The organism is Proteus sp. FZP2095 (genome assembly GCF_023701425.1).
Lineage (GTDB): Bacteria > Pseudomonadota > Gammaproteobacteria > Enterobacterales > Enterobacteriaceae > Proteus > Proteus cibarius.
In genome coordinates this window covers 1,960,569-2,075,911 of sequence record NZ_JAMQBJ010000001.1, presented here as the reverse complement: position 1 = coordinate 2,075,911, position 115,343 = coordinate 1,960,569, and the positions used below count along the sequence as shown (strand labels likewise).

General features: G+C 37.7%; 118 protein-coding genes, 2 tRNA genes and 4 pseudogenes (2 of these 124 cut by a window edge). 59 read left to right on the top strand and 65 right to left on the bottom strand.

All coding sequences use genetic code 11. The annotated features are described in order from the left end of the window. On the top strand, positions 1-656 hold the 3' portion of the coding sequence (locus NBG71_RS10015; RefSeq protein WP_075673296.1) for an MFS transporter. Its footprint begins 589 nt before the window's first position; the window shows 656 of its 1,245 coding nt (coding positions 590-1,245); its start codon lies off the left edge, out of view; the stop codon is at positions 654-656. A 58-nt stretch (positions 657-714) separates the two neighbouring features. Here the strand turns inward: NBG71_RS10015 and allS are convergent, their stop codons facing one another. From allS to NBG71_RS09985, 6 genes are all read right to left on the bottom strand, one after another. Continuing rightward, positions 715-1,629 (bottom strand): HTH-type transcriptional activator AllS, encoded by a 915-nt coding sequence (allS, locus tag NBG71_RS10010; RefSeq protein ID WP_036934748.1) that lies wholly within the window; start codon positions 1,627-1,629, stop codon positions 715-717. A gap of 379 nt (positions 1,630-2,008) precedes the next feature. Beyond that, on the bottom strand, positions 2,009-2,830 hold the full coding sequence (locus NBG71_RS10005) for a CPBP family intramembrane glutamic endopeptidase (RefSeq protein ID WP_075673297.1): 822 nt from the start codon (positions 2,828-2,830) through the stop codon (positions 2,009-2,011). Positions 2,831-3,149: 319 nt separating this feature from the next. After that, positions 3,150-4,085 carry a phosphatidate cytidylyltransferase gene (locus tag NBG71_RS10000; RefSeq protein ID WP_023582641.1) on the bottom strand — a complete coding sequence of 312 codons (936 nt, stop codon included), beginning with the start codon at positions 4,083-4,085 and terminating at the stop codon, positions 3,150-3,152. Continuing rightward, on the bottom strand, positions 4,072-4,794 hold the full coding sequence (locus NBG71_RS09995; protein WP_109419437.1) for a lysophospholipid acyltransferase family protein: 723 nt from the start codon (positions 4,792-4,794) through the stop codon (positions 4,072-4,074). Before NBG71_RS09995 ends, NBG71_RS10000 begins: the two co-directional genes overlap by 14 nt. 3 nt (positions 4,795-4,797) lie before the next feature. Beyond that, entirely contained in the window at positions 4,798-5,460 is a 663-nt protein-coding gene (locus NBG71_RS09990; RefSeq protein ID WP_250916826.1) for a CDP-alcohol phosphatidyltransferase family protein, read from the bottom strand. A gap of 945 nt (positions 5,461-6,405) precedes the next feature. After that, entirely contained in the window at positions 6,406-7,041 is a 636-nt protein-coding gene (locus NBG71_RS09985; RefSeq protein WP_075673301.1) for a response regulator transcription factor, read from the bottom strand. 468 nt (positions 7,042-7,509) lie between these two features. Here NBG71_RS09985 and NBG71_RS09980 point away from each other — a divergent pair, with 468 nt between their 5' ends. Next, positions 7,510-8,505, top strand: coding sequence for a LacI family DNA-binding transcriptional regulator (locus NBG71_RS09980; RefSeq protein WP_109419436.1), 996 nt, complete (start codon positions 7,510-7,512; stop codon positions 8,503-8,505). 29 nt (positions 8,506-8,534) lie between these two features. Here NBG71_RS09980 and NBG71_RS09975 read toward each other — a convergent pair whose 3' ends face one another. Further along, complete coding sequence (locus NBG71_RS09975) at positions 8,535-10,001, bottom strand: glycoside hydrolase family 32 protein (RefSeq protein WP_099660083.1); 1,467 nt, start codon at positions 9,999-10,001, stop codon at positions 8,535-8,537. 274 nt (positions 10,002-10,275) lie between these two features. Between NBG71_RS09975 and NBG71_RS09970 the strand changes: the two genes are divergently transcribed. The 8 genes from NBG71_RS09970 to NBG71_RS09935 all read left to right on the top strand — a co-directional run bounded on the left by NBG71_RS09970 (position 10,276) and on the right by NBG71_RS09935 (position 20,463). Continuing rightward, the gene (locus NBG71_RS09970; protein ID WP_075673304.1) at positions 10,276-11,223 is read left to right on the top strand and encodes a PfkB family carbohydrate kinase; all 948 of its coding nucleotides are present in this window, start codon (positions 10,276-10,278) and stop codon (positions 11,221-11,223) included. Between the two features lie 232 nt (positions 11,224-11,455). After that, on the top strand, positions 11,456-12,367 hold the full coding sequence (gene rarD, locus NBG71_RS09965; protein ID WP_250916825.1) for an EamA family transporter RarD: 912 nt from the start codon (positions 11,456-11,458) through the stop codon (positions 12,365-12,367). A 124-nt stretch (positions 12,368-12,491) separates the two neighbouring features. Further along, entirely contained in the window at positions 12,492-13,679 is a 1,188-nt protein-coding gene (gene purT / locus NBG71_RS09960) for a formate-dependent phosphoribosylglycinamide formyltransferase (protein ID WP_075673306.1), read from the top strand. Positions 13,680-13,913: 234 nt separating this feature from the next. After that, positions 13,914-15,797 (top strand): molecular chaperone HtpG, encoded by a 1,884-nt coding sequence (gene htpG, locus NBG71_RS09955; RefSeq protein WP_250916824.1) that lies wholly within the window; start codon positions 13,914-13,916, stop codon positions 15,795-15,797. A gap of 181 nt (positions 15,798-15,978) precedes the next feature. Next, positions 15,979-16,623: an adenylate kinase gene (gene adk / locus NBG71_RS09950; protein WP_075673308.1), complete on the top strand. Its 645-nt coding sequence runs from the start codon at positions 15,979-15,981 to the stop codon at positions 16,621-16,623. Between the two features lie 163 nt (positions 16,624-16,786). Then, positions 16,787-17,767 (top strand): ferrochelatase, encoded by a 981-nt coding sequence (gene hemH / locus NBG71_RS09945; RefSeq protein ID WP_196563835.1) that lies wholly within the window; start codon positions 16,787-16,789, stop codon positions 17,765-17,767. Between the two features lie 163 nt (positions 17,768-17,930). After that, the gene (wzz(fepE), locus tag NBG71_RS09940; RefSeq protein WP_075673310.1) at positions 17,931-19,049 is read left to right on the top strand and encodes an LPS O-antigen length regulator Wzz(fepE); all 1,119 of its coding nucleotides are present in this window, start codon (positions 17,931-17,933) and stop codon (positions 19,047-19,049) included. Between the two features lie 103 nt (positions 19,050-19,152). Continuing rightward, positions 19,153-20,463, top strand: coding sequence for an inosine/guanosine kinase (locus NBG71_RS09935; protein ID WP_075673311.1), 1,311 nt, complete (start codon positions 19,153-19,155; stop codon positions 20,461-20,463). A gap of 117 nt (positions 20,464-20,580) precedes the next feature. Here NBG71_RS09935 and ybaL read toward each other — a convergent pair whose 3' ends face one another. Both ybaL and NBG71_RS09925 read right to left on the bottom strand, forming a co-directional pair. Continuing rightward, the gene (ybaL, locus tag NBG71_RS09930; protein ID WP_075673312.1) at positions 20,581-22,341 is read right to left on the bottom strand and encodes a YbaL family putative K(+) efflux transporter; all 1,761 of its coding nucleotides are present in this window, start codon (positions 22,339-22,341) and stop codon (positions 20,581-20,583) included. Between the two features lie 238 nt (positions 22,342-22,579). Then, entirely contained in the window at positions 22,580-23,818 is a 1,239-nt protein-coding gene (locus NBG71_RS09925; RefSeq protein WP_219410013.1) for an MFS transporter, read from the bottom strand. Positions 23,819-24,079: 261 nt separating this feature from the next. Between NBG71_RS09925 and ushA the strand changes: the two genes are divergently transcribed. Next, entirely contained in the window at positions 24,080-25,744 is a 1,665-nt protein-coding gene (gene ushA, locus NBG71_RS09920) for a bifunctional UDP-sugar hydrolase/5'-nucleotidase UshA (RefSeq protein WP_075673314.1), read from the top strand. A 133-nt stretch (positions 25,745-25,877) separates the two neighbouring features. Here ushA and ybaK read toward each other — a convergent pair whose 3' ends face one another. The 4 genes from ybaK to copA form a co-directional block, all read right to left on the bottom strand. Then, positions 25,878-26,357 (bottom strand): Cys-tRNA(Pro)/Cys-tRNA(Cys) deacylase YbaK, encoded by a 480-nt coding sequence (gene ybaK, locus NBG71_RS09915; RefSeq protein ID WP_219410011.1) that lies wholly within the window; start codon positions 26,355-26,357, stop codon positions 25,878-25,880. A 34-nt stretch (positions 26,358-26,391) separates the two neighbouring features. Beyond that, on the bottom strand, positions 26,392-27,201 hold the full coding sequence (locus NBG71_RS09910; protein ID WP_164530661.1) for a TraB/GumN family protein: 810 nt from the start codon (positions 27,199-27,201) through the stop codon (positions 26,392-26,394). Positions 27,202-27,310: 109 nt separating this feature from the next. Then, positions 27,311-28,780 carry a YadA C-terminal domain-containing protein gene (locus tag NBG71_RS09905; protein WP_250916823.1) on the bottom strand — a complete coding sequence of 490 codons (1,470 nt, stop codon included), beginning with the start codon at positions 28,778-28,780 and terminating at the stop codon, positions 27,311-27,313. Positions 28,781-29,153: 373 nt separating this feature from the next. Continuing rightward, positions 29,154-32,096 (bottom strand): copper-exporting P-type ATPase CopA, encoded by a 2,943-nt coding sequence (copA, locus tag NBG71_RS09900; RefSeq protein WP_159242311.1) that lies wholly within the window; start codon positions 32,094-32,096, stop codon positions 29,154-29,156. 132 nt (positions 32,097-32,228) lie between these two features. On the opposite strand from copA, the gene cueR reads away from it, so the two are divergent. Next, positions 32,229-32,642, top strand: a complete 414-nt coding sequence (cueR, locus tag NBG71_RS09895; protein WP_075673930.1) for a Cu(I)-responsive transcriptional regulator — start codon at positions 32,229-32,231, stop codon at positions 32,640-32,642. On the opposite strand, the gene NBG71_RS09890 is transcribed toward cueR, so the two are convergent. From NBG71_RS09890 to tesA, 5 genes are all read right to left on the bottom strand, one after another. Then, positions 32,596-33,084 carry an NfeD family protein gene (locus NBG71_RS09890; RefSeq protein ID WP_075673931.1) on the bottom strand — a complete coding sequence of 163 codons (489 nt, stop codon included), beginning with the start codon at positions 33,082-33,084 and terminating at the stop codon, positions 32,596-32,598. The two genes, cueR and NBG71_RS09890, sit on opposite strands and share 47 nt — an antisense overlap. A gap of 2 nt (positions 33,085-33,086) precedes the next feature. Continuing rightward, positions 33,087-34,010: an SPFH domain-containing protein gene (locus tag NBG71_RS09885; RefSeq protein WP_075673932.1), complete on the bottom strand. Its 924-nt coding sequence runs from the start codon at positions 34,008-34,010 to the stop codon at positions 33,087-33,089. Between the two features lie 37 nt (positions 34,011-34,047). Further along, the gene (locus NBG71_RS09880; RefSeq protein ID WP_075673933.1) at positions 34,048-34,905 is read right to left on the bottom strand and encodes a co-chaperone YbbN; all 858 of its coding nucleotides are present in this window, start codon (positions 34,903-34,905) and stop codon (positions 34,048-34,050) included. 84 nt (positions 34,906-34,989) lie between these two features. Continuing rightward, positions 34,990-35,775 carry an SDR family oxidoreductase gene (locus NBG71_RS09875; protein ID WP_075673934.1) on the bottom strand — a complete coding sequence of 262 codons (786 nt, stop codon included), beginning with the start codon at positions 35,773-35,775 and terminating at the stop codon, positions 34,990-34,992. Positions 35,776-35,825: 50 nt separating this feature from the next. Next, on the bottom strand, positions 35,826-36,455 hold the full coding sequence (tesA, locus tag NBG71_RS09870; protein ID WP_250916822.1) for a multifunctional acyl-CoA thioesterase I/protease I/lysophospholipase L1: 630 nt from the start codon (positions 36,453-36,455) through the stop codon (positions 35,826-35,828). On the opposite strand from tesA, the gene ybbA reads away from it, so the two are divergent. Together ybbA and ybbP are read left to right on the top strand one after the other, a co-directional pair. After that, positions 36,426-37,112, top strand: coding sequence for a putative ABC transporter ATP-binding protein YbbA (gene ybbA, locus NBG71_RS09865; protein WP_075673936.1), 687 nt, complete (start codon positions 36,426-36,428; stop codon positions 37,110-37,112). The two genes, tesA and ybbA, sit on opposite strands and share 30 nt — an antisense overlap. Beyond that, positions 37,109-39,550, top strand: coding sequence for a putative ABC transporter permease subunit YbbP (gene ybbP, locus NBG71_RS09860; RefSeq protein WP_250916821.1), 2,442 nt, complete (start codon positions 37,109-37,111; stop codon positions 39,548-39,550). Before ybbA ends, ybbP begins: the two co-directional genes overlap by 4 nt. Positions 39,551-39,637: 87 nt before the next feature. Here the strand turns inward: ybbP and NBG71_RS09855 are convergent, their stop codons facing one another. The 7 genes from NBG71_RS09855 to ppiB form a co-directional block, all read right to left on the bottom strand. Further along, a complete protein-coding gene (locus NBG71_RS09855) occupies positions 39,638-41,800 on the bottom strand; it encodes an ornithine decarboxylase (protein ID WP_191901510.1) in 2,163 nt (720 codons plus the stop codon). 177 nt (positions 41,801-41,977) lie between these two features. Continuing rightward, a complete protein-coding gene (locus tag NBG71_RS09850) occupies positions 41,978-43,003 on the bottom strand; it encodes a mechanosensitive ion channel family protein (RefSeq protein ID WP_075673939.1) in 1,026 nt (341 codons plus the stop codon). Between the two features lie 67 nt (positions 43,004-43,070). After that, complete coding sequence (locus tag NBG71_RS09845) at positions 43,071-44,330, bottom strand: MFS transporter (RefSeq protein WP_099660093.1); 1,260 nt, start codon at positions 44,328-44,330, stop codon at positions 43,071-43,073. A gap of 123 nt (positions 44,331-44,453) precedes the next feature. Next, positions 44,454-45,521: a 5-(carboxyamino)imidazole ribonucleotide synthase gene (gene purK / locus NBG71_RS09840; protein ID WP_156733948.1), complete on the bottom strand. Its 1,068-nt coding sequence runs from the start codon at positions 45,519-45,521 to the stop codon at positions 44,454-44,456. Continuing rightward, on the bottom strand, positions 45,518-46,039 hold the full coding sequence (purE, locus tag NBG71_RS09835; protein WP_075673942.1) for a 5-(carboxyamino)imidazole ribonucleotide mutase: 522 nt from the start codon (positions 46,037-46,039) through the stop codon (positions 45,518-45,520). Before purE ends, purK begins: the two co-directional genes overlap by 4 nt. Before the next feature lie 134 nt (positions 46,040-46,173). Then, complete coding sequence (locus NBG71_RS09830; RefSeq protein ID WP_075673943.1) at positions 46,174-46,896, bottom strand: UDP-2,3-diacylglucosamine diphosphatase; 723 nt, start codon at positions 46,894-46,896, stop codon at positions 46,174-46,176. Positions 46,897-46,908: 12 nt separating this feature from the next. Continuing rightward, positions 46,909-47,403, bottom strand: a complete 495-nt coding sequence (gene ppiB / locus NBG71_RS09825; RefSeq protein ID WP_250916820.1) for a peptidylprolyl isomerase B — start codon at positions 47,401-47,403, stop codon at positions 46,909-46,911. A gap of 375 nt (positions 47,404-47,778) precedes the next feature. Here ppiB and cysS point away from each other — a divergent pair, with 375 nt between their 5' ends. Then, positions 47,779-49,170: a cysteine--tRNA ligase gene (cysS, locus tag NBG71_RS09820; RefSeq protein ID WP_075673944.1), complete on the top strand. Its 1,392-nt coding sequence runs from the start codon at positions 47,779-47,781 to the stop codon at positions 49,168-49,170. 89 nt (positions 49,171-49,259) lie between these two features. Here the strand turns inward: cysS and NBG71_RS09815 are convergent, their stop codons facing one another. The 4 genes from NBG71_RS09815 to folD all read right to left on the bottom strand — a co-directional run bounded on the left by NBG71_RS09815 (position 49,260) and on the right by folD (position 52,616). After that, a complete protein-coding gene (locus tag NBG71_RS09815; RefSeq protein ID WP_075673945.1) occupies positions 49,260-49,703 on the bottom strand; it encodes a hypothetical protein in 444 nt (147 codons plus the stop codon). A gap of 230 nt (positions 49,704-49,933) precedes the next feature. After that, on the bottom strand, positions 49,934-50,875 hold the full coding sequence (fruK, locus tag NBG71_RS09810; RefSeq protein ID WP_075673946.1) for a 1-phosphofructokinase: 942 nt from the start codon (positions 50,873-50,875) through the stop codon (positions 49,934-49,936). Positions 50,876-51,527: 652 nt separating this feature from the next. Continuing rightward, positions 51,528-51,740, bottom strand: coding sequence for a ribosome-associated protein YbcJ (gene ybcJ, locus NBG71_RS09805; protein ID WP_075673947.1), 213 nt, complete (start codon positions 51,738-51,740; stop codon positions 51,528-51,530). Between the two features lie 3 nt (positions 51,741-51,743). Further along, a complete protein-coding gene (folD, locus tag NBG71_RS09800; protein ID WP_075673948.1) occupies positions 51,744-52,616 on the bottom strand; it encodes a bifunctional methylenetetrahydrofolate dehydrogenase/methenyltetrahydrofolate cyclohydrolase FolD in 873 nt (290 codons plus the stop codon). 190 nt (positions 52,617-52,806) lie between these two features. On the opposite strand from folD, the gene NBG71_RS09795 reads away from it, so the two are divergent. Beyond that, positions 52,807-52,883, top strand: a tRNA-Arg gene (locus NBG71_RS09795). 76 nt (positions 52,884-52,959) lie between these two features. Here NBG71_RS09795 and NBG71_RS09790 read toward each other — a convergent pair. The 14 genes from NBG71_RS09790 to NBG71_RS09725 all read right to left on the bottom strand — a co-directional run bounded on the left by NBG71_RS09790 (position 52,960) and on the right by NBG71_RS09725 (position 59,802). Further along, entirely contained in the window at positions 52,960-53,148 is a 189-nt protein-coding gene (locus NBG71_RS09790; protein ID WP_051175912.1) for a helix-turn-helix transcriptional regulator, read from the bottom strand. Beyond that, complete coding sequence (locus NBG71_RS09785; protein WP_161669476.1) at positions 53,145-53,462, bottom strand: hypothetical protein; 318 nt, start codon at positions 53,460-53,462, stop codon at positions 53,145-53,147. The genes NBG71_RS09790 and NBG71_RS09785 overlap by 4 nt, the downstream gene beginning before the upstream one ends. Then, positions 53,462-54,070, bottom strand: a complete 609-nt coding sequence (locus NBG71_RS09780) for a hypothetical protein (protein ID WP_161769678.1) — start codon at positions 54,068-54,070, stop codon at positions 53,462-53,464. Before NBG71_RS09780 ends, NBG71_RS09785 begins: the two co-directional genes overlap by 1 nt. Positions 54,071-54,082: 12 nt before the next feature. After that, positions 54,083-54,667, bottom strand: coding sequence for a hypothetical protein (locus tag NBG71_RS09775; RefSeq protein WP_250916819.1), 585 nt, complete (start codon positions 54,665-54,667; stop codon positions 54,083-54,085). After that, the gene (locus NBG71_RS09770; RefSeq protein ID WP_250916818.1) at positions 54,664-55,362 is read right to left on the bottom strand and encodes a Rha family transcriptional regulator; all 699 of its coding nucleotides are present in this window, start codon (positions 55,360-55,362) and stop codon (positions 54,664-54,666) included. Before NBG71_RS09770 ends, NBG71_RS09775 begins: the two co-directional genes overlap by 4 nt. Positions 55,363-55,775: 413 nt before the next feature. Next, positions 55,776-56,129 carry a hypothetical protein gene (locus NBG71_RS09765; RefSeq protein WP_250916817.1) on the bottom strand — a complete coding sequence of 118 codons (354 nt, stop codon included), beginning with the start codon at positions 56,127-56,129 and terminating at the stop codon, positions 55,776-55,778. Positions 56,130-56,203: 74 nt separating this feature from the next. Beyond that, positions 56,204-56,626: a hypothetical protein gene (locus NBG71_RS09760; protein WP_250916816.1), complete on the bottom strand. Its 423-nt coding sequence runs from the start codon at positions 56,624-56,626 to the stop codon at positions 56,204-56,206. Then, positions 56,623-56,922 carry a hypothetical protein gene (locus tag NBG71_RS09755; RefSeq protein ID WP_250916815.1) on the bottom strand — a complete coding sequence of 100 codons (300 nt, stop codon included), beginning with the start codon at positions 56,920-56,922 and terminating at the stop codon, positions 56,623-56,625. The genes NBG71_RS09760 and NBG71_RS09755 overlap by 4 nt, the downstream gene beginning before the upstream one ends. Further along, the gene (locus NBG71_RS09750) at positions 56,922-57,320 is read right to left on the bottom strand and encodes a hypothetical protein (protein WP_250916814.1); all 399 of its coding nucleotides are present in this window, start codon (positions 57,318-57,320) and stop codon (positions 56,922-56,924) included. The genes NBG71_RS09755 and NBG71_RS09750 overlap by 1 nt, the downstream gene beginning before the upstream one ends. Next, positions 57,313-57,489 (bottom strand): hypothetical protein, encoded by a 177-nt coding sequence (locus NBG71_RS09745; protein ID WP_161779961.1) that lies wholly within the window; start codon positions 57,487-57,489, stop codon positions 57,313-57,315. The genes NBG71_RS09750 and NBG71_RS09745 overlap by 8 nt, the downstream gene beginning before the upstream one ends. Next, positions 57,470-57,679, bottom strand: a complete 210-nt coding sequence (locus NBG71_RS09740) for a hypothetical protein (protein ID WP_071425798.1) — start codon at positions 57,677-57,679, stop codon at positions 57,470-57,472. Before NBG71_RS09740 ends, NBG71_RS09745 begins: the two co-directional genes overlap by 20 nt. Before the next feature lie 2 nt (positions 57,680-57,681). Continuing rightward, positions 57,682-57,888: a hypothetical protein gene (locus NBG71_RS09735; RefSeq protein ID WP_071425799.1), complete on the bottom strand. Its 207-nt coding sequence runs from the start codon at positions 57,886-57,888 to the stop codon at positions 57,682-57,684. 206 nt (positions 57,889-58,094) lie between these two features. Continuing rightward, positions 58,095-58,919 (bottom strand): NYN domain-containing protein, encoded by an 825-nt coding sequence (locus NBG71_RS09730; RefSeq protein ID WP_250916813.1) that lies wholly within the window; start codon positions 58,917-58,919, stop codon positions 58,095-58,097. Between the two features lie 175 nt (positions 58,920-59,094). Then, on the bottom strand, positions 59,095-59,802 hold the full coding sequence (locus tag NBG71_RS09725) for a LexA family protein (protein WP_071425848.1): 708 nt from the start codon (positions 59,800-59,802) through the stop codon (positions 59,095-59,097). A 95-nt stretch (positions 59,803-59,897) separates the two neighbouring features. Here NBG71_RS09725 and NBG71_RS09720 point away from each other — a divergent pair, with 95 nt between their 5' ends. The 38 genes from NBG71_RS09720 (at position 59,898) to NBG71_RS09535 (ending at position 88,866) form a co-directional block, all read left to right on the top strand. After that, the gene (locus tag NBG71_RS09720) at positions 59,898-60,122 is read left to right on the top strand and encodes a Cro/CI family transcriptional regulator (protein WP_020946099.1); all 225 of its coding nucleotides are present in this window, start codon (positions 59,898-59,900) and stop codon (positions 60,120-60,122) included. Beyond that, a complete protein-coding gene (locus NBG71_RS09715) occupies positions 60,115-60,363 on the top strand; it encodes a hypothetical protein (protein WP_072065067.1) in 249 nt (82 codons plus the stop codon). The genes NBG71_RS09720 and NBG71_RS09715 overlap by 8 nt, the downstream gene beginning before the upstream one ends. A 256-nt stretch (positions 60,364-60,619) precedes the next feature. Beyond that, on the top strand, positions 60,620-62,185 hold the full coding sequence (locus NBG71_RS09710; RefSeq protein ID WP_250916812.1) for a DEAD/DEAH box helicase family protein: 1,566 nt from the start codon (positions 60,620-60,622) through the stop codon (positions 62,183-62,185). After that, the gene (locus NBG71_RS09705) at positions 62,182-63,156 is read left to right on the top strand and encodes a DUF7146 domain-containing protein (RefSeq protein ID WP_198622886.1); all 975 of its coding nucleotides are present in this window, start codon (positions 62,182-62,184) and stop codon (positions 63,154-63,156) included. Before NBG71_RS09710 ends, NBG71_RS09705 begins: the two co-directional genes overlap by 4 nt. Beyond that, positions 63,156-63,539: an antiterminator Q family protein gene (locus NBG71_RS09700; RefSeq protein ID WP_036934643.1), complete on the top strand. Its 384-nt coding sequence runs from the start codon at positions 63,156-63,158 to the stop codon at positions 63,537-63,539. Before NBG71_RS09705 ends, NBG71_RS09700 begins: the two co-directional genes overlap by 1 nt. A gap of 242 nt (positions 63,540-63,781) precedes the next feature. Then, positions 63,782-64,948 carry a 5-methyltetrahydropteroyltriglutamate--homocysteine S-methyltransferase gene (locus NBG71_RS09695; RefSeq protein WP_064720844.1) on the top strand — a complete coding sequence of 389 codons (1,167 nt, stop codon included), beginning with the start codon at positions 63,782-63,784 and terminating at the stop codon, positions 64,946-64,948. Positions 64,949-65,157: 209 nt separating this feature from the next. Next, positions 65,158-65,355 (top strand): hypothetical protein, encoded by a 198-nt coding sequence (locus NBG71_RS09690; protein ID WP_064720843.1) that lies wholly within the window; start codon positions 65,158-65,160, stop codon positions 65,353-65,355. A gap of 96 nt (positions 65,356-65,451) precedes the next feature. Then, a complete protein-coding gene (locus tag NBG71_RS09685; protein WP_115350920.1) occupies positions 65,452-65,661 on the top strand; it encodes a hypothetical protein in 210 nt (69 codons plus the stop codon). Positions 65,662-65,732: 71 nt separating this feature from the next. After that, a complete protein-coding gene (locus NBG71_RS09680; RefSeq protein WP_115350921.1) occupies positions 65,733-65,981 on the top strand; it encodes a hypothetical protein in 249 nt (82 codons plus the stop codon). Between the two features lie 65 nt (positions 65,982-66,046). After that, a tRNA-Pro gene (locus NBG71_RS09675) sits at positions 66,047-66,119 on the top strand. Between the two features lie 99 nt (positions 66,120-66,218). Further along, positions 66,219-66,536, top strand: a complete 318-nt coding sequence (locus NBG71_RS09670; protein ID WP_250916811.1) for a phage holin, lambda family — start codon at positions 66,219-66,221, stop codon at positions 66,534-66,536. After that, positions 66,529-66,948 (top strand): structural protein, encoded by a 420-nt coding sequence (locus NBG71_RS09665; RefSeq protein WP_161711123.1) that lies wholly within the window; start codon positions 66,529-66,531, stop codon positions 66,946-66,948. The genes NBG71_RS09670 and NBG71_RS09665 overlap by 8 nt, the downstream gene beginning before the upstream one ends. A 199-nt stretch (positions 66,949-67,147) precedes the next feature. Next, complete coding sequence (locus NBG71_RS09660; protein ID WP_075673907.1) at positions 67,148-67,726, top strand: phage antirepressor N-terminal domain-containing protein; 579 nt, start codon at positions 67,148-67,150, stop codon at positions 67,724-67,726. Between the two features lie 70 nt (positions 67,727-67,796). Beyond that, the gene (locus NBG71_RS09655) at positions 67,797-68,171 is read left to right on the top strand and encodes a lysis protein (RefSeq protein WP_425355736.1); all 375 of its coding nucleotides are present in this window, start codon (positions 67,797-67,799) and stop codon (positions 68,169-68,171) included. 518 nt (positions 68,172-68,689) lie between these two features. Then, positions 68,690-69,055, top strand: coding sequence for a hypothetical protein (locus tag NBG71_RS09650; RefSeq protein WP_250916809.1), 366 nt, complete (start codon positions 68,690-68,692; stop codon positions 69,053-69,055). Between the two features lie 65 nt (positions 69,056-69,120). Beyond that, positions 69,121-69,471, top strand: coding sequence for an HNH endonuclease (locus NBG71_RS09645; RefSeq protein WP_219495055.1), 351 nt, complete (start codon positions 69,121-69,123; stop codon positions 69,469-69,471). Further along, positions 69,468-69,665 (top strand): hypothetical protein, encoded by a 198-nt coding sequence (locus NBG71_RS09640; RefSeq protein WP_109850079.1) that lies wholly within the window; start codon positions 69,468-69,470, stop codon positions 69,663-69,665. Before NBG71_RS09645 ends, NBG71_RS09640 begins: the two co-directional genes overlap by 4 nt. Positions 69,666-69,831: 166 nt before the next feature. Continuing rightward, complete coding sequence (locus NBG71_RS09635; protein ID WP_161706117.1) at positions 69,832-70,326, top strand: phage terminase small subunit P27 family; 495 nt, start codon at positions 69,832-69,834, stop codon at positions 70,324-70,326. Next, positions 70,323-72,053 carry a terminase large subunit gene (locus NBG71_RS09630; protein ID WP_161769682.1) on the top strand — a complete coding sequence of 577 codons (1,731 nt, stop codon included), beginning with the start codon at positions 70,323-70,325 and terminating at the stop codon, positions 72,051-72,053. The genes NBG71_RS09635 and NBG71_RS09630 overlap by 4 nt, the downstream gene beginning before the upstream one ends. After that, positions 72,050-72,211, top strand: coding sequence for a hypothetical protein (locus NBG71_RS09625; RefSeq protein ID WP_006533924.1), 162 nt, complete (start codon positions 72,050-72,052; stop codon positions 72,209-72,211). Before NBG71_RS09630 ends, NBG71_RS09625 begins: the two co-directional genes overlap by 4 nt. Continuing rightward, positions 72,201-73,430 (top strand): phage portal protein, encoded by a 1,230-nt coding sequence (locus tag NBG71_RS09620; protein ID WP_219495057.1) that lies wholly within the window; start codon positions 72,201-72,203, stop codon positions 73,428-73,430. The genes NBG71_RS09625 and NBG71_RS09620 overlap by 11 nt, the downstream gene beginning before the upstream one ends. Further along, positions 73,420-74,025 carry an HK97 family phage prohead protease gene (locus NBG71_RS09615; protein ID WP_219495058.1) on the top strand — a complete coding sequence of 202 codons (606 nt, stop codon included), beginning with the start codon at positions 73,420-73,422 and terminating at the stop codon, positions 74,023-74,025. Before NBG71_RS09620 ends, NBG71_RS09615 begins: the two co-directional genes overlap by 11 nt. A 15-nt stretch (positions 74,026-74,040) precedes the next feature. Next, positions 74,041-75,264 (top strand): phage major capsid protein, encoded by a 1,224-nt coding sequence (locus NBG71_RS09610; RefSeq protein WP_219495111.1) that lies wholly within the window; start codon positions 74,041-74,043, stop codon positions 75,262-75,264. A gap of 49 nt (positions 75,265-75,313) precedes the next feature. Then, a complete protein-coding gene (locus tag NBG71_RS09605) occupies positions 75,314-75,655 on the top strand; it encodes a head-tail connector protein (RefSeq protein ID WP_373274750.1) in 342 nt (113 codons plus the stop codon). Positions 75,656-75,661: 6 nt separating this feature from the next. Further along, a complete protein-coding gene (locus NBG71_RS09600; RefSeq protein WP_219495059.1) occupies positions 75,662-75,988 on the top strand; it encodes a phage head closure protein in 327 nt (108 codons plus the stop codon). Beyond that, complete coding sequence (locus tag NBG71_RS09595) at positions 75,975-76,364, top strand: hypothetical protein (protein ID WP_219495060.1); 390 nt, start codon at positions 75,975-75,977, stop codon at positions 76,362-76,364. The genes NBG71_RS09600 and NBG71_RS09595 overlap by 14 nt, the downstream gene beginning before the upstream one ends. After that, a complete protein-coding gene (locus NBG71_RS09590) occupies positions 76,364-76,765 on the top strand; it encodes an HK97-gp10 family putative phage morphogenesis protein (protein ID WP_190306338.1) in 402 nt (133 codons plus the stop codon). Before NBG71_RS09595 ends, NBG71_RS09590 begins: the two co-directional genes overlap by 1 nt. Positions 76,766-76,776: 11 nt before the next feature. Further along, positions 76,777-77,250 (top strand): hypothetical protein, encoded by a 474-nt coding sequence (locus NBG71_RS09585; protein ID WP_006533916.1) that lies wholly within the window; start codon positions 76,777-76,779, stop codon positions 77,248-77,250. Further along, positions 77,250-77,600: a phage tail protein gene (locus NBG71_RS09580; protein ID WP_036904969.1), complete on the top strand. Its 351-nt coding sequence runs from the start codon at positions 77,250-77,252 to the stop codon at positions 77,598-77,600. Before NBG71_RS09585 ends, NBG71_RS09580 begins: the two co-directional genes overlap by 1 nt. A gap of 77 nt (positions 77,601-77,677) precedes the next feature. Beyond that, a complete protein-coding gene (locus tag NBG71_RS09575; RefSeq protein WP_250916808.1) occupies positions 77,678-77,854 on the top strand; it encodes a hypothetical protein in 177 nt (58 codons plus the stop codon). A 4-nt stretch (positions 77,855-77,858) separates the two neighbouring features. Then, positions 77,859-81,167: a phage tail tape measure protein gene (locus NBG71_RS09570; protein WP_250916807.1), complete on the top strand. Its 3,309-nt coding sequence runs from the start codon at positions 77,859-77,861 to the stop codon at positions 81,165-81,167. After that, entirely contained in the window at positions 81,168-81,767 is a 600-nt protein-coding gene (locus tag NBG71_RS09565) for a hypothetical protein (protein ID WP_250916806.1), read from the top strand. Continuing rightward, positions 81,764-82,345, top strand: coding sequence for a hypothetical protein (locus NBG71_RS09560; RefSeq protein WP_036904975.1), 582 nt, complete (start codon positions 81,764-81,766; stop codon positions 82,343-82,345). Before NBG71_RS09565 ends, NBG71_RS09560 begins: the two co-directional genes overlap by 4 nt. Positions 82,346-82,368: 23 nt before the next feature. Next, entirely contained in the window at positions 82,369-82,977 is a 609-nt protein-coding gene (locus NBG71_RS09555; RefSeq protein ID WP_036904977.1) for a hypothetical protein, read from the top strand. A 56-nt stretch (positions 82,978-83,033) separates the two neighbouring features. Further along, on the top strand, positions 83,034-83,432 hold the full coding sequence (locus NBG71_RS09550; protein WP_036904980.1) for a DUF6950 family protein: 399 nt from the start codon (positions 83,034-83,036) through the stop codon (positions 83,430-83,432). Then, positions 83,433-86,354: a phage tail tip protein J-related protein gene (locus NBG71_RS09545; RefSeq protein ID WP_250916805.1), complete on the top strand. Its 2,922-nt coding sequence runs from the start codon at positions 83,433-83,435 to the stop codon at positions 86,352-86,354. Between the two features lie 2 nt (positions 86,355-86,356). Next, positions 86,357-87,403 (top strand): DUF6453 family protein, encoded by a 1,047-nt coding sequence (locus NBG71_RS09540; protein ID WP_250916804.1) that lies wholly within the window; start codon positions 86,357-86,359, stop codon positions 87,401-87,403. Between the two features lie 35 nt (positions 87,404-87,438). Beyond that, on the top strand, positions 87,439-88,866 hold the full coding sequence (locus tag NBG71_RS09535; RefSeq protein ID WP_250916803.1) for a phage tail fiber protein: 1,428 nt from the start codon (positions 87,439-87,441) through the stop codon (positions 88,864-88,866). Positions 88,867-88,974: 108 nt separating this feature from the next. Here the strand turns inward: NBG71_RS09535 and NBG71_RS09530 are convergent, their stop codons facing one another. From NBG71_RS09530 to NBG71_RS09515, 4 genes and pseudogenes are all read right to left on the bottom strand, one after another. After that, a complete protein-coding gene (locus NBG71_RS09530) occupies positions 88,975-89,280 on the bottom strand; it encodes a helix-turn-helix domain-containing protein (RefSeq protein WP_075674155.1) in 306 nt (101 codons plus the stop codon). Positions 89,281-89,670: 390 nt separating this feature from the next. Then, on the bottom strand, positions 89,671-90,045 hold the full coding sequence (locus NBG71_RS09525; RefSeq protein ID WP_075674156.1) for a hypothetical protein: 375 nt from the start codon (positions 90,043-90,045) through the stop codon (positions 89,671-89,673). A 65-nt stretch (positions 90,046-90,110) separates the two neighbouring features. Beyond that, positions 90,111-91,337: a tyrosine-type recombinase/integrase gene (locus NBG71_RS09520; protein WP_250916802.1), complete on the bottom strand. Its 1,227-nt coding sequence runs from the start codon at positions 91,335-91,337 to the stop codon at positions 90,111-90,113. A gap of 232 nt (positions 91,338-91,569) precedes the next feature. Continuing rightward, a pseudogene (locus NBG71_RS09515) lies at positions 91,570-91,701 on the bottom strand (integrase); the annotation flags it as partial. 333 nt (positions 91,702-92,034) lie between these two features. On the opposite strand from NBG71_RS09515, the gene NBG71_RS09510 reads away from it, so the two are divergent. Continuing rightward, positions 92,035-92,574 carry a hypothetical protein gene (locus tag NBG71_RS09510; protein ID WP_075674158.1) on the top strand — a complete coding sequence of 180 codons (540 nt, stop codon included), beginning with the start codon at positions 92,035-92,037 and terminating at the stop codon, positions 92,572-92,574. 145 nt (positions 92,575-92,719) lie between these two features. Here NBG71_RS09510 and NBG71_RS09505 read toward each other — a convergent pair whose 3' ends face one another. Both NBG71_RS09505 and NBG71_RS09500 read right to left on the bottom strand, forming a co-directional pair. Then, on the bottom strand, positions 92,720-93,028 hold the full coding sequence (locus tag NBG71_RS09505; RefSeq protein ID WP_075674159.1) for a helix-turn-helix domain-containing protein: 309 nt from the start codon (positions 93,026-93,028) through the stop codon (positions 92,720-92,722). A 362-nt stretch (positions 93,029-93,390) separates the two neighbouring features. After that, positions 93,391-93,900 carry a 2-thiouracil desulfurase family protein gene (locus tag NBG71_RS09500; RefSeq protein WP_211838207.1) on the bottom strand — a complete coding sequence of 170 codons (510 nt, stop codon included), beginning with the start codon at positions 93,898-93,900 and terminating at the stop codon, positions 93,391-93,393. 199 nt (positions 93,901-94,099) lie between these two features. Between NBG71_RS09500 and NBG71_RS09495 the strand changes: the two genes are divergently transcribed. The 4 genes from NBG71_RS09495 (at position 94,100) to NBG71_RS09480 (ending at position 98,040) form a co-directional block, all read left to right on the top strand. After that, positions 94,100-94,450, top strand: a complete 351-nt coding sequence (locus NBG71_RS09495; RefSeq protein ID WP_250916801.1) for a hypothetical protein — start codon at positions 94,100-94,102, stop codon at positions 94,448-94,450. A 560-nt stretch (positions 94,451-95,010) separates the two neighbouring features. Next, positions 95,011-96,426 (top strand): NAD(P)/FAD-dependent oxidoreductase, encoded by a 1,416-nt coding sequence (locus NBG71_RS09490; RefSeq protein ID WP_075674162.1) that lies wholly within the window; start codon positions 95,011-95,013, stop codon positions 96,424-96,426. A gap of 273 nt (positions 96,427-96,699) precedes the next feature. Then, positions 96,700-97,227: a hypothetical protein gene (locus tag NBG71_RS09485; RefSeq protein WP_159363515.1), complete on the top strand. Its 528-nt coding sequence runs from the start codon at positions 96,700-96,702 to the stop codon at positions 97,225-97,227. Between the two features lie 519 nt (positions 97,228-97,746). After that, positions 97,747-98,040 (top strand): helix-turn-helix domain-containing protein, encoded by a 294-nt coding sequence (locus tag NBG71_RS09480; protein WP_075674116.1) that lies wholly within the window; start codon positions 97,747-97,749, stop codon positions 98,038-98,040. Positions 98,041-98,183: 143 nt separating this feature from the next. Here NBG71_RS09480 and NBG71_RS09475 read toward each other — a convergent pair whose 3' ends face one another. From NBG71_RS09475 to NBG71_RS09400, 16 genes and pseudogenes are all read right to left on the bottom strand, one after another. Next, on the bottom strand, positions 98,184-98,921 hold the full coding sequence (locus tag NBG71_RS09475; RefSeq protein ID WP_180272991.1) for an ankyrin repeat domain-containing protein: 738 nt from the start codon (positions 98,919-98,921) through the stop codon (positions 98,184-98,186). Positions 98,922-99,330: 409 nt separating this feature from the next. Beyond that, complete coding sequence (locus NBG71_RS09470; protein WP_211838209.1) at positions 99,331-99,951, bottom strand: hypothetical protein; 621 nt, start codon at positions 99,949-99,951, stop codon at positions 99,331-99,333. A 10-nt stretch (positions 99,952-99,961) separates the two neighbouring features. Continuing rightward, entirely contained in the window at positions 99,962-101,344 is a 1,383-nt protein-coding gene (locus tag NBG71_RS09465) for a VasL domain-containing protein (protein WP_196563983.1), read from the bottom strand. Positions 101,345-101,423: 79 nt separating this feature from the next. Beyond that, a pseudogene (tssE, locus tag NBG71_RS09460) lies at positions 101,424-101,849 on the bottom strand (type VI secretion system baseplate subunit TssE); the annotation flags it as partial. A gap of 11 nt (positions 101,850-101,860) precedes the next feature. Further along, the gene (tssJ, locus tag NBG71_RS09455) at positions 101,861-102,418 is read right to left on the bottom strand and encodes a type VI secretion system lipoprotein TssJ (RefSeq protein WP_371317008.1); all 558 of its coding nucleotides are present in this window, start codon (positions 102,416-102,418) and stop codon (positions 101,861-101,863) included. Then, positions 102,399-103,497 (bottom strand): annotated as a pseudogene (tssG, locus tag NBG71_RS18865) (type VI secretion system baseplate subunit TssG). The gene tssJ and the pseudogene tssG overlap by 20 nt, the downstream one beginning before the upstream one ends. Further along, the gene (gene tssF / locus NBG71_RS09445; protein WP_250916799.1) at positions 103,461-105,224 is read right to left on the bottom strand and encodes a type VI secretion system baseplate subunit TssF; all 1,764 of its coding nucleotides are present in this window, start codon (positions 105,222-105,224) and stop codon (positions 103,461-103,463) included. The pseudogene tssG and the gene tssF overlap by 37 nt, the downstream one beginning before the upstream one ends. Before the next feature lie 32 nt (positions 105,225-105,256). After that, a complete protein-coding gene (gene tssA / locus NBG71_RS09440) occupies positions 105,257-106,879 on the bottom strand; it encodes a type VI secretion system protein TssA (protein ID WP_250916798.1) in 1,623 nt (540 codons plus the stop codon). A gap of 45 nt (positions 106,880-106,924) precedes the next feature. Then, a pseudogene (locus NBG71_RS09435) lies at positions 106,925-107,407 on the bottom strand (type VI secretion IcmF C-terminal domain-containing protein); the annotation flags it as partial. 477 nt (positions 107,408-107,884) lie between these two features. Continuing rightward, the gene (locus NBG71_RS09430) at positions 107,885-108,466 is read right to left on the bottom strand and encodes a DJ-1/PfpI family protein (protein ID WP_075673679.1); all 582 of its coding nucleotides are present in this window, start codon (positions 108,464-108,466) and stop codon (positions 107,885-107,887) included. A 5-nt stretch (positions 108,467-108,471) separates the two neighbouring features. Beyond that, positions 108,472-109,113 carry a bifunctional 4-hydroxy-2-oxoglutarate aldolase/2-dehydro-3-deoxy-phosphogluconate aldolase gene (locus NBG71_RS09425; protein WP_075673680.1) on the bottom strand — a complete coding sequence of 214 codons (642 nt, stop codon included), beginning with the start codon at positions 109,111-109,113 and terminating at the stop codon, positions 108,472-108,474. Next, positions 109,094-110,065, bottom strand: coding sequence for a sugar kinase (locus tag NBG71_RS09420; protein WP_250916797.1), 972 nt, complete (start codon positions 110,063-110,065; stop codon positions 109,094-109,096). The genes NBG71_RS09425 and NBG71_RS09420 overlap by 20 nt, the downstream gene beginning before the upstream one ends. Next, positions 110,062-110,916 (bottom strand): tagatose bisphosphate family class II aldolase, encoded by an 855-nt coding sequence (locus tag NBG71_RS09415; RefSeq protein ID WP_075673682.1) that lies wholly within the window; start codon positions 110,914-110,916, stop codon positions 110,062-110,064. Before NBG71_RS09415 ends, NBG71_RS09420 begins: the two co-directional genes overlap by 4 nt. Positions 110,917-111,030: 114 nt before the next feature. Further along, positions 111,031-112,506 carry a DUF2264 domain-containing protein gene (locus tag NBG71_RS09410; protein WP_250916796.1) on the bottom strand — a complete coding sequence of 492 codons (1,476 nt, stop codon included), beginning with the start codon at positions 112,504-112,506 and terminating at the stop codon, positions 111,031-111,033. A gap of 54 nt (positions 112,507-112,560) precedes the next feature. After that, on the bottom strand, positions 112,561-114,171 hold the full coding sequence (locus NBG71_RS09405; RefSeq protein WP_099659283.1) for a sulfatase family protein: 1,611 nt from the start codon (positions 114,169-114,171) through the stop codon (positions 112,561-112,563). Between the two features lie 38 nt (positions 114,172-114,209). Further along, positions 114,210-115,343, bottom strand: partial view of an anaerobic sulfatase maturase gene (locus NBG71_RS09400; RefSeq protein ID WP_075673685.1) — the 3' portion only. 102 nt of this gene lie beyond the right edge of the window; only the last 1,134 of its 1,236 coding nucleotides appear in the window; the start codon falls outside the window, past its right edge; its stop codon occupies positions 114,210-114,212.

Genomic DNA, 115,343 nt, shown 5'->3' with positions numbered 1-115,343 from the left:
AGCCAAAAGCACAACCGGCGGCAGAAAATGGCGCTCCAAAACAGAAAGTTAAACTGACATTTAAAGATTTATTTGGTAATCGCAATATCAACCTTGCATATGTCACTATCTTCTGTTCAATCTATGGCTTCTTTGTATTAGTCACTTGGTTACCGTACTACTTAGAAACTGAACGTGGAATTACAGGAACTCAAATTTCAACTATCGCATCATTAATGCCTTGGTTTGCTATTCCTGGTTCGCTTATTTTTAGCTGGGTTTCAGATAAAATTGGTCGTCGTAAACCTGTATTATTAATCATGTTACCGCTGTCATTAATCGCTATTCTTGCCGTACCAATGTCAGAATCAATGCCGGTGTTAATTGGTGCTCTGATCCTTTACGGTATTGTAGGTAAAATCAGTACAAACCCAGTTCTTGTTGCTGTAGTTGCTGATAACTCACCGCGACATGCACTAGGTACATCGTTTGGTGTTTACAACTGTATCGGTATGTTAGGTTCTGTTTTTGCTCCAACATTAACGGGTTTCTTATCAGACAAAACAGGTAGCATGGACTCAGGTTTCTACTTTGCCGCTATTCTGATTTGTATCGGTATTGTGGCGAGCCTCTTTATTAAAGAAAGCAACAACAATAATGAAGAAGCAAAAGCGTAGTACATTATTCAGGTAGTCATTGAATAAACAGTTAAAGGGCAAACTTCGGTTTGCCTTTTTAATTTAAAGGATCGTAAAACGATTGTACGCTAGGATGATTTTGCTTAAACAACTCCACTAAATAACTCACTACAGCACCTTTTTTATCTTCACACCATGCTAGTGAAAGAGGGGAATTATGACGACGGTTTTTCACTTCTTTCGCAATTAACTGTCCGCTATCAATAAGTGGTTTGCATAAACTTAATGGCAAAAATCCTATTCCTACGCCTTTTAAATGGCAGGCTAATTTGGTGTGTAAATCAGGCACACGGATCTCATGCTGACCCGATAAACGCCATGCTGTACGTTTAGAAAGATGGCGAGAGGTATCTTCGACGTTTACAGCAGAATACATACGCATTTGATCATCGCTTAATACACCACTGATATTGGCTAAAGGATGATTAGGCGCGACAACAAATTGCCATTGAATTTCTCCCATCGCACAAATGTTGATATTATTCTTAAGGGATTCATTACCGGTAACGCCAATAGCAAAATGATAATCTTCGTTAATAAGCGCATCCCAAACTCCCATATAGACTTGACGAGTAATATGAAACTGGGTAGAAGGAAAGCGCTGATGAAGACAAGCCAACATACTGGCAACCGCGGTACGATCATAGAGCAGATTATTGATCACAATGTTGACCTGATGTTCGACACCCGCGTTCATCTGCTGAAGTTCTACAGGCATTGACTCTAACCATACAATCCATTGACGACATTTTTCTAATAGATATTCGCCCGCCGGTGTCAGTGTGACGGTTCTTGTGGTGCGATTAAAAAGTTGGGTACCGATATTTTCTTCTAATGTTTTAATACGGTAACTAATTGCTGCCGATGTTTTATGAAGCACATCGGCTGCTTTGGTAAAGCTTTGGCAATCGGCGACCTGTATAAAAGTACGGATCATTTCTTGGTCTAACATATTTTTTGTCCTGGTAATAAGAGAGGCAAAATATCAGCAGATAATGCTGAACTAAAAAAAGCAAACAGAGCAAAGCTTACCTATTTTTTCTGAGGTCTATACCGCAAAGTAAGACAACTTCTTATCGTGTTAATGGATGTTATTATTTTTGGCTTATTGTTGTTCGCCGTATGAAGTTTTGATTATTTATAGATAAGCAATAAAGCATACTAACAAAAATTTCATTAGATGATGGGCGCAAATAAGAATATCTGTATTCTATTTGTGTGATTACTTTCACGTTTCACTCATCCTTTTACTGACGAAGTTAAGATATCAGTAAAAGGCAGTGAAGATCAGAATAAAAATTAGGCCAGTATTAAATGATGATAAATAGAGATCACGCGATTTTAAATGGGTAAGTAAAGAAGAGAAGGTGAGTCAGATTAAGTGCAAAGTGAAATAGCGTTGAAACCCAAAGTCGACCACTCCACATCCACGCTAATCCATAAATAATACCCGCCAGTGAAGCAAATATGATCAACAGTAATCCACCTGCAGAATGTGCTAAACCAAAGATAATGGCTGCTATTAATAGCGCAACATAAGGGGGTAGGTAACGTGATAATGTTTGTTGAATCACACCTCTAAATAACGCTTCTTCAGCAAGTGATACAAAAAAGAGATTCGCGAGAATAAATGCAGGTAGCCACGATGGTAAATGCAATTCAATTGCCAATCCCCCCAGCTTTACAGCGATCAATAATAATGCAGGAATGGCAATAATTAGCATTGCCCAATGTAATTTATTTGCTTTTTTTAATGGATCGCAGACAAAAAGTGTGGGAATAAAAATCAGAAAAATAAAAGGTAATAATGCTTTATCTGCATTGAAATAAAAAGAAAAAGGGGCGCTTTTCATGCCTATAATGGCGTGTGAAAGGTAGCGTAAATTGTTAAAACCAGGAATAAGGTGAAAAGTTAATCCACTGGCAATAATGACAAGTGCGAGAATAATAATAGCTCTAAGTAAAGGCTGTTTTTGATAGCGAGAATAGGCGAATGCAAGTAAGAGAATACTAAAAATAACTGGCAAGGTTTGCCATGTAATAACACCCGTTATAAATGCGCTAAGTGCTGTAAATATCAATGTAATAAACGCAAGCGTACGATTGAAACCCAGAAATAACAAAGAAAAAGCAAGAAGTAGCCAAGTGATCATAATTGTAAAGGATCTAAAATAAAAAGGAGCGCTAGGGTAAAAGATAGTGGCCTTCTAGGCTATCATTATAAATAAAAATGTAGAGAAATCAGACCTCTTTATTCGTCATGTCTTTATTTAATTATCTGATTTATATATAAAACAGTTATTTTTGATTTTTAATCTAAAATTAAAATAAATGTTTAATTTATATAATGATAGTCAATTCATGATATTAAATTAGCATGAGCGAAATCAGGCGTATAAAAATGCCGATGGTTTTAATATCGGCATTTGAGTCTACATCGAGCTAGTTTACATTTGATTAAACAAAGTAAAACTAAACGTAAAAATAGCGAATAACATGGAAGAAAATTGGCGCTGCAAAACAGAGAGAATCCATTCTATCCATCATGCCACCATGACCTTCTATCATCGTACCAAAATCTTTTACACCACTGTCTCTTTTGATTGCAGACATGCATAAACCACCAGCAAAACCTGCCAATGTAATTACTAAAGAGAGTAAAAATGCCGCCCACCATGAGAAAGGTGTCGCCCACCACAACATCATGCCAATCAGACTGGCGGAGATAATTCCACCAAAAAAACCTTCCACTGTTTTATTTGGGCTTAATTTAGGTACGATAGGATGTTTGCCAAATAATTTACCAAACACATATTGAAGTACGTCAGAAACTTGCACCACTATCATTAAAAAGAGCAGTAAATTGATATTACGACCTTCAAAACCTTCTATTGGTAACATTAAAAGTGCTGGTGCATAGCTTAGGCAATAAATTGCTATCATCACGCTCCACTGTACTTTTGCCATACGTTCTAAGAAGTGGCGAGTATCACCTGAAAGTGCCATACGTGTTGGTATTAATAAGAAGGCGTAAACTGGGATAAATACTGCCATTAAGTTATACCATTGCACGCCAACAAGAATGTATTGAATAGGCAATATAACGAAGAAGCACCAGAAGAGCGCTTCATGATCGCCACGATGTGTGGGTGTTAAGGTGATCAGTTCACGTAATGCAAGCCATGAGATAATGGTAAATAGGACGACAGATCCAATTGCCCCAATTCCTATGGCAACACCCGCGATAATACACATTACCCACCACGCGTTGATCCTTGAATTAAGATTCGTGATAGTGGAGGTAGGGCCTTTTATGGCGGCTAAAATAGCACCAATAATGCTAGCAATAATTAAGAAAGAGAAGAGCCCGATAAAGATCCAGAGGACTTCATTATTAATACGTTCCATTGTGTAGCTCCTCTAACGCACTTTTTGCTCTTACCAAAAATTCTTGTTTGCTTTCATTTTCATGGGTGGAACTAATCGGAGCACCAAAAATCGCACTGCAAATAACGGGAACAACTAAGCGAGAACCTTTAGGAAGGACTCTATTTAAGTTTTCCAGATAAATAGGGACTAATTGCACATTCGGATTTTTACGAGAAAGATGCCAAAGACCTGCTTTAAAATCTTGAATAGATTCGCCATTACCTCGAGTACCCTCAGGAAAAATAATTAAAGAATCACCTTGGTCTAAAATTTCTTGCATCAGAGCAAGTGCGTTGACTTTATTTGGTGTCGATGATGCCGAGTTATTAGTGTGTTGTTCTACGATCTCTTCGCAAGAATTTTCTTCTTGTGGAAAATTCATTTTGGCAGCATGACGAGGAATAAGAATAGCTCTAAAGATACGACGAGATAAATAACGGCGTAAGCGGTTTTTATTCCAATAATCTTCAGCGGCAACCGGATGAACATAAGGGCGAATATTGGGGGAAAGACAAGACCAAATAACTAAGCCATCAAGATGACTAGAATGGTTAGCGTAATAAATACAAGGCGTATCTTTCGCAATAGGAGAGGTTTGTTTAGCGCGAATACCTGTTAAGAATCGACAAATAGAGACTAAGACGGATGATACCACTTTTGCATCTAAAGCAAGTTTTCCATTTTTCATTAATCAGACACCTTGTGCTAAATCCCGTAAAATTCGACGGGTTCTGAAAATTGTGGTCAGTATTGAGCCTAAAATAATAATCCATAATGAAATAAAAAAGAGCCATATTCCCCAAAGACTAGGAATAAATGTAGCAATAACGGCAACAGAGGTTAATAATGCCATTCGGTGTTGTTTTGCCATTGGGCCTGTAAATTGTTGATCTAATCCACAAGCACCGCCTAAGACACGAACATAAGCGGTCATTACCGCAAAAAAAGCGCCCACCCAACTTAATGTAATGGCGATAGAAAAGTCAGAAGAGAGTCCATAACCGACACCCAAAATAATTAGAGTATCGGCAATTCTGTCAGGTAATTCATTATAGACAGCACCTACAGGGCTTTCCATGCCTCCTTCGACGGCAACCATACCATCTAATAAATTACAAATTAGGCGACCTTGGATCATGATAGCTCCAAGGATCAATAAAATTGAGCGTAATAATCCAGATGTGTAAAAGAGAGCACAAAAGAGTGATAAGCCTGCAAGTAATGCAAATACGACGCTAAACACAGAAATAGCATTAGGGGTTGCCCCTTTTTGTTGTAAATAGCGACTGCACTTTGTGGCCCAGTTTGTTTGTCTTGCTTTTATAGGACGACGGTTTTTATCTTGAGAGTTCATTTTTCTTTGTAAAAGGCTAGTTAGAAGGGGATAGCATAAGGGCATTTGTACAAAGTGAGAATAAGAATAAACGTATAAATTTATCTTATGTTTTTTTTATAACGATTGATGCCTTTTTGTTATGCTCATATTAAGACTATAAATCAAATATTAATAATTATTTATTTTTCTAGGTGTTAATACCTATTTATGGCTAGTGTATTATACTTACATGTTTGTGTCATTTAATGATGATCTTTATTTGAGTGATATTGAGTAGAGATGATAAATGATGTATTACATTAATTAAACTATGAAGAGAGTAAATTTCTTAAGTAAAAGGGAGTGTAAAGGGAAATACTTATTGTTATTTCTTATTTTACTGTTTAAATAATCGCAATTAAAACACTTCGATTAGAATATTCTTATAAGGAATTTTTTGTTTAAATCAAAAATCAAAACGCATAAACAGTCTTTAAATAGGCATAAAAAAAAGAGACAAGAATTTCTTTTGTATTATTTTTTAATCATTAATAATTTTCTTCGTGAAATAAGAATAAAGGAAATGGGGAATTAAAAATGAGAATATTCATATTTATAATAAGTAAAAAATGATTTATATCAAATGAAGAGCTTCATCTATTCTTATATTGCTATTATTAATAAAAAACAATCATAATAGTTATTAATAATAGCGATTATGAAAATAATATATACAAGTGTCTTAAATTGAAATTAGACGAACACTAATGAAAGGGAGGCATCAAAATAAGTTGCCACCCTTCCTATAGTAGAATGGTGTTTAACGTATTAATTATTCCCATATTAGGTGTAATTCATCCAAAATAGAATATTTTTAGAAGTATAGTTTTCTCTCACTAATAAAATATAATGAAAATTAAACAGGTCATATTGTTATATCGCTAGATAATACAACCCATTGATAAATAGAAATCACGTTGTGAATTAATTTGCTCTTAAATCATATTTCTTAAAGAAATCATATTCTTGAACTAATTGTGGTAGTGATCTTATTTTCAATTTTGTATACATATTTGAACGATGTACTTCTACAGTACGAGGCGATAGAGAAAGTTTTTCTGCCGCTTCTTTGCTCGTATTTCCCTCAAGGATCATCTCCATAACCTCTTTTTCTCTATTAGATAACTTACCAAATTTATCTTTTAGAGATATATATGTTCGGAATTGCTCAACTTCACTTTCATAATGTAGGAAAGATTCCGAGACAATATTAAGAAGTTCATTCACATTTAGAGGGCGAGTTAAATATTCAAAAGCCCCTGATTTAAATGCACTACGACAACTCTCAATGGAACTATCCCCTGAAATAATAATAACAGGGATGATGTTTCTCAATTTATTGAGTTCTTTAATCAGTGCAATTGATGGCGCCGCACTGTTTTTTGTATTAATTATGATGCACTCTTTATGAGCCCCTTTTGTTGATGAAAAATAGTATTTCAAGAAAGCCTGTTCATTTGAATAGGTTTTCACGTTAGCCGCTAAAGAAGAAAGAACGGCTTTAAGCTGAACTTTTGTACTGTCATCTTCAAAAGTGATTAAGTGGATTATTGATTCCATATGTTGCTCCTGGTTTTACTCTGCTCTTTCACTAAAAGTGAATGAGTAACGAAATTTGACTAATTTATAAGTTTTTTTGTGTAGGGTGACATTCACGTAACGGAGCCATATTCAGAATATATCAAATTAAAAATGATTAATACTTCTGTATTATATTATAGATAAAATATCAGAACTTTGTTTTGTTTCAATATTTGTATTTTATAGATAAGAATAATTTATTTCTATATTGAAGGAAGGAGATAACTATTATTAATTGTAACTAAGTTTTTTCTCGTAAGTGATTTTAACTATATTAAACCCATTTAATAAGTAAAAAAATAATATATTTAGGCCTCTTTCTATGAGGCAATTAATAGTTGCATTTAGTTACAATACAATTCCCTTTGTGGCTTTTTGACTTTACTTCTTGTAAAATAGCACTTTATTTCTATCGTTCCTTTTTAATAAACCAATCGAGCCAATGCTATGGCGTCACTGAAAGATGTAGCTCGACTTGCATCCGTTTCTTTGATGACAGTCTCAAGAGCGATTAATAACCCTGAGTTATTAAAACCAGAAACACTGAAACAAGTCCAAAATGCGATTGATCAACTTAACTATGTTCCAGATTATTCTGCACGAAAAATTCGTGGTCAAGGAACAAAAGTATCATCAATTGGTGTTCTGGCAATTGATACCGCAACGACACCATTTTCTGTGGAAATGATTTTATCCATAGAACAAACTGCAAGAGAATTTGGCTGGAGTTCATTTGTTGTCAATTTGACTGCACAAGATTGTTATGAAAATGCCATTTGGCAACTTTTGGCTCAACGTCCAGATGGTATTATTTATACCACGATGGGGTTGCGTGAAATCACCGTGCATGAAAAGTTGCTTGATAAGAATTTAGTGTTAGCAAACTGCTTGGATAAAACGCACACTTTTCCAACTTATATTCCCGATGATTATCATGGGCAGTATTTTGCGATGAAAAAAGTCATCGAAAAGGGGTATCGTCGCCCTTTGTGCTTCTATATACCTGAAGAGTCTGTAGCAGGCCCTATTCGTCGTAAAGCTGTTGAGGATGCTTGGCAAGAGGCGGGGTTACCATTGTCGGATCTACAACAATATACGATGATGTTTGGAGATGAACATTACCGTGATGTGATTGAAATATTGAAAAAGCATTGTATTCAGCAAAAAGCAGATTTCGATATTCTCATTTGTGGTAATGACCGTATTGCATTTCTAGCGTATCAAGTTTTACTTTCTATGGGGTTACGCATTCCAGAGCAAGTGGCTGTTTTGGGATACGACAATATGATTGGTACAGGAGAGTTGTTTTATCCACCATTAACAACGGTACAATTGCCTCATTATGAATTAGGTAAAGAAGCAACGTTGCATATCATTCAAGAACGGAACCATAGAGATACGGTACACGTACCTTGCCAATTAGTTGAACGTGAGTCTATTTAAAGACTCACGTCTTACTTATCTTATCAATATCAGTAAATACTATTTAACTGCCAATATTCACCATTAATCAGTGTTGCATCACCATTAATGGCGAAAAGACGTAAAGTTTGAATATCTTGTTGATCATAATATCGGCTGCTAAAGGTGAATTCGCCTTTGTTTACAAAGATTTCAATTGATGAGCGATCAATAAAAATACGTAAATTCAATTCACAACCTTCAGGTAATGGAATACTTCGAGCGCCACTTATATTGTGCTGAGGATAATGACGATTAAGAACTAAACGGTGTGATTGATTATCAACAAAGAGCTCAAGCCCTTCGCCTAGCCATAGGCCAAATTTTTCAGCGAGGCTGTCTAAAGATAACGTTAAGTTGAGTTCGATAGCTGAAGTATTATTGATTAGTTCTATGGATTGATTACTGAGTGTTAATGGTTGGATAGTCTGTTTTTCTTGGCGTAATGATTCGACTTCTTTAACGGGGATCATGCGTAAGCGATTTTTGGATTTATCAAAAGTGATTTCACGAGGGAGTGTAAAACAACCAGACCAAAATTCGGATTTTGAAGGCATGGGCGAATTCCACATATCCATCCATCCCATAGAAACGCGACGACCATCCGGTGTTGTAAATGATTGTGGCGCATAATAGTCATGGCCATTATCAAGTTCAATAAAGTGTCCTTGTAGTTTAAAGGGCTGATTTGGTGCCCATTTACCGATTAATGCACCTGATTGAAAGAGATTGCGATATTGATATCCTTCGGCTCGTTTTCCTTGTGGTGAGAAGACGATTGCAAATTCGTTTTCTTGGCTAATAGGGAAGAAATCAGGGCACTCCCACATATAGACATTTTTATCATCCGTTTTCCCTAAAACAGTGTAATCGTTGTTCCACTGCTGGCCTTCCACAAATAAGGTGTCGCTAGAGAAGAGCAGAACTTGTCCTTGATCTTTTTCATCACGAGCACCAACAACCATCCACCATTTGCCTTCTTGATACCAAACTTTAGGATCACGAAAATGCATATAACCTTTAGGGGGTTCTAAGACGATCCCTTTTTTCTCAAAATGAATGCCATCTTCACTGATAGCAACACATTGCGCTTCATAGATTTGGCTATCATCACCTTCGTCTGCTAACCAGTTGTGTCCTGTATAGAAAAGATAGAGCTTGCCTTCATGACTAATTGCTGATCCTGAGAAACAACCACTTTTGTCGTAGTCATCCCCTGGTGCTAACGCAATAGGTTGATGTTGCCAGTGGATCATATCTGTACTTGTGGCATGTCCCCAATGCATTGGCCCCCAATCTTGAGAATAAGGGTGATGCTGATAAAAGGCATGATATAAACCATCATGATAAATAAGACCATTAGGATCATTTAACCAACCCGCAGGTGCGGCCAAATGAAACTGGGGATAAAATTTATTGCCTCGTTTTTCAATCAAAGTACTTAAGGCTTTTGTTGATTGTTCTAAGCGGTGTTTCATATCATTATCCTTATTATATATCAGAGTTATTAGTGTGTTTTTAAGAGCATAGAAAGGGTAAAGAACAGATGTAATCACACTATTACTCTTATTGTTAACGATAACATGTTGAGTAAAAAAAAATACGATGTATGAGATTGACTTTATCATATTATCTTATTATGTTAACGTTATCAGTGTGGATTTACGAGCAATATCTTGATTTATTCGTTATGAATAGCCATAAAAACAGAATATAGTTAAGAAAAATAATTGCTTATCTTCAGGAGAGATTATGAAAGTCTGGTCTTTAGGTGACGCTGTTGTTGACTTGATCCCATTGCAAAACATGCAATATGAAGCATGTGCTGGTGGTGCGCCAGTCAATGTTGCTGCAGGCGTTGCCAAGCTTGGTCAACAAAGTGGTTTTATTGGACGTGTAGGTGAAGATGCGTTCGGCCATTTTATGCAAAAAACACTGTTTGATCTGGGTGTCGATACTCGTGCAATGGAATTTGATGAGTTTCACCGTACCAGTACTGTACTTGTCTCTTTACAAGAAAATGGTGAGCGTGATTTTACTTTCTTAGTTGCAGAGTCTGCTGATCAATTTTTAACAGAAAAATCTTTACCTGCATTCGAAAAAGATATTTTGCATTTTTGCTCCTTAGCATTGGTGAATCCTATTTGTCGCTCGACTTTAGATTGTGCAATCAAAAGCATTAAAGAAAGTGATTCACTATTGAGTTTTGATATTAATTTACGACCTCAAATGTGGCGTGATCATGAAGAAATGCGTGAAATTATCGATAATTATGCGCATAAAGCAGACATATTAAAATTATCAGAAGATGAGCTCACGTGGATGACACAAGAAGTGACATTGAATAATGCACTTAAAAAATTAGAAAGTTATCCCGCTCGTTTAAAAGTGATCACTCAAGGCTCTAAAGGCTGTTTAGTTTTAACACCAAATACTCAAGTTGCATTTAGTGCCTTTACTGTTGAATGCATTGATACAACAGGTGCCGGTGATGCCTTTATGTCCGGTTTGTTAGCCGCGCTTGCTGAATATGGTTTTGCTGAAGATGAGCAATATCTATCAAAAATAGTAACACAAGCAGCTGCTTGTGGTGCTTTAGCCACCACTCAAAAAGGGGCGATAGCTGCGGCACCAAGTCGTAAAAAATTACATGATTTTGTTCAGCAACAGCCACCTTTACATGTTAGGGAGATTTTCTAACAATTTACCCATTTTTTTCTGGTTGTGGTTTTTACCACGGTTTTCCCTTAATGGTATTTTCCTATTCTCCATTTATAACTACTTTTCTCGGAGTGGTTATTTATGGAGATTTTTTTATCCCGTCTATTTGGTTGTATTGATGTTTGATCAATCAGCGATGCTGATCATATTGTTCTGTCTGTTTTAAGCGTATGATATTAAATCTTATTGACTTTTATTGATGGAACATTAAATGTGGGCTCAATCGGGCGCGGTATTAGCCATTTTTTCTTATATTCTTTGGGGAATAACCCCTCTGTTTTATTGGCTGTTACCCGGAGCACAACCATTAGAGATGTTGGCTCAGCGTTTGATCTGGTCTATCCCTCTTTTATTACTCGTACGACTCTTTATTAAAAATAGAACACGATGGCGCGCGGTTTTACAAGATAAGCGCTCTGTTTTTATGTGTCTATTTAGCTCAATGGCTATGGCTGTTTCTTGGTGTACGTTTACTTATGCGTTAACACATCAACAAGTATTAGAAGCTAGCTTGGGGTATTTTATTAATCCGCTTTTCTCTATTTTATTAGGTGTGATATTTCTTAAAGAAAAGCTTAATTCAGCAGAAAAATGGGCTGTTACCTTAATTTGTGCGGGTGTAGGCTATCAATTGTGGATGTACGGTGAATTACCTGTATTGGCTATCATGATGGGGGGCGCATTTGCTGTATATGGCTTAATCCGTAAGTTTATTCGTTTTGATGTGATCACCTCTTTATTTATGGAAACACTTTGGTTAATGCCATTAGCAATAGGCGCTACTATTTGGTTGTTTATAACAGATAAAAGCGCACTACCTTCTGCAGATAATCTGACTCGTTTTTATTATATTCTAACCGCACCAGTCACTATACTTCCGTTATTGTTCTTTACCGCTGCAGTCAAACGAACCACATTAACTGTAATTGGATTAGCTCAATATATTGAGCCTACTATTCAATTTTTACTGGCTGTTTTCTTATTCCATGAAGCTTTTGATGAAGTAAAAGGCGTGAGTTTCTCTCTAATTTGGTTAGGGCTTTTATGTTGTATCTTAGCACTTATCCGAAAACGCCTGAATTATCTAAAAATCCAAAAAGGAAAACGTAGCCAAACGGTGTAATTGTATTATTTCCCTGTTTGATTATTTTTTTGTCTGGCTATTTTTCTATCAAGTTAAATCCGCTATGCTATACGAAAAGCAATCGTTTGCGTGATTGTGTTTTTATTAATGGTGAGGATAAAAAATGACAGTGCTGGGTACGGCTCTTACAGCAAATGCAACAAAAGTGATGTTATTGGGTGCTGGTGAATTAGGCAAAGAAGTCGCGATTGAATGCCAACGCTTAGGCATTGAAGTGATTGCTGTTGATCGCTATCTGAATGCTCCTGCTATGCATGTTGCTCATCGCCATCATGTTGTAAATATGCTTGATAGTGATGCATTAAAGCAAGTTATTGAACAAGAGCGACCTGATTTTATCGTTCCAGAAATTGAAGCTATTGCAACAACGTTACTGGTTGAATTAGAACAGGCGGGGCAAAAAGTTGTTCCTTGCGCTCGTGCGGTAAAGCTGACGATGGATAGAGAAGGCATTCGTCGATTAGCCTCAGAAACATTACATTTACCTACATCAAACTATCAATTTGTTGATGATGAAGTGAGTTTTAAAAAAGCCGCTTTAGAAATAGGCTTCCCTTGTATTGTAAAACCCGTCATGAGTTCATCCGGAAAAGGGCAAAGTGTTATTCGTAATGAAAACGATTTGGCTCAGGCTTGGACTTACTCGCAAATGGGGGGGAGAGCAGGAAAAGGACGCGTTATTGTTGAAAAAATGATCCCGTTTGATTTTGAGATCACTTTACTGACTATTCATGCTGTTGACGGTATCCATTTTTGTGCCCCTATTGGTCATCGACAAGAAAAAGGGGATTATCGAAGTTCGTGGCAGCCTCAAAAGATGAGTGATATCGCACTTGCTAAAGCAGAACATATTGCGAGTAAAGTGGTTGAGAACTTAGGGGGCTATGGCTTATTTGGTGTCGAGTTATTTGTTCAAGGTGATGAGGTATTCTTTAATGAAGTTTCCCCTCGTCCTCATGATACAGGGCTCGTGACATTAATCTCTCAAGACTTATCAGAGTTCGCGCTTCATGTTCGTGCTTTTTTAGGTTATCCCATTGGTGGTATTCGCCAATTAGGCCCTTGTGCATCAGCTGTTATTTTACCGGAGCTTTATAGTACAAATATCGTTTATTCTGGTATTGAAAAAGCGTTGAAGGCGGATCGCCAAATTCGCCTTTTTGCTAAACCTGAAATTGCCGGCACTCGCCGTTTAGGTGTTGTACTCGCTCATGCAGATACAATAAAACATGCATTAGATGAAGCAAACGCAGGTGCTAACGCTATCATTGTAAATGATGCCCAAAAATAGCGATTACCGTTAAGGTTCCTGCTTTAATAAAGCTTTCAGAGTGATAAGCCCAAACAATACTATTATGTAATAAAACACACAAGGATGTTGTTTGGGCTCAAAATTTAATCATATAAGGTGCTTAATCACTTTTATTCGCTTAATTTTTTACTCGACCCTTGAAACTAGCTTAACTATCCCCACTTTTTACTCATATTGATTTTTTTCGCCAAATTAGGATTAATTGAGGTAAAAATGAGTATGAAAGGTCAGGAAACAAGAGGATTTCAGTCAGAAGTTAAACAACTTCTTCAATTAATGATCCATTCTCTTTACTCCAATAAAGAAATTTTCCTTCGCGAATTGATTTCGAACGCATCAGATGCGGCTGATAAATTGCGTTTCCGTGCATTATCAGATGTAGCGCTTTATGAGAATAATGGTGAGTTGCATGTGCGCATTTCCACTGATAAAGAAGCTCGTACTCTGACTATCAGTGATAATGGTATTGGTATGACTCGCGATGAAGTCATTGATAACCTCGGTACTATTGCAAAATCAGGTACCAAATCATTCTTAGAATCTATCGGGCAAGATCAAGCTAAAGATAGCCAACTAATTGGTCAGTTTGGTGTCGGATTCTATTCTGCGTTTATCGTTGCAGATAAAGTGACAGTACGCACTCGTGCAGCTGGCGAAAGTGTAGATAAAGGTGTTTTTTGGGAGTCTGAAGGCGAAGGTGATTACACCGTTGCTGATATTGAAAAAGCAGATCGCGGTACTGAGATTACGCTTCATTTACGTGAAGGTGAAGATGAGTATTTAGATGATTGGCGTCTACGTAGCATTATTAGTAAATATTCCGACCATATTTCTTTGCCTGTTGAAATTGAAACAAAAAATGAAGAAGACGGCACTGTAACATGGGAAAAAATTAATAAAGCGCAAGCCCTTTGGACTCGTAACAAAGCTGAAGTGAGTGATGAAGAGTATAAAGAGTTTTATAAACATATCTCTCATGACTTTGCCGATCCATTAAGCTGGGTACATAACCGTGTAGAAGGTAAGCAAGAGTATACAAGCTTATTATATGTGCCTTCAAAAGCGCCTTGGGATTTATGGAATCGTGAACAACGTCATGGTTTAAAACTGTATGTACAGCGTGTCTTTATTATGGATGAAGCTGAGCAGTTTATGCCTAATTACTTGCGTTTTATCCGTGGATTAGTGGATTCTAATGATTTACCGCTAAACGTTTCTCGTGAAATTTTACAAGACAGCTCTGTTACACGTAACTTACGCAGTGCATTAACTAAACGTGCATTACAGATGTTACAAAAACTGGCAGAAAACAAGCCGGAAGAGTATCAAGCATTCTGGAAAGAGTTTGGCTTAGTATTAAAAGAAGGCCCAGCAGAAGACTCATCTAATATTGAAACAATTGCTAAATTACTACGTTTTGCATCAACGCATAACGATAGTGATGCTCAAACAGTTTCTCTGGAAGATTATGTTGGTCGTATGGTCGATGGTCAGGAAAAAATCTACTACATCACCGCAGATAGCTATGCCGCAGCAAAAAACAGTCCTCATTTAGAGCTGTTCCGCAAAAAAGGTATCGAGGTACTGCTGTTATCTGATCGTATAGATGAGTGGATGATGAATTACCTGACTGAGTTTGATGGCAAATCATTCCAGTCTGTCAGTAAAGCGGATGAATCTCTTGATAAACTTGCTGATGAAGAGAAACAGGCTGAGCAAGAAGAAACAGATAAACAATTAGCACCGTTCGTCGAACGTATTAAAACCTTGCTAGGAGATAAAGTTAAAGATGTGAAATTAACGCATCGTTTAACAGATACTCCAGCAATCGTGACAACCAGTGCTGATGAAATGACAACACAAATGGCTAAATTGTTTGCTGCTGCAGGACAAGAAGTGCCAGAAGTGAAATATAACTTTGAGCTGAATCCAAATCACCCATTAGTAAAGCAAACAGCCGAGCTAACGGATGAAGCATTATTTGCAGATTGGGTAAATTTGTTACTCGATCAGGCATTATTTGCTGAAAGAGGCTCTTTAGAGGATCCAAACCAGTTTATTCGCTTAGTGAATCAACTTTTAGTTCAAAAAGCGTAACTGTTTTCGTTTTCAAACATTTAAACCACGTTTATCTGAAAAGATAGCGTGGTTTTTTCTTTTTCGATAAAAATAAAATGCAATCGCTACCGTGATTTCTTGAGCGATGACCTCACAAAATGGTATGGTAATGCGTTTTCGAGTTTAAATATAAAAAATTAAATGCAAGGGGATTTACGCGATGCGTATCATTCTGCTAGGCGCTCCAGGCGCTGGTAAAGGCACTCAGGCTCAATTCATTAAAGAAAACTATGGTATCCCACAGATTTCAACTGGTGATATGTTACGTGCAGCAGTAAGTGCAGGTACAGAACTAGGACTGAAAGCAAAAGCACTGATGGACAATGGTCAGTTAGTTACTGATGAATTAGTTATTGCGTTAGTTAAAGAGCGCATCAAACAAGACGATTGCCGTAATGGTTTCTTGTTGGATGGGTTCCCAAGAACAATTCCACAAGCTGATGCAATGAAAGAAGCGGGTATCAACGTGGATTTCGTACTGGAATTCGCTGTACCTGATGAAATCATTGTTGAACGTATTATTGGCCGTCGTGTTCACGCACCATCAGGTCGTGTTTATCATGTGAAATTTAATCCACCTAAAGTGGAAAATCGTGATGACGTGACAGGTGAAGAGTTAACAACACGTAAAGATGACCAAGAAGAAACTGTTCGTAAACGTTTAGTTGAGTACCATACTCAAACTGCACCATTAGTTTCTTATTACCAAAATGAAGCTAAAGCAGGCAATGCGAAATACTTCAAAGTTGATGGTACACAAAAAGTAAGCGAAATTAACGCTGAATTAAAAAGTATCCTTGGCTAATTTCGTCATTGTGATGACTAATCCCGGTTGAGCCGGGATTTTTTTTATCTAAACAAAATAGGGGAAAAGAACAATCCAATAAATTGACAAGCACAATCTATTATTTTCCTTTATTCTTCTACTCTTTGGTTATCCTAATAAAATAACTCTAAGGAGTCATAGTATGAATGATGCTAAGTATGGTGTTCTTTTGGTTAATCTTGGCACACCTGATGCGCCGACAACAGGTGCTGTTCGACGTTATTTAGCTCAATTTCTTAGCGATCCTCGTGTTGTTGATGTTTCTCCTTTGATTTGGAAACCAATATTACAGGGGGCGATATTGCCGTTTCGCTCACCTAAAGTGGCTAAGTTATACCAACAGATTTGGATGGATGAGGGGTCACCTCTGTTAGTTTATAGCAGAGCGCAACAACGTGCTGTCGCTGAGCGATTACCTAATATCCCCATAGAGTTAGGGATGTGTTATGGCAATCCATCGTTAAATGAAGGGGTTGAAAAGTTATTACAACAAGGTGTTGAAAAGATTATTTTGTTACCGCTGTATCCTCAATACTCTTGCTCCACTTCTGCTGCGGTATTTGATGGTGTTAGTCGCATTTTTAAAGGTATGCGTACAATACCCTCTCTTCATTTTATTCGCAGTTATCCTACTCATCCGCTTTATATCAAAGCGCTTGTCACCTCTATTGAGAAAAGTTTTCAGCAATATGGCAAACCCGATCGTTTAATTCTCTCTTTTCATGGTATTCCTGAGCGCTTTATCAAAACAGGCGATATTTATTATGATGAGTGTTGCCTCACAACAGAAAAACTAAAACAGCAATTAGAAGAACAGTTAGGTTATCCTAAAGAGCAAGTCATGCTGACATTCCAGTCACGCTTTGGTCGTGAACCTTGGTTATCGCCTTATACGGATAAAACGATGGAAAAGCTGGGAAGTGAGGGGGTTGAACATGTGCAGGTTGTATGTCCGGGATTTTCATCTGATTGCTTGGAAACATTAGAAGAAATTAACGAACAGAACCGAGAGTTCTTTATTCATGGTGGTGGCAAACAGTACGAATATATTCCAGCATTAAATGATGATCCAGAGCATATTGACTTGCTAGAAGCGATGATCCGTGAGGTATGCGAAAAATAATTACTGAATTCTATAAATAAAATTATCGGATTTGATGATATATTAATTTGAACATATTTCAGTTATATATAAACTTATCTTTTCTCATTTTTTAAGTCTTTTAGTGGAAATCACTAAAAGTGCTGATAAACGGACACTGCATTACATAAATTTAGGCAGGAAAATGAATAGTAAGCTTTCAAAACCACAATCTTCAGAAATTGATAAAGGACATTTTGACGATTTCTATCTAAAACAGAATGATGAAATCGATCTTTTTGAATTATTTTCTGTTATTTATAAATCAAAATTTGTCATTATTGGTATCACTTTATTATTTGCTATCGTTGGCTTTACTGTTGCAAGCTTTTTGCCACAGAAATGGACAAGCCAAGCTGCAATTACTAAGCCAATGTTAGAGGAAATGAAACAGTTAAGAGCAACTCTAACTGAGCTTAGCTTAGTGGATGTTGATACAGGTGTGAATGGTTCATCTGTTTATCAAAAATTTATCAATAACTATAACTCTCGTGTTTTACGTGAAGAGTATTTGGTCAGTACGGATTATTACAAAAGTTTGCTGGCTAAAATGGAAGATCCAACACCACTGGATAAACGTAAATTAATTGAAGAAATCGTAACGAAAGATATTAATTTAAAAGCTTCAGATGATAAAAAGAGTGAAGACGAGTTTAGTGGTGAAATTAATTTAAGCTTTACAGCGCCAACCCCTGAAGAAGCTTACGATTTACTTTCTGGTTATATTCGCTTTATCTCTACCAAAGTACGTGTAGAAGTAAAAGACGAAATTGATGATCAAATTGAGCGTAAATTAAGTTTCGCGCAAAAAGCCTATGACATGGATTTAGAGCGTATCGCTAATGCGCGTAACGTTAATGTGCAACGCTTAAAGTATGCATTAGAAATCGCAAATGCAGCTGGGGTTAAAAAACCAATTTCCAGTGAAGGCGCACAGATTAAAGATGACCCTGATTATTCTATTGCTATGGGTTCTGATGCATTAAGCAGTAAATTAGCCATTACTGAAGCTATCACTGATCCTACAACGGTGAGTGCTGATCTGAAAAACCGTTTATACAATATGAAGCAATTAGAGAAAGTCAAATTAGATGATCTTCAATTTGTACCGTTCAAATATATGTTGAAACCTTACGAACCGACTAAAAAAGATGCACCTAAACGCGCTCTGATTTTAGTTGGCGCCGCTTTTGTTGGTTTCATTCTTTCTGTAATGGGTGTTTTACTGAGCTACATGGCAAGAAGCCGTCGTAAAACTGCATAAAAATATCTTTAAATAAGTAGGTGTACGGACGTACACCTACTGTCTCTCCTATAATATTGTGTTAACATTGCGCATCTTTTTTAGCTGTGTAGCATCTTTCACAATGAAATTCCCTGGCAAACGAAAATCCAAACACTATTTTCCCGTTAGTTTACGAGATCCTCTATTACAACCCATCATCAATATGACGGAGAGCGAATCCTCTCGCGCTTATATCGTGGGTATTGACCAAACATTGGTTGATATTGAAGCGAAAGTTGATGAAGCGTTTATTAACCGTTATAACTTGAGTCAGGGACACTCTCTTGTTATTGAAGATGATGTCGCAGAGGCACTTTATCGTGAATTAACAGACAATAATCTGATAACACACGAATTTGCTGGTGGCACCATTGGCAATACGCTACATAATTACTCTGTATTGGCTGACGATCGATCTGTGTTATTAGGTACTATGTGTAATAACATTCAGATTGGTAGCTATGCTTATCGTTATTTATGTAACACATCTAGCCGTACTGATCTTAATTACCTCCAAGGTGTTGATGGTGCCATTGGGCGCTGTTTTACGTTGATCACGGAAAATGGCGAACGCACATTTGCTATTAGTCCAGGTCAAATGAATCAGCTTAAACCTGAAAGTATTCCGGAAGAGGTGATCGCAGAAGCTTCTGCATTGGTATTAACAGCATATTTAGTTCGCTGTAAACCCGGTGAACCGATGCCGTTAGCAACCATGAAAGCAATTGAATACGCGAAAAAATATGATGTTCCAGTTGTTCTCACCCTTGGCACAAAATATGTTATTGCAGATGATCCACAATGGTGGCGTGATTTCTTAAAAGAGCACGTTTCTGTTGTCGCAATGAATGAAGATGAAGCCTTTGAATTAACGGGGCATTCTGATCCTCTTTTGGCTTCTGATGTCGCTTTAGAATGGGTTGATTTAGTGCTTTGTACCGCTGGGCCTGCAGGGCTTTATATGGGCGGTTATACAGAGCATAGCTTTAAGCGCCAAACCACACATCCTTTATTACCGGGAGCGATTGCTGAATTTAATCGATATGAATTTAGTCGTGCTATGCGCCGTAAAGATTGTGATGAGCCAGAAAAAGTCTATTCTCATATTGAGCCTTATATGGGTGGCCCAGAAAAAATCATGAATACAAATGGTGCGGGTGACGCAGCATTGTCAGCATTACTACATGATATTACAGCGAATAGCTATCATCGTATTAATGTGCCAAATTCAAGTAAGCATCCTCGGACTTATTTAACTTATTCATCATTAGCGCAAGTGTGTAAATATGCTAACCGAGTAAGTTATCAAGTGCTAAGCCAGCATTCTCCACGCTTGACCCGCGGTTTACCTGAAAAAGAAGACAGCTTAGAAGAAGCTTATTGGGAACGTTGAGTTTATATTGTTTCTAAGTCTTGTTTTATCCGAGTGAAATAAAAAAACCTATCAACATTTATTGATAGGTTTTTTATTGACTTAAATTATATGGGGTTAAGTGGTTATTGTGTTTGGTTATTGCGCTGCACTAGGTGCAATGATTTGTTGACCATTTTCAGGTGTATCATCAATAGCACAACCAAACTCGACTTCTTTAATTAGCATATCTGCCATTGCAGATGCAGTTTGATCTTCATCGATAATGACGTGATTTGCTCCTTTTTCAAGGATAAAAGAAGCTTCTTCATCATAGTTAGCGCGCACGATAATATCGTCAAAATGAGCACGAACAATGATATTTAAATCAGGGTTCATACTTCTTGCTGTTTCCGCGATATCGGCTGCTTCATAACCATTAGGTATCGTCAGTAATAAAGATTTAGCACAATCAATTCGGGCTAAAGCAAGAGACTCTTTAGTTGATGCATTACCCAGTACTGTGTTTAAGCTTTTCTCTTTTAATTCAGCGAATTTATTACGGCTATTTTCGATAATAACTAATGGAATAGATTGAGCTAATAATTTCTCCGAAAGCATGCTTCCTGCACGTCCATAACCGACGATAATGGCGTGGCCACAAATATCAACAGGTACCGGCATCTCTTCTTCCAGCTCTTCTTGTTGTAGTTGCTCCACTTCTTCTTTGGTCTCTGTTTTTGCCAGATAACGGTCTAATAAAGAGAACAATACAGGGTTTAGCATAATAGAGACTAAAGCACCGGCTAAAACAAGGTTGCGCGCATCGGGTTCTAAAACGTTCAGTGCCACACCAAGACCAGCAAGAATAAAGGCAAATTCACCAATTTGAGCAAGGCTGGCTGAAATGGTTAAGGCAGTGCGTCTGGAATGTCCAAACATTCGCACAAGGACCAATGCCGCGGCTGATTTACCAATAATAATGATAGCCAGTGTCGCTAAGATACCTAGTGGATGCTCAATTAATACCATTGGATCAAATAGCATACCGACAGAAACAAAGAACAGTACAGCAAAAGCATCACGCAGCGGTAAAGTATCTTGAGCCGCTCTGTGGCTTAACTCAGATTCATTAAGCACCATACCTGCAAAGAATGCGCCTAATGCGAAGGAAGCATCAAATAAGGTTACAGCGCCATAAGCGATACCTAAAGCAAGAGCGAGTACACTCAGTGTAAATAGCTCACGAGAGCCCGTTGCCGCGGTTTTAGCTAAAATCCAAGGAATAAGTTTACGACCAACAACCATCATGATTAAGATAAAGGCAACAACTTTACCGATTGTAATACCTAAATTGATCATCAGTTCAGAAATACTGGTTTGATCGCTACTTTCCAGCATATTGGCAACAGCGGGAAGTAGTACAAGGGCTAACACCATGGCTAAGTCTTCAACAATCAACCAACCAATAGCAATTTGACCTCGTTGGCTATCAATTAAGCCTCTTTCTTCAAGTGCTCGTAAAAGCACAACGGTACTTGCTGTTGATAGACACAAGCCGAATACTATGCCACTAAATAAACCCCAGCCAAAAAATGCCGATAATCCCAGTCCTAATAATGTTGCGACTGCAATTTGAGCAATAGCACCTGGAATAGCGATGGCTTTTACCGCCATCAGATCTTTTAACGAAAAGTGTAAACCCACGCCAAACATTAGCAGAATAACGCCAATTTCAGCGAGTTCAGGAGCGAGAGAGGTATCGGCAACAAAGCCGGGAGTAAATGGACCAGCGAGTACACCCGCAGCAAGATATCCTACTAAAGGTGAGATTTTTAGCCGTTGAGCAATCATGCCTAAAATGTAAGCAAGTGCTAACCCACCAACAATGGTGGTAATGAGGGGTGTTGAATGCGGCATCAATTCTCCTTCTTTTTATAAAACTACATGTATCGGGGGGCGAGTAATATAGCAGGCTGATAGTTTAACGTATTCATGCAATAAATTCGCTAAAAATTATTGATTATTTATAAAAATAGCAAGTTGATTGAGTTTTTTGATGCAAATGCACTTTTTTATGTTATTTTAATCAGTCTTACCTTTTAAAGTAAGAAATACCCTGTTATCGGTTCATTTAGATAACAGGGAGAATTACAAGTTATTCGGTTTTATCTACCCCAATGTTAGGGAGAAAAATGGTGAAAATGCCTAACAGTGGTAAATAAGCACAAATATGATAAACATATTCAATACTCTTCTGATCTGCAATATATCCTAAGACAGCGGCACCAATACCTCCCATCCCAAAAGCAAGTCCGAAGAAAAGCCCTGAAACCATGCCTGTTTTACCCGGAATTAACTCTTGAGCATAAACTAAGATAGCAGAAAATGCTGAAGCCAAAATCACACCAATGAATACAGTGAGTACGCCAGTCCAATAAAGGCTGGCATAAGGGAGTATCAGCGTAAAAGGTGCAACACCAAGAATAGATCCCCAAATTACGTATTTTCTGCCAATTTTATCGCCTACGGGGCCACCAATCATAGTACCAGCAGCAACAGCAAAGAGGAAAACAAACAGGTGAATTTGTGCATTTTGTACTGAAACGCCAAATTTATGTATTAAATAGAAAGTATAGTAGCTACTAATGCTTGCAAGATAAAAATACTTAGAAAAAATCAGAATAAGCAAAATAGCTAAAGAACCAAAGAGGATTTTACGTGGCAATATTGCTTTGTTGTTTAGTGCCTTAGGTTGTTTTTTATGTGCTTCTTGTTGAATTTTATACCAACGACTAACTTGTAAGAGCACCACTATGGCCAATAACGCAGCAAGAGAGAACCAACCGACATTTCCTTTGCCATAAGGCGCAATCAATAAAGCTGCCAAAAGAGGACCTAAAGAGCTGCCTAAATTACCGCCTACTTGAAAGAGTGATTGTGCAAGTCCGTGTCTTCCACCTGATGCCATTCTTGCAACGCGAGATGATTCAGGATGAAAAACGGATGAGCCAGTACCTACTAACCCCGCAGCTAGTAATAACATTGGGAATGTATCAGCAAAGGCGAGGAGAATAAGCCCTGTCAGCGTAAAACCCATACCAATAGGCAATGAGTAAGGCTTAGGATATTTATCAGTATAGAGTCCAATAAAAGGTTGTAATAAAGACGCTGTAATTTGATAGGTTAAGGTGATCATCCCAATTTGCACAAAGCTTAAGGAAAACTCAGATTGCAACATTGGGTAAATAGCTAATATCAATGATTGGATCATATCATTGAGAAGATGTGAAAAACTAATAGCAGTTAAAATACTAAAAACGGTATTACGCTTATTGGCTTTTCGTTGTAAAACATCGGTTTCTTCTATGGGAAGCGTTGGATCGGCATTGCTCATTTTAGTTCCCTGTCACATTATTTTGTTAATGAATTGTTTCTATTTTTATTGGTCTAGTTTACATCTATTTAGAGTTGAGTGCTTTTGTGAGAAATAGAGTTTGATTCATGTCTCAAAAAAACTATTGGATCAATGAAATAATAAAAAAATTATATAACCTACGTCATAAAATACAGCAAAAGTATTTAACTTCTGTCTTCTTTTTCTACAGTAGAACCATGGCAGAACCTTCTCAATAAATAATATACATGGGGATATACCATGAGCTTATCTTTTAAATTATCAGCATGCGCATTAACAGTTTCTTTAGCGATGGCGCCTGCGATGTCTCAGGCATGGGAAAAGGATAAAACCTACGAAATTACTATTTTGCATACCAATGATCACCATGGACATTTCTGGCATAACGATCGTGGCGAATATGGTTTAGCGGCACAAAAAACGGTTGTTGATGATATTCGTAATGAAGTGGCTAAAAAAGGCGGTAGCGTACTGCTGTTATCTGGTGGTGATATCAATACCGGTGTCCCAGAATCTGATTTACAAGATGCAGAACCTGATTTTAAAGGTATGAATCTTGTGGGTTATGATGCAATGGCACTGGGTAACCATGAATTCGACAATCCATTAGATGTTTTACGCCAACAAGAGAAATGGGCAACATTCCCATTCTTATCTGCAAATATTTATCAAAAAAGTACGGGTGAGCGTTTATTCAAGCCTTACACCATTTTTGATAAGCAAGGTGTCAAAATTGCAGTATTAGGTTTAACAACGGATGATACCGTACGTATTGGTAACCCAGCGAACTTTCCTGATACCGAATTCCGCAAACCTTCTGATGAAGCTAAAAAAGTGGTAGAAGAGCTGCGTACAACGGAAAAGCCAGACATTATTATTGCAGCAACTCATATGGGTCACTACGATGATGGTAATCATGGCTCTAATGCACCGGGTGATGTGGAAATGGCTCGTGCATTACCAAAAGGTTACCTTGATATGATTGTGGGTGGTCACTCACAAGATCCAGTTTGTATGTCTCAAGAGAACAAAAACTACAAACAAGCTGATTATGTGCCAGGAACACCTTGTGCACCAGATAACCAAAATGGTACATGGATTGTTCAGGCTCATGAATGGGGTAAATATGTTGGTCGTGCAGACTTCGAATTCCGTAATGGTGAATTCACGTTAAAACATTACCAATTAATCCCAATCAACTTAAATCAAAAAGTGAAGAAAGACGACGGTACAACTGAGCTTGTTTACTATACAAAAGAAATTCCTCACAACCCTGAAATGATGAAACTGCTGACGCCTTACCAAGAAAAAGGTGGCGAGCAATTGAATGTTAAAGTGGGTGAGGTTGTTGGTAAATTAGAGGGTGATCGTAGTAAAGTTCGCTTTGTTCAAACTAATATGGCACGTCTATTATTATCAGCTCAAGCTGAACGTGCAAATGCAGACTTTGCCATTATGAGTGGTGGTGGTGTCCGTGATTCTATTGAATCTGGTGATATTACTTATAAAGATGTACTGAAAGTACAACCATTTGCGAACGAACTGGTTTATGTTGATTTTAAAGGTGAAGAAGTCGAGCCTTATCTGTCAGCTGTTGCATGTATGAAAGTAGACTCTGGTGCTTACGCACAATTCTACAATGTTAGCTTAACTGTAGACGCAGACTGCAAAGTTAGCGATGTTAAAATTGCTGGTAAACCATTAGATAAAACTAAGTCTTACCGCATGGCGACATTAAACTTTAACGGTATTGGTGGTGATGGTTATCCTAAGATTGATGTTCACCCTGCATATGTAAATACTGGTTTTGTTGATGCTGAAGTATTAAAAGGTTATATCGAAGCACATTCTCCATTGAAAGCTGCTGATTTCGAACCTAAAGGTGAGATCGTTTATAAAAAATAAGCTCAGTAAATCTTGCTGATATAGAAAAAGGCGGCATTAATGTCGCCTTTTATTTTAGGTTTAAATTACGTTAATTTCTTATTTTGAGGATGTGCCTTAAAATAAAAAATCATTAATCATTAATCATTAATCATTATGATTCTTTACGAATAAGTGCAAATTGAGCACCTAATACAGAACCTAAATCTTTTGCTGATAATTCAATATCTAAACCACGTTTGCCACCAGAAACAAAGATAGTGTTAAATTCAAGGGCTTGTTCATCAATTACTGTCGGTAGGCGTTTTTTCTGACCTAATGGGCTTATTCCGCCCACTAAATAACCCGTTACTTTTTGTGCAATCTGTGGATCTGCCATATCTGCTTTTTTTGCCTTAAAGCACTTAGCAACGAGTTTTAAGTCTAACTGACCAGAAATCGGTGTTACTGCAACAGCAAGATTCTTAGCATCACCATTTAAAGAAACTAACAGTGTTTTGAATACTTGGCGATTATCTAAACCTAATTTTTCAACAGCTTCATCACCAAAATTATGGACATTAGCATCATGCTCATAAGGATGAAGGGTAAATTTGATTTTTTGTTTTTCCAGTAAATTTACAGCGGGAGTCATAGCTATTCCTACTTATAAGGTTAGAACAATATTTTTATTCTTGGTGCGTTAATAAATCGATCAAATTCTCTTCACCAAATAAATGAAGGGCACCTACAGTCACTACATAACGACCAGCCGGTAATTTTGATAATATGCTTACCCATTTTTGGTTACGGCTTTCCATTAAAATATCAAATACAGCTTTACTAAAGGTATTCGGTAAAGGCGGTTGTTTTTCTCTACTATTATAATTTAACCACCAATTGATCATGATTTGCAATGTACGTGCGTTTTCGTGCCAATTTTTTAATGTGTCTTCGAGTAATTGCTGACCATCCTCAGGAAAACTCAATAATAATGCGACCTGACTCTCAATGCCTTCGAGTTCAATAATCTTTTTTTTGTGTTCATTAGCATGTTGGATAACTTGATAATCAACGCCGTATTGTGGTTGTAATCCAAGTTGCATCGCTTGGGTAGATTGTAAAATCAAAGCAATTTGCCAAAGAGGTTTATTCTCAAGTTGATAAAGCGAGAGGGAGAGATCTTCACAATGGCGTGTCACTTGAGAAAATAGAGGAGTATTTAAGCGTGTTTCTAGTGACTCTCTAAAAAGGGATGCTTGGTCAAAAGGTTGAACGTCAGTTGAAATATCAGCTTCAACAATAATAGCATCTGCATTTTTTATTTCGTTGATAAGCACGTTGGAGAGCGGTGACATTGTAGGAACACCCATATGGATACTACCCACAAGGTGTAAAGAGATATTATTAGGCAACGTAATATCAACAGCGGGATAAGGGTAATGGACCGTATTTTTTATTCCTACCCAATGTTTGATTTTCTGAAAAATACCCGTCATTGATATGCTCCTTTGAGTATAGAATCGCAAAGTTTTAGCATAACGGATTTGAACTGGAATGAAACAACGAAAACTAAGCTTTACTTAGCTTTCGCTGTTTTTACGTTATTTACCAGCTTATGCCAACACCACCTGCTGAGACCCAATTTGATTCATTCCATGCGGTAGAGGCTCTCACTTTAATATTTTCGTTAATACGGTATTGCATACCCCAAGCAAGCGCTGTTGCATTACGATAATTACCAATGCCAATAGCAGTACTAAATGTGGCAGAATCAGTAAAAGGTAAATTACTCATTGCGGCTACAGAAGCAATACCTTGATTGGCACGTTTCTCAACTTTATAAAAGCGGTTTTGAGTATCTGATTTAAAATGTTCAAAATTAGTTTTTAGATCTTTAAATTCATTTCTTGCTACTGATTGCTCAATATAAAGAGTAGAAAAATGATTTTTTAATGAAAGATTACTCCCATTAATATTTAGATTATCAATATATTTTTCTTTAATATTATCAATACCTTCTTTGTTGGTTTCGATATTTTCTTTATTAGCTTTGATATCGCTCGAGTTGGTGTTTATTTTGTTTCTATTGCTGGTAATATTATCTTTGTTAATGTCAATGTCAGTTTTGTTGGTAATAATGTCATTTTTATTAGTGGCAATATTGTTTTTATTGATGCTGATGTTGCTTTTGTTATTGTCGATTTGGGTTTTATTGTTTTCAATATTACTTTGAATAGTATTATTTTTAGTCTCTATTCTATTTTTGTTATCATTGATTTCATTTGCATGTTGATCTAGTTTAGCTATTGTATGATGTATTTTTTCATTTAATTCATTATCAGTTTTTTGTCTTTCTCGATTGTCTTCGGTTCTTTTTTTCTCAACATTTGCAAACTTTTCTACAACACTCTCTTCTAGTTTGAAAATTATTTCTTTTGAATGAGGTGGAACTTTCATTCCTCTTTCTATATTTGCATTTAGCTCACTAAGTTTCGAGCTTGGTTGGTAATGTCTTTGGATTTCAATAGGTTTCTTAATGATGTCATCTATTTTATTTTTATTAAAAGAAATCGTTTCTTTTAATCCGGAATATATATTTTCTTTTTGTTCTGAAAAGTTAGAAAGATAATTCAATATCGCTGTTTTAAAATCAGGCGACATACTATCTAACTTTAGTGAGTTATTACCTCTTTGGTTATCTGTGATGAGAACTTTCTCTATATTTATATTTGTATTTTCTTGAGATACGTTTTTTTTTATTTCTTCATTCATCATCTTTATTATTTCATCTGTGATTTTGATGACTTCAATATGTTTTTTTGAAGATGCTTCGACATCATGATAGATATATATATCACTTACAAATTCATCAAAAATAGGTCTAGTAATGTCATTTTTCATGGGATGTGAGTTTAGATATGTAGAATTAGAATCGGTGTTGTTAGGGTGATTATTTGCAAGATGGCTGTTTTCAAGTAAAATAATGTTTTTATCGGTTGTTGTTTCTGAAACAGAAAAAGCATTTATAGAATAAATTAAAGATAAGCAAAATAGGGTGGTGTTTTTTAATTTCATGATTAATTCCTTTTGATATATATTCCTTTGTTACTTTTTAATTTTAAATTCAGAAAAACACACTGGCAATAATAATATCTTTTAAAATATTTTTATGGCTATTTTATATAAATATTTAATTTTATATATGAATAATAAAGTTAATGAAAAAATTATAATATATTGCTATTCTAGCGCTAAGAGGGCGGAGTGATGACTCTCTTGTATAATGAGAAATTCCTCTTTGACTGGCCGATAGTAATATCGGCTTTTTTTTAACCTTTTGATAAAGTTAAAAATCATTAAATAAGAAGTCAAAAATAAGATAATAAAAAACCTCTTTAGCTAATAAGTAAAAGAGGTTTCAGGGAAATGCTTAATATATTATTAAGTATTATTGCTTGGGTTTGAATCGTAACAAGCGATTCGCATTACTCACAACGGTAATTGAAGACAATGCCATTGCTGCACCTGCAACAACTGGATTTAACAGCGTGCCGGTGAAGGGATAGAGAACGCCCGCTGCAATAGGAATACCTAAGCTATTATAGACAAAGGCACCAAAAAGGTTTTGTTTCATATTACGTAGTGTACCTTTTGAAATTTCAACAGCATCAGCAACACCATGTAAACTGTGACGCATCAACGTGATTGCTGCTGTTTCAATGGCAATATCACTACCACCTCCCATTGCAATACCGACATCCGCTTTGGCTAATGCTGGGGCATCGTTAATACCATCTCCAACCATTGCAACACGACGTCCTTCAGCTTGAAGCTCAGTAATCGCTTGAGCTTTACCTTCTGGCATCACTCCCGCAATAACCTGATCAATACCCGCTTCTTTTGCAATTGCATTGGCAGTAATTGGATTATCTCCCGTTAACATCACGAGTCGATAACCTTGATTATGTAAACGCTGTAATGCACTTACGGTATCATCTCTAAGAGGATCACGAATAGAAAGTAATGCCGCAATTTTGCCATCTAGTGCTAATAAAACCGGTGTAACACCTTTAGCTGCTTGTGTATCAATCAGAGAATTAACTTCATTAATATTAACACCTGATTCGAGCATCAATTTAGGGTTACCTAAAAGTACTGTTTTACCCTTGATTTCACCACTTAATCCCATACCAGCTAATGTACGGAAATTGTTTACTTCTGGTAAATCAATACATTCAGCGCGCGTTAAAATGGCTTTAGCTAATGGGTGATTAGAACCATTTTCCAGTGATGCCGCCAATGCAAGTGCTTGAGTGTCATCTACTTGATTGAAAGTATGAATTTCAGTGACCTGAGGCATACCTTCTGTCAGTGTTCCTGTTTTATCAAAGACTAAAGTATCTAGATTACTGGCTTGTTGTAGTGCATCTGCATCACGAACTAACACACCATATTCAGCAGCACGACCGACACCCGAAATAATGGACATAGGTGTCGCTAGACCTAAAGCACAAGGGCAAGCGATGATAAGAACAGTTGTGATAATCACAAGTGCATAGGTAATTTGTGGAGAAGGGCCAAAGAAATACCAAATAGCTCCTGCAACAAGCGCAATAGCGACAACGACAGGTACAAATACACCCGAGATTTTATCCGCTAATTGACCTATTTCAGGTTTACTGCTTTGCGCTTGACGAACTAATTTAATAATACGAGCCAGTGTTGTTTTACTTCCCACTGCTGCAGCTTTAAAAAGAACAGAGCCATCTTGTACGGTTGTTCCGGCATGAATAGTGTCACCCACTGTTTTTTGCTGTGGAATTGGCTCGCCTGTTAGCATAGCCTCATCCATCCACACTTCACCTTGGATAATTTCACCATCAACGGGTACTTTATCACCTGTTGCTAAACGTAAAGTCATTCCTTGTTTAACATCAGCCAATGGCATTTCGACTTCACCGTTTTCAGTTATCACTCTTGCTGTTGGTGGAGTTAAATCTAATAGTCGTTCTAGCGCTTTAGATGAACGCTGGCGCGCTCTTTGCTCAAGCATATGTCCCAGATTGATTAACCCGATAATCATCGCACTAGCTTCATAATAGAGATGTCGAGCTTGAGCCGGGAACACTTCTGGCCATAGGTTTACGGTAATGGAATAGAGCCAGGCTGTTCCTGTTCCTAATGCAACGAGAGTATCCATTGTTGCACTGCGGTTTTTTAAACTCTGCCATGCGCTACGATAGAAATGACCACCAGCAACAACCATAACAAACAGTGTCGCAATACCAATACCTAACCAGATGCTGTGATTGGCCTCTGTTAGCATCATATTATCGCCGATCATTCCCCAAATCATGACAGGAATACCAACAGCTAAGGCCAACGCAGCTTGCCAGCGAAAACGCTTCATATTAGCAACAGCAACTTCTTGCTGACGTTCTCTGCGTTTTACATCGTCTTGAATAATTTCAGCGCCATAACCTGCTTTTTCAATGGCAGTCACAAGTGCATCATGGTCGATGTCACCCGTTACTAATGCACTACGTTCAGCTAGATTCACTCGCACATTTTCAACGCCATCAACGGATTGTAATGCTTTATGAACCTTGTTTACGCAACTCGCACAAGTCATACCATCAATTAAAAGCTGAACACTGTCGTCATCGTTAGTATCGATTTCAACGTTATTATCAATATCAGCATTCTCAACTGGAATATCACAAACAGCCGCTGACGATGCTTCCAGTTGTGCATGCGTTTGCGTCAGCGGCTCAGTTTTTGGGAAATCAGTACCAGCTAGTTGAGCTTCAAAACCCGCTTCTGTAATAGCGGTAATTAAGGTTTCAGCGGTTGCAGAACCAGTCACTTTAGCATGTGTTAATTCAACTTCAGCTGTTTCAACACCCGCAGTATTTTCTAGTGCTTTTTTAACTGAACCGACACAGTGACCACAATTTAAGCCCGATAGAGTTAAGTGAATTATGTTATCAGCAGGCGCTAAACTTGCTTGAAAACCTTCAGCCGTAATCGCTGAAATTAAAGTATCCGCATCTGCGTCACCAAAGATTTCAGCTGACTCTTTTGTTACATTAACGGCTGCAACACCTTCAACAGCTAATAATGCTTTTTCAGTTTTACCAACACACTTCATGCAGTTAAGTCCGCTTAGGCTTAATTTTACATCAGGTTGTGTTGCAACACTTGCTTCATATCCTGCATCTTCAATTGTTTTGATTAAGCTTTCAGCAGTTGCATCGCTGTCAATTTTAGCGTATTGAATAGTCACAATTGCCTGCTCTATGTCATTGCGAGCATCAAGTGCTTTTTTTACACTGTTGACACAGTGAGAGCATGAAAGTCCTTTCAATGAGAGTATTATAGTTTTTGCCATGTTAATTATCTCCGTCATAAAAGCGTTACCTCTATTATTGCGCAATATTCGGTAACTTGCTTTCTTTAAAGGTTTTTTCTTATCAGAGATAAAGGCTAAACCTTTCCGCAAGGGGAAGGTCAAGGGGGAATTTTGAATATTAGTGAAATCGCAAGTAAAACAGGATTAACGGCTAAAGCTATTCGGTTTTATGAAGAAAAAGATTTGATAACCCCACCGGGAAGAGGTGAAAACGGTTATCGTTATTATCAGGCTCAACATATTGAAGAATTAACATTATTGCGCCAAGCAAGAGAAGTTGGCTTTAGTTTAGAAGAGTGCCGAGCTTTATTAATGTTGCTAAGAAATCCTTCTCGTCATAGTTCAGACGTGAAAGAAGCCACCTTAAAAAAAGTGGCTGAAATTGAGAAAACAATTAATGAGCTTAATGCCATTCGCCAGCGATTACTTTTGTTGGCCAGCGAATGTCCCGGTGATGATGGAGCAGATTGCCCGATCATCAATCATTTGTCGGGGGGATGTCATCACCAGAAACAGCCGGTTTAAGTGCAATCACTCGTAAGGTAATACCATCAATCTCGGTTACTGTTACCTTATCGCCTGCAAGTAATGGCGTGTCTGAATAAACACGCCAACTACCATCAGCTAATTTAACGCGACTAAAACCGTTTTCCGTATCTGATAATAAAACAGCATGAACACCAATTAGTTGATGACTTTTCTGATTTAAGTTCTCGGCTTCTTTTGATTGTTTTCTGCGTTTAAGCCAAAGGTGCCAAAAAATAGCACTAATAACTGTTAATATCGCAAATAAAACACCTTGAATAGGCCAGCTAATAGGCAATATCCATGTGATCAACGATACACATAGAGCAGCCATTCCTGACCATAAAAGGTATCCTGCTGTTCCTAACATTTCTGTAATTAACAGCAAACCACCAAGACAAAGCCAGAAAAGTGCAGGTTGAGCACTAATCCATTCAATCATAATTAATTGCTCTTGTTGCCTGAGTCACTTTTTTTGGTATTGAGTAATTCAGAAATACCGCCAATAGCACCCATAAGATTACTTGCTTCTAGTGGCATCATAATAACTTTACTGTTATTAGCTGAACCAATTTGAGACAGCGCATCAGTATATTTTTGAGCAACAAAGTAGTTAATTGCTTGCATATCACCTTTTGCGATGGCCTCAGATACCATTTGTGTTGCCTTAGCTTCAGCTTCTGCTGCACGTTCACGGGCTTCTGCTTGTAAGAATGCAGATTGACGCTCACCTTCAGCCTTCAGAATTTGCCCTTGTTTCTCACCTTCAGCTTTCAAGATAGCAGCTTGACGAATACCTTCAGCTTCAAGAATGTCGGCACGTTTAGTTCGCTCAGCTTTCATCTGCGCATTCATTGCAGAAATCAATTCTTTTGGTGGGCGGACATCACGAATTTCGATACGGGTAATTTTGATACCCCAAGGGTTTGTTGCATCATCGACAATCAGTAACAGGCGACTATTGATTTGGTCACGCTGAGAAAGAATTTCATCAAGCTCCATTGAACCTAACACTGTACGAATATTAGTGAGTGTTAAATTAATAATGGCAAGCTCAAGATTATTGACTTCATAAGCAGCTTTTACAGGGTCGATCACTTGAATAAAGCAGACGGCATCGATGCTGACGTTGGCGTTATCACGAGAAATGACTTCTTGAGAAGGAATATCAAGCACTTGCTCCATCATGTTGATACGGCGCCCAATACGATCGACAAAAGGTATAAGGATTTGAAGACCAGGGGCCAGAGTACGAGTGTAACGACCAAAACGTTCGACAGTCCACTGATAACCCTGTGGAACGGTTTTAACACCACATAAAACTAAAATAATAGCGAATAAGATGATAATACCAATGCCTATTTCCATATACCTGTCCTAAATCTGCTCTAATAAGAAAATAAAATTAATAAAGTAAAGAATACACCATGCGACGATATTTAGACGCCAAATTATCATTAGTACCTAATGCTGATAAAATATCCATCAGGGTTTTCTTAACTTGCCCGTCACCTGCATTTAGATCTTTTTTGATAAAGCTAAATAGCAATTCTAACGCTTCTTCATTACGAGCAACTTCATGTAATTTTAGTGCAAGCTGAATAGCAAGATCGGTATTTTCAGGCTGTTGATTAAAATCGTTTTGTAACTGTTGAATTTCAGGCGTATCAGCAGCCTGTTTTTGTAATTCAATTTGCGCTAACAAACTGTGGTAGTAACTATCTTGATCTTGTAATGGGATAGTCGTTAACAAGGTTTGAGCTTCTTCATTTTTATTTAAAGAAATTAAAGCACCTGCTAGCGCAAGCGTAATTTCACTATTTTTAGGTGCGAGTTGATGCGCTTCTTTTAGCAGAGGTAAAGCATCTTCTGCTTTTCCTTCAGAAAGTAATTGTGCGGCTTGTGCCGCTTTCAACTCTTCTGGTTTAGGTAATACATTGGCTAAAACTTGGCGAATTGCTTCTTCAGGTTGAGGGCCTTGGAAACCATCAACTGGGCGACCTTCTTGCAATATATAAACTGTTGGAATAGCACGTAGACCAAACTGTGAGGCAATCATTTGTTCAACATCACAATCCAATTTTGCCAAAATAAATTGATCAGCAAATTCGGCTGCCAGTTTATCTAATGTTGCGCCAAGCTCTGCACAATGAGGGCTACGTTCTGAATAGAAGTACATCATGACCGGTTTCGTCATGGATTGTTCTATAATTTGTTGAATATTTGATTCATTTACATCAACAATATGTGCAGTTGCTAACATTAGCTTGTCCCTTTTTGAGAGTTTTAAATATAGATGCGATTTATAAAGCTATTTTATTAATAAGTAAGGGTGGATACTGAAAAATCAAGCCTTGCCACTCTGGCGACTGAGAATTGTATCCATTAAAATATCAGGTAGAAAGCGCTTTAGTATTCTGACAGCGTAAGTTAATAAGGTTACGGGATAACGTATCTTAGGTTTTGGGCTTTCTAAAGCATGAATGAGCTTTTTCACGACATCTTCAGGCGTTAATGTGAAACGACTCGCAATCCCCGGATTTTTTACAGGTTTATCTTTTTCAGCTTGAGCGACATTCTCAGTGAAACAAGTTCGTATTGGGCCTGGCTCTATTAAACTCACCTTGACTCCAGTATGCGCTATTTCCATTCTTAGCGCATCAGACCATGCTTCTACAGCATATTTACTGGCTGCATAAGCACCTCGACCTGGCGTTGAGATAATCCCCATTACAGAACTCGTTTGAATAATGCGTCCTTCTCCATGAGGTAACATTGCAGGTAGAAGTAATGTAGTAAGCTGATGTAAACCAAAAAAGTTAGTCGAAAACTGTTTTTCCATTTGTTGGCGAGTAATGGCATCTAATGGGCCATAAACACCAAATCCGCCATTATTAAATAATCCATATAAACGACCGTTTGTCAGGCGAATAACTTCTAGTGCTGCATTTTCAACACTTTTTGGATCATCAAGGTCAAGATGAATAGGTTCTAATCCCAGTGTTTCCATGCGTTCAAGGTCTTCACCTTTACGGCAAGCAGCAAGAACTCGATAGCCTCTTTTCTGTAGTGCTTTTGCTGCACAGAGTCCTATTCCACTGGAACTTCCTGTAATCAATACCGTTTTTTGCATAATTTTACAATTAATCTCGTTTAATCTACGTCAACTACTGTCAGAATAGTCTAACGTGTTAGGTAAGGGGATAATGTTTCATCCATCCACTGCGTAATAAAAGGCTGAGCATCTTCATTGGGGTGTATGCTGTCATTTTGCATCCACTCAGGCTTATCAGCGATTTTCTCCATATAAAAAGGAAGCAGAGGAAGCGCATTATCTTCAGCGAGTTTTGGATAGATAGCTGAAAATGATTGTGTATAACGTTTACCGTAATTAGGTGAAATCATTATTTGCATAAAAAGTGGCGTTGCACCGGCATCTTTCACTTGTGTAATGATGTTTTGTAATGCCTCTTTTGTTTGTGCAACAGGGTATCCCTGTAAACCATCATTTGCACCTAATTCAATTAAAACCCAGCGTGGTTGATGCTGTTTTAATAAATCAGGAAGCCTATTTTGTCCCTGAAAGGCTGTTTCACCACTAATGCTTGCATTAATAACATTAATATCAGGGTAGGTTGTTTTCCATTTATCAGCAAGGCGTTGTGGCCATGCGCTTTCAATTGGAAGACGGTATCCTGCACTCAAGCTGTCACCAAAGATCAAAAAGGTATCAGCAGCAATTGCCTTAAAGCTAAACATCATCATAACGATAAGGAAAAATGTATGTCGACGGAAAAGGTTCTTGAAGTTCATCAGTTAACCAAACAAGTAGGACAAGGTGATAGTCAGATCTCTATATTGCAGGGTGTTGAGTTAGTTGTCGAGCCTGCACAAACAATTGCGTTAATTGGTGAGTCAGGATCAGGTAAATCGACATTGCTAGGGATCATCGCTGGATTAGATGATGGCACCTCTGGCAGTGTGCATTTGATGGGTGAAGATCTCACAAAAATGAATGAAGAAGCGCGTGCCAAATTGCGTGCTCAACATGTTGGTTTTGTTTTTCAATCATTTATGTTGATCCCAACATTGAATGCACTCGAAAATGTGCAGTTGCCTGCATTATTAAAAGGTGAGTCAGAAAAGCACAGCCATGCGCGTGCAGTTGATTTACTTAAGCTATTAGGATTAGGTGAACGTTTATACCATATGCCAGCACAACTTTCTGGCGGTGAGCAACAGCGCGTTGCATTAGCAAGAGCATTTTGTACTCAACCTGCCATTCTTTTTGCGGATGAACCAACAGGGAACCTTGATCGTAAAACTGGTGATAAAATTGCTGACTTGTTGTTCTCTCTTAACCGAGATTATGCAACAACCTTGATTTTAGTGACTCATGACAATGAGCTAGCTGCTCGTTGTCAAAGACGATTACGATTAGTTGATGGACAACTTAAGGAGGAGTCATGATTTGGCGTTGGTTTTGGCGTGAATGGCGTTCTCCTGCATTATTAATTGTTTGGCTTTCTTTAGCGCTGGCAGTTGCTTGTGTGCTCGCTTTAGGGCGGATAGGTGATCGCATCGATAAAAGCATTTATGCTCAAAGCCGCGATTTGATCGCTGGTGATTTAGTCTTACGTGCATCTTATCCTGTTGATGAAAACTGGCTTGCTGAGGCGAAGAAGGAAGGGTTAACCCTCAGCCGTCAAATGCAATTTACTACCATGTCTTATGCGCCTGAAGGTGATACACCTCAGCTTGCGTTGGTGAAAGCCGCAGATAATTTATATCCATTGTATGGTGAGTTAGAAACAGAGCCAGCAGGCTTAAAGCCTGAAAAAGGGACGGCCCTTGTTGGTGCTAGATTACTTGAATTACTTGATATAAAAGTCGGCGATAATATTGATGTAGGCGATGCTTCATTTACTATCAGTGGTGTATTAATTCAAGAGCCAGACAGTGGGTTTAATCCTTTTCAAATCGCCCCCCGTATTTTAATTAATCTTGATGATGTGGAAGCAACTGGAGCTGTGCAACCCGGAAGCCGCCTGACTTATCGCTATATGTTTGCGGGCGATGAAGCGGTGATTGATAGTTATCAGCAACGCTTCGACCCACTATTAAAGCCAGATCAGCGTTGGAATAGTTTAAAACAAGATAGCGGGGCACTTTCACAATCAATGGAGCGTGCAAAAAACTTTCTTTTGCTATCAGCTCTATTGACATTATTGCTTGCTATATCAGCGGTTGCTGTTTCAATGGCTCATTATTGCCGGACTCGTCATACCTTAATCGCGGTATTAAAAACACTAGGTGCAGATAAACGGGCATTGAGAAAGTGGATCGTTGGGCAGTGGGGGGTGATCTTAATTGGTGCTATTGTTGTAGGCTCATTAGTCGGGCTTGTTTTTGAGGCAATATTGCTACAAATTTTAGCACCAGTGTTACCTAAAAGTTTACCTGAAGCGAGTTTCTTACCATGGGTATGGTCAGTGGGTTCCTTGTTGTTAATAGCTTTATTAACAGGATTAAGACCTTATTATCAACTAATGGCGACACAACCTTCTCGTGTATTAAGAAGTGATACCACGGCACCTATCTGGCCTCTTCGTTACTATTTACCGATTGTAGGCTTAATTATTGTTGGTGCTTTGACGCTTTTTGCGGGAACGGGCGTTTTACTCTGGTCAATTCTATTTGGTGTTGTTGTTATTGCTTTTTTATTGGGGGGGATTGGTTGGCTTGGATTGTGGGTGTTAAAGCAGTTTAAATTTCGCCAACTCAGTGCGCGCTTAGCAGTAACTCGCTTGTTGCGACAGCCTTTTCAGACCATGACTCAATTGGCTGCTTTTGCACTTTCATTTATGTTGTTAACACTATTGGTGCTGATCCAAGGTGATTTATTAGATAAATGGCAAAAACAGTTACCCGAAGATAGCCCTAATTACTTTCTGATCAATATGTCTGCACCTCAAGTTCAAGAAGTTAATACCTTGTTGGCAAAGTATAACGTTGAACCAACGGATGCATTTCCTGTGGTATTAGCGCGCTTAACGCAGATTAATGAGAATAATGCTAAAGAGTGGGCTGATAAACGTGATGCTGGTAATAACACTGTTCGTCGAGAGCTTAACTTAACGTGGCATAGCGAGTTGCCAAAAGATAACGTGATTGTTGAGGGAACATGGCCTCCAGTGGGAAATGGTGTTTCTCTTGATCAAGGTGTTGCTGAACAACTCGAAATTAAATTGGGTGATGAATTAACATTTGTTGGTGATACTCGTGAATTTAAGTCGATTGTTACTAGCATTCGCCATGTTGATTGGGAAAATATGAGTCCTAACTTCTTCTTTATCTTCTCTGAAGAAGGGTTAAGTAATCAGCCAGAAAAATGGATGAGTAGTTTTTATTACAATGGTGAAGGGACGTTAATTACGGCACTTAATCGGCAATTTCCAACTGTAAGCGTATTAGATACAGGCGCATTAATTCAGCAAGTTCAACAAATCTTACAGCAAGTCAGTCGAGCATTGGAGATTATGGTTGGATTGGTAATGATCTGTGGTGCGTTATTGTTAGTTGCCCAAATTCAGGTAGGAATGACACAGCGACGTATTGAGCTAGTGGTATATCGAACATTAGGCGCAGGTAAGTCATTATTAAGACGGACTCTTTGGGCTGAATTTGCATTATTAGGTTTAATGGCGGGATTAGCTGCGGCGATTGGTGCGGAGGTTGCATTAAGTTTATTACAAATATCGGTGTTTAATTTCCCTTGGCAACCGCAATGGGGAATGTGGATCATCGTACCTATTGTTGCTGCACTATTACTTTCATTATGTGGCAGTATCTTAGGGATCAGACTGTTGCAAGATAAAGGGCAGTATCGACGAATTCAAGGTGAATAGTTGAAATAAGTTGGACTTATCAATAGAGTTAAATAAAAATGCTGATGTTATTAAACATCAGCATTTTTATGGGAAAAGATAAGACAATTATTCTTTTATAACATAAGCATAAATGCGCTTGCTGCCATCATCTTCATCATAAATATAAACCCCTTGAAGTTCAGTTGAAAAACCTGGTAGTTGGTTAATAGTGACTTCAAGTGCCTGAAAATAACGTAAAACAGCACCATCCCAAATTTCACCGGGCACAGCACATAAGACACCTGGTGGATAAGGTAAAGCACCTTCCGCGGCAATTCTGCCCGCTAATTTATTTAAAGGTAAAAACTCAACATTACCACGAACAAACTCAATATTAGCTTGTTGCGGACTTAGTGCTCGCTTAGGGAAATGACTTTTTCTAAACATCTGTTTTTGCAGCAACTTGATATTATATGTGACACAAATATCATGCATTTCCTGACAGAGTTGACGCAATGTATAACCTTGATAACGAGATTGATAGCGACGATAAACAGAAGGCAATATTTGTTCTAATGGCACATCTTCAACTAAGTGCTTTTCAAATTGAACAATCAAAGAGATTAAACGATCAAATTTCGCTTGATGCTCTGCAGGAGTCAGCAAAAATAAGATTGAATTAAGGTCACTTTTTTCAGGAATTACACCATGCTCACGTAGATAATTTGCCAAAATAGAGGCTGGCACACCAAAGGATTCATATTCCCCTGTATGAGGATCGATCCCCGGCGTTGTTAGCATTAATTTGCAAGGATCAACAAAGTATTGATTGGTAGCGTAACCTTCAAAGGAGTGCCAATTATCATTAGGAATAAAATTGAAAAAACGTTGATCGTGAGCGATTTCATTTGTGTCGTGATCTTGCCAAGCAAGTCCATCAACTACTTCAGGAATAAATGGCTTAATAAACTGACACTGTTTTAGTAATGATTTACGAGCTTCGATGCCTTGTTTTACACAACTCATCCACATTGCTTCACCACTTTTACCCGAATGCATTTTTGCATTGACATCGAGAGCCGCAAAAAGGGGGTAAAATGGGCTGGTGGACGCATGCATCATAAAAGCATTATTCATACGTTTATGATTAACATAACGTGATTGCCCTTTAAGGTGCGCATCTTTTTTATGTATCTGCGAGGTTTGTGAAAAGCCCGCTAATTGCTTATGAACGGATTGAGTAACCAAAATACCGGGATCGTCTTTATTAAGCGTTAGTAATAAAGGGGAACACTGTTTCATCATCGGAATGAATTGTTCATAACCAACCCATGCAGAATCAAATAAAATGTAATCACAAAGATGACCAATTTTATCGACAACTTGTCTTGCGTTGTAAATCGTACCGTCATAAGTGCCTAGTTGAATAACGGCTAAGCGGAAAGGGCGTTTATCGAATTGGCGTTCTGGCGTAATCTCTGCGATTTGTTGGCGTAAATAGCTTTCCTCAAAACAATGAGCATCTATACCCCCGATAAAGCCAAAAGGATTACGAGCCGTTTCTAAATAAATAGGTGTTGCTCCCGCTTGAATTAACGCGCCATGATGATTGGATTTATGGTTATTCCTATCAAATAGCACTAAATCATTTGGTGCCAATAAGGCATTTAAAGCAACTTTATTAGAAGAGGATGTCCCATTTAAAACAAAATAGGTTTTATCGGCATTAAACACTTGTGCTGCAAAAGTTTGGGCATCATAAGGCGCACCTTCATGAATAAGTAAATCACCCATTTCTACATCAGCATTACAGAGATCAGAGCGAAATAGATTCTCACCAAAATATTGATAAAACTGTTCGCCTGCGGGATGACGACGGAAAAACTCTCCGCCTTGATGGCCGGGACAATCAAAAGCAACGTTCTTTTCGGCAACATAATTCACTAAGCGTGAAAAAAATGGTGTTGTCAGACTCTTTTCATATTGCTGTGCAGCTTCATTAATCAACGCACTATTTTTTTGATGCGCGCTTTTATCTGTAATCACAATCCCTGAAACTTGATTAAGTAATTCAGCACTGACTGTATCATTAAGATTAACTGCAATAAACACGGGGAGTTGAAAGCCTGTTTGATGAATGCGATATAGTTCGCCAGACTCAATATCTGACAACGACAATACTACTGTTGACACTTGCGTTAAATTTGCATCAACAATATCAACAATTGGGCGTTCACAATAAAAATAGTGTGAAAGAGTAGGGTGACACGCCAACTTCATTTTTTTCATTATACTCGCATTTTTATCAATAGAAGAATTGGCGAACAATATACTTGGTTGTGAATGTGATTGAAATAAATTAAAAAGATAAATTAATTTTTTTATGCATTTAAAATGCATAAATCAGTAAATCGATAAGTGGGGGAATGGATAAGTTTATGAGAGAATAAACTTATCCATTTTGCATTATTGGGTAATTGGAGACGGTTTTTCGATATAGACCGTTTGAGATGGAAAGGCAAAATCAGCGCCATGTTTATGCACAATTTCAATTATCTTTAAATAGACTTCTTGCTGAGCTTCAAGCCACTGTGCCCATACCGTTGTTTTAGTAAAACAATACACCATGATATTGAGTGAAGAGTCTGCAAACTGATTAAAATAGACTAACAACGTTTGTTGTGTATCGATTTTGTCATTTTGCATCAGCATGGTGCGAATATCTTCAACGATCACGCCAATTTTATCTGAATCTTCATAACGTAAACCGAGTTCAGTTTCAATACGTCGATTAGTCATTCTTCCGGGGTTTTCCACACTAATAGAGGAAAAAATTGAGTTAGGAATATAAAGTGGTCGATGATCAAACGTGATGATTTTGGTAATACGCCAGCCAATTTCAACTACTGTGCCTTCAATATTACGATCAGGAGATCGAACCCAATCACCAATATTAAAAGGACGATCGAAATAGAGCATGACACCCGAGAAAAGATTACTTAATACATCTTTACTTGCCATGCCAATTGCGATACCACCTAATCCGCCAAATGTCATTAAGCCGGATAAGCTCATACCAAAATGCTCACCGAACAATAAAATGATAATGACAAATAGAGTGATTTTAAATATACGAGAAATAATACGAGCAGAAGTAGGGTCACTACCTTTTTTAATCTGAGATTGTTCTAATCTATTAATAAGCAGAAAAAACTTACGCATTAAAACTAAGGCTATGCCGACGTAAGTAAAGAAGTTAATCATCCTAAAGGAGATAAAGTGAAGATTAAAATCGACTACAGCCATTTCACAATATTGGCTTAAGATAAGCACTAAACTACAAAGCAAGATAGCTTGACTGATATGAATAATAATATTTCTACGGCGTTTTTTCTTTTTATCATGAAAAAGAGATACGACGACAAAACCAACAAAACAGGCTAAAGCAATGCCAACACCTATTGAGTATTTTATTATTAATGCATCATTCATCAGCTTAATATCTCCTTAGAAAATGCGTTCTTATAATACGAAACTCACTATCTTGCTTATTTAATGGTTACTTTTCTTGCTCACTTGCATGCTGAAATTTAGGATAGACTGGTGGTTTCATAAACAGTGTTATCGCTAAAATCAGTAAAACAGGGATGGTTAAAATCAAGAACGCAGGTGTAAAACTACCTGAAATATCTTTGATTGCTCCAGCAAAGAAAGGTGCTAAACAAGCCAGTGTTGAAATTAAATTCATCACTGAAAACAGCTCAAGGTAAGGAGAGCGACCAAAATAGTTAGCAAGCAAAATACTTGATGCTAAAAACGTCATGCCATAACCGATACCGACACAAACCGTAAATAAGATCAGGTAAACCCAAGAATTCGCCATACTTAGCGCGAGCAACCCAATGATAATAATACTTAAACTTGCGATAAGTAATTTTTTAGGTTCTAACCATTCACCAATAGCCCCACCTGCTAGGCGCGAGAAAGCATTAATAAATGCCATACTACTCAATAGTGTTGCGGCAATAGTTTCACCAAAACCATTTTCAATAATATGCGCAACAGCAAAACTATTGACCGTGATCCCACACCATAAAAAGGCCGTATAAGTCGCAGCAATAACATAAAATTGCCATGTTCTTAAAGCATGACGAGCCGTCCAAATCTCTTTAGTTTGATAGATACGTTTTGTGGTTTGAAGTTGGCTAATTTTTTTTGCGTGCTCTTGTTCTTTTGTGCCTTCGCGTAAAAATAAAATAGTGAGAAGAGTAACGAGAGTAAGTGTGATCGCTGAGATAAGCCAGTGCATTCGCCATGTATGCCATAAATGGGTTGCTAAAAAATAGATCCAAGGCCCAGCAACACCACCTAATCCACCAATGGTAAAATAAACACCAAAGGCAAAGGACTGTTTTTCAAATAAGCGGGAAATAACATAAGTACCAGGTACAGTAGCCAGTAGCGTAAAACCAATACCTAGCAGTGCGGTACCGAGAAAATAACGTGCAATGGTGTATGTTTCATAAAGAAAATAGAAACCGCTGACAAAAATGATTAATCCGATAAGTAGTGTAAGGCGAACACTTAATTTACGGATCAGCAATGTGGGTAAAAAACTCGCAAGACCGCAGGTTAATCCTAATAACGTAAAGCCAAGGCCTGCTTGAGTCCAGTTCCACTCTAGCTCGTTTATCATACTGGGAAGAACAACGCCTAAAGAAGTAAATGTGGTTGCGGTAGCTAAAAAATACACAAAGCCTAATAATATCAGCATACTCCACTGATAAACGGGCCCAAAAATCTCTTGCGTGGCTTGCATCCTGACTCCATCAAATGGGTGCAGTAACCTGAATAATCAGGAGAAAATAGCGAATAACAGACCTCTTTATCTAAGGTCTGTTCGTTTAAAGGCTATTATTCTCTAACTTTATGAGTCGGACTGCTAGCTTAATTTTTCTAAAGCCCATTTGATAGGGTACTGATAGGCATCATCAAGCATCAAGCTTAATGATTTGAGTGTCTCTTTCAGTGGTTGATTATCGCGATGTACAAGATTGAGATGACCCACTTTGCGGACAGGGCGAACTTCTTTTTCATACCAATGTAAATGAACTAATGGTAATGAAAGCCATTGAGGGTTGACATCAGTACCAATCAAATTAACCATTACTGCCGATTGGCAAACTTCAGGTTTTGGCATAGGTAAATCTAAAATTGCACGTAGATGTAACTCAAACTGGCTAATTGAGGCACCATTTTGTGTCCAATGACCACTGTTATGAACTCGAGGGGCTAATTCGTTAATAAGTAATTTATCACCAACGATAAAGCACTCCATCGCCATTACACCCACATAATTGAGCTTATTAAGGATGGCGGTCAGCATTTTTTCCGCTGATTGTTGTAGTTTTGATGCAGGCGTTGGTAATGCAACACTCATGCGTAAAATGCCATCTTGATGCAGGTTGTGAGTCAAAGGATAGAAAACACAATTTCCGTTACTATCTCTCGCACCTACTAATGACACTTCACCTGAAAAAGGAATACCTTGCTCAACAATACACTCACCATAAATTTCAGCGGGTAATTGTTGTTCTTCACCGGGATGAATGCGCCATTGGCCACGACCGTCATACCCACCAACACGGCGCTTCACAATAATAAAATCACCCAATTGAGCGAAGATATCAGACCATTGTGTTGGTGATGTTAATGGTTGCCAAGGTGCTGTTGCTAAACCTAGCTCATCAAGAAGTTGTTTTTGAGGCAATCTATCGGCAAGCAATGGGAAAATGTCACGGTTTACAAAGTTAGTATGACGTTCTAATTCTTTGGTGAGTGCGGTTTCAGGCCAGCGTTCAATTTCAGCTGTGATTATGCTTTTTTGATAAGGAACGGCTTCAGGCTCTGCATCTAATCCTACTGGATAAACTGCAATTCCTAAAGGCTCACCGGCTTGTCTTAGCATTCGCCCTAGTTGGCCATTTCCAAGAACACAAACTGGCTTCATAGTGCCTCCCTTGGATCAGGGTTATTTAAGACATCATCAGTTTGTGCTGTACGCCATGCTGTTAGTGCTTCAAAAATAGTAGGGGAGTGTAATGCTAAAATTTGAGCGGCTAATAAAGCCGCATTGGCGGCACCTGCTTTACCAATCGCTAAGGTTCCCACAGGAATACCTTTCGGCATTTGCACAATAGAGTAAAGGCTATCAACACCGCTTAATGCAGCACTTTGAACAGGAACACCTAATACAGGGACGAGTGTTTTTGCTGCGAGCATACCTGGTAAGTGGGCAGCACCGCCTGCTCCTGCAATAATGACATCAAAACCATTACTTTTGGCTTGTTCTGCAAAGCTAAATAACTTATCAGGGGTACGGTGTGCAGAGACAATCTCAACATGATAAGGAAGTTGTAGTGCGTCTAGTACATCAGTGGCATGAGACATTGTTGCCCAGTCACTTTTAGAACCCATTACAATAGCGATACGAGCGGAAGAGGTATTTAGACCAACTTGAGAAGACATTACTTAACTGCTCCTGTAAGCATAAACGGATATAGCCTAATAAACTGAGCATGATAGTATCACGCTAACACGCACAGGAAAACGTTTGCGTAAAGAAAAAAAAGCCTTTTTATGAAGAAAATAAGCAAAACAACTTAGAAGGGAAAATGAATAAGTTCTATTTTTTCAGCTGTCACTTTAAACATAGAACCTTCAGTATGCCAAGCACCTAATACACCACGATAATGTATTTTATCATCAATATTAACAGTATGAATTGCCGGGCGATGAGTATGACCATGGATCATCCATTCTGTATTGAAATGCTTAAAAGTATCAATCACAGCCTGCGGGTTAACATCCATGATGGCATCAGACTTATATTGATTTTCATGCTGGCTACGTGAACGCATTTTGTCAGCAATACGCAGTCGAATAAATAGAGGCAACAACAAGAATAAACGCTGAATAAATTTATTATGTACTTTTTTGCGGTAACGTTGATACGCTTCATCATCTGTACAAAGTGTATCACCATGCAAAATTAGGATGCGATGCTTCTCAATTTCGAGCACTTTTTCTTGTGGAAGTAAGGTGATACCACTCTCTTTTGCAAAACGAGAGCCAATTAAAAAATCACGGTTTCCATGAATAAAATAACAAGGTACTCCTGCATTTTTTAGCGTCATCAGAGCTTGAGCAATTTGTTGATGTAAAGGATTAGGATCATCATCACCTATCCAAAAATCAAAAAAATCACCTAAGATATAAAGTGCTTTTGCATGAATAGCTTGTTCTTTTAAAAAGCGAAGAAAACCGGCAGTGATTGCCGGTTCATGTTCACTTAAATGCAGGTCTGCAATAAAAAGCGTACACATAAAAAGTGAGGCTTATTCGCTAACCGTTACACTTTTAATGATGATATCTTCGCGAGGAACGTCTTGGTGGAAACCGCTACGGCCTGTAGAAACAGCTTTAATTTTATCAACAACGTCCATGCCTTCGACAACTTCAGCAAAGACACAATATCCCCAACCATTTGCATTTTCAGCACGGAAATTTAAGAAATCGTTGTCTGCAACGTTGATAAAGAACTGAGCAGTAGCAGAATGTGGATCGTTCGTACGAGCCATTGCTAATGTACCGAGGTTGTTTGCTAGGCCATTGTTTGCTTCGTTTCTTACAGGTGCTTTGGTCGCTTTTTGGTTCATACCTGGTTCAAAGCCACCACCTTGGATCATAAAACCATTGATGACACGGTGGAAAATAGTGTTATCGTAGAATCCTTCTTTACAGTAGTCTAAAAAATTTTCTACGGTTGCAGGTGCTTTGTCTGCAAATGTATTAATCACGATATCGCCGTAATTGGTATGAAAAGTAACCATATTCAGATCCTAATATAATTTTAGCTTTACCCAGATTTGGGCATAAACAACAGTCCCGTTTTTATATCACAGTTGCCTAATTTAGTCAGTATGCATCTTTTTCTCGCTCTACTTTTTCTTGCCAAATAAATCAGTAATAGAAAGAAAAAACACTTTTCGCCAAAATTTAGCCAAATAATAGAAGTTTGATTGTTCACTATCAACGATTGAACAGTGAAAATAAGCGTTAAGCAGAGTAAGATAAAAGCTCTAATCTTGCGTTTGCTTTGACTGCAAGATCCAATATCCTTATTAATATCATGCTATAGTAGTTGTTATTTTCTTTTATATAAAAACGTAATAAACACGTACAGTTGAAAACGGGAACGTCCACTGATGCTAAAGATTTTTAATACTCTCACTCGCCAAAAAGAAGAATTTAAACCTATCCATGCAGGAAAAATAGGTATGTACGTGTGTGGCATCACTATTTATGACTTATGCCATATTGGTCATGGACGTACATTTGTGGCGTTTGACGCCATAACCCGTTATCTGCGTTACTTGGGATACGATGTTAACTATGTGCGCAACGTAACGGATGTAGATGATAAAATCATCAAACGTGCGATTGAAAATAATGAAACATGTGAGCAATTAACGACTCGTATGTTAGCTGAAATGCATAAAGATTTTGATGCATTAAATATTGCTCGCCCTGATTCAGAACCACGTGCAACACACCATATTGCTGAAATTATTGAATTAACAGAAGCATTAATTAAACGTGGGCATGCTTACGTTGCCGACAATGGCGATGTGATGTTTGCGATTGATACTGATCCTGATTATGGCTTACTTTCTCGCCAAGATTTAGAGCAACTACAAGCCGGTGCTCGTGTTGAAGTGGCTAACGTAAAACGCAATCCAATGGATTTCGTCTTATGGAAAATGTCTAAACCTGGTGAACCAAGCTGGGCGTCTCCATGGGGAGAAGGTCGCCCCGGTTGGCATATCGAATGTTCTGCGATGAATGGTAAAGAATTAGGACATCATTTTGATATTCATGGTGGCGGTTCAGACTTAATGTTCCCTCATCATGAAAATGAGATTGCACAGTCAACTTGTGCCCATGATGGCCCTTACGTTAATTACTGGATGCACTCGGGTATGGTGATGGTAGACAAAGAAAAAATGTCTAAATCACTTAATAACTTTTTTACTATTCGTGATGTATTGGCTTATTACGATGCTGAGACTGTGCGTTATTTCTTATTATCAGGCCATTATCGTAGTCAACTTAACTACACTGAAGAAAACTTAAAACAGGCTCGTACGGCATTAGAACGCCTCTATACTTCATTACGCGGCACTGATGCAGATGCACAACCTGTGGGTGGCGAAACGTTTGAAGCACAATTTATTGACGCAATGAACGATGATTTCAATACACCAGAAGCTTATTCAGTCTTGTTTGATTTAGCGCGTGAAGTGAATCGTCTAAAATCAGTTGATATGAATGCGGCAAATGGCTTAGCCGCAGTATTACGTAAACTGGCTAAAGTATTAGGGTTATTAGAGCAAGAACCTGAAAGTTTCTTACAAAGTAGTGCTAAAGCAGATGATGCTGGTGAAGTTGAAAAAATTGAATCGTTAATTCAACAGCGTAATGATGCTCGTAAAAATAAAGATTGGGCTGCAGCTGATGTCGCTCGTGACGCATTAACAGCGATGGGGATTGTTTTAGAAGATGGCCCTCAAGGAACAGTTTGGCGTCGTAATAATTAATACAATGATTGAGTAGTTACACTTAATACATGTTTAATATAAAAATATCGGATATTAAATATCCGATATTTTTTTGTCTGATGATTAATTTATTGACTAATAATACTCGTTTTTCTTTCGTTATCTTTTTGTTTATCTTCAAAATAAGAAATCACATTTTCAGAGAAAAAAAGCCGATGCGTTAAGATAACGATAATAGAAAAAACAACAAAGCTAATCTCTGACATATTTGTTAATGACATCGAAATACTAAGCATAAAAAAGAGCGAAATAGATAAACATACCCATGAAATTTTCAAAAAAGAGTAAGCATTTCTACTATTTCTAGCTAGTTTTATCCATGCTGTAACTTGCATTATCATTGTTATAACTAGACACAGCATGATGAAAAAACCCACTAGTATTGTTTGGCCACCACCCATTGCCATTGCTAATAAATAAATTGGCGCCCCAGCAACTAATATAAATAAACTGATACCTAAAAATAATACTGAAATAACTTGGATCCATAAAAGTACTATGGGCCTTTCCATAATTTCTCCTAAAAACAGAAATAAGTTTTTATTGGTTTTAGAATATCTTTGTTAAAATTTATTAAAGTGAAGTTTATCGGATAAATGGAAAAAATAAAGTTTGATTTAATAATAAATATTAATCAATTAAAGAGATTCTATTTTAGAGTTTTTATAACATAGCGTTAATATATTGAATAAAAAAGTGGTAACTCTACTTATTATTATTCAATTTACCACTATGCTATTAGTTATAATTTTAGGGGAGTTAATTCTACTTCTGCCATCATTTTTGCTAATTGTTCACGATCGTGAATACCAACATTGGTTTGACTTACCGCAAGTGCAGAAACAGCAGTAGCAAGACGTAAGGTGTGCTCACTGGTTTGTCGCATCATTAAACCATAAATTAAACCACCCACCATTGAATCACCAGCACCTACTGTACTTACAACATCACATTTAGGTGGTTTTGCCATCCATGCGCCAGATGCGTTTACCCACATAGCACCTTGTTCACCTAATGAAATAACGACATGAGCAATACCTTGCTGACGCAATGTTTGTGCTGCTTGTACAATATCAGAAAGTTCAGGTAAAGGTCTGCCTGCCCAAATCTCTAATTCATGATGATTAGGTTTAACTAACCAAGGAGAGGCTTTTAATCCTGCGACAAAAGCATCTCTGCTACTGTCGAAGATCAAGCACATACATTCGCTACGTAAGCGTGTCATCCACGCAGTGAAATCATTGAGATCAACACTCGGGGGAACACTACCGCTGACACAAATCATATCAAATTGACCCGCCCAACTTAGTGTGTCGTTAACAAAGCGAGTCCAGTCTTGTTTTGTGATTTCAAAACCTGAAAAATTGAAGTCAGTTACTTTGCCATTAGGTTCTGTGAGTTTGACATTAATACGAGTACGGCCTTCAACCATTTGAAAACGGTTAGCGATACCGGAGTCACTGAACTCTTTTTGGAATCCATCTTGGTTTTCTTTGCCTAAAAAACCGCCAACAGTAACATCAACGCCAAGGCTTTTTAAAACCTTAGCCACATTGATGCCTTTACCAGCAGCATGGAAGCCAGCCGTTTTAACACGATTAACTTCACCAAGTTCAATGGGATTACTTAAACCAACAAGATCATATGCAGGGTTAAGTGTGATGGTTGCTACTCTGCGTTTCATGCTAGTTCCTTACCTTAAATAAAAGAACAGGCATCGATTTTTGCTGTAATTTAGCAAAGATAAAGATACCTTGAGTGGGTAAGTCGAGCATAAAATCTCCTGTTAGATAAAGGGCAAGAAAGACTTAAATATCACAAAATAACAGCTAAAATAGCATCACTGGGCTGAATCGTTTCAAATTATAACCTGTAATTTAGTACAAACAATGTTCTTTTGCCTAATAAAAGTAGAAATAAATTAGATCTAAATCACATTTAAGGGCATTTAAACATGAATAAACGGATAAAAATATCAATAAAAAGGGTTGTTGCTGAAGTTTTACAGTATTGGTTAAAAAGTGTTATCTACATATAAAATAATAACTTATAGCACTTCTTTTTATCTATTTTTTTATAAAATGTACAATTTGCTGAACTGTGAAAGGAGATTATAACCATAGATCGGCTTAAAAATGATGATCTAGATTTAAATATATTAAATTAAATTGTATGATTTTATTTTAATTCAATGAGTTATATTTATTTTCTTTTTTAGAATATGACTAAATAAGAAAAAAGAGGGAGAAAATGCGAATTAAAGGTAAAAAAGGATTAAAAAGAAAAAAAGCGAAGCTGAGATAGCGACGCTTTTTCAATATTAATTAATTTGCTGATTATTTGCTGACGCTAACGGAAAACTCACTAAAGGTGACCACTTTCCCTGCAACAATTTTACAGCGTTTACGGGTTTCAACTTCGCCGTCAACACTCACTAAACCTTCTGCAATGACACTTTTAGCAGAAGCTCCGCTTTCAGTCCAACCTTGAAGTTTTAATAAATCACAAAGCTCGACATAGTCGTGCCCATCTAATTGAAATGTTTCCATCGATTAATTATTTCCTGTTTCAGGATCGTGGTACTCTTCGCATGCTTGCAAAGTATTTTGAATAAGTGTGGCTACGGTCATTGGACCTACACCACCAGGGACAGGAGAAATCCAGCCCGCACGTTGAGATGCTGCCTCAAAATCAACATCCCCGACAACTTTACCACTTTCAAGACGGTTTATACCGACATCAATCACGATTGCACCTGGTTTAATCCACTCACCAGGAATAAAGTTAGGTTTACCTACCGCCACAACAACTAAATCCGCGTGCTCAACATGAAAGCGCAGATCTTTAGTAAAACGGTGAGTAACTGTTGTTGTACAACCTGCAAGTAATAGTTCTAAGCTCATCGGGCGACCAACAATATTTGATGCACCAATAATAACGGCATTTAAGCCATTCATAGGAATATTACAACGCTCTAGAAGTGTGACAATACCACGAGGTGTGCAAGGGCGTAATTTAGGTGCTCGCTGGCATAGGCGGCCGATATTGTAAGGGTGAAAGCCATCCACATCTTTATCAGGATGAATGCGTTCTAAAACCTTAACATTATCAATTCCGGCAGGTAAGGGGAGCTGAACGAGGATACCATCAATGGTGTTGTCTGCATTAAGCTGGTCGATAAGATTTAATAAATCAGCTTCACTGGTAGTATCTGGTAAATCATAAGAGCGAGAAATAAAGCCAACTTCTTCACAAGCACGGCGTTTACTTCCAACATAAATCTGTGATGCCGGGTTATCCCCCACTAAAATAACAGCTAAGCCAGGCGCTCGTTTTCCTGCATTAATACGTTGTTTTACTTTTTCTGCAACTTCGCTTCTGATGGTCTGCGCAATCGATTTCCCATCTATAATTCTTGCTGACATCTATACATCCAAATTATTCAATTACGGTATTGGTCTATTTTGTCAGATCAAGAGCAATCTGTCAGTCGAATACTTGCCATATTTTGACCATATAGTTTGATATCGTTGAAAAAGCGTTGACTCTCAGAATGTTGAACGTATAATTCACACCCGTTATCAGCAGTGATTGCTGACGTCTAAGTTCCTCTAGGCGCCCTTAGCTCAGTTGGATAGAGCAACGGCCTTCTAAGCCGTAGGTCACAGGTTCGAATCCTGTAGGGCGTACCATTTAAAATCAATGAGTTACGAGATTTTAAAAAGAAACCCGCAAGAGATGCGGGTCAAGTAACGGGTCAAGTTAGCATTATAGCTTTTCACTTCTAACCCACTCTTCATAGACATGTTCTGGCCAACCTAAAAACGTACCGCCTTTTGTTCTTTCTGGTTTGGGGAACTCATTTCGCTTTGCGTACATTCTCCAAATTGTAGGTTTGCTTTTCCCTGTTAACTGGATCATTTCCTTCCACTTAATATATCGAGTTGTAGTTGTCACTTTTTGTCTCCCTTCCTATACCCGTTCTCCATAATGACCTGTGCAACAACTGTTGGTGGGTTATCCCAATGAGCATCAAAAATGATATTGTTTAAATAATATTTGCTAATGTCATCCAATGTCTTAGGCAAATTGTCATGAGGTAATTTTAAATAAATAGAATCACCCGTCATGCTCACCGTGATATCAATGATCTGTTCAATGGTAAAATTTGTTTTACGATAACCGGCTTTCCATACAGCATCTGTCATATCACCAGGATCACCACCTGCATTTTTGATGACACTAACGAGATTTAAATCTAAAGTTGTCATTAATCATCATCCTTAATTAAGTTGTAAACTTTATCGGTAATATCAAAAGCATTATCAGACACTGTTAGTACAAGTAATTTAGGATCTCCAAATGCGTCTTTTGTCATAGATGAAAAATTAAAAAGCACATTCTTGTTATTTTTTGTTTTTAGTATTCCTGTAATAACACGACCAAATAATAAATAAGGTAAAGCTAAGTACATGGCCTGTATTAAGGGTGCTTCACCTTTAATAAATTCCTGCTCAAAAAGACAATTAAATGATGGGTACTTATCTTTAATTAAAGTGAGCTTTGTTTTATAGGAGGGATAGAAATTTTCATCCTTCTCTTGTTTATAATGAATAGCGACATAAGAACCATCGTCATATGATTTAATATGTGTATATTCAGCATCTCTAGGAATTGCTTCATCAAATTGAATAACAATATCATCACTGAATTCAGAATTGTGTTTCATGCGCAATACTGCATGCCCATTAGATACTTCGATATATTCAGCGTTGATGTGGATGCAATTAGTAATAAGACGAACATCATCACTCATTTTTAATAATGTAAGTGCAGCTCTTAATTGGCTTGTCTCGATGTAAGGTAATTTAGTTGTCATTTTTTACCGTCCTTAGTGCATAGTTGGCATAGCTAGAAATCCGTTATTAGCTTCTAACTCGCGAATATAATCATCATGAAGAATACAAAGTCCTTCACGTCCTTTTTCTGATAGGCGAGGGCCATGCTCAAGAGAGATATCTAGAAAGCCGATATAGGCTTTTATGATGAAGTCAGGACAATAATCTTTATAGATACCCCCTAACTCTTCGATAAAAATGCTTTCAAAATGTCTTGCAAGACAAAGGCGCAAAGAAGCTGGGTAAATGGTTAAAGCGTTTTCTCCGTTACTGTAAATAGTGGCAAGATCAACACCGCCTTCTTCATTACGAATTTCAGTGGTGCCATTTTTTTCTTGCAGTTCGCGGATAAAGCAAGTTGCTACCACCCAGCGCCATACAGAAATTCGCTGTTCAGGTGTTAATGTTTCAGGTTCATCAGCTAACTTACCCATGACTGCAGCGGCTAAATATAAACCTTTCAATAACTCTTTATCGTATTTACCTGATTCAAGAGCTGTTACAGCTTCAGAGTAAGAAATTAAAGCACCATCATCAGAAATAACGCCATTACTAGTATCAGTAAAATAAGCCATCATTTATCCTCCCAGCCAATTGCCTGAAATAATCCCATTTTAGGATGATGCCAGCGAGTGCCACGTTTCTCGGCTTCATTCATCATTGTCTTGAATGCAGATATAAAATCAGCCTCATGAATAATGGCCATCGGTCTAGGCATACCTTCGGGCGTAAGAATAGTTATTGTATTTTTGCGAACATTGAACTGTTTGGTGAGTGTTTTGCACTTATCCACCGTCATACCTGATTTAGTTCTAGCCAGAGAGTACCCGATCCAGCCAGTAGGGATGGTTCCTTGTTTTATTTGCTCAACGACTTCATTTACTTGTTCAACTTTTTGCTCTACATGAGATATTCGGCGTTCACTTTCTAAGTTAGCTAGTGCCATAGCAGCAATAATTTCTGCCTGTGATTTAGGTTTGACTCGTTCATCTTCAAGTTCTTTCCAGCGATCAACTAACCGAGCTGTAAATTCAGGTGATAATTGAGCAACTACAATAATGCTGTCACGCTTACCTTCTTCACCTGAAAATAAATAGTGTTTTGGTATTACTCCGTTAGCTGATTTAGCTCCATCCTCCAATGGAGGGTGGGAAATCACACCGCTATTAGTTAGTCTTTCAATGGTTCTTTTTACATTGTCTTCACGAGCGCCGACTAAATCAGCGATTTCTTTTGAGGTCATTGATAATTCTGTATTGATTAAATATTGCATAATTAAATGTCCTTATTTATTTTGTTTATATGTCGCCGCATAGATCTATTTAGTGGCATTTCTACGAAATCAATATTGGATTGAAATGTTGATACGTATTTAGATATGTTTGGATGAAAGAGATTGTCTTCTTGCTTCATTCTCAACCAACAGTCAAAATCTGTGCCTTTATGTCCTTGTTTAGTTTTACTTCCGCCTCTTCTACTTTTTATTTTCTTACTCATAACATGCCACCCGGTATTTTAATTTTTGCTTTATCTAGGCAACGCTTAGATGATTGATTACTTATTTTTTGTTGATAACTCATTGCACCTTTGGCTGGTGGATCTGCAATAATAAAAGCTTGGTTGTATTGCTCTATTGCGCGTCTATAAAATCATTTACTCTCTAATTGCTTACCTTTTTTCATGAATTCAGAATACGTCATGATATTTATATTCCTCTCCATTTAAGTAAGGCGGTAAATACTCAACGATATAATCAATCATGAATTTACCCATTTCAGAAATTGAACCGTTAGATTTGTATAATTGCTCATAGGTGTTATAGATATCTTTATCTCTCCACTTACAACGTTGACGGCAATCCTTTTCTTCATAGACATCACGGAAGAAATTATTTAAATTTTCAAAGCTAATTTCTGTAATAACAGTTTTACTATTTACCTTTGATTTAAACTCAGCTTTCTTTCCATTTTGTTTAATGTAAATAAGCACTGAGTTGATAAATCGCTTTCTTCTTATTTCAAGTAAATTAACTTTATCCATGTTGCTTACTCCTGATTCAGAGCGCAGCAATCCCTAGCATGAACGCTATAATTAATTTTTATTTAATGGATGATTTATTTATTGGTTAAAGCATTATTTAATTCGTAATATAATCTATCAGCTTCTTTTTCTGCATCATCATATTTAGCGACAGCTTTAGCATATTCTTTTTGTAAGCGTTCAATATTACGCACATGCTTTAATCGCTCTTGGAGTTCGGTTAGTTTAGCTTCCTTGCGATCCATAAAGTGTTCGGTAGGTTCGCCACGCTTGAAAGCGACTGTGCCATTTTCAAGTTCGCATTGTTCACCTTCATAGTTAGTCTCAATGCCTTCTTTATGAAATTCACGCTCGGTGAGAATATTTGCTAGCTTATTTAATGCTGAACGCTCACTTAAGTAAGCACGGTTGGCACCTGCAATAATATAAACAGGGCGCATGGCAATAGTAATTTGATTATCAGTTGCTTTCTCAATAGCTTCGTGTTGGTTATTCATTTCCGTGCTCCTTTTATTTTTCGATTTGATATTTCGTATTCAATTCCACCAAGTCTGTCATTTAGTATTGATATCAATAATGACAGTTGGCTTAAAAATAATCCCACATCACCAAGATGATCTTTTCCATCTGGATAATTTTCATTAGCATCAGCCCAAAACATAAACTCACCGAATATATTCATTCCTGTAATGAGTGAATCAATAGATAAGTCTAAATTTGCTCTTAATTTCCCAAGTTCTTTTTCCGATAGAACTTTCAAATCAGGAAGGGTAATTAATTCATCAATATTCATTACGCCTCCGTGAAACTGATTTTTTCATAAACAATTTTTAAATTTAATTTGGCTGACTGGATTAAATTTGTAATTTGAATGTCGTAATTTTTAATATGACCGCTTTCTTCGGCAACTTTTAAATTGATTGCAGTTTCTAATGTATTTAAAATACACCCGACAGCCGTTTCAATTGTATCGTTATCACTGATTTTAATTTCACCGATAGGCTTTGGTAATTTATCAGTATTAATAATTGATACATTTTCTTTTGCTCTTTCTATATTAGCTACTGCTGACTCAATAGCATTAAACATATTATCACTAGGTGTTACGTTATCGTTGATAATGAGATTTAAAATAGAAGTCGCATAAAGTAATTCATCACAAGCGGATTGTTTTAATTCAGTGTTATTCATCATTTAAAACCTCATTAATTTCATCTTCTGCTTGAGATAATAAACTAAGTTGAATTTCTTGTTCTTCACCATTGCGAGAAAGAAACTGAGCTGAGATTAAAAATGCTTTTACTCGATGTAATGTATCTAGCATTTTTCCGCTATCTACATTAATTATTTCTTTTATCATGATCATTATCTCTCTGTGCATTTTCTTCAAGAATCCAGTTAACAACATCACCAGATAATTCATGCGCTAGTTCTATTAAAGTTTCAACATCAGGGCTTTCAGGAATTCGAAGATTATTTAGTTGAAATAACAGTGCATTTAATTGAGAGCTTTTTTTTGCAACAGATTCTAAGTTGAGTTCGTGAGCCATAATTAAGCCTCGCAAGGAAATTGAGCAGAGAAAACAACATTGCTACCGAGTAACTCTTTAGCTTGTTCAGCACTGGTAGCCATAACTTCTTTTTTCTCTGGATTCTCAGTTTTAGTCCAGAAACGAAACAAGAACATAGGTAATATTACGGCTGTATGTATGTCAGGTTTCGGTAAATTAGGGGTTGAGGTAGAATGTATAGTGGTCATATTTACACCTTTATTTTCAATCGACGCCATAAATAATAGTTTAAGTATTATTTTATTTCAATACTTAAGGTATTGAATGTTGTTTTTAGTATAAAAGCTATTGATATTTCAGATAATTTATTTTCAAATAAATCTCAGATTGGAATGCAGATCACTTCTTTGGAGGGGAGAGGGCACAAAAAAAGCCCTCGCGGTGAGGGCTGTGGTTAGCTTCTTTTAGGTCTTGTTCTACGCTGACTTGTTTTTTTCCTAGCCTCTGATCTGGCTACTTTATCTTCCCACCAATCTGGTACAGGGTCTGGAGTTACTTGTAGTATGTCTGCAATTGCAGATATTAAACCATAAGATTGGATTCCATCTATATGTTCAGATAAAGTTGGTGATACGTCTTGCCTTAATGGGTCTAAGATGAAGTCTATTCCTTTTGTTCTTGCGTGTTTAGCTGCTGGAACGAAATCTGAGTCACCAGCTACCAGAACCATTACATCCACTAATTTTTCATATGCAAGCATAGTTATATCCATGCCTAGCTTAATGTCTACAGCTTTTTGTTTTATATCGTAATGAAAATCATCATTGGTTAGTTGTTCCCATTTTTTTCTGCCAGCAAGAAGATCTTTGAGTGTGTGTTCATTTATTTGCCAACGCTTACTATCAACTAGTGTTCCCATCCTGAGAGCTGTTTTTCTACTCTTCCTTAATTCTTCATGAAGTTCTGTTCTTAGAATATAAGATGGCTCTAGTTTAAAATTTTTCCTTGGTGGTGATGTGTGCCCTTTTTCTGCTGGTAAAGGGTACCTTGTTTGTATATCAAGTGGTGGGCAATCGTAGAAGTAAATTCGGTATAATTCCAATGGAGCTCTATGCTCATGAGAGCCATGTCTTTTGTTCAAGTGATACTGAACAAGTCCCCATATTAATTTCATTAGATGAGATGCATTTAAATCATGATCTTTAAAATGCTTTCGCTTTACAGCGCTAACTCGGGAGATAAAGAATCCTGCATCAATAAGAATAGCTGTCTTTTTCATGTTGAAATAAAAAATGCCCAGAGCCGTTATGTAGATATTAACTATTGTCTACGAACGGGGCTGGGCTTGACGCTCTTAGACTATTCCAGTTGCCAACCCTATGTCAACAACTTTTTAAATTATTTTATATCAAACTTAGATACCACACCCTAAAACGTGTCGTCAGGCCATTGTGTTACACAAAACGCATCATCATCTGAACAACAACACCAATGATCTTACAGTTGCCATTGATCGTAATAACTGGGTAAGCAGGATTTAGTGCTTTAAGATATTTAGCACCATCCAAGACAAGTTTTTTGAATGTTGCTTCATTTGTTTCAGTCAGTTTAGCTATCACCAAACTTCCATTTATAGGCTCTCTTCCTGTATCAACTAGAACCAATGATCCTTCAGGAATACTGATACCCGTTGGCGCTGTCATTGAATCACCCTCAACCTTAAGCCAAAAAGCAGATCCCTGAACAGCAACTTCAGACTCGTACCATTCGTCAATCTCACTCAACGTATATGGTTCACAGGCTTCAGTCCAATTCCCTGCCTGAACAAAGCTAATAACGGGGTATTTGGGGGCTGGTCGATAAGGCCTTGGGTTGCTAACATTTGCATCAAATCCTTTTGATAACTCTGTTATTTCTTTAGCTAAGGATGGGCTAAACTCAGATATTGATACTTGTAGTTTTTTAGCAAAAACAGAGGCAATTTGTAAGTTAAGAGCATTTCGCCCATTAAGATAATGGCCAACGGCTCCTTGACTAATATCTAGTTCATCAGCTATTTGCTGCTGAGTTAGATTAAGCTCTTTTTTCTTTAACTCATACAAAGCTTTCAACCTATAGCAGTCTTCAAGCTGTTCTGTCGTCAGTTTTTTCTCTAATTTCATGAATACATCCTAATACTATTAATATTAACATTCCAATACTGTAGGTATTGATTATAATAATATCTATAGTATTATTCTGTTTGTGGAGGTATTAAATGCAAAAAGAACTTTTATCCGAGTTTGTTAGAAAAAATGGGCAAGGAAGAACTGCAGAGCTACTTGGCGTACATCAAACTGCAATTAGCCAAGCTTTACGAAAAGGGCGAATTATTTACATTTCCACTAATGGCTTAGGAGGGTATGAAGCTGAAGAAATAAAGCCATTTCCAAACAAAATCAAGGAGCAATTAGGTGCACCAAATCAACATGCCGATGCCTGATCACTACTTCCCTGATGATGCTAAGTGGATTCAGGAACAACTTACGAAGTTAAGCCCAAGCATGAGGCAAAAGGCATTAGTTAAATATTCAGAAGTGTATCAAACGGAATGGGAACGAGAACAAGTTCCCTACCGTAAAGACAACAAAGCTCGCCATGAAGCTAACGTCAGATTAAGAGAGTTCATAAAGCGTTATCAGAGGGCAATGCAAGGGTACACAGCAAAGCCGTTATCGATTTAGCAGTAATTAAATTTAGGAGGCATTGGAAGTTAAGACGTTTAGCCGTCTAGATTGTTTTCTGGGGAAGAGGGGAAAACTTTCTAGGGGGGAAAGGGGGGTGATCTTTGAAAGGGGTGTTAGGGAAGGCACAGCCAAGGGAGTGAGTAGATCTTAAATATAGATCTCTATAGGAGTTAAAAGACCAACAGCCGTTTAGACGTCCAGATAAAAATAAACCCCTTCCTTTGGCAGTGCTAATTTTCAGATGAGGAAACCGATGTTAACAATCACACCAAATTTTGCACAGGAACGCGGATTGACGATGTTACGTCAGGCATGGAAGCAAAATAGAACATTCATGATTTATAGCCCAACAGGAAGCGGAAAAACGGCATTAGCTGCGTTTATTACTGACGGACATATTCAGCGTGGAATGAGAGTGATGTTTCTTGTTCCTTACACAATTTTGATTGATCAAACAGCTAGTCGTTTTATTGAGTATGGCTTGCCAGCTGAAGAGATTAGCTATGTATGGCGTGATCACCCTAATTATGATCCGACTCGTTTAATTCAAATCGCATCAGCAGATACCGTTATTCGTCGAGACTTTCCAGACAATATCGATTTACTCATTATCGATGAGGCGCATTTACGCCGTAAGAAAATATTAGAAGTGATCAGTGAGTGTGAATTCAAGGTAATTGGTTTGTCTGGTACGCCTTTTGCCTCATTCCTTGGACATTACTACGAAACATTAATCAAACCTACCACCATGAAAGAGTTAATCAAACGTGGCGATTTAAGCTCATACGAGTTCTATGCGCCGACTAAACCCGATTTATCAAAAGTGAAATCGTCCAGCAACGCAGAGTTCGGTAGTGATTACAAAGAAGCTGAGATAGCTGAAATTATGAGTGGTGCTGATTTGGTGGGAGATATTGTTGATAACTGGCTTGTGAATGGTCGAAACCTACCGACGATTTGCTTTTGTGTCACGGTCAGTCATGCCAATTTTGTCACTGTCGAATTTAACCGCGCAGGTGTGAATGCAGAGGTGATCACCGCAGATACGCCACATGATGAGCGTCAGATCATTATTCATCGGTTTGAGCAAGGCGCGACTAAGATACTTGTGAGCGTGGGAACATTGATTGCCGGCTTTGATAGTGATGTTCGTTGCATTATTTATGCCCGTCCAACTAAATCAGAAATTCGTTGGTGTCAGGCGATTGGTAGAGGATTGCGTACTGCGCCAGGGAAAGAAACTTGCCTTATTTTCGATCACTCCGGTTCTGTTCACCGCTTAGGTTATCCAGATGACATTGAATATGACGAACTGCCTACCAAAAACGACGGCATGAGTGAATCTTCATCTATCCGAGAGCAAGAAAAACAAGAGAAGAAACCCAAAGAATGTTCCTCTTGCCACTACATGAAGCCTGCAGGTGTTTATGTTTGCCCTAAATGTGGGTTTAAACCTTTAGTCGGTGAAGATATTGATGTTGATACTAGTCGAAACATCAAAAAACTGAATAAGAAAGAGCGCACTTACACCCGAGAAGACAAGCAAAGCTGGTGGTCTCAATTGAAATACTACCAGAATCAACGTGCGACACAGGGCAAGCCCATCAGTGATGGTTGGGTCTCCAATACCTTCAAAGATAAATTTGGTGTATGGCCACAAGGTTTTCACAACACGCCACAAGAAATCACACCTGAAGTGAGCAACTTTATTAAATATAAACAAATCGCCTTTGCTAAATCTCGCAAGAAGGCGCAAGTCAATATTCAAAAATTACGCACTCAAATTAGCCACCAGCCACAGCAAGGAGGTTTACTGTGAATACAATTGATGCCGTAAAAGGGCTATGGGCAAAAATATTTGCACATTATGGATTACCTCCTATAACGGGGCGTAAGCACTTTAAAGGAAAGTGCCCTATCTGCGGACAAAAAGGAAAATTCCGTATTGATGATAAAGACGGGCGAGGAACTTACATCTGTACATGTGGTTCGGGTAATGGCTTTCAATTACTGGAAAGAACACAAGGTAAAGACTTTAAAACATTAGCAGATGAAATTGATGTATTGATTGGTAATCAGCGAGAAAAAGAAGCTATTTTGCCAACTAAAATAAATAAGAATAATTTATTCCAACGCATCACTGGCTGTTATTCCAAACTACCCATACTGAAAAACACACCCGCCATGCAGTATTTGCAGAATCGAGGAGTTTTTGAATTACCAGCAGATAATGTCCGTTATTGTGATCATCAACCTGTTCGTAATAGTTTTGACAAATTTCAAGCTATTTGGTCACTAGCTACTGATGCTAAAGGGCAACTTTGTTATTTACATAGAACATATTTACAAGGAGACAAAAAAGCCCCTCTTGATGTTGTGAAGAAAATGACCGCGGTGCAGGAAGATAACTATTTAGAGTATGCAGAATCTGTCGCGATAAGAATGTTTCCTGTCGATACCACACTTGGCATAGCTGAAGGTATCGAGACGGCACTTTCCTGTAAGCAACTCTATGGTGTAAATACTTGGTCGGTCATCAATACTAACTTCATGAAAAAGTTCAAAGCACCAAAAGGTGTTATCCACCTTGTTATCTTTACAGATATGGATTGGAATGCGGCAGGTCATGCTGCAGCTATGGAGTGCGCACATAAAAACCTACTTTCTAATAATGATGTAGAAACGGTCAGTGTGAGATGGCCTGATAATGGTGATTTTAATGACATGCTAACAGAAGCTTGTGAGGTAAGAGAGTTAGTATTTTCAAGACAACATAAGGAAGTGGCGTAATGCGTGATATACAACAGGTATTAGAAAGATGGGGTGCATGGTCGGCAGATAATACAGAGTCGGTTCAATGGTATTCGATTGCTGCGGGATTTAGTGGATTAATACCAAGCAAGGTTAAAGCTCGTCCTCAATGCTGTGAAGACGATGCAATAATTATTTCTAGTTGTATGGCGCAATTGAATAAAAAGAATAGTGATATGCATGATCTATTGCTTGATTATTACTTATTCGGAATGACATTTATGCAACTTGCTAACAAGCACAATTGTTCTGATGGGCATATAGGTAAAAAATTACAAAAGGCAGAAGGAATAATAGAAGGTATGTTAATGATGCTAGATGTTCCATTAGAGATGGATCGATATGTAGAAAAAATCATATAAAAACTTTACGTACGTAAAAATGATGATATTGTGATAAGACTGACATCAAGGTCAACTAGCTTATGAACCTCATTTAAAGTGAGGTTTTGTGTTTTTATATTGGTTATTCTCTTTGTCTGCGCTTTTAATTTTTAAAATGAAATAGCTTCATATTAAATATGAAATAGTTTCAATATCCATTTTTTTTATTAATGCTATGTTTGGTAGCAAAATTCTTAATAAGAAAATATAGGATATATTGAATGAGCACTAACATCCCTCCATTTAAAGCTGATGTCGTTGGTAGTTACCTTCGACCTGAATATCTACATAAAGCGCGTAGCGATTATGCTAATGGCACTATTTCTAGCCATGAATTAAAAAAAATAGAAGATAAAGCAATCATTGAGTTAGTAGAAAAGCAGAAAAAAGCCGGATTACATGTTATTACCGATGGTGAGTTTCGTCGTAGCTGGTGGCATTTAGACTTTATGTGGGGATTAAACGGCGTTGAAAAAGCCTTTTTATCTAAAGGATATTCATTCGATGGTATTGAAACTCGTCCAGAGACGGCTCGATTAACAGGGAAAATCTCTGGAAATAACCACCCTTTTATTGAACATTTTTCATTTTTGTTGAAATTTGCTGAAGATAATATTGTTCCTCGTTTAACGATCCCAGCACCAGCTCAATTTTTCAAAGAGCTTTATCGGCCAGAGAATTTAGATAGCACTAATGTAATTTATTCTTCAAAAGATGAGTTAATTAACGATATTATTGGTGCTTATCAAGAGTTCATAAAAGAGTTATATCTTGTAGGGTGTCGTAATTTGCAATTAGATGATTGTACTTGGGGCATGATGGTTGATTCTCGATATCACAACTCAGGTATTGCTGAGAGCGAAAGTGTAAATAGTTGCTCATGCCATTCAGATCATACTGTAATAAGCAATGATATAAACTCATTAGCGGAAACGCTTGTTTATTTGAATAATGAAGCTATTAAAAACGCACCATCAGATTTAGTGTTAACAACGCATGTTTGCCGAGGTAATTATCGCTCTACATGGGCAGCTAGTGGTGGCTATGGACCGATTGCTGAGATCCTTTTTGGAAGAGAAAATGTATCAGCATATTATTTAGAGTTTGATACAGATAGAGCTGGTGATTTCTCCCCGTTATCTTATGTTTCAGGCAATAAAAAAGTTGTTCTGGGATTAATTTCTTCAAAAACTGGAGAGTTAGAGAGTAAACAAAAAGTAATAGAGCGAATCTATGAAGCTAGTAAGTTCGTACCATTAGATCGACTATGTTTAAGTACTCAATGTGGATTTGCATCAACTGAAGAAGGGAATGCATTAACTGAAGAGCAACAATGGGATAAAATTGCATTAGTAAAAGAGATTGCTCAAGAAGTCTGGAAATATTAATCCCACAGACTGAAAACGTTATTACTCATAAGACTCTATATATCGTGAGATTATTGATAGTTTTTTCAAAACCTCGTTTGGCGAGGTTTTTGTTATTTGTGTAATACTTATCTTTGTGGGTAAGTATTAATGGTGTTATCGGTTGTATCGTTATAATTCTTTTGCTAATTTTAAAAAACATAATAATGAAACTAAACATGGAATGAGCGATGGACTACTATTTAACAAACGCAATAAATGGTATAGGGTTCACATTACATAAAGACGCTTGTAAAAAAGTTCTTTTAACCGAGAGACGATTTTATCTTGGATACTATTTTGGAGAATATAATGCTATCCAAGAAGCAAAAAGAGTCACTTCTGGTATGGTGGTTCTTTGCTCTGAATGCATGAAAAAACCACAATAAAACCACTATGAACTCGAATGGCTCAGTAGTATGTGATCTAATAGTAAGTATAATTAACATATTATCTCTTTGTGTACACAAAAACAGGAGGTATTTATGTATCGTTATTATGTTCACACATCCACTGACAACCATGGAGATTATGAAGTGCATAAAGAAGGTTGTAGTCATTTACCTACTATATTAAATAGAGAGTATTTAGGATTATTTTCTAATTGCACACAGGCTGTTGCTCAAGCAAAGGCTAAAGGTTATAAAACTGCGGATGGTTGTTATTGGTGCTGTCAGGCATGCCATAGATCATAAATAAAAGTGTGTGAGTTAATTAAAGATCGCCTAGGCGGTCTTTTTTATTATCTAAAATAAGGAACGAAATTATGTACGCACTTAAATTAATTACTGAACGTGAAGGTCGTAAAGTGGAAGAAGTCCACTGCTTAGGAGAAATGTACCGCCTAGAGTTTTACCCAGAATCAGAAAATAAAGATATCGTGGCGCGGGTTGAACACACAAAGAAAGATGCTATCCCTTCATTTGATATTAAGCGTACAGATCATGCTTACATTACGACAGTAACAGGTGATACTGTTCGGGTTATTTCCAGAGGCAGAAAAGCTTGCCAGTAAGGTCATTTCGGTGGCTTTTTTTATTTCTACCATTTTGTTGATATCACCGAAATGGTTTCGTATATGCTCCTTTAGTTTCAATATGGTAGAACGGCTATCTTCGGATGGACGGCTTGGGTTCGAATCCCGAAAGGAGCCTCACTTATGCAGACCACAGTATCAATCACACACTAATCACTTCACACAAGAGCTGTGCGTGGCATCCTATTAACTAATTCCTCCAAATAGGGGGTGAGTATGAGTCATATGAAAGAAACCCCTGAGTTTTGGGATCAAGTATTCCAAGTTATCGACGCCCATAAGGAACAAGGCATTAGCGCAGCGCTAGCAACTAGCATGGCTATTCTACGTGGTAAATACAACGGAGGTGGCTGGAGGAAAACGTTATTTGATGGTGCCATGTGTGCGTTGTTTGCATGGTTTGTAAAGGACCTCTTAACGCTACTTGGACTTAATCATGAATTGGCATATCTGGCTAGTGTATTCATTGGGTATGTCGGTGTGGATGGATTAAGTAAACTCATTAAGGGTAAGGCAGGGCTGAAAGATGACTAGACCCGCACGCGGTGAACGCAATAACAACCCAGGCAACATTGACTATAACCCACGTAATAAATGGAAAGGTTTAGTCGGAATTGAAACGGGAGTTCCTAACCCTCGATTCTGTGTCTTTGAGTCGCCTGAGTATGGCATCAGAGCAATTTATAAACTAACTCAAACATATCAACGTAAATATGGTTTGAACTCAGTATCAGCAATTATTAATAAGTATGCACCGCCAGTTGAGAACAACACGAATGGTTATGTTAGCCGTGCATCAAAAGAGATTGGTGTTGGTATTAATGACAAGATAGATACTCAATCAAAGTCAGTTGCTATCTCTTTAGCAAAAGCAATCGTGGGCGTTGAGTTGGGCTATCAACCGTATTCACAAAAAGTCTTTGAAGATGCTTGGTTGTTACTTTAACTCAATAATTAATCCTATCTCATAGCCTCGCATTTGCGGGGCTTTTTTGTATCCACGTTTTACGCACACCGAAAGTGCAAATCACATCGAGCCAATATTTAGGTAATGAGCCTTTGAGGGGATCAGTTAAAGCTGGTGTCGCTTCGATGGGCTGATTTCCTATTTCGGCAAAGGTTCATTACTAAATAAGGTAGACACTATGACTAATACAATTACTGTTCCATTTTATGATAACGAGCTTTATGTTGTTGAGCATAACAATGAGCCGTATGTTCCCATGAAGCCAATAATTGAAGGTATGGGATTAAATTGGGCATCACAGTTTACTAAGTTAAAAAAACGCTTTAGTAAAGGTATTGTGGAAATCGCAATACCTTCTAAGGGTGGTGAGCAATCAATGATTTGCCTACAACTTAGAAAACTTTCAGCTTGGATGCTGACTATTTACCCTAACAAAGTTAAACCTGAAATTAGAGGTAACGTTATTCGATTTCAGGATGAATGCGATGATGTCCTTTATCAATATTGGACAGAAGGGGTGGTTGTTAACCCTCGCAAGTTAAGCGTGATGGAACAACTCAATGAAGCTTGTGCTGATTTTAAAAGAGATGAAGCGATTGCGAGTAAGTTTGGCAAAGGGTTAAACGCTTGGAAGGATGTTAAGCCTCAACATGAAAATAAAATTCAGAGCCTAAAAGAAAAAGCAGGGGAAATGGTACTTGATTTTATTTTGATGGAAACGGGTAAAGGTAAAATAACGAGGGGTAGTTGTGAATAAGTTAAAGCCCTGGTTTCCCATTTTATTATGGGGAGCTTTGTGTGTTGCTCTATTCTTTTCAACCAAAGAAATGATTGAACTTGGTAAAGAGAATAAAGAGCTAAAGAAAACAAACGACTCTCTCGTGGCTGAAATGGCCGACTACGAAAAGCGCATTAACTCACTTCATGAACTTGATACAAAACACGCGACGGAACTTACAAATGCAAAAGCTGAAATTGATAGGTTGCGCGTTAGTGCTGGGCGTAATCCTGACAGGGTGTACATCAAAGCCGAGTGTCCAAAGAGCACCAGTAATCCCACCACCAGCATGGATGATGCAACCACCGCCCGACCTACTGACACCGCTATCAGAAATTATTGGTTACTCAGAGAGCGAATTGCAGAATCAGAGCAAGTGATATTGGGATTACAGGATTACATTAGGACGGAGTGTGTGAACTAAAAAAAAGCCCTACGTAGGGTACGAGGGCAAACTAACAAGATATCAATTAAAGTATAGCGATGTTTACTTAGTATAGCTTAGGTAAATATATATACCAGATTGATTATTCTTATCTATCTCCCACTTAAATAAACAGCACAATATAAAAATAACCCTGTGAGTTTGATTTCACAGGGTGGCTGAATTTAAGCAAAAAATAAATACATATTAATCATACTGCTATTTTTATTTCGTGCCAATAGAAGAAGACGTAGCGTTGTCGTTGTCTCCTATGTTAGCCATGACCTGTTTTATTCTCGACAGATAGCGCATAGTGAGAATCAAAAACAATGAATACCACCATTTTGTTATTTTTCGGTCATTATCAGCAACGTCAGCTGTAGGTAGAAGAAACGGCGTGACTATGGAGAGACATAAACCTATTTAATTCTACAAACGTCATTCATTGAGTGGCGTTGATAGAGTTTATTTAGATAGCCATCAGTTAATCACTGGTGGCTTTTTTATTGGAGAACATTATGTCAGATAACACTATTCAATTAAAAGTCTCAGTGGATACAAGTGAGTTAAATAAGTTAGAAGAACAACTCAATCGTATTAAGCAACTAATACAAGATGTAGGCGTGAAGCCTAAATCAATCCCACCATTCTTCTTTCAGTCTTCTGGTGAATTCTTTATTAAAGATGCCTTTATTAATTCTGCTGAATTCAAAGGTGTGCTTGTCAGTAATAAGTCAGAACTAGACATCAATGCTCAACTAGCAGATTTACATATGCGAGCAGATCGACAAGATGTTGCTATAGCTGAACTCACTAGATTAAGACAGGCAGATCAACAGGCATGGTCTGATGCTATTAATCGAACATGGTGTAGTCAGAAGTAAAGGTGAGAAATCCCGCCTTTAAAATCAATGAGGATTATTCTCCTCTTTAGGTTATAGGAGATCACATGCCACCTCGCATACCAAGAGCATGTCGTAAACAGGGATGCGCGAAGACAACAACAGAACGTAACGGTTACTGTGAAGACCATCAGAACTTAGGATGGGAAACCCACCAGCGTGGTAAGTCTCGCCACCAACGTGGTTATGGTACCAAGTGGGATAAACTGCGAGTCCGTATACTCAAGCGTGATAAGTATCTGTGTCAGGAATGCTTAAGAGTAGGACAAGCCACCGAAGCCAAAACAGTTGACCACATCACTGCTAAAGCACATGGGGGTACCGATGATGATAGTAACCTGCAAAGCCTGTGCTGGTCCTGTCATAGAGCTAAGACAGCAAAGGAAAGAATAAAATGACGCAAGATGAGCAGACCTTACTTATGTTTAAAGGGTTGGTTGCTGAACTTCCCGAACAAAGCAAAGTGAAGGTTGAACATTGTATTACTGAAATAAAAAAGTTACTGACTAAATACCCTGATGGTGAAGCATTGCTTGCTGTGGGCTATATCGGTGCAGAACAGCAGATGAAAGGTAATCTTGGTCAAGGATAACAGTGCCATTCCTCATAGGGGAGGGGCGGGTCAAATCCCTACCACTCTCGCCACCTAGGACCGCCCCCTTAAGTCAATTTTTATACCCGCGAAAAATGAAATTAAAACTGGCTAATTGTTTAGCCATATTTATGCATCGGATCCTGAATTATTTGGAGGTTTATTTATGGCTGGCACTCCGGGCAAATCTGGTCGTCGCCCGAAGCCTACCGCCAGAAAAGAATTGGCCGGTAATCCGGGAAAACGAGCACTCAATAAAGACGAGCCGGTATTCACACCACTAAAAGGCGTGACGCCACCAGATTGGTTTACCGAAAACAAACTAGAGCTTGCTGTTGTTATGTGGGAAGTCACAATCAAGGAGCTTTGTGGTCAAGGCATATTATGTATTACCGATCTCGCTGTGCTTGAGCGTTGGTGTGTCGCCTATCATATTTGGCGTAATGCGGTAATTGCGATCATGCGTGATGGTACTCGCTTAATTGGCGCCACGGGAGGGCCAATAAAAAACCCTGATTTAACGACAAAAAAAGAACAAGAAAGTGAAATGGATCGCACGGGCGCAATGTTGGGTTTAGATCCGAGTAGTCGTCAGCGATTAATTGGCCTTGCGGGGCAAAAAAAGCAAGATAACCCCTTTATGAGGATTATTTCATCATGAGCCGTAAATCTTACCCGAACGTCAATGCGGCAAATCAATATGCGCGTGATGTGGTGCGTGGCAAGATTGTGGCATGTCAGTATGTGATTGATGCCTGTCAGCGACATATTGATGATATGGCACAAGAGAAATCGCGAAAATTTCGCTATCGATTTGATAAGGATTTAGCCGAGCAAGCTGCAAAGTTTATTCAGTTATTGCCCCACACCAAAGGTGAGTGGGCATTTAAACGAATGCCTATTACGCTTGAACCTTGGCAACTCTTTATTGTTTGCAGTGCATTTGGGTGGGTTCAAAAAGGAACAAAACTTCGTCGCTTTCGTGAGGTGTATACCGAAATTCCGCGTAAAAATGGGAAATCAGCTATTTCCGCAGGCGTTGCGCTGTATTGCTTTACTTGTGATAACGAATTTGGTGCAGAGGTTTATTCTGGTGCTACGACAGAAAAACAAGCATGGGAAGTATTTAGACCAGCTAAGTTGATGTGTAAGCGCACTCCGTTGTTAACCGAGGCATTTGGCATTGAGGTTAATGCAAAAAACATGAATCGCCCTGAAGATGGGGCGCGCTTTGAACCGCTGATTGGTGACCCGGGTGATGGTCAGTCTCCACATTGTGCAATTGTGGATGAATACCATGAGCATGATACTGACTCCCTTTACACAACAATGCTAACCGGAATGGGGGCAAGACGTCAGCCGTTGATGTGGGCTATCACAACGGCGGGTTATAATATCGAAGGGCCTTGTTACGATAAGCGCCGTGAAGTGATCGAAATGCTCAATGGAACAGTGCCTAATGATGAATTATTTGGTGTCATTTATACCGTTGATGAAAAAGATGATTGGACTGATCCGAATACACTGAAGAAAGCTAATCCCAATATGGGGGTTTCTGTTTATAGTGAGTTTCTTATTAGTCAGCAAAATAGAGCTAAAAATAACCCTCGATTAGCCAGTATTTTCAAAACTAAACATTTAAATATTTGGGTTTCTGCTCGTTCGGCTTTCTTTAATATGTTGAGTTGGCGAGCGTGTGAAGATAAAACACTCACGTTAGAGATGTTTGAAGGTCAGTCTTGCTATCAAGCTCTTGACTTAGCTAGAAAAATCGATATGAATTCGCGGGTAAAGTTGTTTACTCGTGAAATAGAAGGCAAACGTCATTATTACTGCATTTCACCCAGTTTTTATGTGCCCTACAATGCAGTTTTTAGTGCTGATATTGAAAATCAGCGTACTGCAGAGCGATTTAAAAAATGGGTAGAAACAAAACATTTAACCCTCACTGATGGCGCGGAGATTGATTACCGCGTTATTTTGGAAGATGCAATAGCAGATAACCTCAATACACCCATTAGTGAAAGCCCAATTGACCCTCATGGAGCAACTAACTTATCGCATCAGTTAGCCGATGAAGGGCTAAACCCTATCACAATCGTTCAAAACTACACAAATATGTCGGATCCAATGAAAGAGCTTGAAGCTGCAATTGCTTCTGGGCGCTTTCATCATGATGGTAATCCGATTATGACATGGTGTATGGGGAATGTGGTTGGTAAATATCTACCAGGTAATGACGATGTGGTGAGGCCCATTAAAGAGCAGAACGAGAACAAAATTGACGGTGCAGTTGCATTAATTATGGCAATTGGGCGAGCAATGCTACATGAAGAGCGTGACTTCCTTTCCTCTTTAGATCCTAACGAAGACCTTTTATTCCTATGAAAAACTTATTACTTGATATCACTGCACTGGCTGGTGTTGGTGCGGTTATGGCGGGGTGTTATCTAAAATATGGTGTTGCTAACACGCTGATTATCGGTGGTTGCATTGCAATAACCTATGCCTTGGCGGTAGCTATGAGGGGGAAACGTGTTAATTGATGCTCTATTTCGCAACGACTCATCCAGTTTAGAGAATCCTAACACACCGATTACGGCTGACTCTATTGATAATGACGGATTATTTACGGCTGATGTATATGTTAGCCCTGAAACATCCATGAAATTAGCAGCAGTCTATGCCTGTATTTATGTGCTTTCATCGTCTATTGCCCAGATGCCACTGCATGTAATGCGAAAGTCGGGTAATAGGGTAGAAACTGCGCGTGATCATCCTTTGTTTTATTTAGTTCATGATGAGCCTAACGAGTGGCAAACCAGTTATAAGTGGCGCGAAACAAAAGAGCGTCATGTGTTGGGTTGGGGAAATGGTTATACCCAAGTTATTCGTGACCGAAAAGGCGAGGTGACAAACCTAGAAGCCTGTATGCCGTGGGAAACCACACTGCTTAATACCGGTGGTCGATACACTTACGGCGTTTATAACGAATTGGGTAACTTTGCTATTAGCCCCGATGACATGATCCATATTCGGGCGTTAGGGAATAATCAAAGAATGGGGATCAGCCCAATCATTCAACATGCGGAAACCATCGGCATGGGTATGTCCGGGCAAAAATACACAAGTTCGTTTTTCGGTGGTAATGCTCGTCCGGCAGGTATCGTCTCAGTGAAGGGTGATTTACAGAAAGACGGCTGGGAGCGACTGAAAGATATGTGGCAAAAAGCTTCCCGAATGTTACGAAGTCAAGAAAATAAAACCATGCTTTTACCTGCCGATCTGGATTACAAGGCGCTGACTGTTTCTCCTGTTGATGCACAACTGATTGATATGTTGAAACTGAATCGCTCAATGATTGCAGGGATCTTCAATGTGCCGGCTCACATGATTAACGACCTCGAAAAAGCTACTTTCTCAAACATCTCAGAGCAATCCATCCAGTTTGTACGACATACCATCATGCCGTGGGTGGTGAACTGGGAGCAGGAGTTAAATCGACGCTTATTCACTCGACAAGAGAGAACAGCCGGATTTTATGTGCGATTTAATTTAGCGGGATTACTACGTGGAACACCAAAAGAACGTGCTGATTTCTACCACTTTGCGATTACGGATGGTTGGATGAGCCGTAATGAGGCGCGTGCCTTTGAGGATATGAATCCTGTTGATGGTCTTGATGAAATGCTAGTGAGCGTCAATGCGACTCAGTTCGCAGGGGGAAAAACAGAAGAACCGAAAGGGGATAACGATGAGCAGTGAAAAAGAAACACGATGTTATGTCGGTGAGGTTCGGGCGGAAGCAGGAGAAGAAAATAAACTGACACATATCGTGGGTTTAGGCTCTGTTTTCGATTCCCGATCTGAGCTGATTTATGGGTTCCGTGAAATCATTAAGCCGGGCGCATTTGATGATGTACTCAATGATGATGTGCGCGGGTTATTTAATCACGATCCAAATTATATTTTAGGGCGAACAACCGCAGGAACCTTGTCGCTTAGCGTCAATGAACGTGGGCTTATTTACGATATTACGGCACCTGATACACAAACCATTCGTGATTTAGTGTTGGCACCAATGCAACGTGGCGATATCAATCAAAGTTCTTTTGCCTTTCGTGTCGCGCGGGATGGTGAAGACTGGTACCAAGATGATGAGGGTGTCGTTATTCGTGAAATAACCCGATTTTCTCGACTCTATGATGTCAGCCCCGTCACCTATCCGGCGTATCAAGATGCAGACTCCGCGGTTCGTTCAATGAATGCATGGAAAGAAGCCAGAGACAGTGGCGATCTCCAAAAAGCAATTAATCAAAAATTGGCGCGTGAGCGTCTTATGACTTTACTCAATGCATAAGGTAATACTATGACTATGAAGCTTCATGAATTAAAACAAAAACGTAACACTATCGCGATTGATATGCGCGCCATTCACGAAAAAGTGGGTGATGGTGTGATGACTGAAGAGCAACGCACTCAATGGAATAAAGCGCAAACTGAACTTGAAAATTTAGATGCTCAGATTCAGCGTGAAGAGCAACTACGCTCATTAGATCAAGATTTGGTTGATGACAAAGAGAAAGAACAGCGTGGTCAACAACCGAATAACCCTGAAACAGAGCAAGCAGAGCGTCGCAATCAAGCGTTTGATCGCTTCCTGCGTTGTGGTTTTGGTGAACTCACTGCTGAAGAACGCCAAGCGGTCAAAGAACTTCGTGCACAGGGTACTTCGCCTGATGAGAAAGGGGGCTATACCGTTCCTACTCAGATGTTGAATAAAATTGTTGATCAAATGAAAGCCTATGGCGGTATTGCCAGTGTGGCTCAAATTTTATCAACTGCCACCGGTCAAGATATTACCTGGTCAACATCCGATGGTACTGATGAAGAAGGGGAATTGTTGGGCGAAAATACCGCAGCAGGTGAACAAGATGTTGAGTTTGGTACTGCCATTTTAGGGGCTAAAAAACTTACATCAAAAATTATCCGCGTTTCCAATGAATTATTGCAAGACAGTGGTGTAGATATTCAAGCGTATCTGGCTTCACGTATTGCTCAGCGCATTGGTCGTGGTGAAGCTAAATACTTGATTAAAGGCACTGGCAAGGGATCACCTGTACAACCATTAGGCTTAGAAACAGCGGTGACTAATACTGTTGATGTCGCCGGCGCCTCATTAAGTTGGAAAGATATTACCGAGTTAGAACATGCGATTGACCCTGCGTACCGTAATAGCCCTAAATTCCGTCTTGCTTTTAATGATGACACACTGAAAAACCTAAAACTAATGGAAGATGCGCAAAAACGCCCTTTATGGCTTCCGTCCATTTCAGGTGTTGCCCCTGCACAAATTTTAGGTATGCAGTATGTAGTTGATCAGGCGATCGACAAAATGGAAGCGGGTAAAAAATTCATCTTCTGTGGTGACTTTGACCGCTTCATTTTACGTCGTGTGACCTACATGACCCTGAAGCGTTTAGTTGAACGTTACGCAGAATATGACCAAACTGCGTTCTTAGCTTTCCATCGTTTTGATTGCATACTTGAAGATACTTCTGCAATTAAAGCGCTGGTGGGTAAAAGTGCGACAAAATAGTTTTAAATAACACTGAATCAATCAAGTACCGCTTAATTGCGGTTTTTTTGTGCCTACGATCTGGATGGTCGCAGGTATTGGGGGATTTATGCCACTACCCACACTAGAAAAATTGAAGCAGCAATGTCGATTGGATGAGGGTAATACCTTAGAAGATGAATTACTGAAAACTTATCTGATGGCGGCAAAGCAACGAGCTGAAGGGTATATCAATCGACATCTCTACGAAAAGGATATTCCAGAGGAAGATCCTGACGGTTTATTGATCACTGATGATATTGAATTAGCTCTTATGCTGGCCGTTGGTAATTTCTATGAAAATAGAGAAACAGCCATATTACCAGCAGGATTTAAATTACTACTCGATCCCTATCGTCATATTAATCTGTGAGGAATGATGAAAGCCGGTGAACTAAATAAACGCATCTCTCTTTCTCACTATGTTACTGAACGTGATGATTTAGGGAGTGAAAAAGTCGTTCCAAAAAAAGTGGCTGAGGTATGGGGCAAAGCAGAATCGATGTCGAACCGTAAGATTCGTACAGCTGACCAAGATCAGGTAATTGAAACCTATCATTTCACTGTTCGCCCTCGCTCTGATGTTGATCTGGGGTGGCTGGTGGGCTATCAGGGGCGATTATTTACCGTTCGGGCTGTTGATCGTAATCAGTCAGATAGAGCAATTATTACCACAGAGGCGAATATTCAACATGATAGAAGCTGATATTAAAGCCGATCTGGAGCGTATTACGGAGCTATTAGCTTATCCGCTAAAACTTCCTTCAGATAAATTGGAAGGGATTATCTATCAACGGATTAGTGATCCCAAGATAAACACAGGGCTAGCCCGAACATCACTGGTTCAAGCTCGTTTCCAAATCGTTATTCAAATACCTGATGACTACCCAAAAGCCTTAAAACTGGAATCGACTCTCTGTCGTGAGTGGGAGTCCATCCAACATGGTTATATTGGCAACTATCCTGTTCAAACCGTTCAGCGGGGTAACTTTCTGCAGGACATGATTGAGCAAACGGAAAATCGCAAAATCTATCGTATTTATCGCGATTTTATTATCACTTATCCCGAGGATGCAACGTGATAACCAACCTTAGCGTGACAGGGTTGGATGAATTAGGTCGGAAATTAAAACAGTTAGAAGTTGAGTTAAAAACCAAGATATTACGCGATGCAGGGCGAGAAGCCATGCAAGTTGTGAAAGATGATATGGAAGCGCATGCAGGGTTTGATGCAAAAAGCACTGAACCTCATATGCGAGACAATATCACCATCAAAACGACACGAGTAAAAAATACGAATGGGGCTGTTATGGTCACCGTAGGACCGACAAAACCTCATTATATGAAAGCTCGCGCTCAAGAGTTCGGCACCATCAAACAAGTTGCTCGTCCTTTTATTCGTCCAGCCCTCGATTACAACCAACGTGCGGTGCTCAATACCTTAACTGAGCATATTCGCCATGCCCTTTCTTTATATACTTAGGAGTGAAAATAATGGCAGATCAAAAAACATCGCCAGAATACGCCATGCTTCCCGCGGGCACTATTGTGAAATTTGGTAAAGCGGGTGATACCGTTGAACAAATGAAGCCACTGGTTAACTGTAAGGCATTAGGTGCCACAGGACAATCAGGGAGCTTTGTTGACGTCACGACACTCATCGATAAAAACAAACAATTTATTTCTGACTTACCGGAAGGACCTGAAAAGTCGTTAGGCTTCATTGATGATCCAGAAAATGAAAACTTTGTTGCGTTCTTGAATGCAGCAGAAAAGCGTGAAACGGTGCAGTTTTACTGCGAGCTTCCTAATAAACGTACCGCAACCATGATCCTTTCATTGTCAGGCTGGGAATTAAATGACATCTCAGCGCCTGCTAATGAAGCCATCCAGATCACCGTAAAAGGAAAACAAAATAACCTTGTATGGGGAACTTCTTCTGCAACATCAACAGGAGATCAGGGTTAATGAAAGGATTAAAAGCCTCTTTACTTACAGCGAAACCTCAAATTATCGAAGTCGATATTCTATGTGGAGTAAAGGTAAACATTCGTCGTATGACGGCTAACGAGTTGATGAATTTGGAACTTGAGGTTTCTGAATTAAATCAACATGGCAAATTACGTGAGGCATCATTACGAAACGTAGGTATGTTGCTGAATTGCTTGGTTGATGATGAAGGTAAACCGATAAGTAAATCGTTACTACCCAAACCAGAAGAATTGGTTAACGTCCATGATAATGCGATCCTCATCGAAGCGATTAACGTCGTGAAGCAACACTCCATTGGCACATTAGACGAGGCAAAAAAAAACTAACGGATAGCCCGTTACTCTATTTTGCTTATCAACTTTCTGAAGAGTTGGGTGAAATTGATCCCTATCGCGTTCTCAATTTGCCTGCCAATACACTACTGGGTTGGCAGGCTTATTTTGCGCTCAAATCAGAAAAACCAGGTGTAATACCACTATCAGATATACCTCCCTCTCCTGAAAGTGCACATCAACCAACAGGCACATCTAAATCTGTTGAACAGCAATGTTCTGACGTAATGAAAATGATAGGAAGATAATATTATGGCCACTAATTTAGCCGATTTACGGGTTGGGCTATTGCTGAATGACGCCAGTTTTAGAAGCAATATTACAGGCGCATTAAACCATGCAGGGCGTGAAACAGAGCGTTTTTCTAATAAAGCAAAGCGTGAAACAAAAGCGGTTGCAGATGGTTTTTATTCAATCAGTCATCAAGTGACGAATGTTGCAGGACGACTGGCGATGTTAGGTGGAGTGAGTTTATCCATTGGTAGCATTTTAAATATTTCTCGCAAGTATAGTCAGGCAATTTCTGATCTGAGTGCGATTACGGGTGCGTCTATTGAGCGCATGAAAGAGTACAGTATTGCTTCTCAAGAAATGGGGCGAACAACGGAATTTGGCGCAATAAAAGTCGCGGATGCCATGAAACTTATTGCGTCAGCAAAACCGTCATTACTGCAGACAGCGGGAGCCTTAGAAGATGTAACGGCTAAATCGATTACCTTGGCGCAAGCTTCAGGTATTGAGTTAGCCGATGCGGCGAAATCTCTTACCTTAAGTCTTAATCAGTTTGGTGAGTCCGCTGTCTCATCTGAGCGTTACATTAATGTGTTAGCAGCAGGTGCGAAATACGGTGCATCTGAAATTAACGAAACAGCACAAGCGATTGTGAAAAGTGGCACCGTTGCTTCTCAAGCTGGTGTTTCATTTGAACAACTTAATGCGTCTATTCAAGTTTTAGCAGGAAAAGGGATCAAGGCCGAAGTTGCCGGTACGATGTTGCGTAACGTTCTATTGGCTTTGGAGCGTTCAGCTGATAAAAACTTGCGTCCATCTGTTGTTGGCCTAGCCACAGCATTAGAGAACCTCGACAAGAAAAACTATTCTACTACTGCATCAACAAAGATATTTGGTCGCGCCAATGTCAGTGCGGGTACTATTTTAGTTAAGAACAGGGATCAGCTAGTCGATTTAACTAAGGCACTCACTGATACAGAAACAGCGTATGAACAAGCGGGAAAACGAGCGCAAAATCTAAATGCTGATTTAGAATTAATGGAAAAGTCGTTTGAAGGCTTGGCGATTAAAGTCGGTACCAGTGCCGATGGTCCTTTACGTACAGGTGTTCAGAATGTTACTTCCGCTGTGAATGCATTAAATAACAATTTCTCTACGTTAGCCAATATTGCGACTTACGCTGTCTTACCCGTCATTGGCGCCAGAATGACGAGAGGACTTCAAGATCAAACCAAAGAGTGGGTGAAAAATGAAGTTGCAGTAAGAAATAATGTCAAACAAATGAGAGAAACGGCTCAAAGAACCATTGATTCAGCAAAAGCATCTAGAGAGTTAGCCCAACAAGAGTCAAGAAGGCTAGCAACTCAATCCATATTGAATAGGCAACATGGTATCAATGCTAATTATCAAAAAGAGTATCTGGCATTAAATAGGCAGATTCGAGAAGCCAATCGACTAGAAATGTTAGGTAAGCAACAACTTGCTGCAGCCAACAATCAGCTGTCTTATAGTCAAAGGGCATTGCGAGCATCTAGCTTAGGACTCCGAAGTGTTGTTTCTGCCTTAGGTGGACCAGTTGGTGTCTTGGCTTTAGCAGGTTCAGCTATTTATTATTTTGCAACTAAAGCTGATGAAGCTAAGTTGAAGGTTGATGGTTTACGGGGCTCAGTTGCTGAAACAATAGAAGAGCTTCAGCGTTTATCTAGAGTCAAATTAGAAATACAGGCTGATGAAATCGCAGAAAATATTTCTTTATTAGAAGCTGAGAGATCTCGAATCTATGGTGAGTTAGCTAGATATTCTGAAGATAGACAAACCTCGATGTCAGAAATAAAAGACAGCGGTTGGTTTGGTAACGCCATGGTCAGTGCTTTTGGGGATGATCCTGAAGAGGTGCTTCGAAATAGGCGAAGTGCGTTAGGAAAATTAGAAGATATAAATAAGGATTTAGAGACTCAATATCAACGACAAACAAGAACAAAAGAAGCCATAGAAAAAGGTGTTTTTAGTCAACCGACTAAAGAAGATAAGCCACTGGGAGATAGCGGAGGCGGTGGAAATGATGGAGGGAATGACCTAGCTTCAGGTTCTACACAAAAAGTTAGCCAATATCATCAATTACGAATGCAAATAGAGCAAGAACACGCAACAAGCCTAGAACGCATATCGTTAAGTGAATCTGAAACGATGCGCAAGCTCCAAGAAAACTTAAAAGCTGGTGGCATGAAGCAAGAAGAGTATGAGCGATTAAAAACACTCAATGCTGAAAACCACATGAAACAGCGCGCAGAGTTGGCGGAAAAATACTCACCTATGCGTGCATCAATTCGCAATGAACAAGAGATGACAAAAGAGCTTAAATCACTCTTTGATCAGCAGTTATTAACTGAAAAAGAATATCAGTATGCACGGCGCCAAATGGCACAAGATACGACAAAGTATCGATTATCAGAGCAAGCAAAAGGGATTTCTCTCCCTAATATCAGCATTCTTGGCGAAATAGATCCCGTTATTCAACTCAGAAACCAACTGGAAGAACAAAAGGCGCTTTATCAGGCTTATTATAACGATGGCATGATCAGCAAAGAGCGCTATGAGCAATTGATGGTCGCAGCAACCAATAAATCAAAGGAAGCTCAATATCAGGCTAGCAAAGAGTTATATGCTTCTCAAGGTATGTGGCAACGTATGCAAATGAATTTGGTTGATACTATTGAACAAAGAACTGCGAATTCAATGACTGGTATTTTAATGCGTACAAAGTCATTTTCTGAAGGTATTAAGGATTTTTCAGCTTCTATTGCTAGTTCTATTATTTCGGATTTGATCCGTATCGCCATTCAAGCTCAAATTACTAATGCGTTAACAGGGTTATTTGGTGGCGTGTTTGGTGGTGGCGAAGCCGCTGCGGGTGCAAAAACTACGGGAAAAGTTGGTGTAAAAGCAAACGCAAAAGGTGGAGCTTATAATTCACCAAGCCTTAGTCAGTACAGTAATCAGGTTATCAGTTCGCCAACGTTATTTGCTTTTGCTAAAGGTGGTACACCTAATCTTGGTCTGATGGGGGAAGCTGGAAGCGAGGCGATCATGCCCTTAAAACGTGGACCTGATGGCTCTTTAGGCGTTAGAGCAACCGGAAGTAACTCTACTGCTTCAGGTGATACTATTATTCATCAAACGTTTCATGTAACAGGCAATGGTGATGAGGCGCTTTATCAAGCTATACAGGAAGCAGCAAGAATGGGGGCAGAACAAGGTGCATCAAAAGCTAAATTTGACATTATGCGAGACTTTCAAACCAATGGAACGTTAAGAAGGAATCTACGATAAATGGCAATGATATTATCGTGGCCACAATACATCGTGCCAGCCACATTAAGCTGGCAACTCGTGAGTAACAGCAAAACCTTCACATCAACCTTTACGGGAAGTGTACAGACCGTACGCTTTCCCGGCTCACGTTGGCGTTGCAGTATGTCATTTAATAATTTGACTGATGAGCAAGCAAGGGTTTTAGAGGCGTTTGTTGCCGAGTTAGATGGTGAAAGTGGTCGAGTGAAAATTAGTGATTGGGCGCGTTCTGGTTTAACTCAACGCGGTAAACCTAAAGTTAGCCAACCCAATCAATCTGGAAAATTATTAGAGAGTAAAGACTGGTTACCCAATAGCATTGTTTTACGCATTGGTGATTATATCACTGTAAATGATGAACTAAAGAGAGTGACGGCTAATGTGATTAGTGATGCACAAGGAAACGCAACAATTCCTATTGCCCCTATATTACGTTATGCACCGGCAGTAAATGATTTGATAGAAAATGAAACGCCATACGGTATTTTTAAACTAACCAGTAACGATCAAGGTAATTTCCAGCGTAAACCGGGCATACTTACTAGCACTTCTTTGTCATTCGAGGAGGCCTTAACATGAAATATCATCCCTTTAGTAATGACATGGTTAAGGCAATTAACGAGGGGTATTATTTGGTTGTTGCCTCTCGTTTAGATCTCAAATCAGGTGTTGTAAGAGCACATACTGGTGTGGGCAATATCATTATTGCAGGTGAAGTTTACCAAGGTGTAGGACAATTTGGTGCCATTGAGTCTGTGGGTGAAAATATGACCACTAGCCCACAACAACTTATTATGAAACTCTCGGGTTTTGATTCTTCCTTGATTGGCGAAGTGATGAACGAGCGGGTTCGTGGGCGAAATGCACAATTGATGTTAGTTGCATTAAATGAAGAAGGAAAACCTGCGCTTGCTGAGGTTTTATTTGCAGGCCAAATATCAACCATTGGTGTTACAACGGGTGAAGAGAATGAAATAGCAGTTACTGTTTCTAATCGATTTGAACGTTGGTCTTATGGATTACCAGACAGATTTACTGATGAGTCATGGTCTAAACGTAAAAATGGCGATAGGATATTTCGTTATGTTGCGCAGATGGCTGATCGGGCTATTTATTGGGGTAGCAAGAAAAGTGCACCTGCGTTTATTTATAAATAACTCTGATTATTGGTGTCGATTAAATGAAAAAAAATATTATTATTTTATTATCCATACTTTTAATTTTACCTAATTTAGCTTCATGTGATAAATCCGACTCAGATAAAAATAAATATAGTGCTCCTTTTGGCCTAGAGTGGGGTATGTCTATAAATAAACTTAAAAAAGAAATAGGGAACGATATTGAAATTTTAAATAATCAAGAAAATTGTCCATTTGTTAAAGTTAAATCTGAAAGTCTACCTAATGGTTTAAATAATAAAAATGAAACCTACACACTTATATTTTTACCAGAAAATAAAGTAATTAATTTTAACGGACTTATGGGTGTGGACTATTTTTACTTCATAAAAAATAAAGAAATATATGATATAGACTTTAAAAAAATGCTAAATAATCTTGAATTAAAATACGGGGAACCAACTAGAAAAAAAGAAGACGATAAATTATTTAAATATGTTTATTATTTTGATTTGGAAAATAAGAACATTATTTTAGCTGGACATAAAACAGAGTACGGGTACACGATTTGGATGTTGCAAGCATTCTTGCCAAAAGAAAATAAAAATACCATAGATCAAGCCGTAGAAAAGTTAAATTTAGAATGTAAAAAAGAAAGAAATCCTCTGTAAAAGAAAATGAATATAAACACCCGCTTCGGCGGGTTTTTTATTGTCTGGAGAAAACCATGAGACACCCACAATGGACCACTCGCCTTCCTGAAACCTTAAAGAATGCCATAAATCACCCTTTTGCATGGGGGGAACATGATTGCTGTTTGTTTGCATCTGATTGCGTCATTGCTGTTTGTGATTTTGACCCCTGCGAAAGCATTCGTGGGCGCTATAAAACAAAGATAGGCGCATTCAGAGTATTACAAAAAGAGTTTGGAACATTGGACGGCGCTGTGAGCCGTTTTTTTGATGAAGTTCCAACAAACGAAGCAGGGCGTGGTGACATTGTGATGTTTGAGGGGGATGAGGGAAATACATTAGGTGTTTTGTGGGCGGGTAAATTGTGGGCAGTTTCAACGGATGGAGTTCGCGCTGTGAGCAATAAACCGATTAAAGCATGGAGAGTACAATAAATGGGTAAGACAGTCACAAGCGTTGTCTCTGCGGGCTTAATGATAGCAGGGGTTATTGCTACAGGTGGGTTGGGTACCGCATTGATTGTTGCTGGTATTGCTGTTCAAGCGGCGAGTGCGTTTATTTTTAAAGATAAAGTGCCTGGTTCCGGTTATCGTGACCAATCTGAACGTAAACAGATGCTACGTTCTGCCTCTGCACCTGAGACGGTGGTTGTAGGTAAAACAATGATGTCAGGGTTGCTTTTCTTTGCCGAAGAAGAGGAAGGTGAGCAAGACGAAAATGAAGAACTCTACATGGCATTAGCCATAGCATCCCACCCTATCCATAAATTAGGTCAAATTTATTTCAATGATGACAAAATTGAAGATTTAGGCGACAACGCACAATACGAATTTCATAACAGTAGAACTGAGGCGGATCCATACCTATTAAAACATGCCCCTTCATGGAAAGAGGATATGATTGGTCGAGGGCTTGCATGGTTACGCTTAACATTACGCTTTGATCAAGAAAAGTTCCCTTATGGTGTGCCTAATGTTAAAAGTGAACTATGGGGAAAAGAAATTTACGATCCTCGCAATGAAAAAACAGTATGGTCAAATAACGGTGCTTTGATCATATTAGATTACTATCGGCATTACTTAGGTGTTCCAGACTCCGATATTGATTGGGATGCATTTAAAAGTGCAGCAGATATTTGTGATGAAACCGTACAAACGCCAGATGGAAAAAGTGAGCCTAGATACACTTTAAATGGCGCTTATGAACTTGAAGAAAGTCCTGCCTCTGTATTAGAGATGATGCATAAATGTATTGCTGGAGAGCCCACTTATATAGCGGGTAAGCATGGCATTATGATGCAAGTCTATAATGGGCCAGCACTACTGACGATTGATGAGTCACAAATTATCGATACAGTGACGGTGACACCCGAACTTTCATTACGTGATGCAACTAATGCGATTTATGGCACTTTTGTTGACGCAGAACAACAGTATAACAAAACCGATTTTGAGCCAGTGGTTATTGATGAATGGATAGAAGAAGATGGCTTAGAAATTAAAGAAAATATGGACTATCGTTTTGTTACTAGCCCATACCAAGCCAATCGACTAGCCAATCTCTATTTACGTAAAAAACGCGCAGGTCGTCGTATTCAATTGCACATGAATTTAGATGGTTATGCTTATCGCCCTGGTGATGTTGTAAAACTCGAATTACCTTCGCTGGGGATTAGCGATTTAGAATTTCGCATTGCTGATTGGAAATTTCACCCATCAGAGGGGGTAGAGATTACTCTCGAAGAAGATGGTCCTTATATCTATGAAGACTTAGCCAGTAAACCTTTTGTTAGACCTCCATTCACTAAACTACCCACTGGTGGCGTACCAGCACCGATCAATCTGGCTTTTGTTCCTCTTGCTGTCACCGATATCGTTCAAGGTTACATATCATGGCAGAACGTGGCATCTGATATTCGCTATAACACGGTTAATATTCTCCAGAATGGCAAGGTTATACAGTCTATTCAGGTACCGGGTGAGCGTGTTGATATTAACGGTTTAACGAGAGGTACTTATCGTGTCGAAGTGAGAGCTATTAATGTTGCTGGCGCTATGTCTGCACCGGCTATCAGTGATTTTGCAATTCAAGCACCTCCGTCACCAATCGGTGTTGAAATAACGCCAGGTATGTTTAGTTTAACGGCGTCACCTAAACAGGGTGATAGTGCTGTTTTTGGTTATACCTTTGAGTTTTGGTTTAGTGAGAAAAAACTCGCTAATCTCTCTGAAAATGAAGTGATCACCAAAACAAACAAAGTTGGTCAAGGAAATTTCTGGACGCAAGAGAATTTAAAAGTTGGCCACACTTACTATTTCTATATCCGAACGATCAATAGTTATGGTAAATCTGCATTTGTAGAAGCTTCAGGTATTCCAGTTTCATTGCCAGACGACATATTTGATGATTTAGATAACACGGTTAGAGAAACGGATGCGTTTAAAGAGCTGGATAATAAGCTTGATTGGAATGCTGAGACCGCAATTATTTTAAGTAACGCAAGTCATCGTAATTTCAGACAGTTGCTAATAAAACATGCTGAATCTCAAGCTGGCATTAGTGAGCTATGGCAAGTTCGTGCAACGGATAACGAAGCATGGGCACAGGAAGTTAAAGAAATTTACTCCGCTGTGGGTGATAACACGTCTGCAATTAAAGAAACTCAAACTTCAATTACCAAACTTGACGAGGCTTTTGGTCAGCGCTTTACTGAAATTCGCACAGAAATGGATAAGGCTCAGGCTGATATTGCTTCAAATTCTCAAGCCATCTCTAACACAAACAAGGCATTTGCTGAAAGCAAAACGCAAGTTCAAGCTAAGTTTGATGAACAGGAGGGAATGATACAGGAGAAAATGCAAGCCACCTTCAATCAGGCTGGTGACGGTGTTGTCACACACTCAATCAATATCACGATTGTTCATAACAACGTGAAATATAACGCAGCAGGACAAGTTATTAGTGCTCAAGTTAAAAATGGCAAGCTTGAAAGTTTTATAGGCTATAACGCTAATAATTTCGCATGGTATAACCCAGTAAACGGCAAGATGGAATTATTCATGTATGCCAAGAATGGGCAATTGTTTATGCGTGAGGCCTTTATTAACGAGGCATGGCTTAATTCCGTTGTTGTTACCGAATATATTAAATCTGGTGATTATGTACCCGCTAAGGATGGTTTTTTGATTGACGGTAAAACTAGCAATATTGAAATGAATAAAGGAACGTTCCGGGGTGAATTAGATATAGGGACAAATAAAACGGGTGCGCATACCGTTATCACCAATGAACGGATTGCGGTTTACGGTGCTCAAGGAGAAATTAGGATTGAAATAGGAAAAATAGAAGGGAGATAACCATGTATGGTGTTTATGTTAAACCAGATATAGGCAACGAATATTATTTAGATGCTGATGATAATCAGGTTATGGGGTATTTAGGTTCAGCAAAAATAGGGTGGTACAATAACCATTTCTACCCAATAAATGAAGGGTGGAATACAATGAAGCACAATATTCCTGAATATGAAAAGTACAATATTATTATTATCCCAAGAGTGGTATCTCGTACATACAAAATACCCGGTTCCTATTATTGGTTCTCATCAAATGTAACAGCGTATAATATATCCGGTGATAATTTTAATTTTTATGTTGATGAAAGGCCAGCGGGATCGCGAGTAGATTCAGAAGATGACGAAAGAGACCCAGAATTCATGTTTGATTTTTATGGTTACCCAAAATCAAATAGTGAATCATACGGAATACGTCTACATGGAATGAATGGTATTAGTGAATTAACGCCCTCAATGCGAGGGTATTGTGTATTTGCTGACATCGTACAAATAAATGCAGGTAAAAATAATGGCTGGAGAATGCCATCAAATATTACTGATGAAATGAACCCCATTATTTTCGTGCGACCGAAAAATTCAGGTACTGTCTTCTCATATAATAAAGCAAGGGGTTTAGTTGTTAGTAGTTCATGTGAAATGTATGTTGTTATATTTTGCACTAACTTTACTTTAACTCCTCCAAAATATGGCATTGTGATTTATAACGATAAAAAAGAAATTACATTTTCATCTAACTACAAACCCATGAAGCTCGGAGAGACAACGCGATTTAGTAATCGAAATGGAGCTTCGTTTTCTAAACTCAAAAAACCAATGATTATTCCAGATGCACAATTCGTTAACTGGAGAATACAGGGAAGCAATAGAGATGATGTTATTTATATGCGGACAGGATTTGGTTTTAGAAATGACGGGAATAATGTCTATTGGGATGACATATACAGTATCAGATCAGAATATGGCGGGCCATGGGGGGCTGATGGCGGTAATGCGTTTAAAATAGAATTTGACATATACGGCATCGAACTCAGCGACTACTTCAATATTTAATTAACCCTTTATTTATACCTCTAGGAAACTTATTCATGATATACACAACAGGCACAGTCTCTACTGTGTCAGGGTCTGCTATTGTCCGCGGAACTGGCACTAAATTTAAAAATAATAATCCAGCTATTAATATCGGAATGACTATTTTAATTAAATCGGGAACAACAAATATTCCGTATATGATTAAATCCGTTAATTCCGACACTGAATTAGTATTAGCGCAACCTGCATTAGCCACAGCAACGAATACAACATTCTCAATTCATATTACTGAGCCAGATAATAATAGTGATGCAGCAAGAACAATGGTCGCTATTAATAGTTATGTTGAGTATTTCCTTGATGCAATGAACACATGGATGACTCAGACCGGGCAGACAAAAGTTGAAATGCCAAATGGTGAGATTGTCACTCTCGATAGTATTAAAAAGATGCAGGAGGATATTGGTAATCGAGCTGATAAAACATCTTATTCAAGTCAATTATTCCAAGGAGCAGTGGAGTCTAAATTTATAACAGCGGTCGATGGTGATGATCGACACCTTGGGTTGAGAGTTAATAAATCAGAAGATAGGGCGTGGTTGAGTTATAAAAGAGGTCTTTCTTATTTTAGCGTTGAAATTCCCAATAAAAACGGAATGATGATGCTTGCTGGTGATTATGGTGTTGGCGCTAACTCAAAAAAAATGCCATACCCACCGACCATTAACAATGCGGATGATATAGATGAAAGTGGTTTTTTCTCAGGCAGTGGTGGTGCAGGGTTAAATTTTTATGACCCCTTTGGGCCTATAATTTCATCAGCTAGGTCTGGCGGAGCGGATGGAACGGGTCAGATGCTGTACATACAAGCAAACTCTCGAGCGTTAGCATATAGAATCCGCAACACAGGAAATTACTCAAAATGGTTGGCTACATGGGGAGATAGTAACACAACAGTAGATAGTAATGGTTTCATCAAAAAAGCCTCCCCAATCATCGACATCAATCCAGACGGCACATTCACTACTAATGATGAATCAGAAGGTGCAACTGTTACTCGAGTAGGACAAGGTGAATATCTCATTGAAGGGGTACTGGGCTTTAATGCCGATGCAGGCTGGGGCGGTGTCGATGGTGGTATTGAAATTCCACTTGATGTTAATAAACAACCGTTGATATGGGTAGACTCTGAAGTTATGGAGGACGGTTCTATTCTCATCAAAACCTATCACCGTACTCACCCTAACGCACCTAAATTCGCCCGTAATGATATTGACGGTTACAGCGATGGTGCTCCGATTGATATTCCAGCCGGTCGCTTTATTTCCGTTCGTGTACAGATGCCAGAGCAATCAATCTATAACGTGAGAATGCGTGAGATGGAAGATGCGCAGAAAGCGGAAGAGGAACGTAGACAAAAAGAAGAGGAGATGAAAGAGCAATACGGGGATACGTTTTCGGGGGAAAACAGATTTTTGTGAGCGAATGGATACGTGATGTTCATCGGCAACATCATGTAGAGCAACGTATTTCCTTTTATATCCTTAATGGTTCACATTATTTTTAATAAAATAAATACCTGTCTATATTTATGTAGGATACATGTCGTTTTTCTTTATTGGCATAATGATTTCTGCTGATAATGATTGTTTTGCTTTAATTATCTCTTTTTCATTTGAAAAATTATAATTAGGTAATAGTTCTTGAGGTTTGACTCCTAAAACAAACGCGATAGAGAATAAATGTTCAACGGTAATTTTCACGCCTCCATTTTCTACCCGAGAGTAATGTTGTTGGCTTATTCCGAGCTTGTAGCTCATTTGTTTACCTGTTAATTTTAGCTCCATCCTTTTTTGTTTTATTTTATGCCCGATGATGAAATCTAGCGTACCCATGATTTTTTATCTCCGTTATAGATAATTTGTAATTAGCTTTTATAACGCAAAGAGTTACAAGGCTATTCTATAATAGATAAAAATATTTTTTTATCTATTAAAATAAAACTTTTTATATGGTAGGCATACACTACATCTGTATGTGCTAGAAGAATATGAAGGGGAACGAAGGTTAGAGGAAAATGACATGGTATTGTATTTTTAAATTCAAACAGCTACTGGTTAATATTAGTATTGATTTGACATCCTCCCCGCTCTGAAGGACGGGGTTTTACGGCGCGCCTGATAAGATTTTTTATTATTACAAACTTATCATTTGAGAAAAGAGCTTTGTATATAGTGGCCGTAATATTATAAGTTCTTTGTGTCTTTTGTAATGGGCTGTTTGGATTAATCAATTCTGATGTACTTACCTTCAATAAAGACCTCCCCGTCATTTTCGTATTTCATAAGACGACACTTTCCACGCAAGCCATACCGACTAACGACACAGCGAACACCAGGTGATGAACTTGAGCCTTGGTGTTTGTTTTGTCGTCTCTCATAGCTGGATATTTTTTCTAACAAACCATCTTTTACCATGCTATCTAATGTTCTACGGGTAGATTCAAGAATGCTTTTCTTGTCAAAAGAATCCATTCCTTTAAGCATATAAGCTACACCTGAAACGTCGAAAGGTGGGGCGCCAATTTCACTTGTTACCCATTCAATATTGTCAGGTTTAAATAATTCCATTATCTCTTTTTTGCGTGAGGTCATTCTCATTTTTAGTGTTCCTTATTGTAGGTTACATCTATCCTACAATAAGGAATTTAAATGATATATAAATACTATACTTCTTTTAGCGACGATAGCTTTTCACACCATGCATCAAGTGTTTCTCGTTTTTCTCTTAAATAATCATATCTATCATAATGTTTTTGGGAAACTCCTGGCCTTTTATGGTTTTGTACCATATCCCTTAACTCAGAACTTATTCCCATTTCTCCAGCCAATGTTTTAAATGTTCTTCTTACATCTCTAGGCGTGAATTTATCAAACTCATTTTTCTTACAAAATTTATTTAATTGTTTAGCATATTCAGATGTTAATAGATGTCCTTCTTTAGTATCAGCGGGGAAAAGATAATTTGATGTTGGATACAATAGCTCTTGGATATTCAGAATATCAATAGCAGGTTGAACCAAAGGGATTACATGAAAATCGCCTGTTTTTGAAATGTGGGGCGGAACCGTTAATGTATTGTTCTTTTTATCCCAATTGTCGCGAGTATTAGCCAGAATCTCCCATGGTCTTTGTCCTGCAGAATAAACGCAAAATAGAAATAGGCGCGCATAATCTGAGTTAATAGGACATTCTATGGTGGGCTTATTGAATAGCTTTAATAATAGCTTCAGCTCATCCCATGATAAAAACCTATCTAACGCTTTATCTGCACCTTTTTGTCTAGGAACCACAGTGACAGGATTTCGCTCCAACCCATAAATAACGCGCTCGTTTATTTTTGCTGGATCATTATCGGCAAATAAACCGAAATTGAATACCGCATGTAGGTTTGCTCTTACCTTATTTGAGCCAGCTAAAGCACCTCGGGAGATAAACTCAGAAAGTATTCTTTTTATATGATCTGGAGTCACATCTTTTGCAGGCATAGACGCATCAATGTGTTTACTATCTAGAACCTGATTTAGTCTGTTTTGAGTTTTATCATATGAGCGCTTGCCTTGTCGTTTCTGATCTTCAATGTAATCATCAAAGAGCTGTTTTACAGTGGCGTGTTCATATTTAATTTTCTCAGGGGATGATGATTCTGTAGCTGCAGCTACGGATTTTACTGCTGCATCTGCTAGTGATAAATTAGGGTAATCACCAAGCGATATAAATTTCTCTTTTCCATCTTTGAAGTAGCGGTAGACGAAAACTTTTCTTCCAGATGGATATGTTTTTACACCAAGGCGTCCGGTTCCTCTAGTCGCTGATGCTTGCCAAGTATAATACGCAGATTTCTTTGGTTTCAGTCCTCGTATTTTACTATCAGTCAGTAATACGCTAGCCATAACTAATTTCCATTTACGGGTTGTTTGCGGGTCAAGTAACGGGTCAAGTAACGAAGAAATGATATGAAACTAGCTGAAATCATGCAAGGTATATAAATCCTTATAAATCAAAAAGATGAAATCTTATGAAATTATATAAAACTCAATGAAATCAGTATGTAACGCCCTTCTAAGCCGTAGGTCACAGGTTCGAATCCTGTAGGGCGTACCATTTAAACTCAATGAGTTACCATCATTTAAAATTCTCTACTTTTCTTAAGTGGGACGTATTTGGGACGCAAGTTCCGGAAATGGTGTCTATTTGCTTTGCATGTTCAGTTAAATGATTGGGTGCTAAGTGAGCATACCTTCTAGCCTGCCTCATTAATCCGTTCAGCAATAATGCGTTTGTTTTTTCTAGTCGATATTTCATTATCTGTAATAAAATTACCATTTCTATATTTTCCATCTCCTTATTCTTTGTGGTATTATTAATGGAATGTTGATTTAATTAATCTCTATTTTACTGATATGAGATGTAATTAATAGATATACTAATAACGGAATGTAATATTTAAATAGTAAAAATATTTTAGAGAAAAATAGTTGGAATAGAGGATTAAATAATAATAGGTTAAACTAAACAGTTAAAGAATAGCTAATAAAAACCATATTAAGATATACTAATTCAATAAAAAAAGTATAAATGGAATAAAATATGCCTTTACCTAACAGATTGAAACCAATAAAAAGAAGTAAAGCTAAACTTAATGAGTTGATCGATTTACTACGGAAGATAACTAATAAAATTGATAATGGTGCAACTGAAGACGATCCTGATATTAAAACCATGATGAAAAATTGGAACACACAAGTAGTAACACCTTGTGAATTTTCAGATTTTCGTGATTATAATTCTTGGACAAGCGCAAAAGAGTTTACAAAAATGGCGTTTAATCAGGTCAAATATTTAGATGACCTGACTTATGAAGAGTTAATTAATATTATTGATTTTATATGTTTAGCTGAAGGCAGTGAATCTGAACATTCCTATGCAATGAAGTTACTCAAAGCAAACTTCAAATCCTTTTCTTCAGATCTTATTTATTGGCCAGATGAGTATTTTAATATTGAAGAGGTCGATGATTTATCATCAGAAGAAATAGCGGCTTATTTGATGAAAGGATCTAATCGAAAATTATCTAATGCTCCAGAATTTCGATTAAAATATTCAATTCCGAAAGATATTAACAATTGATTATTTATTTTAACAACAAATCAAGCGATTGATTTTATAAATAGATGAAATTTTTTAAAATAAAAAAAGATAAAAAATTACGATTTTTTTAACTAAAGTAGTTTAAATATTAAGTTAGATAGCGTTAAACAATATTATTGCATTCTTATCTAAGATTACGGCGTTTCTTATTTCTTGAAACAACAATCTCATTCGATGACAAAGTTGTTTCAGCCCAAGCATTTAGCATTGGTGACATTATTTCGGGTGTAATCAACAAACTTTGTGGCGATATTCCTAATATTAAAGCAATAGCAATAAGCTGATCGACGGTTATCTTAAGATGCCCATTTTCCAAACGCGAATAGTGTTGCTGACTGATACCAAGCCTTCTTGCCATCTCGATACCTGTTATTTTTAGTTGCTTTCTTTTCTGTTTAATTCTCTGACCTACAACAATATTAATTGAACTCATATTAATCCCTCTTTTTAAAAGAGATTACCGTAAAAACACTTAAAGATCGATATGAACGATCAAAAATAGATTATTAATAGCTGTTACCTATTAATTTTTATTTATTAAAAGATTTAAACCGTTTTACCTAAATCAAATAATTAGATAAATTACATTAGTATTTAGTAGTATTTTTGTTTGTTAATGACGAAATAAGAGTGTTAATTAAGAATAATATGAGTTAATTGGAGGTTAGCGAGAATGGAAGACTCCATTTTGCAGAGCCTGTTTGAAACGATGGATGACGATCCGTATTCGATAAGAATAACTTAATGTTTTTCAAATGGTTATTTGATTAAAGCTATTAGCTATTCAGATTTTTATCATAAAATAGTGTTTTCTTTATCCCTGTTTTCCATCCAACCAATTAATTCATCCAACTGATTTTCAGAAAATACCTTTATACCATGTTGACGTAATAAGGTTGTTGCAACACCTTCACCTTGCTTTGTCACACCAGAAAAATTGCCATCGTAGATATATTGGCTACCACAGGTTGGGCTTTTATCGGTTAATAGGGCAACGATACAGTTAGAATCTAAAGCTGTGAGCAAAGCAAGCCATGCTGCAAGTTGGTAATGTGCAGTAACATCATTACCCGTGTTTTCAATCACTTTTGCGTTATTTTGCATAACTTGATAACCATCAGATCCTAATATTTCAGCTGAGGCTCTGGGCGTTGGTAACCCAGCTGCAAGTTCAGGGCAGTGGATCACTAATCGTTGCTCTTGTTGCCATTGTTTAAGTACTGTATTTAATCGTGCTTTTTCTGTGCCGTTATAACGAACCTTAAATCCCATCAGGCAAGCACTAACGAGTATTTTATTTTTCATATAAATTTAGTGATCTTACATCCATTCAATGAGATATGCGTTTTGATAGAATTTATATTCTTGATCGTTATCGTTCAATGTATTTAGAGAATACCATTCTGTTTAAGCACAAAAAGCCACAGTATTTCAGTATTTATAGAGCTACTGTGATAAGGTTTTAAATAGAATATTAAGAATACCAAGACAGTAGGAAGAAAATATGAAAAAAGGATATTGGATTACATTATTTCTACTGACTTTATTTTCCATTCTTATTTTTTGGATATTAAAAGATATTAAAAATACAAAAGAAAGAGGTTACACCTACACTGAATATAACATCTTTTCTTATTATCTTAATACTTCCTCTGTGATTAAATCAGTACCTAGAATATCAAATGATTATTTTTTTACTAGTGATGGAATTATTGATAGAGGATTTAGAGATGGCAGTGTGACATTTTGTTTTATTAATGATTGGAATAAGGCATATCAACAATTAAGAGAGTATACCGATAAATTAGATTTTCCAGTTTATTATGGAAATTCAAAAGTAAGAGATAGTGAATAATATCTTGAGGTTTATAAATATGATAATTGTTTGCATATAACTTATTCTGAAAATTATTTTTTATATTAGTGGGTTGTTTTGTGTTTTAGTTCATATTAGCCATTCTTTTGCTCCTTATTTTCTTCTGAGTCACTCTCGAATAACCAGTCCCTTGTTATGTACTCAACTTATTGTTTTAGTAACATCAGTGATTTTGTGGATTATTTGTTAATCAATTTATTTTACCCAGCTTGTTTATTTGTAATTTAAATGTGTAATCAATTGATGTTTAACAAAAGGTTTGTAGGTCTTTAATAGTGAAAAATTTTATATTTTGATGAAAAAACCAAGAAAACAACTAGTTTGATATGCTTTTATTTTACTTAATACACTTAAATAATCGATAAAAAACAAAATGATAATTAATCCCCTTCTTTGTATAAGTAAATTAAATAGTACGGACTTTCAAGAAAAAAATAGATGAAAAGATTTACAAATACTTTACTAATAGTTTACAAATGAAATAAGATATCGTTATTGTTTTAATGCTAATAATTCATTGAGTAAAAGGAACGTGTAAAATGGCGATATCTAGAAGAAAATTTATCATTGGTGGAACAGTAGTGGCTGTCGCTGCTGGTGCGGGTATTTTGACACCAATGTTAACTCGCGAAGGGCGTTTTGTTCCGGGTACGCCAAGACATGGCTTTGTTGAAGGTACTGAAGGCGCTTTACCAAAACAAGCTGATGTTGTTGTTATTGGCGCTGGTATTCTTGGTATTATGACAGCGATTAATCTTGTAGAACGTGGTTTATCTGTTGTGATCGTTGAGAAAGGTAACATCGCTGGTGAGCAATCTTCAAGATTCTATGGTCAAGCGATTAGCTATAAAATGCCTGATGAAACGTTCTTATTACACCATTTGGGCAAACATCGCTGGCGTGAAATGAATGCAAAAGTAGGTGTTGATACTACTTATCGTACACAAGGTCGCGTTGAAGTTCCTCTTGATGAAGAAGATTTAGTTAACGTAAGAAAATGGATTGATGAAAGAAGTAAGAATGTTGGCTCAGATATTCCATTTAAAACCAGAATTATTGAAGGGGCTGAATTAAATCAACGTCTTCGTGGCGCGACAACAGATTGGAAAATTGCAGGCTTTGAAGAAGATTCAGGTAGCTTCGATCCAGAAGTTGCAACCTTCGTTATGGCTGAATACGCCAAAAAAATGGGCGTTAGAATTTACACTCAATGTGCGGCTCGTGGCTTAGAAACACAAGCAGGTGTGATCTCTGATGTTGTAACAGAGAAAGGGGCAATTAAAACTTCTCAAGTTGTTGTTGCTGGTGGTGTTTGGTCACGCCTATTTATGCAAAATCTCAATGTTGATGTTCCAACCCTGCCTGCATATCAGTCTCAACAGTTAATCAGTGGTTCACCAACGGCACCGGGTGGTAACGTCGCTTTACCGGGTGGTATTTTCTTCCGTGAACAAGCTGATGGTACTTATGCAACTTCTCCTCGTGTTATTGTGGCACCAGTAGTGAAAGAATCTTTCACTTACGGTTATAAATATCTGCCATTATTAGCTCTACCTGATTTCCCTGTGCATATTTCTTTAAATGAACAATTAATCAATTCATTTATGCAATCGACACATTGGAACTTAGATGAAGTTTCTCCGTTTGAACAATTTAGAAATATGACTGCATTGCCTGATTTACCTGAGTTAAATGCTTCATTAGAAAAATTAAAAGCAGAATTCCCTGCCTTTAAAGAATCGAAATTAATTGATCAATGGAGTGGTGCAATGGCTATCGCACCAGATGAGAATCCAATTATTTCAGAAGTTAAAGAGTACCCAGGTTTAGTGATTAATACTGCAACAGGTTGGGGTATGACAGAAAGCCCAGTATCAGCAGAGTTAACAGCCGATTTATTACTTGGTAAAAAACCTGTTTTAGATCCAAAACCATTTAGCCTTTACAGATTCTAATCGTTCTAGTTTAGAAAAAACCTTCAAATTTGAAGGGGCTCCATAAAATTGGGGGCGTTTATTCAGTAGATTAAAAAGCCTGATTTCGATATTTTATCGAAATCAGGCTTTTTATTTTTTATAAAATTATTATTTAAATAAAAGGCGTGTTTTTGTACTTAGGATATATCTAATTCACGATTATGATTTATTTATATTACATTAATTCATAGAAGGAAAAATAAGTTTATATTTATTTTTATAAGTAAGTCCTAATTTGATAGGTGGGACATAATGAGGAAAACACATTTAGTAGGCATAATATTACTTTTTTCATCAGCAGCATTAGCGACAGAAACCCAAGAAACAAGTGCAATAAAAGAGGGAGTAAAACCTTTCACATCTAGTTTAACTATTGTAAGTAAAGATGCACTATCTGGATTAAAGGATGGAATTGACGAAGGACGTCAATCTGGTAGCAGTGTAGACGGTGCAGTCATTATTTATGATAAAGATAATCTGAAAAAATACACAACAGTTAGAGTGCTTTCTGTTGAGTCTACGGGTGGAAATAATTATTTAGTCACTCTTGCTGTTAAAAATAACTCTGACTCTCTTATCCGTTTAACAAACTTAAATGAAAAGAAAAATATTTATGCTATAGATGCTGATGATTTTGTAGCATATTTAGGTGGTATTCAGGAAGATGTAAATATTCCAAGTAAAACAGCGATAAAATTGCGATTAATTTTTAAAGATGCAGAAGGTGAACCCGTAAAATTGCGTTTTTATGATGAAGAAATTGAATTAAAGAAAAAATAAAACATCTGCAGTTTTATTTTAAACCGCAGATAGATACCAGTTTTAAATTCTATTTTTATAAAACTTAAAGAATAAAAACATTATAAATGTTAAATTTATTGTATCTAATAAATAACCAATATATATTTTCATAATATTTATTATTAATTAATAATAAGTATACCCACATAAAAAAATCATTGATTATATCTATGGTTTTCAGAGTAAATCTCTCTTCTTCTATAAAATCACAACTAAAAATCATCTAACTTATTGATATCTATTAATTACATATTCGATATTTAATACTATTGTGTTACTCCAAATCTGATTTATATTAAAATAACATATAGAAATGTAAATTATTTTAAATTTAAAATATCGGAATAACCTTATTAACAGAATTAGTAAAAGTAAGTAATGTTACGGTTATCCAACAGCTAATGATTAAGTATTTTCAGTTTATGCTTTGATGGTTTATAAACTATAATTCGGTGTTTTATCGATGTAATCATCTAATGAAAGAAGGAGAGTAAAGGGATGATTAACACCAAAGTTGGGAATAGAATAAAAATGATAAGAAGACAATTGAAAATAACAGAAAATGAGATGTCTGAAAGATTGGGAATAAGTATGCTACATTATTCTCAATTAGAAGATGGGCATTTAAAAATAACAGTAGATCAATTGATTGCTATTTCTTATATACTTGGTGTCAAACCTCAAAGTCTTATCTTAGAAGCTAAGAAAACAGATTTTATGGTTTTTGAGGATAAGCAGTCGATAACACAGCCAAGTGAGATAGTTATATTTAGAAAGAAAAAAGTAGTTTAAATATATTGTTGGAATATTGTTTATATTGAGTTCTGATAAATATATTTAATCGTTTTTTAGTTGTTTTAATTAAGATTCTATTTCTCAAAACTCAATGATTAATAGCACAAAAGCCATCTTATTATAGGATGGCTTTTGTGTATTTAATGGCAAGATGTTGTACCTGTTATATGATTTATAGCGCCGTTTCTGATCAACAGTCTCTGCATATCTTTAAGATTATTTTGGCAAGCATAACTTAACGCACTGTGGTTATAAGAAAATAAAGATTTATCTTGTGTAGTAGTAACAAGATTAATATCTGCACCTTTAGAAATAAGGTATCTTACGGTATCAAGACGATTATTTCTGGCTGCAATCATAATAAATGTTTCACCATCGCCTTCTACTCTTTGGTTATTGAGCTCGATATCGCTTCTCATTAGGTCATGAATTTTTTTTACCACATTGACATTATTTCCTAAAACTGCTGATTTAAAAACATTATAAACATCGTCTTTATCCGTAGCCCAAAGGCTTGCACCTTGAGAGATGAGGTATTCTACCATCTCTTCATCACCAATAAACGCTGCCCATCCTAGCGCTGTTTGTTCTAGGCTTCCCGTGTCTTTTGCTTCAATGTTTTGCCCATTGGCAAGCATCTTTTTGACTTCATTTAAATCACCATGTTTTACAGCATCAAACCATAGTGCATTTCTACCTGTACTTGGTGAAGTATAGAATACCCTATGTGGTAAACGTGATTTATTAGCCAACTCAATCATATCAGAATAATTTGATTTAAAAGATTGATACTCGGGTGGGTTATTTTCATTAATAATCAATGCTTGTGCGCCAAAAGAAACCAATAGCAATGAAATAACAAACATTTTTATATTCATTTAAACACCTTACAATCTAAATAATTAACAAAACTTATTACAATTAGTTTATTAAAAATTAATATTTATTAGTGTTGATAATTGAAACAGAATGTAATTAAGGTGTGTTTTAGTAATACGTATTTATAATAAAGATAAATCTTATTAATTGTTTTCTTGCTTTAGTGATTAAAAATACGTATTTTTACTTGTATTTTCTTGATTATAATGATAACCATTCCTTTTTAGTCATTATGTGACAGTTTAATCATGTTATATACTGATGACTTAATATTGTGATTTTATTATTACCTACCTTTTTAATTCTTAATTTAAAAGTTATTTTGTAATAAATCGTTACTTTTATTATATTTTTACCATCTATTTAATGATTATCTTTAATTTATTAATATAAGATTGAGTTCTTTAATTATAACTCAGATTGAGTACAGATAATCTCTTTATCTTGATATTTACTATTCCCTACCTTAAATTTCATTTTTAATATTGGGATTTCAAGATCATTTTTAATTTTGCTATGGAATGTACATGAAGGGAAGTAATTTTCTTTATTAAAAAATATCTCTATATAAAAATAGCCTTTTCCACGGGAGGAAATTCTAAAATTTGCAGAGTATAACTGGTAATCTGAATAGCGTTTATCTATTTTCCCATAATCTATTAATGGTAGTCTGTTTTTTTCATTACTAATAGTTACGGGGACCTTGGATATTATTTTGTACATGGTATTATCACGATAATCAAGATTTAATGATGTGGTATATTCTTTATCATCAGGTAATATAAACTCAATCACACCAATATTTTTTTTGGAGAGTAGAAGATTTTCTTGTGTTAATGTAATTTCTGTTTTCATTATTATAGTTTTTCTATTTTGGTAATAATCATTTACTTCTTTACTCCTTTCTTGATTTATTCTAATTAAATCTATAGGACCAACAAAGATAACCCCTCCATAAGGTGACCCCATAATACAACCACTTAATAAACTAACAGTGGTAATAAGGATTAAGCTTCTTATAAAGTACATATTATTTTCCTTATTTAGAGCGCAATAACGAATATCGATTTAATAGTTGTTTAAAGTGATTATCTATTTGTTGATATTCATAATCTGAAACTGTATTTTGTGTTGGCTGCTTTTCAAGTAAGCGTAGCTCTTCTTCTAAGGGTTTGGCTTGATTGAAATGTTGACGAGCTTTAAAAATGATCGATTTTAATTCAGAGCCTGTTATGTAGTTTTTAGGATTACCATCAAAACTATCTAGCCTTTGGCTTAATCCGTCGAGTTCAGCCATACCTTTAGACCATTGATTGAGTTGTTCATCCGTGGTGGCATTTATTTTTAGATTATTTTTCCAAAGCTGCGTAAATGATAAAAGCTCTGGATTATCTTCATACTGCGCATTCAAATAACTGATTACTTCAAGTCCATAACTCTGTGCCCATGTGGGAGAAAGTAATGCGAGTTCATCTAAACGTTGTTGTATCACATCAATCTGTTCAGAATTGAGCGTTCTTATTATGTTTCTACCATTTGCGGTTTGTTGTTCAATAAGAGAGCCTGCATGGGCGTTAATGGTTGGAATATAAGGAAATGCATCTGTTAGATTGTTATTTTTTAATTCAGATAACCAAAAATAAAATAGGATAACAAAAAATAAACTACTGGTTAGTGTACCAATTAAAATCCCTCGCCATAACTCTTGTCGATATGTCTTTTTTATGGGAGGCTGTAATGAGATGGATGAAGATATATAGGTTTTGGGTGGTGTAATACTTTCATTAATATTTGGGGGTGTAGAAGATGTAGATAAAGTCGTATCGATAATTTCAGATGGCTTTTCTTCTTTATTGACTGTGGAGGATAATTCAGGAACGTTAAAATTACTATCTAATGTGTCTGCATTCTCTAATTGCCGCGCTTGAGCAAAAACTAAGTTCTCTAAATAATCAAATTGAACAAGATGTTTAATTTCTAATGTTTGAAGGTGATGATTGATATTCTTTAATAATTCTTCAATTTGATAAAGAATAGATAAGTCGGAATAAATAAAAGTTGTACCACGAATACCAGAGACTAACTGCTGGCTTAAGGATGAAAGAATATTGATACGAGTATGTGTTTGTATTGGCCATAATGTTTGCCAATGTTGAGTTAATATATTATGAATAAGGTAAAGCCCTTCATTTAGGCCATCAAGTCCAGCTTGGTGTTGACGGCATACGACAAACCAAGAGGCGGTTTGAAGATCAACCCCATTTTGATTAAATAAAGAGATACATAATTCATGGATATATTGCCAATTAATATCAGGGCGTGCTGGATGAAAACGTTTATCAAGCTCTTCTTTAATAGCAAGAAATTGATTAAATACACGAGGATCACCCCCAATAGGAAGTGAATCTAAATAAGAGTTCATAGAAGCCTCAAGTTAATTTAAGGTCTAAATTTTATAGAATCAAGTTAAACAAAGAAAAACAGACTAAGAATAAATAAGATTATATTTGTGATAATTTAAATTGTTTTTTCAAATGATGGAGAAATATTCGTCCATCAGGAGAAAACTCAGTACCATAACGTATAAGTCCTTTTTCGTGTAATTCAATATCTAAAGAATAACATAATTTTCCAAATTCATTTTCAGGTAATATACCTAGTGTTACTGATTTTATTCTAGGCTCATACTTGAGTAATGTTTTTGATAATATTCCCATTACTTTATGTGAGCTTCCTGGTAATCCTTGAATAAGTTTACTCATATCAGGTAAGCCATAATCAGGCAAATGTTTTAAGGTTCCTGCACGTGAGTTTAATATTCGACGAATATTATCCATAACAGACAAAATAACTTGGTCTTCTTCGGAGATAGTGTCAACAGGCAATCCTCCAGAAAAATAACCCGTTAGCATTTCATAGAGAGAGGGTTATGGCATCGTTATTTTTTATCCAAAGTTTGTAATGTAAGTGTATTCTCAGCAAGTTCAATTTTACGTGCTTTATCAGGATCGAGTTTGTTTTTAGGAATAACAATCCGCCAATTATTTTTAGCCTCATCAGGAGTATGAAACATTACCGCAATTGCAACAAATTCTGCTTCTTTTTCCATTGGCATATCTAAAGAAATAGATTCACCTGGGCGAATGCGTAAATCTTTTTGTGCTAATAAAGAGGATTTTAAAACATCGTTATTTTGATTAAATAGTGAGAGGTAATCACTATCATTAAAAGTATCTGCTGACTTTAGTTGGAATACTCTAACAATAACGGAAAGTGAAGAGCCGTTATCGTCAGTATTAAGTGCTTCTCGTGCGGTAAAATCTAAATGCAGTACTTTTATCTGCTTATAGAAAATAGATTTAGTTAAAGAGACAGTACCATCACTGATGGTTTGAGTTAAACCACAACCTGCGATTGCAAATATTGCTATAAATAACAGTGCCAATTGGAGAGTGCGAGAAAGAAATATTTGCGATTTAAAATTGATAATTGCCATATTCATCACTTTTATAATGTTGAGTGCGAAGTGTTAGATGTTGATAAGAACCAAGGGTGATGGTGATAAAAGAGGGAGTTGGCGGCCTTTCAATAATGTTATAAGGTCGCATAACTGCAGTTCTACCCAGTTGCACTCCTTGGCTTTTAGAGGTGCTTAGTGTTGCATCAGGTAATAAATCTCTTGGTAGTGTTAAGCGTAACCGTGCATTAACGCGAGAACCTAAATAAACACGAAGCAATGCCATAAAATCGTGATAAATACTGCCATCAGGTAGCCAACCTTTTGCTTCATCTTTATTTCCAGTATGTAACTTTATTAATACTTGGCTATTTACGTCTATGGCATAACTGCCTAAAACGGGTTTGTTTTCTAATGTAATAGGGGATGAACATGACATTGCGGTGGGAGTCTCTAGTGCTATTCTTCGTGGATCATGAGGAATAATATTGACCTTTGTCGATGGTGCTAATAATTTTACTAATGCACTAATTCCTTCCGCCGTGCGTGTAGGTAGGCGTAATATTCCTAATAATGCTAGAAAGCGAGATAGGGGGGGATTGCACCTGATTAGCACAGCCCGGAATACCTAAACCAATTAAACCATAAAGATATTGTGATGTTTTATCTGATCCACCTTTCCCAAACGTGGCTGGATAAGAGTATTTGCGCCAGATCCGATAAAACTGAGTCGTAAGGCGATGGTTAAAAATATCTAAAAAATCAGTTAGTGAATCTGTACCATCTCGATATTGTGCAATATCGTCAAGGTAAGATGTTGGAAGTGGTGATGTGATACCATAAAGTCCCAAAAAGGTAGTATGTAAACTTGGTATTGTGCTTTTTCGGTATTTATCTAGAGGATCAGTCCCTTTGATCTCTGTCGCAGGAAAACCCATACCACGATGTGGACGAAAGCGAATGGGATCGGTTTTCGGATCATGAGAACTTCCTAATTCAGGTGATCCGGGGCTGGTTTTTTCAAGTAATTGACAAAAGCGATAGAAATTAACATAAGGTAATTTTTCGCCTAAAGCCTCAATTAACGGGGTAGCTGTGGATTGTGGATCTCTTTCCATTGAATGCGTTTTCCTGTTGGTAAGATAATCAGTGTTAATTGATTAAAGAGATGTACATCGGCATAAAGTGCAAAAAAGCGATTAAGCATTTCACCAAATAAATGCATATCTCCTTCACCATTAAAACCATTACTGTCTAATGTCACTTCAATATCAATGCCTCGTTGTAAAAAGCCTTTCTCAAAACGCTCAATTAAATGATGTTCAACATGAATAATGGCATCAAGTTTTCGATGATTCATATCATCATCTCGCCAATCGTAGAGTGCGAGTGTGCCTCGAAGTACTTCCGCATTGTCCATCATGTTAAGAAAGCTTGAACCAAGGTGGCTGAGCACTCGCCAATGAAAGCGATCTTCTGAAGGTGGATAAAGCGGTAAAGTGGGTTTACATAAATTACGTACAGTTAATGGTATTTGTGAGGTTTGTTCTGTTCTATCAAGCAACGTGCTTTGTAGTGCTTTACGAGGTAATTGCCCATTAGTGCCAGTGAGTTGTAATGAAAGTGTTTCTGTTTCAGTAGTCAAATTAAGATCTTGTTTTTCCCCCCCAAAAATAAGCCAAGTATCATGAAGTCCCGCAACACTACGTTTAACGCGGGTATGATAATAACGTTCTGGCGCATTATGGCGTAGCATGCCACCACGATGACGAAAGCTAGTAAATGGCACATAAATAGATTCATTTGTTCGTTGAGAGCCATGTACGCTATCCACACTATAAATTTCGGTATGCCCATCTTGAATACGACGTGGACGTAATAAATATTCGCTTTCCAATCCATTTACTGTGAGGGGATCTGCTTCTATATTGAAAAGATTAATAACAGGAACACAATGTAAACGGATATTTTCATCACTTAGTGCGAGCGAGCTATCCCATAAAGTATTTAGAACGATATTTAACTCAAATTTTGATGTTTCTTCAGGAAAACGGATATCACCTAATCCATTAAGTGACACAAACATAAACTTTTCACGGAAAGAAAAATATTCCAGTAGCAATTGATAGCCACTAAATGTGGCATCACCTTTAGGCCAAAGGGCATCCGTATCCTTAAATCCCCCCGGTGAAAAATAGAGAGGTACCGCTATTCTGTCTTTTGATTGAGGAAGTTTTAAATAAATTTTTGAAACTTGTTTAGTTAATGCTAAATGCAGTGCATTGGTTGTTGGAATATCACCAGATAAGTAAAATGAAAGTTTATGAAGATTAACTTCAGACCAGTTAATTATTTCACTGCATGTAAATTTTAGCTGAATAACTGAACGTCCATCAGGCTCAGTTGTTAAATTAACGGTATCTATTTTTATTGGATTTAGCGTTAAATCTTGCGTTGTTCGATAGTGACAAATTGTTTTTTTCGGACCAATAGGACGAGAAAGTACCTCAAATTGAGCCGATATTTTATCGGTCATTTTCATTTTCTGAATATCTGGCGTTAATTCAATGATTGATAATGAAGGAATTGTTTGTAAATAATGAGGCCACAATAAACTAACAAGTCCTTCTGTTAATTCAGGTAAATCATCATCAATTTTTTGCCTCAATTGCCCCATTGAAAAAGCAAAGCCTTCAAATAAGCGTTCAACAAAAGGATCGGGCGTACCTGCTTTATCTAAATCGAGCATTGCAGCTCTATCGGGGTGTGCTTGTGCAAATTCTTTGGCAGCTTCTCTAAGATAGCGCATTTCTGCATCAAAATAGCGAAGGGTTAAATCATCCATTAATTTGATACCTTGATTTGTCGAGTAAAAGATTAGAAATATAAAATCGCAGAGCGAACGGGATCGATAGCGGTTAGTTCACTGAGTAGCCGCGCCATTTGTTGTTCTATGTGGGGCTTATCTGAGGTGTTACGTTGGATTTTTGCTCGGCAAAGATGAAGTTGTCGTGCTTTCACTTCAAAAATATAGTCAGGCTCCCATTGTGTTAATGACATCGAAAGCGCTTTTTTATCAAGCTCTCGTAATAAATTTAATGCTAAATCATGACGAGCAAATTGTTCTGCTACTCGGTCCATAACGAGGTTTAATAACCATTTCTGCCTTGAAGTGCTGATATCAGGACGATGTTGTAGCCATTTTAATGCAATCTCTATACCTTCATTATCCGCTTGTGTGATGGCTTCAGTTTCTAATGCCAATATTGGTTCATCTTCAGATTGATGAGAGTAACTATTTGATAAACCTTGCATAGCATCAAAGTTTTCTTCCATAACATGTTGTTTTATCCAACTTAATGTTACTTCATCGGCAAAGGGAGTGCCGTCTTCCCATGACAGTTTTTCTAAATCAGGAAGACGAGTAAGAAACTGTTTTAAATCGTTTTTTATAACATCAGACCATGCATTCCAAGGAGCAGGTGATTTACTGAGTGCTTGATAGAGATACCACTGCACATCTAACCAAAAATGGTTAACACCTTCTGCAAAAAGCTTATCAGCTTGTTCTGCAAGCTCTCCCCAACTTTGTTGTAAATAAAGGCGTTTAAGTTGTGATCTTGCATCTGTTCTTGGGGGAGAAAGGCGAGTACAACCTTGTTGATCTTGTGGGGGAAGTTGATGAAGCGTATCCCATCTCACTACTTTCATTAATCTATGTCCTGCTAACCAGCCATTAGGTTGATTGCGTAAGTAGTTAGCAAGCATTTTAGATTGATCTAATAATTCACGACCTGATTGTATTGTCTCTATTGGCGTACTTTGTGATAAAGAAGGTGGCGTTGAAGATGAGTTATAAGTGGATTCATTTCTGCTGATATTTTGAGGAACTAATGAGCTTGTGCCACCAGATTGAGCAAGGCGTTTTTCGAGAGCTTGATATAATCCTGCAAGCTGTGGTCTTTCAGCTTCATTCCATGTTTCAAGCTCCGTTTCAATGGTGGCTAATAAGGCGATAATACGAGAAAACTCCTGACGATCGACTTCAGGATAAAGTGATAAGCTATCTAAAACGCGTTGTCCTGATAACCACTCTAAAGCAGACTTCCTACTCGTGGCTCGGCTAGGTAATAGCGTGTCGTGATAGCGAATAAGCAATCCACTTAAAAGCCCTAAAGAATCGGCAAGTCCGTGTTCACCTTCTTTGTGCAAGCGTGCCCAAATATAATAAGTCACAACTCGTACATCTTTGCAGGAATTGAGCAATAAGTTTTCAGCCAATAAGCAAATCAGTTCAGTATCTGCACCAGAGAGCTTATTGACTTCTTCTTTCATTCGCTCAAAGTCATCTTCATAATTGGGATCATCACCCACAGGTTGATTAGGAGTAATTGGTAATAACCAACGATCCCATAAATCGATTTGTTGTTGAGCAAATTGTTGCACTTTGTTTGTATCATCAGCAAAATATGATGAAATTAAGGTATCCAATAAGGACATAGTGAGCGTATTTCCTTTTGAGATAATAGGGAATGTGATTTTTATTTAATCTAAAAAGATCTTTTCCGGTAAAACAAAATTACGTAGTTGTAAGAGTGCGATTGGGCCCTCGCCCATTTCTGTTCTTAAAGTGTAATTGAGTGACTGGCCATTTAAGGTTTTCCAACTGACAGAATAACTACTGGTGCTACCGGCATAAGGGGCAATTTTGGCATCTTCTAATAAACGAATAATGCCCCAGACGCCACGATAATCACCATAAATACGTGTACCTGTGTTAGTGGTGATCCAACTGAGTGATGCACCAGAGGCAACGGTATCAGCCGGCCAAATAAAGCGTTGCCATTGAGGTTGTTGGTTATCATAGATAAGAGACTGTTTATCTATCATTAGATGGGTTTGCATGATGTCTGGTGATGTACCTGGGCGTAACTTAAAGTAAAGACGCGCTTCACCATTCGCAAAAACGACATCACCTAAGTAGCTTAGTTTATCTAAGGCTTTTAAGAACTCAAGGTTAAAGGAAATAGAAATGAAGAGAGTGAATTAAAATAAGCGTAATATTTTACACTTATTATTTTATAGTGATTAATACTTATTTTATTAAGTATTAATAATCAGAATAAAAAGTTTTTACTTGTACTATTATTAAAATATATTGATCTCGAATTGTTACTGTTTTATCTGTTTTTTATAATTAATAACTATTTTTTATAAGCATAAATTAAAATTATTCATTTAATTTTTTATTTCTGATTTATAAAATTAAAAATAATTTATAAATCTCTTTATGACAGTATTTTCTTCCATTAAATGAAACAAAATAAGTGTTAATAGTCTTTTTTTGATGGATTAATATACAGCTTTTTTTATGTATACATAGAGAGAAATAAGCAGAGGATAATTAATGACTAGATTAGTGTTTTTAGTGTGATAGACAATGACTTTTATAGGTATAAAAAGGGGAGTTAATCCCCCTTATATCGTTAATAATAATTAATTTAGCTATTTTAGGTAGTCTAACGGCCAGTGTTTAAAGTAAATATGATTAGCTTGCCAGTCTACTTTTTCTGTATTGTCGCTTAATAAATGGCGAGCTACTGTAAAAGCAAATTCAAAACTTACGCCTAATCCTTTTGCACTGATAAATTTACCATCTACAACAACATCTTGATCAAGATAATGACCATCGTCATATTTATCTGCTAATTTATCACCTGTGCTGTAATTACGACCTTCAAGAAGATGATGTGCTGCTAATACTTTTGCTCCAGAAGAGCATAACGCACAAATATATTTATCTTCGGCAATATGACGTTTAATAAATTGAATAACGTGCTCGTTAGCGCATAAACGATCGGTGCCTTTAGGGCCACCCGGCATCATTATTGCGTCATAACTGTGTGTCAGTTTTTCAGTTAATAGAAAATCAGCACTGATTTTAGTTTCAAAATAAGTATTTAATACCAAGGTATCCATGCAAGAAAGCACATCAACATGAATATCAAGACGGCGCATGATATCAATAAAAACAACAGCTTCACCTTCTTCAAATCCATCAGCTAATAAAACGGCAACCTGTTTCATTTTATTTATCCCTTATGTGTTTTTAGTAATGAGTGGATATTCTGAATATGATTAACAATGGTTTCTTTATCTTGTTTATCAATCGTATCAGCTGTGGCAATCCAGCTTCCTCCGCAAGCAACAACTTGTGGAATAGCAAGGTAATCACTTACGTTATTTAAACTAATTCCACCTGTTGGCATAAATTGCATTTGTGCATAAGGTGCCGCAAGTGCTTTTAGCATTTTTACACCGCCAGAGGCTTCTGCTGGAAAGAATTTAACTAAGGTTAGGCCTCTTTCAAGGGCAACTTCTATTTGGCTTGGACTGTTAATTCCCGGCACAATGTCGATGCCATTATTAAGACAATAATCAACTGTACTTGGGTTATAACCTGGCGAAATGACAAAGCTTGCTCCGGCTTCTTTTGCCATATCTGCTTGTTGTGCTGTTAATACTGTTCCTGCGCATAAAATAAGCTCAGGAAAATGCTCGTGCATTAGCTTAATCGCTTTAACTGCTGCAGGTGTACGAAAGGTGATTTCAGCAACAGGTAATTGATTTTGGGTTAGAATTTCACCCAGCCAGATTGCATCTTCAGCGCGATTAATTTGGATCACGGGGATCACTTTCAGTGAGGAAAGTGTATCAACAATTGACTGTGTCATGGTTATCCTTGATTAATGTATAGAATGAATCGGTGACTTTGTGAGGAATGATGGCTCCGTGATGTTGAATAACGAGCCCGGCTAATGTATTTCCCCATAAACAGCAAGTTGGTAAGCTGTGATTTTGTAGCCAAGCAGCAATAAAACCAGCATTAAACGAATCGCCTGCTGCAGTTGTATCAACAATAGAATCAATCGGTTTCGGAGAGACATAACCAGTATCTTTTCTATTAGACCAGAAAGCGCCATGAGCACCGAGTTTGACAATCACGTTTTGATTGCCCCATTGATGAAGGCGTTGTGCAATATCTTGTTCTGTCAAAATGGGTTGTTGCCAAAGCATTTGCTCATCATCACCCGTAACTAAAGCGATATCGCTAAGTCTGTACAATTTTTCAAACCACTCTTGTGCACGAGGTATTGAATCCCATAAGCGAGGTCGATAATTTGAATCCACAATTAAAGTGATCCCACGCTGTTTAAGGTGGATTAATTGTGTGAGTAGAGACTCTTTTCCCTCCGGCGTTAAAATAGCAAGAGAAATTCCACTGAGATAAATCACACTATTATCAGGAAGAGCATTGAGATGTGCTACAAAGCGGCTATCAGTGGCAATATAACGTGCCGCTGCATCATTACGCCAATAGTGGAAGCTACGCTCACCATAAATATCGATTTCAATGGCATATAGGCCGGGAAGTTTTTCGGGAATAGTAATAACAGACTGGCAGTTAATTCCTTCTTCTTCCCATGCTTTTTGCATTAAGGCACTGTAAGTATCAGTGCCTAAACCTGTCATATAGCGAGGATATAATGTAGGGATAAGTCGCGCTAAGTACAGCGCTGTATTTAGCGTATCACCACCAAAGCGCTGTTGTTGTGGTAAAAAAGGTTGACCACTCAGCTCTATCATACATTCGCCAATAATGGCGACAGCTCTATTTTTTTTCACAGTTTCCCATCACTTTTACAGACACGAATTTTATCTGCAACCACTGCTTTCATTGCAGCTTTACCTGGCACAAGGTAATGACGAGGATCACTTGCATCAGGGTTATCCAAGAAGTACTGCTTGATTGCGTTAGAGAAAGCTATTTTCAGTTCAGTTGCGACGTTAACTTTGCAAATACCCAAGTCAATACAACGGCGCACATCTTCATCAGGAATACCGGATGCACCATGAAGAACTAAAGGGATGTCTGTTTTTTGACGAATAATTTCTAAGCGATCAAAGTCGAGATGAGGTTCATGTTTGTACATCCCATGTGCAGTACCGATTGCAACAGCTAATGAGTCAATTCCTGTTGCTTTGATAAATTGTACCGCTGAATCAGGATCGGTGAATAAGGCATCTTTTGTATCAACGATAAGATCATCTTCCTGTCCTCCAAGACGACCTAATTCAGCTTCTACAGTGCAATCCCAATGGTGGCAGAAATTGACCACTTCTTTGACGATGCGAATGTTTTCTTCAAAATGAAAATGAGAGGCATCGATCATTGCGGATCGCACACCTGAGATGACTTTATGGCAGATATCAGGAATATCTTCATGGTGATCTAAATGTAGGGCAACAGGGATACGATATTGTTCTGCAGCTTGCTGACAAATAGAGATTAAATAATCACTACCTGCATAAGCAAACGTGCTTGGTGTACCAGCTAAGATAACAGGTGATGCCATCTCAGCAGCCGTTTCCATCACAACTTGAATTGTTTCCAAGTTATGAATATTAAAAGCAGGCACAGCATAATTTTCACGCTGTGCTTTATTGAGCATATTACGAGTAGAAACCAGATACATGTTTGCCTCTCACCTTTCGTTTAATTACGAATCATAATAAACGAAAGAAATAGAAAGGTAAAAGATCTAAATCACATTTTTATTGCCTTCGCACTGAAAGCAAATGAAAGGTAACTAGAAAAAATGGGCCATTTTAGAACTATAACAGGTGATCCCTTTGCGTAATAAGTTGTTTTTCGGTCGTCTTGACTGCCCTATCACGGTTTCAGCGACTTTTTGTACTAAGGTCTGTTTTTCTAAACGGCGAGTTAACGGTGTTTGTTTCTCCGTATAATCCTCACAAAAAATGACACTTACTTCTTGTGTTGCTTTCACTCCAGTTACTAAAGCTTGGATAGATGGAATTTCAAAACGAAAGTTATCTTTTTCGATAGGCAAAGGAAGTGAAGGCGTTTGCCATAAATTGATACGATCAGCACAATAAAGCGCGATAATCACGGCGCGTAATGACCAAAAACTACTAGCAGGACCACTGTAGTTATCAACTAAACGGGGATCGTGAGTAAATAAGCCTTGAGTCGGAGCGCCATTTTTTAATGCACCTTGAGAAATAAAATAACGTAGACTACTTTCAAAAGCGCGTTTTGCCTCACCTACTTTCACTGACGGACAGTGTAAATCGACACCTGCTAACAATGGAGCAGAAACCGCAAGACGGTAGCAAGCACTTCGACCAAAAAAAGGAATACCTTTTGGTGTCATAAAATAAAGGTAGTGCTGATTAAAGGTATTAAGTGATTGAGTAATGAATGCCGTATCAAATTGAGGATCAATTTTCGTTAACCAATACAGCGAATAGTAAAAACCCCACGCATTGTAGTAATCATAATTACCTTTTGCACCATCACGAAACCATCCATCACCAACATAAAATTCTTTTAATCTTTCATAGCGCCAATGGGCAATTGTGTCTTTTCCTGTAAGTGCTTTAATGACAAATTGGACAGTAAGAGGAAAGAAATGCCAGTTATTATCGACAATTTCACAGTGATTAACTTGTTCGAACCAAGTCATAATTTGTTGTTGTGAGGCGGGTGTTAATGTATCCCAAACCCATTCACGGCTTATCCAAAGAGTAAGCGCTAAATCAGATGCTTCACAAATTCGTTGATCGTAATCTTCAAGTTTTCCCCAATATCCTTTATGAAATGGATCAGTGCCATGAATAAAGCTTTGTTTGATCATTAAAGGTAAGTTGAAAGATTGCTGATTTAATCCCATCAACGTACTTTTTTTGCTACTAACAGTCCATGCAGCAAGTAGAGGAAGTACTCTGCTAACACCTTCAAGAGCATCAGTTCTTGCCGTTTGTTGCCCCGGACTTCCTGGATAATAAGCATGAGAGTAACCCCAGACTTGGTAATGATGAAAAGCCTGTGTGACATACTGTGTCAGCATTTCACATAAAGAGAAAAGTGACCGATTTTCATCACTAAAAAAGTCAGTGATCGTTTTATCATAGCGACGATAAGCCGATTTTCTGACTAATCGTCGAATGATATTTTCCTTAAATAAGCGTTGGTAAATTTCTATGTTTGGGTGCTCATAAGGGAGTTTTGGACGTGCTGAAGATGCAATTTTAATAGCCATTTTCGTATCTCAGAAAAAAGACGCATCCTTGCGAAACAAAACGGAGGTTGAATATTAAGGTTTTGCAGAATCCACTAATATTTGATAGTGATCTTGTCCCCAAAGAACAGGCTTTGGCTTATCTTTGATCCACTGGTAATACGCATTTTTTAGCTCTGTCACTTTTTGTGGATTTTGTTTGGCAAGATCAATTGATTCGGATGGATCGTTTTTATCGTTAAAAAGTTGAGGCTGATTTTTCCCATCATCATAAAAATAGAGTGCCCATTCACCGTCACGTACAGCCCAAGCACCTTTAGAGAGTTTTTCTAAATTAGGATTTGTAGGCGGTGTTTTACGTTGATAGGTTATCCATTGGTGATATCCATGCCAAAACTCTTGGTTTTCTTCGCTGTAATGTTTAGTGCCAGGGCCTGCCCAATAAAGATAGCTGTGAGGGGATTTTGTTGTTTCTCCTTTCAGTAAAGGCATGATGTTTTTCCCTTCAACATTTAGATTGCCAGGAATAGTAATACCTGCTGTTTGTAGCGCAGTCGGTAAAATATCAAGTGCGGAGATCATCTCATCACTTTTCATTCCGGCTGGAATAGTACCGGGCTGATAGGCAATAAAAGGCACTCTAACACCACCATTAAACATTTGCCCTTTAAAGCCTCTATCCATTGCATTCATTGGCATTGGTGATTCATTAACTGCACCATTATCTGATAAGAAAAAGATCAGCGTGTTTTCTAACTCACCGTTTTCTTTTAACTTTGCAATAATTTGACCAATTCCTTCATCAGCTGCATTTAAGGCTGCGAAGTATTTGTCTGCTTCAACATTACCAGTATCAAATTTCTCCATATATTTAGCGGGTGAAGCTTGTTCTAGCGGAATATGAGGAACACTGTAGGAGAGATTAATAAAGAAAGGTTTATCTTTATGTTCATCAATAAATTTTAATGTTTCATCTGTTAAAAGATGCGTGGTATAGCCCGGAGCTGGGACATTGACACCATTACGCCAAAATGCAGGCGAATTCCATAAAGCTACACCCGATGCGTAATAGCTAAAGTCATAATCAAAACCACGCTCATGAGGAGCATAACCTGCTTCTGGCGTTGAAATCATGTTGTCGTGATAATCACGAGTTTGCTTACTTTCATTAATTTTCGGTTTGCGAATAACTTTTGCATTATGCCATTTACCAATACTGGCGGTGGCATAGCCATTTTCTTGGAAAAGTGAAGGTAATAGTTTGATATCTTGGGGAATACCTAAAATGGCATCGTCATTACTGTAAGTACCAAAGCTTGCTGGAGAGCGCCCAGTAAAGATACCCGCTCGGGAAGGGCCACAAACAGGATGGGCAACAAAGGCATTGGTCATTTTAGCGCCATTTGTGGCCATTTCACTGACGTTAGGCATAGCAATGCGCGCCGCTTCTACCATTTTATTTATATCGCCTTCATAACGTGGCGGTGTGGATCTTTGCGCTAATGCATCAACATCTAAGGTATCCAGGACAAAATCAAGTTGTCCTGTACCTAAATCATCCATCACTATCAGTAAAATATTCGGCTTTTCAGGTGTACCACCTGCATTGGCTGATATTGGGATGCTTAAACATGATGTAGCAATCAGCCCAGCGAGTAAGCTTTTTTTAACAGAAGGTAAGATCACGGATTGTCTCCAGAATAAACAAGATAAAATAAAAAGAGTTACTTTAAGTAGTTTTTTTTCATCGCAGGAAGTGCATCACTAGCAAGGCCTCCGCGCGAAATAGCTTGTTGCATTAATTGCATGCCTATCGCGGTATGGTGAAATATTTTTTTATAAGAGCGACATAGGTAGTTATGGCGATGTTTTTCGCCTTCAATAGCAATAATGCGATGTTTAGGGCAACCGCCATAACATAAGCTTTGCACTTCACACTGTTTGCAAAGGCTAGTTTGTTTATCATATTTATTTTGACCAAAGCGCTGTTGCTGTTTTGATGTGGCTAAATGAGCAAGACTATTTTGATGAATATTGCCCAAATTATTGGCGGGATAGACATAGTGATCGCAAGAGTAAACATCACCATTGGCTTCAATGATTAATGCCTGACCACAGGTTTTAGATTGAATACAGGTTGATGCAGGATATCCCATCCATGTACCTAATAAACTATCAAATAAGCGGATATATATTTTCCCAATATCGCCTTGCCGTACCCATTCATCAAATACTTCAGCCATAAATTGCCCATAGCCTTCAGCCGGAACAGAAAATGGTGCTAATTGTGCATTAGGGCCCGGCGCATAATGTCCTCCGTGAGTATGAGGAAAGCGTCTATCGACTTCGACAATGGGAATAAATTGAAAGAAAGTGGAACCTAATTCTTTTAAGGCTTGATAAGTTTCTTTTCCTTTATTCCAGTTTTGGTCATTAACGACAGTGAGTGTGTTAAATTCGACGCCATACTCATTGAGTAACTTAATTGCACGTTTTACTCGTTCAAAAGTAGGGCTTCCATTGACTGAAATACGATATTTATCGTGAACAGCTTCAATACCATCAATTGAAACGCCTAATAGAAAGTGATTATCAGCAAAGAATTGTGCCCATTGGCGATTAATAGCAATTGCATTGGTTTGTACACTATTTGTAATTGTCTTGCCGTTAGCAAATTGCTTTTGGTATTTGACTACCTTTTCAAAGAAAGCCAATCCTGCAAGCGTTGGCTCTCCACCTTGCCAAGAGAAATCAACCTGATCGCCACCGTGTGACTGTATATAGTCTTTAATATAACGACGAAGTACACCATCTGGCATCACTGTATGGCCTGTCTCTTTTTCTTCATCTTGAAAAAT

Excerpts from the sequence above, each read along its gene's own strand:
- NBG71_RS09485 (WP_159363515.1), top strand. The coding sequence starts at position 96,700 with ATGAGGAAAACACATTTAGTAGGCATAATATTACTTTTTTCATCAGCA.
- NBG71_RS09880 (WP_075673933.1), bottom strand. The coding sequence starts at position 34,905 with ATGTTAGCAACTGCACATATTGTTGATGTAAATGAATCAAATATTCAA.
- NBG71_RS09530 (WP_075674155.1), bottom strand. The coding sequence starts at position 89,280 with ATGGGTACGCTAGATTTCATCATCGGGCATAAAATAAAACAAAAAAGG.
- NBG71_RS09585 (WP_006533916.1), top strand. The coding sequence starts at position 76,777 with ATGGCAGATCAAAAAACATCGCCAGAATACGCCATGCTTCCCGCGGGC.
- NBG71_RS09595 (WP_219495060.1), top strand. The coding sequence starts at position 75,975 with ATGATAGAAGCTGATATTAAAGCCGATCTGGAGCGTATTACGGAGCTA.
- NBG71_RS09650 (WP_250916809.1), top strand. The coding sequence starts at position 68,690 with ATGTCAGATAACACTATTCAATTAAAAGTCTCAGTGGATACAAGTGAG.
- NBG71_RS09660 (WP_075673907.1), top strand. The coding sequence starts at position 67,148 with ATGACTAATACAATTACTGTTCCATTTTATGATAACGAGCTTTATGTT.
- NBG71_RS09600 (WP_219495059.1), top strand. The coding sequence starts at position 75,662 with ATGAAAGCCGGTGAACTAAATAAACGCATCTCTCTTTCTCACTATGTT.
- NBG71_RS09680 (WP_115350921.1), top strand. The coding sequence starts at position 65,733 with ATGTACGCACTTAAATTAATTACTGAACGTGAAGGTCGTAAAGTGGAA.
- cysS (WP_075673944.1), top strand. The coding sequence starts at position 47,779 with ATGCTAAAGATTTTTAATACTCTCACTCGCCAAAAAGAAGAATTTAAA.
- NBG71_RS09845 (WP_099660093.1), bottom strand. The coding sequence starts at position 44,330 with ATGCAAGCCACGCAAGAGATTTTTGGGCCCGTTTATCAGTGGAGTATG.
- NBG71_RS09695 (WP_064720844.1), top strand. The coding sequence starts at position 63,782 with ATGAGCACTAACATCCCTCCATTTAAAGCTGATGTCGTTGGTAGTTAC.
- NBG71_RS09775 (WP_250916819.1), bottom strand. The coding sequence starts at position 54,667 with ATGATGGCTTATTTTACTGATACTAGTAATGGCGTTATTTCTGATGAT.
- NBG71_RS09935 (WP_075673311.1), top strand. The coding sequence starts at position 19,153 with ATGAAATTCCCTGGCAAACGAAAATCCAAACACTATTTTCCCGTTAGT.
- NBG71_RS09670 (WP_250916811.1), top strand. The coding sequence starts at position 66,219 with ATGAGTCATATGAAAGAAACCCCTGAGTTTTGGGATCAAGTATTCCAA.
- NBG71_RS09985 (WP_075673301.1), bottom strand. The coding sequence starts at position 7,041 with ATGGAATCAATAATCCACTTAATCACTTTTGAAGATGACAGTACAAAA.
- NBG71_RS09495 (WP_250916801.1), top strand. The coding sequence starts at position 94,100 with ATGAAAAAAGGATATTGGATTACATTATTTCTACTGACTTTATTTTCC.
- purK (WP_156733948.1), bottom strand. The coding sequence starts at position 45,521 with ATGAAGCCAGTTTGTGTTCTTGGAAATGGCCAACTAGGGCGAATGCTA.
- NBG71_RS09500 (WP_211838207.1), bottom strand. The coding sequence starts at position 93,900 with ATGAAAAATAAAATACTCGTTAGTGCTTGCCTGATGGGATTTAAGGTT.
- NBG71_RS09925 (WP_219410013.1), bottom strand. The coding sequence starts at position 23,818 with ATGAGCAATGCCGATCCAACGCTTCCCATAGAAGAAACCGATGTTTTA.
- NBG71_RS09760 (WP_250916816.1), bottom strand. The coding sequence starts at position 56,626 with ATGAATAACCAACACGAAGCTATTGAGAAAGCAACTGATAATCAAATT.
- adk (WP_075673308.1), top strand. The coding sequence starts at position 15,979 with ATGCGTATCATTCTGCTAGGCGCTCCAGGCGCTGGTAAAGGCACTCAG.
- NBG71_RS09550 (WP_036904980.1), top strand. The coding sequence starts at position 83,034 with ATGAGACACCCACAATGGACCACTCGCCTTCCTGAAACCTTAAAGAAT.
- NBG71_RS09725 (WP_071425848.1), bottom strand. The coding sequence starts at position 59,802 with ATGAAATTAGAGAAAAAACTGACGACAGAACAGCTTGAAGACTGCTAT.
- NBG71_RS09770 (WP_250916818.1), bottom strand. The coding sequence starts at position 55,362 with ATGCAATATTTAATCAATACAGAATTATCAATGACCTCAAAAGAAATC.
- ybcJ (WP_075673947.1), bottom strand. The coding sequence starts at position 51,740 with ATGGAAACATTTCAATTAGATGGGCACGACTATGTCGAGCTTTGTGAT.
- tssF (WP_250916799.1), bottom strand. The coding sequence starts at position 105,224 with ATGGATGATTTAACCCTTCGCTATTTTGATGCAGAAATGCGCTATCTT.
- NBG71_RS09905 (WP_250916823.1), bottom strand. The coding sequence starts at position 28,780 with ATGAAATTAAAAAACACCACCCTATTTTGCTTATCTTTAATTTATTCT.
- rarD (WP_250916825.1), top strand. The coding sequence starts at position 11,456 with ATGTGGGCTCAATCGGGCGCGGTATTAGCCATTTTTTCTTATATTCTT.
- NBG71_RS09520 (WP_250916802.1), bottom strand. The coding sequence starts at position 91,337 with ATGGCTAGCGTATTACTGACTGATAGTAAAATACGAGGACTGAAACCA.
- NBG71_RS09740 (WP_071425798.1), bottom strand. The coding sequence starts at position 57,679 with ATGGCTCACGAACTCAACTTAGAATCTGTTGCAAAAAAAAGCTCTCAA.
- ybaL (WP_075673312.1), bottom strand. The coding sequence starts at position 22,341 with ATGCCGCATTCAACACCCCTCATTACCACCATTGTTGGTGGGTTAGCA.
- NBG71_RS09645 (WP_219495055.1), top strand. The coding sequence starts at position 69,121 with ATGCCACCTCGCATACCAAGAGCATGTCGTAAACAGGGATGCGCGAAG.
- tesA (WP_250916822.1), bottom strand. The coding sequence starts at position 36,455 with ATGAACTTCAAGAACCTTTTCCGTCGACATACATTTTTCCTTATCGTT.
- ybaK (WP_219410011.1), bottom strand. The coding sequence starts at position 26,357 with ATGACTCCCGCTGTAAATTTACTGGAAAAACAAAAAATCAAATTTACC.
- hemH (WP_196563835.1), top strand. The coding sequence starts at position 16,787 with ATGAATGATGCTAAGTATGGTGTTCTTTTGGTTAATCTTGGCACACCT.
- NBG71_RS09685 (WP_115350920.1), top strand. The coding sequence starts at position 65,452 with ATGTATCGTTATTATGTTCACACATCCACTGACAACCATGGAGATTAT.
- NBG71_RS09910 (WP_164530661.1), bottom strand. The coding sequence starts at position 27,201 with ATGACGGGTATTTTTCAGAAAATCAAACATTGGGTAGGAATAAAAAAT.
- NBG71_RS10000 (WP_023582641.1), bottom strand. The coding sequence starts at position 4,085 with ATGGAACGTATTAATAATGAAGTCCTCTGGATCTTTATCGGGCTCTTC.
- NBG71_RS09475 (WP_180272991.1), bottom strand. The coding sequence starts at position 98,921 with ATGAATATAAAAATGTTTGTTATTTCATTGCTATTGGTTTCTTTTGGC.
- NBG71_RS09815 (WP_075673945.1), bottom strand. The coding sequence starts at position 49,703 with ATGGAAAGGCCCATAGTACTTTTATGGATCCAAGTTATTTCAGTATTA.
- NBG71_RS09545 (WP_250916805.1), top strand. The coding sequence starts at position 83,433 with ATGGGTAAGACAGTCACAAGCGTTGTCTCTGCGGGCTTAATGATAGCA.
- copA (WP_159242311.1), bottom strand. The coding sequence starts at position 32,096 with ATGGCAAAAACTATAATACTCTCATTGAAAGGACTTTCATGCTCTCAC.
- NBG71_RS09735 (WP_071425799.1), bottom strand. The coding sequence starts at position 57,888 with ATGACCACTATACATTCTACCTCAACCCCTAATTTACCGAAACCTGAC.
- NBG71_RS09730 (WP_250916813.1), bottom strand. The coding sequence starts at position 58,919 with ATGAAAAAGACAGCTATTCTTATTGATGCAGGATTCTTTATCTCCCGA.
- NBG71_RS09995 (WP_109419437.1), bottom strand. The coding sequence starts at position 4,794 with ATGAAAAATGGAAAACTTGCTTTAGATGCAAAAGTGGTATCATCCGTC.
- allS (WP_036934748.1), bottom strand. The coding sequence starts at position 1,629 with ATGTTAGACCAAGAAATGATCCGTACTTTTATACAGGTCGCCGATTGC.
- NBG71_RS09665 (WP_161711123.1), top strand. The coding sequence starts at position 66,529 with ATGACTAGACCCGCACGCGGTGAACGCAATAACAACCCAGGCAACATT.
- ybbA (WP_075673936.1), top strand. The coding sequence starts at position 36,426 with ATGTCGACGGAAAAGGTTCTTGAAGTTCATCAGTTAACCAAACAAGTA.
- NBG71_RS09465 (WP_196563983.1), bottom strand. The coding sequence starts at position 101,344 with ATGAACTCTTATTTAGATTCACTTCCTATTGGGGGTGATCCTCGTGTA.
- NBG71_RS09630 (WP_161769682.1), top strand. The coding sequence starts at position 70,323 with ATGAGCCGTAAATCTTACCCGAACGTCAATGCGGCAAATCAATATGCG.
- NBG71_RS09975 (WP_099660083.1), bottom strand. The coding sequence starts at position 10,001 with ATGAAACACCGCTTAGAACAATCAACAAAAGCCTTAAGTACTTTGATT.
- NBG71_RS09970 (WP_075673304.1), top strand. The coding sequence starts at position 10,276 with ATGAAAGTCTGGTCTTTAGGTGACGCTGTTGTTGACTTGATCCCATTG.
- NBG71_RS09710 (WP_250916812.1), top strand. The coding sequence starts at position 60,620 with ATGTTAACAATCACACCAAATTTTGCACAGGAACGCGGATTGACGATG.
- NBG71_RS09830 (WP_075673943.1), bottom strand. The coding sequence starts at position 46,896 with ATGTGTACGCTTTTTATTGCAGACCTGCATTTAAGTGAACATGAACCG.
- NBG71_RS09525 (WP_075674156.1), bottom strand. The coding sequence starts at position 90,045 with ATGAGAATGACCTCACGCAAAAAAGAGATAATGGAATTATTTAAACCT.
- NBG71_RS09510 (WP_075674158.1), top strand. The coding sequence starts at position 92,035 with ATGCCTTTACCTAACAGATTGAAACCAATAAAAAGAAGTAAAGCTAAA.
- ppiB (WP_250916820.1), bottom strand. The coding sequence starts at position 47,403 with ATGGTTACTTTTCATACCAATTACGGCGATATCGTGATTAATACATTT.
- ybbP (WP_250916821.1), top strand. The coding sequence starts at position 37,109 with ATGATTTGGCGTTGGTTTTGGCGTGAATGGCGTTCTCCTGCATTATTA.
- NBG71_RS09425 (WP_075673680.1), bottom strand. The coding sequence starts at position 109,113 with ATGACACAGTCAATTGTTGATACACTTTCCTCACTGAAAGTGATCCCC.
- NBG71_RS09580 (WP_036904969.1), top strand. The coding sequence starts at position 77,250 with ATGAAAGGATTAAAAGCCTCTTTACTTACAGCGAAACCTCAAATTATC.
- NBG71_RS09480 (WP_075674116.1), top strand. The coding sequence starts at position 97,747 with ATGATTAACACCAAAGTTGGGAATAGAATAAAAATGATAAGAAGACAA.
- NBG71_RS09560 (WP_036904975.1), top strand. The coding sequence starts at position 81,764 with ATGAAATATCATCCCTTTAGTAATGACATGGTTAAGGCAATTAACGAG.
- NBG71_RS10005 (WP_075673297.1), bottom strand. The coding sequence starts at position 2,830 with ATGATCACTTGGCTACTTCTTGCTTTTTCTTTGTTATTTCTGGGTTTC.
- NBG71_RS09565 (WP_250916806.1), top strand. The coding sequence starts at position 81,168 with ATGGCAATGATATTATCGTGGCCACAATACATCGTGCCAGCCACATTA.
- NBG71_RS09990 (WP_250916826.1), bottom strand. The coding sequence starts at position 5,460 with ATGAACTCTCAAGATAAAAACCGTCGTCCTATAAAAGCAAGACAAACA.
- NBG71_RS09890 (WP_075673931.1), bottom strand. The coding sequence starts at position 33,084 with ATGATTGAATGGATTAGTGCTCAACCTGCACTTTTCTGGCTTTGTCTT.
- NBG71_RS09785 (WP_161669476.1), bottom strand. The coding sequence starts at position 53,462 with ATGACAACTTTAGATTTAAATCTCGTTAGTGTCATCAAAAATGCAGGT.
- NBG71_RS09875 (WP_075673934.1), bottom strand. The coding sequence starts at position 35,775 with ATGCAAAAAACGGTATTGATTACAGGAAGTTCCAGTGGAATAGGACTC.
- NBG71_RS09850 (WP_075673939.1), bottom strand. The coding sequence starts at position 43,003 with ATGAATGATGCATTAATAATAAAATACTCAATAGGTGTTGGCATTGCT.
- NBG71_RS09470 (WP_211838209.1), bottom strand. The coding sequence starts at position 99,951 with ATGTACTTTATAAGAAGCTTAATCCTTATTACCACTGTTAGTTTATTA.
- NBG71_RS09555 (WP_036904977.1), top strand. The coding sequence starts at position 82,369 with ATGAAAAAAAATATTATTATTTTATTATCCATACTTTTAATTTTACCT.
- folD (WP_075673948.1), bottom strand. The coding sequence starts at position 52,616 with ATGTCAGCAAGAATTATAGATGGGAAATCGATTGCGCAGACCATCAGA.
- NBG71_RS09640 (WP_109850079.1), top strand. The coding sequence starts at position 69,468 with ATGACGCAAGATGAGCAGACCTTACTTATGTTTAAAGGGTTGGTTGCT.
- NBG71_RS09720 (WP_020946099.1), top strand. The coding sequence starts at position 59,898 with ATGCAAAAAGAACTTTTATCCGAGTTTGTTAGAAAAAATGGGCAAGGA.
- NBG71_RS09430 (WP_075673679.1), bottom strand. The coding sequence starts at position 108,466 with ATGAAACAGGTTGCCGTTTTATTAGCTGATGGATTTGAAGAAGGTGAA.
- NBG71_RS09855 (WP_191901510.1), bottom strand. The coding sequence starts at position 41,800 with ATGAAAAAAATGAAGTTGGCGTGTCACCCTACTCTTTCACACTATTTT.
- tssA (WP_250916798.1), bottom strand. The coding sequence starts at position 106,879 with ATGTCCTTATTGGATACCTTAATTTCATCATATTTTGCTGATGATACA.
- NBG71_RS09750 (WP_250916814.1), bottom strand. The coding sequence starts at position 57,320 with ATGAATAACACTGAATTAAAACAATCCGCTTGTGATGAATTACTTTAT.
- NBG71_RS09690 (WP_064720843.1), top strand. The coding sequence starts at position 65,158 with ATGGACTACTATTTAACAAACGCAATAAATGGTATAGGGTTCACATTA.
- purT (WP_075673306.1), top strand. The coding sequence starts at position 12,492 with ATGACAGTGCTGGGTACGGCTCTTACAGCAAATGCAACAAAAGTGATG.
- NBG71_RS09535 (WP_250916803.1), top strand. The coding sequence starts at position 87,439 with ATGATATACACAACAGGCACAGTCTCTACTGTGTCAGGGTCTGCTATT.
- NBG71_RS09505 (WP_075674159.1), bottom strand. The coding sequence starts at position 93,028 with ATGAGTTCAATTAATATTGTTGTAGGTCAGAGAATTAAACAGAAAAGA.
- NBG71_RS09765 (WP_250916817.1), bottom strand. The coding sequence starts at position 56,129 with ATGGATAAAGTTAATTTACTTGAAATAAGAAGAAAGCGATTTATCAAC.
- purE (WP_075673942.1), bottom strand. The coding sequence starts at position 46,039 with ATGTCTTCTCAAGTTGGTCTAAATACCTCTTCCGCTCGTATCGCTATT.
- NBG71_RS09490 (WP_075674162.1), top strand. The coding sequence starts at position 95,011 with ATGGCGATATCTAGAAGAAAATTTATCATTGGTGGAACAGTAGTGGCT.
- NBG71_RS09415 (WP_075673682.1), bottom strand. The coding sequence starts at position 110,916 with ATGTATCTGGTTTCTACTCGTAATATGCTCAATAAAGCACAGCGTGAA.
- NBG71_RS09745 (WP_161779961.1), bottom strand. The coding sequence starts at position 57,489 with ATGATAAAAGAAATAATTAATGTAGATAGCGGAAAAATGCTAGATACA.
- NBG71_RS09570 (WP_250916807.1), top strand. The coding sequence starts at position 77,859 with ATGGCCACTAATTTAGCCGATTTACGGGTTGGGCTATTGCTGAATGAC.
- NBG71_RS09655 (WP_425355736.1), top strand. The coding sequence starts at position 67,797 with ATGATTGAACTTGGTAAAGAGAATAAAGAGCTAAAGAAAACAAACGAC.
- NBG71_RS09700 (WP_036934643.1), top strand. The coding sequence starts at position 63,156 with ATGCGTGATATACAACAGGTATTAGAAAGATGGGGTGCATGGTCGGCA.
- NBG71_RS09780 (WP_161769678.1), bottom strand. The coding sequence starts at position 54,070 with ATGACAACTAAATTACCTTACATCGAGACAAGCCAATTAAGAGCTGCA.
- NBG71_RS09615 (WP_219495058.1), top strand. The coding sequence starts at position 73,420 with ATGAGCAGTGAAAAAGAAACACGATGTTATGTCGGTGAGGTTCGGGCG.
- NBG71_RS09540 (WP_250916804.1), top strand. The coding sequence starts at position 86,357 with ATGTATGGTGTTTATGTTAAACCAGATATAGGCAACGAATATTATTTA.
- NBG71_RS09625 (WP_006533924.1), top strand. The coding sequence starts at position 72,050 with ATGAAAAACTTATTACTTGATATCACTGCACTGGCTGGTGTTGGTGCG.
- NBG71_RS09635 (WP_161706117.1), top strand. The coding sequence starts at position 69,832 with ATGGCTGGCACTCCGGGCAAATCTGGTCGTCGCCCGAAGCCTACCGCC.
- NBG71_RS09715 (WP_072065067.1), top strand. The coding sequence starts at position 60,115 with ATGCCTGATCACTACTTCCCTGATGATGCTAAGTGGATTCAGGAACAA.
- NBG71_RS09885 (WP_075673932.1), bottom strand. The coding sequence starts at position 34,010 with ATGGAAATAGGCATTGGTATTATCATCTTATTCGCTATTATTTTAGTT.
- NBG71_RS09610 (WP_219495111.1), top strand. The coding sequence starts at position 74,041 with ATGAAGCTTCATGAATTAAAACAAAAACGTAACACTATCGCGATTGAT.
- NBG71_RS09755 (WP_250916815.1), bottom strand. The coding sequence starts at position 56,922 with ATGAATATTGATGAATTAATTACCCTTCCTGATTTGAAAGTTCTATCG.
- fruK (WP_075673946.1), bottom strand. The coding sequence starts at position 50,875 with ATGAAACGCAGAGTAGCAACCATCACACTTAACCCTGCATATGATCTT.
- NBG71_RS09410 (WP_250916796.1), bottom strand. The coding sequence starts at position 112,506 with ATGGCTATTAAAATTGCATCTTCAGCACGTCCAAAACTCCCTTATGAG.
- tssJ (WP_371317008.1), bottom strand. The coding sequence starts at position 102,418 with ATGGCAATTATCAATTTTAAATCGCAAATATTTCTTTCTCGCACTCTC.
- NBG71_RS09980 (WP_109419436.1), top strand. The coding sequence starts at position 7,510 with ATGGCGTCACTGAAAGATGTAGCTCGACTTGCATCCGTTTCTTTGATG.
- ushA (WP_075673314.1), top strand. The coding sequence starts at position 24,080 with ATGAGCTTATCTTTTAAATTATCAGCATGCGCATTAACAGTTTCTTTA.
- htpG (WP_250916824.1), top strand. The coding sequence starts at position 13,914 with ATGAGTATGAAAGGTCAGGAAACAAGAGGATTTCAGTCAGAAGTTAAA.